At 71.6% G+C, this 115,343-nt stretch carries 106 protein-coding genes (2 of these 106 running past the window's edge); 76 read left to right on the forward strand and 30 right to left on the reverse strand.

What is annotated here, in order from left to right:
• Positions 1–446: the 5' end (the start) of a pseudouridine-5'-phosphate glycosidase gene (locus EDD93_RS21535; protein ID WP_123526703.1), read on the reverse strand. 511 nt of this gene lie to the left of the window's left edge; 446 of the gene's 957 nt are visible here — the first part of the coding sequence; the start codon lies at positions 444–446; its stop codon lies off the left edge, out of view.
• 587 nt (positions 447–1,033) lie between these two features.
• On the reverse strand, positions 1,034–2,044 hold the full coding sequence (locus EDD93_RS21540) for a hydroxyacid dehydrogenase (protein ID WP_123526704.1): 1,011 nt from the start codon (positions 2,042–2,044) through the stop codon (positions 1,034–1,036).
• A 483-nt stretch (positions 2,045–2,527) separates the two neighbouring features.
• On the opposite strand from EDD93_RS21540, the gene EDD93_RS21545 reads away from it, so the two are divergent.
• The 9 genes from EDD93_RS21545 to EDD93_RS21585 all read left to right on the forward strand — a co-directional run bounded on the left by EDD93_RS21545 (position 2,528) and on the right by EDD93_RS21585 (position 12,059).
• Entirely contained in the window at positions 2,528–3,856 is a 1,329-nt protein-coding gene (locus EDD93_RS21545; RefSeq protein WP_123526705.1) for a sugar ABC transporter substrate-binding protein, read from the forward strand.
• Positions 3,853–4,824: a carbohydrate ABC transporter permease gene (locus EDD93_RS21550; RefSeq protein WP_123526706.1), complete on the forward strand. Its 972-nt coding sequence runs from the start codon at positions 3,853–3,855 to the stop codon at positions 4,822–4,824. Before EDD93_RS21545 ends, EDD93_RS21550 begins: the two co-directional genes overlap by 4 nt.
• A complete protein-coding gene (locus EDD93_RS21555) occupies positions 4,821–5,687 on the forward strand; it encodes a carbohydrate ABC transporter permease (protein ID WP_123526707.1) in 867 nt (288 codons plus the stop codon). Before EDD93_RS21550 ends, EDD93_RS21555 begins: the two co-directional genes overlap by 4 nt.
• 49 nt (positions 5,688–5,736) lie before the next feature.
• A complete protein-coding gene (locus EDD93_RS21560; protein WP_123526708.1) occupies positions 5,737–7,047 on the forward strand; it encodes an alpha-L-fucosidase in 1,311 nt (436 codons plus the stop codon).
• Between the two features lie 50 nt (positions 7,048–7,097).
• Entirely contained in the window at positions 7,098–8,531 is a 1,434-nt protein-coding gene (locus tag EDD93_RS21565) for a polysaccharide lyase 6 family protein (protein WP_123526709.1), read from the forward strand.
• Positions 8,532–8,563: 32 nt separating this feature from the next.
• On the forward strand, positions 8,564–9,991 hold the full coding sequence (locus tag EDD93_RS21570; protein ID WP_123526710.1) for a polysaccharide lyase 6 family protein: 1,428 nt from the start codon (positions 8,564–8,566) through the stop codon (positions 9,989–9,991).
• Positions 9,992–10,095: 104 nt separating this feature from the next.
• A complete protein-coding gene (locus tag EDD93_RS21575; protein WP_123526711.1) occupies positions 10,096–10,905 on the forward strand; it encodes a sugar phosphate isomerase/epimerase in 810 nt (269 codons plus the stop codon).
• Between the two features lie 53 nt (positions 10,906–10,958).
• Positions 10,959–11,606, forward strand: coding sequence for an SGNH/GDSL hydrolase family protein (locus EDD93_RS21580; RefSeq protein ID WP_123526712.1), 648 nt, complete (start codon positions 10,959–10,961; stop codon positions 11,604–11,606).
• Positions 11,607–11,696: 90 nt separating this feature from the next.
• Positions 11,697–12,059 carry a cupin domain-containing protein gene (locus EDD93_RS21585; protein ID WP_123526713.1) on the forward strand — a complete coding sequence of 121 codons (363 nt, stop codon included), beginning with the start codon at positions 11,697–11,699 and terminating at the stop codon, positions 12,057–12,059.
• Between the two features lie 43 nt (positions 12,060–12,102).
• On the opposite strand, the gene EDD93_RS21590 is transcribed toward EDD93_RS21585, so the two are convergent.
• The 3 genes from EDD93_RS21590 to EDD93_RS21600 all read right to left on the reverse strand — a co-directional run bounded on the left by EDD93_RS21590 (position 12,103) and on the right by EDD93_RS21600 (position 15,104).
• A complete protein-coding gene (locus EDD93_RS21590; RefSeq protein ID WP_123526714.1) occupies positions 12,103–13,401 on the reverse strand; it encodes an MFS transporter in 1,299 nt (432 codons plus the stop codon).
• Positions 13,402–13,507: 106 nt separating this feature from the next.
• Positions 13,508–14,050, reverse strand: coding sequence for a methylated-DNA--[protein]-cysteine S-methyltransferase (locus tag EDD93_RS21595; RefSeq protein WP_123527908.1), 543 nt, complete (start codon positions 14,048–14,050; stop codon positions 13,508–13,510).
• A gap of 67 nt (positions 14,051–14,117) precedes the next feature.
• Positions 14,118–15,104, reverse strand: coding sequence for a glycerophosphodiester phosphodiesterase family protein (locus EDD93_RS21600; RefSeq protein ID WP_123526715.1), 987 nt, complete (start codon positions 15,102–15,104; stop codon positions 14,118–14,120).
• Positions 15,105–15,352: 248 nt separating this feature from the next.
• Between EDD93_RS21600 and EDD93_RS21605 the strand changes: the two genes are divergently transcribed.
• From EDD93_RS21605 to EDD93_RS21625, 5 genes are all read left to right on the forward strand, one after another.
• Positions 15,353–16,228 (forward strand): MHYT domain-containing protein, encoded by an 876-nt coding sequence (locus EDD93_RS21605; protein WP_123526716.1) that lies wholly within the window; start codon positions 15,353–15,355, stop codon positions 16,226–16,228.
• Between the two features lie 38 nt (positions 16,229–16,266).
• Complete coding sequence (uvrB, locus tag EDD93_RS21610) at positions 16,267–18,384, forward strand: excinuclease ABC subunit UvrB (RefSeq protein ID WP_123526717.1); 2,118 nt, start codon at positions 16,267–16,269, stop codon at positions 18,382–18,384.
• Positions 18,385–18,514: 130 nt separating this feature from the next.
• Entirely contained in the window at positions 18,515–19,093 is a 579-nt protein-coding gene (locus EDD93_RS21615; RefSeq protein WP_123526718.1) for a TerD family protein, read from the forward strand.
• 170 nt (positions 19,094–19,263) lie between these two features.
• Complete coding sequence (locus EDD93_RS21620; RefSeq protein WP_123526719.1) at positions 19,264–21,195, forward strand: TerD family protein; 1,932 nt, start codon at positions 19,264–19,266, stop codon at positions 21,193–21,195.
• A 259-nt stretch (positions 21,196–21,454) separates the two neighbouring features.
• Positions 21,455–22,465, forward strand: a complete 1,011-nt coding sequence (locus EDD93_RS21625) for a TerC family protein (protein ID WP_123526720.1) — start codon at positions 21,455–21,457, stop codon at positions 22,463–22,465.
• 114 nt (positions 22,466–22,579) lie between these two features.
• Here the strand turns inward: EDD93_RS21625 and EDD93_RS21630 are convergent, their stop codons facing one another.
• Positions 22,580–23,236, reverse strand: a complete 657-nt coding sequence (locus tag EDD93_RS21630; protein ID WP_123526721.1) for an MBL fold metallo-hydrolase — start codon at positions 23,234–23,236, stop codon at positions 22,580–22,582.
• Positions 23,237–23,246: 10 nt separating this feature from the next.
• Positions 23,247–23,939 (reverse strand): maleylpyruvate isomerase family mycothiol-dependent enzyme, encoded by a 693-nt coding sequence (locus tag EDD93_RS21635; RefSeq protein WP_123526722.1) that lies wholly within the window; start codon positions 23,937–23,939, stop codon positions 23,247–23,249.
• Positions 23,940–24,114: 175 nt separating this feature from the next.
• Between EDD93_RS21635 and uvrA the strand changes: the two genes are divergently transcribed.
• Positions 24,115–27,189, forward strand: coding sequence for an excinuclease ABC subunit UvrA (uvrA, locus tag EDD93_RS21640; protein WP_123526723.1), 3,075 nt, complete (start codon positions 24,115–24,117; stop codon positions 27,187–27,189).
• 210 nt (positions 27,190–27,399) lie between these two features.
• Positions 27,400–27,828, forward strand: a complete 429-nt coding sequence (locus tag EDD93_RS21645) for a Rieske (2Fe-2S) protein (protein WP_123526724.1) — start codon at positions 27,400–27,402, stop codon at positions 27,826–27,828.
• A gap of 109 nt (positions 27,829–27,937) precedes the next feature.
• Here EDD93_RS21645 and EDD93_RS21650 read toward each other — a convergent pair whose 3' ends face one another.
• Positions 27,938–28,864: a hypothetical protein gene (locus tag EDD93_RS21650; RefSeq protein WP_123526725.1), complete on the reverse strand. Its 927-nt coding sequence runs from the start codon at positions 28,862–28,864 to the stop codon at positions 27,938–27,940.
• A gap of 227 nt (positions 28,865–29,091) precedes the next feature.
• Here EDD93_RS21650 and EDD93_RS21655 point away from each other — a divergent pair, with 227 nt between their 5' ends.
• The 14 genes from EDD93_RS21655 (at position 29,092) to EDD93_RS21720 (ending at position 43,926) form a co-directional block, all read left to right on the forward strand.
• Entirely contained in the window at positions 29,092–29,709 is a 618-nt protein-coding gene (locus EDD93_RS21655) for a papain-like cysteine protease family protein (RefSeq protein ID WP_123526726.1), read from the forward strand.
• 91 nt (positions 29,710–29,800) lie between these two features.
• Positions 29,801–30,664: a hypothetical protein gene (locus tag EDD93_RS21660; protein ID WP_123527909.1), complete on the forward strand. Its 864-nt coding sequence runs from the start codon at positions 29,801–29,803 to the stop codon at positions 30,662–30,664.
• Positions 30,665–30,816: 152 nt separating this feature from the next.
• Complete coding sequence (gene uvrC, locus EDD93_RS21665) at positions 30,817–32,862, forward strand: excinuclease ABC subunit UvrC (RefSeq protein WP_123526727.1); 2,046 nt, start codon at positions 30,817–30,819, stop codon at positions 32,860–32,862.
• The gene (rapZ, locus tag EDD93_RS21670) at positions 32,859–33,824 is read left to right on the forward strand and encodes an RNase adapter RapZ (RefSeq protein WP_123526728.1); all 966 of its coding nucleotides are present in this window, start codon (positions 32,859–32,861) and stop codon (positions 33,822–33,824) included. Before uvrC ends, rapZ begins: the two co-directional genes overlap by 4 nt.
• Positions 33,821–34,855, forward strand: a complete 1,035-nt coding sequence (gene yvcK / locus EDD93_RS21675) for a uridine diphosphate-N-acetylglucosamine-binding protein YvcK (protein WP_123526729.1) — start codon at positions 33,821–33,823, stop codon at positions 34,853–34,855. The genes rapZ and yvcK overlap by 4 nt, the downstream gene beginning before the upstream one ends.
• Positions 34,846–35,835: a DNA-binding protein WhiA gene (whiA, locus tag EDD93_RS21680; protein ID WP_024494235.1), complete on the forward strand. Its 990-nt coding sequence runs from the start codon at positions 34,846–34,848 to the stop codon at positions 35,833–35,835. Before yvcK ends, whiA begins: the two co-directional genes overlap by 10 nt.
• 269 nt (positions 35,836–36,104) lie before the next feature.
• Positions 36,105–37,115, forward strand: coding sequence for a type I glyceraldehyde-3-phosphate dehydrogenase (gene gap, locus EDD93_RS21685; RefSeq protein WP_123526730.1), 1,011 nt, complete (start codon positions 36,105–36,107; stop codon positions 37,113–37,115).
• Between the two features lie 108 nt (positions 37,116–37,223).
• On the forward strand, positions 37,224–38,435 hold the full coding sequence (locus EDD93_RS21690; RefSeq protein ID WP_123526731.1) for a phosphoglycerate kinase: 1,212 nt from the start codon (positions 37,224–37,226) through the stop codon (positions 38,433–38,435).
• A 6-nt stretch (positions 38,436–38,441) separates the two neighbouring features.
• A complete protein-coding gene (gene tpiA / locus EDD93_RS21695; RefSeq protein WP_123526732.1) occupies positions 38,442–39,218 on the forward strand; it encodes a triose-phosphate isomerase in 777 nt (258 codons plus the stop codon).
• Between the two features lie 112 nt (positions 39,219–39,330).
• On the forward strand, positions 39,331–39,567 hold the full coding sequence (secG, locus tag EDD93_RS21700) for a preprotein translocase subunit SecG (RefSeq protein WP_123526733.1): 237 nt from the start codon (positions 39,331–39,333) through the stop codon (positions 39,565–39,567).
• A gap of 108 nt (positions 39,568–39,675) precedes the next feature.
• Positions 39,676–40,011 carry an RNA polymerase-binding protein RbpA gene (locus EDD93_RS21705; protein WP_078617917.1) on the forward strand — a complete coding sequence of 112 codons (336 nt, stop codon included), beginning with the start codon at positions 39,676–39,678 and terminating at the stop codon, positions 40,009–40,011.
• A gap of 159 nt (positions 40,012–40,170) precedes the next feature.
• Positions 40,171–41,838 (forward strand): glucose-6-phosphate isomerase, encoded by a 1,668-nt coding sequence (pgi, locus tag EDD93_RS21710; RefSeq protein WP_123527910.1) that lies wholly within the window; start codon positions 40,171–40,173, stop codon positions 41,836–41,838.
• Between the two features lie 4 nt (positions 41,839–41,842).
• Positions 41,843–42,346: a PH domain-containing protein gene (locus tag EDD93_RS21715; RefSeq protein ID WP_123526734.1), complete on the forward strand. Its 504-nt coding sequence runs from the start codon at positions 41,843–41,845 to the stop codon at positions 42,344–42,346.
• Positions 42,343–43,926: a PH domain-containing protein gene (locus tag EDD93_RS21720; RefSeq protein ID WP_123526735.1), complete on the forward strand. Its 1,584-nt coding sequence runs from the start codon at positions 42,343–42,345 to the stop codon at positions 43,924–43,926. The genes EDD93_RS21715 and EDD93_RS21720 overlap by 4 nt, the downstream gene beginning before the upstream one ends.
• Positions 43,927–44,046: 120 nt before the next feature.
• Here EDD93_RS21720 and pgl read toward each other — a convergent pair whose 3' ends face one another.
• From pgl to tkt, 5 genes are read right to left on the reverse strand one after another with little or no spacing between them, the layout of a single operon-like run.
• Entirely contained in the window at positions 44,047–44,832 is a 786-nt protein-coding gene (gene pgl, locus EDD93_RS21725; RefSeq protein ID WP_123526736.1) for a 6-phosphogluconolactonase, read from the reverse strand.
• Complete coding sequence (gene opcA, locus EDD93_RS21730) at positions 44,829–45,848, reverse strand: glucose-6-phosphate dehydrogenase assembly protein OpcA (RefSeq protein WP_123526737.1); 1,020 nt, start codon at positions 45,846–45,848, stop codon at positions 44,829–44,831. The genes pgl and opcA overlap by 4 nt, the downstream gene beginning before the upstream one ends.
• On the reverse strand, positions 45,845–47,377 hold the full coding sequence (gene zwf, locus EDD93_RS21735; RefSeq protein ID WP_123526738.1) for a glucose-6-phosphate dehydrogenase: 1,533 nt from the start codon (positions 47,375–47,377) through the stop codon (positions 45,845–45,847). Before zwf ends, opcA begins: the two co-directional genes overlap by 4 nt.
• Before the next feature lie 5 nt (positions 47,378–47,382).
• On the reverse strand, positions 47,383–48,501 hold the full coding sequence (gene tal, locus EDD93_RS21740) for a transaldolase (protein ID WP_123526739.1): 1,119 nt from the start codon (positions 48,499–48,501) through the stop codon (positions 47,383–47,385).
• A 34-nt stretch (positions 48,502–48,535) separates the two neighbouring features.
• The gene (gene tkt, locus EDD93_RS21745) at positions 48,536–50,638 is read right to left on the reverse strand and encodes a transketolase (protein WP_123526740.1); all 2,103 of its coding nucleotides are present in this window, start codon (positions 50,636–50,638) and stop codon (positions 48,536–48,538) included.
• A gap of 435 nt (positions 50,639–51,073) precedes the next feature.
• Here tkt and EDD93_RS21750 point away from each other — a divergent pair, with 435 nt between their 5' ends.
• The 15 genes from EDD93_RS21750 to EDD93_RS21820 all read left to right on the forward strand — a co-directional run bounded on the left by EDD93_RS21750 (position 51,074) and on the right by EDD93_RS21820 (position 70,281).
• Entirely contained in the window at positions 51,074–52,027 is a 954-nt protein-coding gene (locus EDD93_RS21750; RefSeq protein WP_185092401.1) for a heme o synthase, read from the forward strand.
• Between the two features lie 94 nt (positions 52,028–52,121).
• Positions 52,122–52,493, forward strand: coding sequence for a hypothetical protein (locus EDD93_RS21755; protein WP_123526741.1), 372 nt, complete (start codon positions 52,122–52,124; stop codon positions 52,491–52,493).
• Positions 52,494–52,728: 235 nt separating this feature from the next.
• Positions 52,729–54,831 (forward strand): glycoside hydrolase family 27 protein, encoded by a 2,103-nt coding sequence (locus tag EDD93_RS21760; protein ID WP_123526742.1) that lies wholly within the window; start codon positions 52,729–52,731, stop codon positions 54,829–54,831.
• 122 nt (positions 54,832–54,953) lie between these two features.
• Complete coding sequence (locus EDD93_RS21765) at positions 54,954–56,243, forward strand: ABC transporter substrate-binding protein (protein ID WP_123526743.1); 1,290 nt, start codon at positions 54,954–54,956, stop codon at positions 56,241–56,243.
• Position 56,244: 1 nt separating this feature from the next.
• Entirely contained in the window at positions 56,245–57,183 is a 939-nt protein-coding gene (locus tag EDD93_RS21770; RefSeq protein WP_123526744.1) for a carbohydrate ABC transporter permease, read from the forward strand.
• On the forward strand, positions 57,180–58,046 hold the full coding sequence (locus EDD93_RS21775) for a carbohydrate ABC transporter permease (protein WP_123526745.1): 867 nt from the start codon (positions 57,180–57,182) through the stop codon (positions 58,044–58,046). The genes EDD93_RS21770 and EDD93_RS21775 overlap by 4 nt, the downstream gene beginning before the upstream one ends.
• Positions 58,043–60,145 (forward strand): alpha-galactosidase, encoded by a 2,103-nt coding sequence (locus tag EDD93_RS21780; protein WP_123526746.1) that lies wholly within the window; start codon positions 58,043–58,045, stop codon positions 60,143–60,145. Before EDD93_RS21775 ends, EDD93_RS21780 begins: the two co-directional genes overlap by 4 nt.
• 70 nt (positions 60,146–60,215) lie before the next feature.
• The gene (locus EDD93_RS21785) at positions 60,216–60,974 is read left to right on the forward strand and encodes an SDR family NAD(P)-dependent oxidoreductase (protein WP_123526747.1); all 759 of its coding nucleotides are present in this window, start codon (positions 60,216–60,218) and stop codon (positions 60,972–60,974) included.
• Between the two features lie 50 nt (positions 60,975–61,024).
• Entirely contained in the window at positions 61,025–61,786 is a 762-nt protein-coding gene (locus EDD93_RS21790) for a FadR/GntR family transcriptional regulator (RefSeq protein WP_123526748.1), read from the forward strand.
• Entirely contained in the window at positions 61,783–62,928 is a 1,146-nt protein-coding gene (gene dgoD / locus EDD93_RS21795; protein WP_123526749.1) for a galactonate dehydratase, read from the forward strand. Before EDD93_RS21790 ends, dgoD begins: the two co-directional genes overlap by 4 nt.
• The gene (locus EDD93_RS21800; protein WP_260255806.1) at positions 62,922–63,746 is read left to right on the forward strand and encodes a hypothetical protein; all 825 of its coding nucleotides are present in this window, start codon (positions 62,922–62,924) and stop codon (positions 63,744–63,746) included. The genes dgoD and EDD93_RS21800 overlap by 7 nt, the downstream gene beginning before the upstream one ends.
• 16 nt (positions 63,747–63,762) lie before the next feature.
• Complete coding sequence (locus EDD93_RS21805) at positions 63,763–64,404, forward strand: bifunctional 4-hydroxy-2-oxoglutarate aldolase/2-dehydro-3-deoxy-phosphogluconate aldolase (protein ID WP_123526750.1); 642 nt, start codon at positions 63,763–63,765, stop codon at positions 64,402–64,404.
• Positions 64,401–65,258, forward strand: a complete 858-nt coding sequence (locus EDD93_RS21810) for an SMP-30/gluconolactonase/LRE family protein (protein ID WP_123526751.1) — start codon at positions 64,401–64,403, stop codon at positions 65,256–65,258. The genes EDD93_RS21805 and EDD93_RS21810 overlap by 4 nt, the downstream gene beginning before the upstream one ends.
• Positions 65,255–66,268 (forward strand): sugar kinase, encoded by a 1,014-nt coding sequence (locus EDD93_RS21815; RefSeq protein ID WP_123526752.1) that lies wholly within the window; start codon positions 65,255–65,257, stop codon positions 66,266–66,268. Before EDD93_RS21810 ends, EDD93_RS21815 begins: the two co-directional genes overlap by 4 nt.
• Before the next feature lie 407 nt (positions 66,269–66,675).
• Positions 66,676–70,281, forward strand: a complete 3,606-nt coding sequence (locus EDD93_RS21820; protein ID WP_398905117.1) for a discoidin domain-containing protein — start codon at positions 66,676–66,678, stop codon at positions 70,279–70,281.
• 115 nt (positions 70,282–70,396) lie between these two features.
• On the opposite strand, the gene EDD93_RS21825 is transcribed toward EDD93_RS21820, so the two are convergent.
• The 3 genes from EDD93_RS21825 to EDD93_RS21835 all read right to left on the reverse strand — a co-directional run bounded on the left by EDD93_RS21825 (position 70,397) and on the right by EDD93_RS21835 (position 73,194).
• A complete protein-coding gene (locus EDD93_RS21825; protein ID WP_123526753.1) occupies positions 70,397–71,407 on the reverse strand; it encodes a heme A synthase in 1,011 nt (336 codons plus the stop codon).
• Between the two features lie 75 nt (positions 71,408–71,482).
• Positions 71,483–72,250: an ABC transporter permease gene (locus EDD93_RS21830; protein ID WP_123526754.1), complete on the reverse strand. Its 768-nt coding sequence runs from the start codon at positions 72,248–72,250 to the stop codon at positions 71,483–71,485.
• A complete protein-coding gene (locus EDD93_RS21835) occupies positions 72,247–73,194 on the reverse strand; it encodes an ABC transporter ATP-binding protein (protein WP_123526755.1) in 948 nt (315 codons plus the stop codon). Before EDD93_RS21835 ends, EDD93_RS21830 begins: the two co-directional genes overlap by 4 nt.
• Positions 73,195–73,330: 136 nt before the next feature.
• On the opposite strand from EDD93_RS21835, the gene EDD93_RS21840 reads away from it, so the two are divergent.
• The 9 genes from EDD93_RS21840 to EDD93_RS21880 all read left to right on the forward strand — a co-directional run bounded on the left by EDD93_RS21840 (position 73,331) and on the right by EDD93_RS21880 (position 81,453).
• Entirely contained in the window at positions 73,331–74,071 is a 741-nt protein-coding gene (locus tag EDD93_RS21840; protein WP_123526756.1) for a metalloregulator ArsR/SmtB family transcription factor, read from the forward strand.
• The gene (sufB, locus tag EDD93_RS21845) at positions 74,068–75,489 is read left to right on the forward strand and encodes a Fe-S cluster assembly protein SufB (protein ID WP_073735375.1); all 1,422 of its coding nucleotides are present in this window, start codon (positions 74,068–74,070) and stop codon (positions 75,487–75,489) included. Before EDD93_RS21840 ends, sufB begins: the two co-directional genes overlap by 4 nt.
• A gap of 62 nt (positions 75,490–75,551) precedes the next feature.
• Complete coding sequence (gene sufD, locus EDD93_RS21850; RefSeq protein WP_123526757.1) at positions 75,552–76,733, forward strand: Fe-S cluster assembly protein SufD; 1,182 nt, start codon at positions 75,552–75,554, stop codon at positions 76,731–76,733.
• Positions 76,733–77,050, forward strand: coding sequence for a bifunctional 3-phenylpropionate/cinnamic acid dioxygenase ferredoxin subunit (locus tag EDD93_RS21855; protein WP_024492618.1), 318 nt, complete (start codon positions 76,733–76,735; stop codon positions 77,048–77,050). The genes sufD and EDD93_RS21855 overlap by 1 nt, the downstream gene beginning before the upstream one ends.
• A 7-nt stretch (positions 77,051–77,057) precedes the next feature.
• Complete coding sequence (gene sufC, locus EDD93_RS21860; RefSeq protein ID WP_123526758.1) at positions 77,058–77,822, forward strand: Fe-S cluster assembly ATPase SufC; 765 nt, start codon at positions 77,058–77,060, stop codon at positions 77,820–77,822.
• A complete protein-coding gene (locus EDD93_RS21865; protein ID WP_073735372.1) occupies positions 77,819–79,087 on the forward strand; it encodes a cysteine desulfurase in 1,269 nt (422 codons plus the stop codon). Before sufC ends, EDD93_RS21865 begins: the two co-directional genes overlap by 4 nt.
• 20 nt (positions 79,088–79,107) lie before the next feature.
• A complete protein-coding gene (gene sufU / locus EDD93_RS21870) occupies positions 79,108–79,563 on the forward strand; it encodes a Fe-S cluster assembly sulfur transfer protein SufU (protein ID WP_024492621.1) in 456 nt (151 codons plus the stop codon).
• Positions 79,560–79,898: a metal-sulfur cluster assembly factor gene (locus EDD93_RS21875; protein ID WP_056783575.1), complete on the forward strand. Its 339-nt coding sequence runs from the start codon at positions 79,560–79,562 to the stop codon at positions 79,896–79,898. The genes sufU and EDD93_RS21875 overlap by 4 nt, the downstream gene beginning before the upstream one ends.
• Before the next feature lie 160 nt (positions 79,899–80,058).
• Positions 80,059–81,453, forward strand: a complete 1,395-nt coding sequence (locus EDD93_RS21880; protein ID WP_123526759.1) for a DUF3616 domain-containing protein — start codon at positions 80,059–80,061, stop codon at positions 81,451–81,453.
• A 64-nt stretch (positions 81,454–81,517) separates the two neighbouring features.
• Here EDD93_RS21880 and EDD93_RS21885 read toward each other — a convergent pair whose 3' ends face one another.
• On the reverse strand, positions 81,518–82,120 hold the full coding sequence (locus EDD93_RS21885) for a TetR/AcrR family transcriptional regulator (protein WP_123526760.1): 603 nt from the start codon (positions 82,118–82,120) through the stop codon (positions 81,518–81,520).
• Between the two features lie 94 nt (positions 82,121–82,214).
• Between EDD93_RS21885 and EDD93_RS21890 the strand changes: the two genes are divergently transcribed.
• Positions 82,215–83,255: an NAD(P)-dependent alcohol dehydrogenase gene (locus EDD93_RS21890; protein WP_123526761.1), complete on the forward strand. Its 1,041-nt coding sequence runs from the start codon at positions 82,215–82,217 to the stop codon at positions 83,253–83,255.
• A gap of 228 nt (positions 83,256–83,483) precedes the next feature.
• Complete coding sequence (locus EDD93_RS21895) at positions 83,484–84,209, forward strand: hypothetical protein (protein WP_260255808.1); 726 nt, start codon at positions 83,484–83,486, stop codon at positions 84,207–84,209.
• 442 nt (positions 84,210–84,651) lie between these two features.
• Here the strand turns inward: EDD93_RS21895 and EDD93_RS21905 are convergent, their stop codons facing one another.
• Entirely contained in the window at positions 84,652–84,831 is a 180-nt protein-coding gene (locus tag EDD93_RS21905) for a hypothetical protein (RefSeq protein WP_123526762.1), read from the reverse strand.
• On the reverse strand, positions 84,828–85,067 hold the full coding sequence (locus EDD93_RS21910) for a hypothetical protein (RefSeq protein ID WP_123526763.1): 240 nt from the start codon (positions 85,065–85,067) through the stop codon (positions 84,828–84,830). The genes EDD93_RS21905 and EDD93_RS21910 overlap by 4 nt, the downstream gene beginning before the upstream one ends.
• A gap of 103 nt (positions 85,068–85,170) precedes the next feature.
• Between EDD93_RS21910 and EDD93_RS21915 the strand changes: the two genes are divergently transcribed.
• The 3 genes from EDD93_RS21915 to EDD93_RS21925 all read left to right on the forward strand — a co-directional run bounded on the left by EDD93_RS21915 (position 85,171) and on the right by EDD93_RS21925 (position 87,237).
• On the forward strand, positions 85,171–86,001 hold the full coding sequence (locus tag EDD93_RS21915; RefSeq protein ID WP_123526764.1) for a helix-turn-helix transcriptional regulator: 831 nt from the start codon (positions 85,171–85,173) through the stop codon (positions 85,999–86,001).
• Positions 85,998–86,207: a DUF397 domain-containing protein gene (locus tag EDD93_RS21920; RefSeq protein WP_123526765.1), complete on the forward strand. Its 210-nt coding sequence runs from the start codon at positions 85,998–86,000 to the stop codon at positions 86,205–86,207. Before EDD93_RS21915 ends, EDD93_RS21920 begins: the two co-directional genes overlap by 4 nt.
• A 472-nt stretch (positions 86,208–86,679) precedes the next feature.
• A complete protein-coding gene (locus tag EDD93_RS21925) occupies positions 86,680–87,237 on the forward strand; it encodes a CGNR zinc finger domain-containing protein (RefSeq protein WP_123526766.1) in 558 nt (185 codons plus the stop codon).
• Positions 87,238–87,273: 36 nt separating this feature from the next.
• Here EDD93_RS21925 and EDD93_RS40290 read toward each other — a convergent pair whose 3' ends face one another.
• Both EDD93_RS40290 and EDD93_RS21935 read right to left on the reverse strand, forming a co-directional pair.
• Entirely contained in the window at positions 87,274–87,396 is a 123-nt protein-coding gene (locus EDD93_RS40290; protein WP_260255809.1) for a hypothetical protein, read from the reverse strand.
• A 104-nt stretch (positions 87,397–87,500) separates the two neighbouring features.
• The gene (locus tag EDD93_RS21935) at positions 87,501–88,469 is read right to left on the reverse strand and encodes an SDR family NAD(P)-dependent oxidoreductase (RefSeq protein ID WP_123526767.1); all 969 of its coding nucleotides are present in this window, start codon (positions 88,467–88,469) and stop codon (positions 87,501–87,503) included.
• A gap of 151 nt (positions 88,470–88,620) precedes the next feature.
• On the opposite strand from EDD93_RS21935, the gene EDD93_RS21940 reads away from it, so the two are divergent.
• Positions 88,621–89,487 carry a helix-turn-helix transcriptional regulator gene (locus EDD93_RS21940; RefSeq protein ID WP_123526768.1) on the forward strand — a complete coding sequence of 289 codons (867 nt, stop codon included), beginning with the start codon at positions 88,621–88,623 and terminating at the stop codon, positions 89,485–89,487.
• A 100-nt stretch (positions 89,488–89,587) separates the two neighbouring features.
• Positions 89,588–90,217, forward strand: a complete 630-nt coding sequence (locus tag EDD93_RS21945) for an alpha-ketoglutarate-dependent dioxygenase AlkB (RefSeq protein WP_123526769.1) — start codon at positions 89,588–89,590, stop codon at positions 90,215–90,217.
• Between the two features lie 15 nt (positions 90,218–90,232).
• On the opposite strand, the gene EDD93_RS21950 is transcribed toward EDD93_RS21945, so the two are convergent.
• On the reverse strand, positions 90,233–90,415 hold the full coding sequence (locus tag EDD93_RS21950; RefSeq protein ID WP_123526770.1) for a hypothetical protein: 183 nt from the start codon (positions 90,413–90,415) through the stop codon (positions 90,233–90,235).
• A gap of 229 nt (positions 90,416–90,644) precedes the next feature.
• On the opposite strand from EDD93_RS21950, the gene EDD93_RS21955 reads away from it, so the two are divergent.
• From EDD93_RS21955 to EDD93_RS21975, 5 genes are all read left to right on the forward strand, one after another.
• Complete coding sequence (locus EDD93_RS21955; RefSeq protein ID WP_123526771.1) at positions 90,645–91,748, forward strand: LacI family DNA-binding transcriptional regulator; 1,104 nt, start codon at positions 90,645–90,647, stop codon at positions 91,746–91,748.
• 70 nt (positions 91,749–91,818) lie between these two features.
• Positions 91,819–93,432 carry an FAD-dependent oxidoreductase gene (locus tag EDD93_RS21960; protein ID WP_123526772.1) on the forward strand — a complete coding sequence of 538 codons (1,614 nt, stop codon included), beginning with the start codon at positions 91,819–91,821 and terminating at the stop codon, positions 93,430–93,432.
• A gap of 193 nt (positions 93,433–93,625) precedes the next feature.
• Positions 93,626–95,755 carry a hydantoinase/oxoprolinase family protein gene (locus tag EDD93_RS21965; RefSeq protein WP_123526773.1) on the forward strand — a complete coding sequence of 710 codons (2,130 nt, stop codon included), beginning with the start codon at positions 93,626–93,628 and terminating at the stop codon, positions 95,753–95,755.
• Positions 95,752–96,384: a hypothetical protein gene (locus EDD93_RS21970; RefSeq protein ID WP_123526774.1), complete on the forward strand. Its 633-nt coding sequence runs from the start codon at positions 95,752–95,754 to the stop codon at positions 96,382–96,384. Before EDD93_RS21965 ends, EDD93_RS21970 begins: the two co-directional genes overlap by 4 nt.
• Positions 96,385–96,388: 4 nt before the next feature.
• Positions 96,389–97,669 (forward strand): TRAP transporter large permease subunit, encoded by a 1,281-nt coding sequence (locus tag EDD93_RS21975; RefSeq protein WP_123526775.1) that lies wholly within the window; start codon positions 96,389–96,391, stop codon positions 97,667–97,669.
• An 82-nt stretch (positions 97,670–97,751) separates the two neighbouring features.
• Here EDD93_RS21975 and EDD93_RS21980 read toward each other — a convergent pair whose 3' ends face one another.
• The 3 genes from EDD93_RS21980 to EDD93_RS21990 form a co-directional block, all read right to left on the reverse strand.
• Positions 97,752–98,750 carry a MerR family transcriptional regulator gene (locus EDD93_RS21980; RefSeq protein ID WP_123526776.1) on the reverse strand — a complete coding sequence of 333 codons (999 nt, stop codon included), beginning with the start codon at positions 98,748–98,750 and terminating at the stop codon, positions 97,752–97,754.
• A gap of 6 nt (positions 98,751–98,756) precedes the next feature.
• Positions 98,757–99,389 (reverse strand): HEAT repeat domain-containing protein, encoded by a 633-nt coding sequence (locus EDD93_RS21985; protein WP_123526777.1) that lies wholly within the window; start codon positions 99,387–99,389, stop codon positions 98,757–98,759.
• Positions 99,390–99,621: 232 nt separating this feature from the next.
• Positions 99,622–100,746, reverse strand: coding sequence for a hypothetical protein (locus EDD93_RS21990; protein WP_260255810.1), 1,125 nt, complete (start codon positions 100,744–100,746; stop codon positions 99,622–99,624).
• A 108-nt stretch (positions 100,747–100,854) separates the two neighbouring features.
• On the opposite strand from EDD93_RS21990, the gene EDD93_RS21995 reads away from it, so the two are divergent.
• Both EDD93_RS21995 and EDD93_RS22000 read left to right on the forward strand, forming a co-directional pair.
• On the forward strand, positions 100,855–101,175 hold the full coding sequence (locus tag EDD93_RS21995) for a multidrug efflux SMR transporter (RefSeq protein ID WP_024494376.1): 321 nt from the start codon (positions 100,855–100,857) through the stop codon (positions 101,173–101,175).
• Positions 101,175–101,759: a TetR/AcrR family transcriptional regulator gene (locus EDD93_RS22000; RefSeq protein WP_123526778.1), complete on the forward strand. Its 585-nt coding sequence runs from the start codon at positions 101,175–101,177 to the stop codon at positions 101,757–101,759. Before EDD93_RS21995 ends, EDD93_RS22000 begins: the two co-directional genes overlap by 1 nt.
• A 103-nt stretch (positions 101,760–101,862) precedes the next feature.
• On the opposite strand, the gene EDD93_RS22005 is transcribed toward EDD93_RS22000, so the two are convergent.
• Entirely contained in the window at positions 101,863–103,173 is a 1,311-nt protein-coding gene (locus tag EDD93_RS22005) for a lipase (protein ID WP_221217327.1), read from the reverse strand.
• Positions 103,174–103,283: 110 nt separating this feature from the next.
• Positions 103,284–104,183 carry a winged helix-turn-helix transcriptional regulator gene (locus EDD93_RS22010; RefSeq protein WP_123526779.1) on the reverse strand — a complete coding sequence of 300 codons (900 nt, stop codon included), beginning with the start codon at positions 104,181–104,183 and terminating at the stop codon, positions 103,284–103,286.
• Between the two features lie 173 nt (positions 104,184–104,356).
• On the opposite strand from EDD93_RS22010, the gene EDD93_RS22015 reads away from it, so the two are divergent.
• The 3 genes from EDD93_RS22015 (at position 104,357) to dapD (ending at position 107,271) form a co-directional block, all read left to right on the forward strand.
• Positions 104,357–105,595, forward strand: a complete 1,239-nt coding sequence (locus tag EDD93_RS22015; RefSeq protein WP_260255940.1) for an MFS transporter — start codon at positions 104,357–104,359, stop codon at positions 105,593–105,595.
• Complete coding sequence (locus EDD93_RS40295) at positions 105,592–106,113, forward strand: RNA polymerase sigma factor (RefSeq protein ID WP_260255811.1); 522 nt, start codon at positions 105,592–105,594, stop codon at positions 106,111–106,113. Before EDD93_RS22015 ends, EDD93_RS40295 begins: the two co-directional genes overlap by 4 nt.
• 168 nt (positions 106,114–106,281) lie before the next feature.
• Positions 106,282–107,271 (forward strand): 2,3,4,5-tetrahydropyridine-2,6-dicarboxylate N-succinyltransferase, encoded by a 990-nt coding sequence (dapD, locus tag EDD93_RS22025; RefSeq protein WP_123526781.1) that lies wholly within the window; start codon positions 106,282–106,284, stop codon positions 107,269–107,271.
• A gap of 69 nt (positions 107,272–107,340) precedes the next feature.
• Here the strand turns inward: dapD and dapA are convergent, their stop codons facing one another.
• Positions 107,341–108,234, reverse strand: coding sequence for a 4-hydroxy-tetrahydrodipicolinate synthase (gene dapA / locus EDD93_RS22030; RefSeq protein ID WP_123526782.1), 894 nt, complete (start codon positions 108,232–108,234; stop codon positions 107,341–107,343).
• Between the two features lie 194 nt (positions 108,235–108,428).
• Here dapA and EDD93_RS22035 point away from each other — a divergent pair, with 194 nt between their 5' ends.
• Complete coding sequence (locus EDD93_RS22035) at positions 108,429–109,043, forward strand: DUF4232 domain-containing protein (RefSeq protein WP_260255812.1); 615 nt, start codon at positions 108,429–108,431, stop codon at positions 109,041–109,043.
• 18 nt (positions 109,044–109,061) lie between these two features.
• On the opposite strand, the gene EDD93_RS22040 is transcribed toward EDD93_RS22035, so the two are convergent.
• Entirely contained in the window at positions 109,062–109,517 is a 456-nt protein-coding gene (locus tag EDD93_RS22040; RefSeq protein WP_123526784.1) for a GNAT family N-acetyltransferase, read from the reverse strand.
• A 53-nt stretch (positions 109,518–109,570) separates the two neighbouring features.
• On the reverse strand, positions 109,571–110,689 hold the full coding sequence (locus EDD93_RS22045) for a peptidoglycan bridge formation glycyltransferase FemA/FemB family protein (RefSeq protein ID WP_123526785.1): 1,119 nt from the start codon (positions 110,687–110,689) through the stop codon (positions 109,571–109,573).
• A gap of 145 nt (positions 110,690–110,834) precedes the next feature.
• Here EDD93_RS22045 and EDD93_RS22050 point away from each other — a divergent pair, with 145 nt between their 5' ends.
• The 4 genes from EDD93_RS22050 to EDD93_RS40300 all read left to right on the forward strand — a co-directional run.
• Positions 110,835–111,548, forward strand: a complete 714-nt coding sequence (locus tag EDD93_RS22050; protein ID WP_123526786.1) for an antibiotic biosynthesis monooxygenase — start codon at positions 110,835–110,837, stop codon at positions 111,546–111,548.
• 178 nt (positions 111,549–111,726) lie between these two features.
• Positions 111,727–113,220, forward strand: coding sequence for a hypothetical protein (locus tag EDD93_RS22055; protein ID WP_123526787.1), 1,494 nt, complete (start codon positions 111,727–111,729; stop codon positions 113,218–113,220).
• 156 nt (positions 113,221–113,376) lie between these two features.
• A complete protein-coding gene (locus EDD93_RS22060) occupies positions 113,377–114,870 on the forward strand; it encodes an alkaline phosphatase PhoX (RefSeq protein WP_123526788.1) in 1,494 nt (497 codons plus the stop codon).
• Between the two features lie 318 nt (positions 114,871–115,188).
• Positions 115,189–115,343, forward strand: partial view of a hypothetical protein gene (locus tag EDD93_RS40300; protein WP_037711258.1) — the 5' portion only. 76 nt of this gene lie beyond the right edge of the window; only the first 155 of its 231 coding nucleotides appear in the window; it begins with the start codon at positions 115,189–115,191; its stop codon lies beyond the right edge, outside the window.

A 115,343-nucleotide genomic window follows, 5' to 3' on the forward strand; every position in this document is an offset into this window, starting at 1 on the left:
TCGGTCCAGCCCCGGTGCACCCCGCCGAGCCCCCCGGTCGCGAAGACGCGCAGGCCCGCGCGTGCGGCCAGGAACGCCGTCGCGGAGACCGTCGTCGCCCCGCTCGCCCCCGCCGCCAAGGCCGGGGCGAGGTCCCGGTGGCCGAACTTGCGCATCGCCGGGTCCTGGGCGACCCGCTCCAACTGGTCCTTGTCCAGGCCGATCCGGGCCCGACCGTCCAGCACGGCGATGGTGGCGGGCACGGCGCCGCCGGACCGGACGAGCCCCTCCAGTTCCTCTGCCACCCGCAGGTTGCGGGGGCGGGGCAGACCGTGGGCGATGATCGTCGACTCCAGCGCGACGACGGGCCGCTGCGCGGCGAGCGCGGCCCGCACCTCTGCGGAGAGGACGGGCGCGTGAGGCGCGAACGGGGTGGGAGCGGCGCCGAGCGGCGCAGTCTGTGACATGTCCACATCCCTGTCGCGGCGGGGGCGGGCTCAAACGTCCCCGTCGGCGGCCACCGGTGCGGGGTCGTACGCCTCCCGACGGTGACCGACGCGGCATAGGCGTACCCCGGCGGCGCATTCATTTGCCCTCGGAAGAACGGAAGAACGACGGGAGGCAGATGTGGAATTGCGGAAGGCCGGCAGGGTGGAAGTCCGCGATTCGCCGTGTCATTGCCGCCGTACGGGCATGAAGGTGCCGATACCCGTGAGGAAGGCGTTCCGAATGCGTTCCTGGTCCCGGGGCCCCTGCCCGTCCTCTTTCGGCCTTTCGGCCTTTGGCTTTCGGTCCTTCGGTCTCGCGGCGGCCGGGTCGGACGCATATGCGGAGCGGCAGTCCGGGGCCGGGACTTCTGCCTGCTCCGAACTATCGCTCCTCCCGCTTACGTCTCACTGACGTTTCACTAACGTCTCACTGACGTTTCGCTGACGTGACGTCCCTGGGCTGCGGAGTTGTGGAATCGGGTGCCTGCCGGGCTTGCCCGGTCCCGGGAATTCGGTACAGCATGGCCGCCTCGCGTCCGGCCCGCCGGTATCGGGCCGGCAGGCCGTCAGGCCAGTGATGCGGCGTGCGCGGGGTCGATGGCGTGACGGAGCGGCCGGTCCTGTGTGAACCGGTCGAGTTCGTCGAGCACGAGCTGTCCGAGGCGCCGGCGCTCGGCACCCAGGGCGCCGCCGAGGTGCGGTGTCAGGACGACGTTGGGAAGGGTGAACAGTGGCGAGTCATGAGCCGGGGGCTCGGGATGCGTTACGTCGAGCACGGCGGTGAGATCGGGCCTGGCACCCAGGACCTGAGCGGCGGCCGGCTCGTCGATCAGCGCGCCCCGCGCGGTGTTGATCAGCGTCGCGCCGGGGCGCATCGAGTCCAGCAGCCGTGCCCCGACCGTGCCGCGGGTCTCGGGCAGGAGCGGTGCGTGGAGGCTGACGACGTGGCAGGTGGCGAAGAGTTCCTCGACGGGCACCAGTCGGACGCCCGCCCGGCGGGCGGCATCCGGGGAGGCGACGGGATCGGTGGCGAGGACCTCGACGTCGAAACGGGCCAGGTGGGCGGCGACCAGCCTGCCTATGTGGCCGAGCCCCAGCAGGCCCACCCGTGACCGGTAGGCGCCCGGGACCTCGGGGTTGTGCGGGAAGCGGCGGCTGCTCGCGACCTCCCGCGCGATGCGGTGGGCCTGCTTCAGCCCGAGGAGGACGTGGGCGAGGGTGAACTCCGCGACCGGGACGGCGTTGGCCGCGGCGGCGGAGACGATCGGGATGCCGCGCTCCCAGAAGGCGGGCGTGGTCAGGTGCCGGACGGACCCCGCCGCGACCAGAACGGCCCGCAGCCGGGGGGCCCGCGACAGGAAGGCGGTGTCGAGCACGGGTGCGCCCCAGCCCGTGAGCAGGATCTCGACGTCCCTCAGCGCCTCGGGCTCCGCGTCCAGCTCCTGGCGGGTGCGGGGCGGTCCCTGCCAGCGCGCGAGCCGGCCGATCCCGGCCAGTACCTCGGGCGGGTAGACGTCCGCCCGGCGTTCTTCCTCCATGACCAGCAGGGCTGTCGGTGCGGTGGCCGGTTGGTTCATATCGGGTCTGGCTCCTCGGCCGGTCCGGTGCCGGTCCGGTGGCCGGGCGGCCGCCGGACCCTGCTCGGATCTGTGGGCGAATGTCTGACTGGATGTCGTGGATTGGGGTGGCCTGTTTGGTTCCCGGGCCGGATGGCTCGCAGGGACGATACATCGGATCACTGGAATGTCCTCGCGTTTAGGTCGGATGTCCAGCCTTCGTCGCTCAGCAGTTGTTGCCGGGGCTTGTACTCGTTCCGGATCGGGATGGCTGTTCGTACGGCTCGGTGAACTGGGCGGTTATCAGCGGATTTCAGGAGGTGATATCGCCCTCGCGCGTTCCGGACTGCCGGAGCCGTGCATGGAAGGACATGGGACGGGAGCAGGGCCGGCCCGTGGAAACTTTTTGTATTCATCGGACTATTGACCGCTGAATCCGACCCCGTTACCGTCCCAGAAAGCGCTTTCCAGGCCAACTGTGATGCGGCGAAAACAGGAGTTGTGATGCAGAGATCGCGATGGATCGGTGCGGGTGTCCTCGCCTCGACACTGGTCCTCACCAGCTGTTCGTCCGGGCCTGCGGGAGTGGATGCCAAGCAGGACTCCAAGGCGCCTCTGGAGCTCTGGACCAGGACGACACCGGGCGGGCCGGGGGAGCAGGGCGCGCTCAAGCTCGCCACCGCCTTCGAGAAGAAGACGGGTTACAAGGTCGAGGTCACGGCCATCTTCGATGACTTCGAGACCAAGCTGCAGCAGCGGGCCGCCCAGAAGAACCTCCCCGACATCGTCATGAACGACGTGACCCAGCTCGGGGCCATGCACAGCCAGGGGCTGCTCCGGGAGATCGACCTGGACAAGATCAAGGACAGCGGGCAGATCATCGGCCAGGGCCTCGACTCCGGGAAGAGCGTGGACGGCAAGCAGTACGGACTGCCGTACTCGGCACAGGCGTCCGCGCTGCTCATCCGCAAGGACTGGCGGCAGAAGCTGAAGCTCGACGTCCCGGAGAACTGGGACGACTTCGCCGCGATGGCCAAGGCCTTCACCACCCGGGACCCGGACGGCGACGGCAAGCAGAACACCGCCGGGCTCGCCGCCCCGCTGTCCACCAAGCGCGGCTACGCCTCCTGGTACTTCTCCAACTTCCTCTGGGCCGCGGGCGGCGACTTCATCACCGAGAGCGGCAAGGGCACGTACAAGCCGTCCTCGGCCACGAAGGCATCGGTCGAGGCCATGCAGTGGTTCCGCGACCTGGGCTGCAAGGCCAAGGCCATCCAGCCCGGCGCCGTGACCATGGACACCCCGCCGACGAACGAGACCTTCGAGGCGGGCCGGACCGGCATGTTCGTCGTCGGTCCGTACCTGCTGCCCCGCTTCGACGAGACCCTCGGCAAGGACAAGTACGAGGTCGTGCCGATGCCCAAGGGCCCGAAGGACGCCACCGTTCTCGCGGAGGGCGGCTCGGTCTACCTGATGGCCGGCTCCGCCAACCAGGCCGGCCAGGACGCCTTCGCCGGCTTCGCCGTCTCCGCCGAGGGCCAGAAGACGGGGATGGAGGGCGAGACCGGATACACCGTGCAGCTTCCCGTCAACAAGACGGTGGACATCTCCCAGGTGCGGCCCGACCCCCGCTGGAAGACCTACGCCCAGGCCTACCAGGACTCCGGGCGGTACGCCCCGTCCATCCCGAACTGGACCCCGGTGCGGCAGGCGACGGCGGACACCGTGAACGCGCTCATGGCGGACTGCGGTCTCGACACCGGCACCAAGCTCCGTGAGCTCGACAAGCAGCTCGCCGACATCCTCGACGAGCAGGGGATCGCCGCGTCATGAGCCTCGACCAGGCCGGACCGGCCGCCCCTGCGGCGGCCGGCCCCGCCCCGCGGAAGCCGGGGCGCCAGAGCGGCGGGGCCGCCGGCCGCCCGGGGCGCAGCCGCAGATCGGGCCGGTGGTGGACGCCCTGGCTGTTCCTCGCTCCCGCGCTGATCCTCTTCCTGTACTTCAAGTTCATCCCCATGGCCAACGCGCTGACCATGTCCTTCCAGGAAGTTCAGCCCTACCTGGGAAACAAGTGGGTCGGCACCGACAACTACGCCACGGTGCTCCAGTCCCACGGATTCCGCGAGGCCGCCTGGCACACGCTCGTACTCGCCGCCGGGCAGACCGCCGGCTCGATGGCGCTCGGCCTCGCACTCGCCCTGCTGATGGAGGGGCAGAGCCGCCGGCTGAAGTTCGTGCGCTCCGCGGCGTTCCTGCCGGTGGTGGTGCCGCTCGCGGTCGTCGCCGAACTGTGGCGGATCATGTACCACCCCACCGGCGACGGCATGCTCAACTCGCTGCTCGGGATGGTGGGGATGGGCCCGTCCGGGTTCATGAACGACCCCGACACGTCGATGGCGTCCATCATGGTCACCGGCATCTGGCGGGGCGCCCCCTACGACATGATGATCATCCTCGCCGGGCTGACGAGCGTGGACCGGGGCCTGTACGAGGCCGCGAAGGTCGACGGCGCCTCCAGGTGGCAGCGGGTGTGGCACGTGGCCGTGCCCGGACTGCGCTCGGTGTTCTCGATCCTGTTCATCCTCGCCGCGATCCGCGGACTGCGGGTGTTCACCGAGGTGTTCCTGCTCACCAACGGCGGACCCGACGGCTCCACCGAGGTCGTCATGACCCTCATCTACAAGCTCGGCCTCGAACAGAACCGGCTCGGTGTCGGAGCGGCGGGAGCGGTCCTGCTGTTCGTCGCGACGCTGATCCTGACCGTCGTCGTCCAACTGCTGCGGCGGAGGGAAAGCAAGTGAGCGAGCAGACCGAGACCGCGCTTGGCCTGACCGAGAGCCGCAGCGCCGGCGGACGGATCCTGAGGAACGTCGTCCACCTGCTGGTCCTGATCGTCTTCGCGGGACCGCTGCTCGCCCTGCTCGTCAGCGCCTTCGGACACGTCAAGGACCCCACTCAGCTGAGCGTCATCCCCTCGGGCGTCACGCTGGACAACTTCAGGGTCGCCTTCGACCAGGGGGTGCTCAGGTACCTGCTGAACTCGTTCTTCGTGGTCGGCGGCGGGCTGCTGCTGCAGGTTGCCGTCTCCGTCCTGGCCGGGTACGCGCTGGCCAGGAAGGTCTTCCCCGGGATGACGCTGGTGCTCGTCGCGGTACTGGCGACGCTGATGCTGCCCGAGGAGATCCTGGCCCTCCCGCTGTCCCTGATCCTCTCCGACCTGCCGGTCGTCCACTTCAACCTCATCGGCACCCTCGCCGGAATGATCGTCCCGCTGGGCGCCTGGGGGTTCTCGATCCTCGTCATGACCGAGTTCATGAAGGACGTGCCGCGCGAACTGGAGGAGGCCGCCCGCATCGACGGCGCCGGCGATCTGCGGATCTTCGCCCAGATCATCCTGCCGATGTGCAAGCCCGCCCTCGGCGTCATCGGGGTCTTCGGTTTCACCATGATCTGGGACCAGTACCTGCTGCCCCTCCTCGTCTCGACCGACTCCTCCTCGTACACGCTCCCGCTGGCGCTGCGCACCCTGCGGATCGACCCCGCGGTGACCCCCGGAGTGGTGATGGCCGCCTCGCTGCTGGCCCTGCTGCCCTCCGTGATCGTCTTCCTCTTCTTCCAGCGGTCCTTCGTCAGCGGCCTGTCCTCCGGTGCGCTGAAGGGCTGACCCGGCGAACCCCTCCGCCACCACTTCGTCCCCCGCAAGGAGCACTCCCATGACCCCGCCCGCGACCCCCGCTCCCGCAGGAGCCCCGGAGACGGACTGGTTCACCACAGCCCGGTTCGGCATGTTCGTCCACTGGGGCCTGTACTCCCTCGCCGCGCGGCACGAGTGGGTCAAGAACCGGGAGAAGCTGACCGACGAGCAGTACCGGGTCTACTTCGACCACTTCGACCCCGACCGCTACGACCCGGTCCAGTGGGCCAGGGCCGCCAAGGCGGCCGGTATGCGCTACGTCGTCCTGACCACCAAGCACCACGACGGCTTCTGCCTCTGGGACAGCGCCCTCACCGAGTACAAGGTCACCAACACCCCGCACGGCCGCGACCTCGTCGGCCCGTTCGTCGAGGCCTGCCGCGCCGAAGGGCTCAAGGTCGGCCTCTACTACTCGCTGATCGACTGGCACCACCCGTCCTTCCCCGTGGACGGCACCCACCCGCAGCGCGACGACGAGGAGTTCAAGGCCGCGAACACCGGCCGGGACATCCGCGACTACCGGCGCTACCTGCACGGCCAGGTCCGGGAACTGCTGACGTCCTTCGGGCGCGTCGACTACCTCTTCTTCGACTTCTCCTACGCCGGGCGCACCTGGTGGGGCGGCAAGGGACCCGACGACTGGGACTCCCCGAAGCTCCTGGAGACGATCCGGGAACTCCAGCCGCACGTCCTGGTCAACGACCGCACCGGGCTCCCGGGCGACTTCGTGACACCCGAGCAGTACCAGCCCTCGGGCCCGATGACCGAGGACGGGCGCCCCGTCCTCTGGGAGGCCTGCCAGACGCTCAACGGCAGCTGGGGATACGACCGGGACAACCTCGACCACAAGAGCGCCGACCTGCTGATCCGGATGCTCGTCGACGGGGTGTCCAAGGGCGGCAACCTGCTGCTCAACGTGGGCCCCACCGGCCGGGGCGACCTCGACCCGCGCGACTCGGCGATCCTCGGCGAGATCGGCCGGTGGACGCAGCTGCACGAGCGGTCGGTCCGCGGCTGCGGCCCGTCCCCGTACACCGCCCCCGCCGAATGCCGGTACACCCAGCGCGGCGACCGGCTCTACGTCCACCTGTTCGCCTGGCCCCCGCGCCATCTGCACCTGCCGGGCCTCGCCGGCCGGGTGCGGTACGCCCAGCTGCTGAACGACGCGTCCGAGATCATCCCGGTCCACATCGACCCGGACCGGCCCGCCGTCAACACCGAGATGGGCGGGCAGCCCGCCGGGACGCTCACGCTCCAGATCCCGGTGCGCCGCCCCGACACCCCCGTCCCCGTCATCGAACTCTTCCTGGACACACCGGCCGAAGGCTGAGACCCGGACCCCGGTCCGCAACACCTCACTTCCTCACTCACGGAGGCACCATGCAACGCCGCACGTTCCTCATGAGCACCGCTGCCGGGGTGGCACTGGCCGCCGCCCCCGTCGGCGGACCACTGACCGCGAGCGCGGCGCCCGCCCCGGCGACCGTCCGCACCCTGGACGAACTCCGAGCGGCGATCGACCGGGCACGCCCCGGAACCCGGATCGTCGTGGCCGACGGGACGTACACCGTGCCGCCGGACAGCCCCCTCGCCATCCGGAACAAGCGCGGCACCTCGCGCGCACCCGTGACCATCGCCGCGCAGACCCGCGGCGGGGTCGTCCTGGAGGGCGAGCACAGCTTCGTCCTGGAGGCGTCGCACCACATCACCCTCAGCGGCTTCTCGTTCCGCCAGAGCAGCACCCTGGACGTCCCCCCGGACTGCTCGCACATCAGGCTCACCCGCAACGACCTCCAACTGGCCGATATCGAGGGCCTGCACTGGGTGATGGTGCGCGCGGACGACAGCACGGTCGACCACAACCACTTCCACGGCAAGAGCACGCTCGGCATCTACCTCGGCATCGAGGGCGCGGGCACAGAGGAGATGGCCCAGCGCGTCCACGTGTACCGCAACTACTTCTCCGACCACACCTTCGCCGGCTCCAACGGCGGCGAGCCGATCCGGCTCGGCGTCAGCCCCCGGGCCCTGTCCGGCGCCCACGCGATCGTGGAGTACAACCTGTTCGAGCGCGCGAACGGGGACCCCGAGGCGATCTCGGTGAAGAGCTCGGACAACACCATCCGGTACAACACCATCCGCGACAGCCTGGGCGGCATCGTCCTGCGGCACGGCAACCGCAACCGGGTGGAGGCCAACCACCTCGTCGACGGCCAGGAAGGGGTACGGATCTACGGCAACGACCACGTGATCGTCAACAACTACCTCGCCGGCCTGTCGGGGCGCGCCCTCGTCATCGGCAGCGGTTCCGAGCGTGACCACCTGCCCGGCGAGTCGCCGGACACCCGCCGGGGCAACGACGCCCCGGACCGCGTCCTCATCGCGTACAACACCCTGGTCGGCAACAACGGCACGCTCTCCGGCGAGAGCCAGCGCCCGCACGAGCCGCGGGACGTCACCGTCGCGGACAACCTGCTCGTCGCGGACACCGGCCGGCTCGTCGAGATGGCGGACACCGTGCGCTTCACCTGGTCGGGCAACCTCCTGTGGGGCGCCGCCGCCGACGGCAACATCCCGGCCGGTGGCGGTACCCGCGTCGACCCCCGCCTGGTGCCGGACCCGTACGGCATCGCGCGGCCGGCCGCCGACAGCCCGGCGATCGGTGCGGGCACGCTCCGGTGGCCGCCGGTCACCCACGACATCGACGGTCAGCCGCGCGGCCGGAACCGGGACGCGGGCGCCGACCAGTACTCCCGCCGCGCCTCCGGGCGCGCCCCTCTGACCCCGGCCGACGTCGGCCCGCACGCCGGCTGAACGAATCCGTCCGTATCGACGCAGGAGGCACCATGCAACGCCGCACGTTCCTCAGAAGCACCGCCGTGGCCGCACTCGCGGCCGTACCCCTCACCACCGCGCTGTCGGGCACCGCGTCCGCAGCCGACATCCCGGTCTCCTCCCTGGCCGCACTGCAGAGCGCCATCAACGGCGCGGCGCCCGGTGACCGGATCGTCGTCGCCGACGGCACCTACACGGTCCCGTCCGGCAGCTCCATCAACATCACCGGCAAGAACGGCACCGCCGCCGCGCAGATCACCATCGTCTCCAAGACCCGCGGCGGCGCCGTGCTGCGCGGCGAACGCGGCTTCGTGCTCAGCGGTTCGAGCAACATCACCATCAGCGGCTTCTCCTTCCGGCAGAGCACCACGATGGAGATCCCGGCGGACTGCTCGTCGATCCGGCTCACCCGCAACGACTTCCAGCTCGCGGACACCGGCGACCCGTACTGGCTCGTCGTACGGGCGGACGACTCGAAGATCGACCGGAACCACTTCCACAACAAGACGACCACGGGCATCTTCATCGTCGTCGACGGCACGGGCAAGACCGCCATGGCCCAGAACCTGCACATCTTCCGCAACCACTTCTCCGACCACACCTTCACCGGCGCCAACGGAGGCGAACCCATCCGCCTCGGCGTCAGCGGCCGGGCACTGTCCGAGGCCAACGCGGTCGTGGAGTACAACCTGTTCGAGCGCTGCAACGGCGACCCCGAGGCCATCTCGGTGAAGTCCTCGAAGAACACCATCCGGTACAACACCATCCGCGACAGCCGCGGCGGCATCGTGCTGCGCCACGGCAACGGTTCCGTGGTGGAGGGCAACTACCTGATCGACGGCATCGACGGGGTACGCATCTACGGCAACGACCACAGGATCGTCAACAACTACCTGAGCGGGCTGTCCGGCCGGGCCCTGGTGGTCGGCAGCGGCACCACCCGCGACCACAACTCCGGCGAGACACCGGAGCAGCGGACGGGCAACGACGCCTGCGACCGTGCGGTGATCGTGCACAACTCGCTGATCAACAACGCCGGCTCGCTCTCCGGCGAGACCCGGGCGTTCGAGCCGACGAACGTGACCCTGGCCGACAACCTGCTCGTCGGTAACGCGGGCAGCCTCGTCGCGATGGGGGCCACCACCGGCTTCACCTGGCAGAGCAACCTGCTGTGGGGCGCGGCCGCGGACGGCAACATTCCCGCCGGGGGCTTCACCCGGGCCGACCCGCTGCTCAGCCAGGGCGCGGACGGCGTGCTGCGGCTGTCGTCGGGCAGCCCGGCGATCGGCGCGGCGACACTGAGCGGCGCGGCCGTCGCCGACGACATCGACGGCGACCAGCGCGGCAGCGTACGGGACATCGGCGCCGACGAGTACGCGACGGCGCCCGCGCTCCGGCACCCGCTCACGGCCGCCGACGTGGGCCCGAACGCCGCCTGAGCGACCGAGGTGACGGGGAACCGCACAGCAGGCCCGGTCCGCCCGCCCCGTCCGGGCGGACCCCGTGAAGAACATCCGGACGCCCGCCGCAGGAAGGCAGTGCCATGACCGACGAGAGCAGCCGGAACGCGGTGGGCGGAATCAGGCCGGGGCTCTGCTCGGTCACCTTCCGACGGCTGCCCGCCGCCGAGGTCGCCCGCCGTGCCGCCGGTGCGGGCCTGGAGGTGATCGAGTGGGGCGCCGACGTGCACGCGCCCGCAGCGGAGCCCGACACCGTCCGCGCGGTCCGCGAGGCCACCGACCGGTACGGCATGGCCTGCTGTTCGTACGGCTCGTACTTCCGCGCCACCCGGGACGAGCTGGCGGGGTTCCCCGCTGTCGCCCGCGCCGCGGTACTGCTCGGGGCACCCCGGATACGGGTGTGGGCGGGAGCGGCCGGATCGCGGTCCGCGTCACCCGGGGAGCGGCAGGAGACGGTGCGCTGTCTGCGGGAGGCGGCGCGGATCGCCGCCGGCCACGGACTGCTGCTCGCCCCCGAGTTCCACGGGGGAACGCTCACCGACACCGTCGCCTCGACCGCCCGGCTGCTGGACGAGGTGGACGCGGAGAACGTCCGCACGTACTGGCAGCCACCGCTCGACACCCCCGACGAGGAGGCGCTGGCGGGGCTCGCGGAGCTGGCCGACCGGGTCTGCGCCGTACACGCCTTCTCGTGGTGGCCCGGCAACAACCGGCTGCCGCTGGAGGCCCGTTCGCACCTGTGGACGGCCGCACTCGGCCTGCTGGCGGGCCGGGGCACCGAGGCGCTCCTGGAGTTCGTGCCCGGTGACGACCCCGAGGTGCTGGCGCGGGAGGCGGCGGCGCTGAGGGGATTCGCCTTGCCGGACGGCGCGGAGCCGAACATAGTCGACTGAACCCCGAAGATCACGAGGGGCGTTCCGGCGCCCCCGATGTCAGAACGGCAGACATGCGCATCAAGAACGACGACACGCTCCTGTTCATCGGAGACTCCATCACCGACGCGGGCCGCGACCGCGCGGACTCCGCCTCGCTCGGTGCGGGTTACGTCCACGAGATCGCGCAGACCCTGCGCGACCGGGCGGCCGAAGGACCCGGGCCCCGTGTCATCAACAGGGGGATCAGCGGCAATCGCGTCTACGACCTCGAAAGCCGCTGGACCACCGATGTCATCGACCACCGGCCCACCGTGGTCACCGTCAAGATCGGCATCAACGACACCTGGCGGCACTACGACAGCGGGCTGCGCAGCCCGGTCGACGCGTTCGCGACCTGCCTCGACGGACTGCTCGCGGACACCGCGCGCAGACTGTCCGCCCGGCTGGTCGTCATCACCCCGTTCCTCGTCCCGGTCGGGCCGGACCAGGAGAGGTGGTTCGAGGACCTGGCCCCCCGCACCGACGCCGTCCTGCGGGCGGCCGCGGACAACGGGGCCCAGGTGGTCCGCGCCGACCAGGTCATGGCCCATGCGGTACGGGACCGGCAGCCGGCGGAGCTGGCCCGGGACGGCGTCCACCCGACCCCGCTCGGGCACCGGCTGATCGCTGATGCCTGGCTCGCCGTGGCCGACCCGGCCACCGCGCAGGCGCCGGCGTAGCACCGTCTCCGCGGGGACCGGGCGGATGCTCCGCGGGCTCGGCCCGGGGCCCTGCGGGACGCGGAGGGGCGGTCGCTAGAGTGACCGCCCATGACCACAATTGATCAAGTTCCCGCCTCTTTCGTCGTGCACATCCCGGACGCCGAACTCGAACCGGAGCCGCTCGATCCGACGCAGATCGTTTCGGGCGATCCGCAGGTCACCGGCAAGGTGCTGTGGGAGTCGCCCGACGGCAGGCAGCTGCGCGGGATCTGGCAGATCACGCCCGGCGTGGTCACGGACACCGAGGCCAACGAGCTGTTCGTGGTGGTCAGCGGTCGCGCGACGATGGCGGTCGAGGACGGCGGGACGCTGGAGCTCGGACCGGGCGACGCCTGCGTGCTGCGCGAGGGCGACCGCACGACGTGGACCGTGCACGAGACGCTGCGCAAGGCCTACCACATCAGCCTCTGAAGACCCGTGGCGTCCCTGGCGCCCTGGAGACCGCGCGGGTCCCTCAGGCCGAGGCGGGGCGGGTGAGGGACCGGCGCAGGGCGAGCGCGGCCATCGGCAGCAGCAGGCAGGCGCCGGTGAGGTTCAGCCAGCCGTAGCTCGCCCGGGAGACGATCACCCCGGCGACCGCGCCGCCGATGCCCGCCGAGGCGTTCATGGTCAGGTCCGACAGGCCCTGTACGGCGGCGCGGGCGGCCTGCGGCACGGAGTCGGTGAGCAGCGCGGAACCGGCGACCAGCCCTGCGGACCAGCCGAGCCCGAGCACGAACAGGCCGGCCGCGGTCCGGCCGTGGGCGGCGCCCGCGGTGCCCGCCAGCAGTGCGGCCAGGGAGAGCAGTCCGACCGCCAGGCCGATGACAGCGATCCGCCCGAAGCGGTCCGACAGCCAGCCCATCACCGGCGAGAACGCGTACATCCCCGCGATGTGGCCGCTGATCACCAGGCCGACCAGCTGGAGGTCCGCGCCGTGGTGGCCCAGGTCGACCGGGGTCATCACCATGATCGAGACCATCGCGGTGTGCGAGACGGTCACGGTCACCAGTGCCAGCCGGGCCATCGGCGAAGCCCGCACGGCGGCGATGCCCGCACGCAGCGAACGGTTCGCGGTCGACCTGCCCTCCTGGGGGCCCAGCGCGCGTGCCGTGAGCAGTGGGTCGGGCCGCAGCAGCACCGCGATCACGAGGGCGGCGAGCAGGAAGATGCCGGCCGCCCAGACGAAGGGCCCGGCCGTCTCGGACACGGCGGTGCCTCGGAAGACCCGGCCCGCCGGGGCCGCGATGTTGGGCCCCGCGACCGACCCGATGGTGGTGGCCCAGATGACTGTCGAGATCGCCCGGCCGCGCCGCTCGGGCTCGGCCAGATCCGCCGCGGCGAACCGCGCCTGCAGATTGGCGGAGGAGCCCGCGCCGAACGCGGCCATGCCGAGGAGCAGCAGCGGGAAGTTCTCCACCAGAGTGGCCAGCACCACCAGGCCGGCTCCGAGCGCCCCGATCAGATACGCCAGCACGAGCCCCGGGCGGCGGCCGCGCGAGGTCATCAGCGCGGCCAGCGGCAGCGACAGCAGGGCCGTGCCGGTCACCGACGCGGTGGGCGCGAGGCCCGCCAGCGCCTCGGAGCCGCTGACCTGCGTCGCCAGCACCGGGGCCAGGGCGATGCCGACGGGCACGCCGAGTCCGCCGAGTATCTGACCGGCGATCAGGACAGCGGTCGTCCTGCGCCGGAGCCCAGGCAGGTCCGCGGAGGTGACCCGCCCGGTGGGAGCGGGCCCGCCGGGTGCGTCGGATGCGTCGAGGGTGTTGGTCACCGACGCAGTGTGCCAGCCCGAACGCGCGTACGAAAAGGAGATCGGGGGGCCGTCCCTCGCGGTGGCTCAGAACAGCGGCTATCGAGGGACTGTCCGTCGCGGTGGCTCAGAACAGCGGCTGCGGCAGTACGCCCTCCAGCGCGAGCAGCTGCCGCTTCGTCTCCAGCCCGCCGCCGAAGCCGCCGATCCCGCCGTCGCGCTCCACCACCCGGTGACAGGGCACCACGACCGGCAGCGGATTGGACCCCATGGCCGCCCCGACCGCCTGGGCCGCCCCGGGCTGCCCGACCCGGTCGGCGAGCTCCCCGTAACCGGCGACGGCGCCGTAGGGCACCCCCGCCGCCAGCTCGCGGAGCACCTGACGGTTGAAACCGCTGGTCAGCGACCAGTCGAGGGGGAGCGAGAAATCACGCAGGGTGCCCGCGAAGTACGCCGCGAACTGGCGTATCGGCTCGGCCAGCCGCGCGGAGTCCGGTGCTTCGGCCAGGTCCGCGCCGAGCCGGCTCCGCAACTGGTCCAGCGCCCTGTCCCGCACCGCCGGACGGGCGTGGAAGACCACGCTCACCAGCCCCGCGTCGGTCGCGGCCAGCAGCAGCGGACCGATGTCGCTCTCCACGACGGCCCACTCGACAACCCCGTTGCTGTTCATGGCACCCACGGTACGGCCGGCCACTGACAACGGTCGGTGGCCGGCCGCGGCAACGGCCCCGCGACGATCAGCCGCCGGTCGCTCGCACCCCGGCTGCCTGAGGTACCCCGGTGGCCCCGCGCGTCCCGGTGGCCGCACGGACCACGTCCGGCGCATTGGTGATGATGCCGTCCACGCCGTAGCCGGTCACCCGGAGCGCGTCCGCCGCGTCGTTGACCGTCCAGGTGTCGACCTGCAGCTTCTTGTGGTGCGGCCCCTTCAGCGCGTGCACCGCCGCGACGTACTGGGCCGAGACCGAGGCGTGGTCCGGGTTGATCCGGTCGGTGAACCGGGCGTACGAGGGCAGCTCGGCGACGGCCGGGGTGCCCAGGAGGCCGGTGATGACGTCGGGACGCTGCTCGTGCACCCTGCGCACGCTGTCCGCGCCGAAGCTCTGGATCACGAGGCGGTCGCGCACGTGGCCGCCGTCCAGCCAGCCCTCCTGGGCCAGCACCTGGAGGGTCGCCCGCTCGATCCCCGGGTAGGTCTCGGGGCTCTTGATCTCCATGAGCAGGCTCTGCTGGTTGTGCTCGATACGTTCCAGGTACTGCCGGAGCGTGGGTACCCGGGTGCCGGCGTAGCGCGCGCCGAACCAGCTCCCCGCGTCCAGCCGGGCGATCTCGGCGGCCGTGAAGTCCTTGACCGCCCACGGTGCGCGACCGGGGAAGACCGTCTCGGCGTCGGTGGTGCGCTTCAGGCTGGTGTCGTGGATGACGACGAGGACGCCGTCCTTGGTGAGCTGGACGTCGTTCTCCACCCACTCGAAGCCGAGCGCGTGGGCCTTGTCGACGGACGCGAGGGTGTTCTCGGGGGCGTAGGCGGACGCGCCCCGGTGGGCGATCACGAGCGGGGTGCGGACCGGGGCGGCGGCGCGGGTCACCGGGCCGGGGCGCGCGGCGGCAGCGGTGGTGGTGTCCGAGACGGGTGCGCCGGTGTTCGACAGCAGGTACGTGCCGGCGGCCAGCAGCGCGGCGGCGGCGACGGAGGCGGTAGCGGTAGCGGTGCCTGCGTACACGTGGACTCCTTGCGTCAGGGATGCGGAGCGTCGGAGTGTGCGGACGGCCCGAGAGTCGCAGCCGCCGCCGAACGGGGGAGAGGCGGCGGGTGGCCACCATGTGAACGGTCCCGGAGGGACTGTGAACGGACCCCGGGGACCGCGTCACGGCCCCGTGCCCCTGTCGATAAAATGCAGTTCTTCTGTTTGTTTGCCGGGCCTCGCGCCTTAGGGTCGTCCGCACCCGGGCTTCTGCGAAGGACGTGTGTATGCAGGGCACAATCGACGGCTTCAGCTATGGGGCGGTGACCCCCGTCGCCGCGTTTGTCATGGCCTGCCTCGGCGCGGCACTCGGTCTGCGCTGCACCACCCGGTCACTGCGCACGGAACGTTCCTTCAAGGCCGGCTGGCTGGCTCTCGGCGCGACTTCCATAGGCTCCGGAATCTGGACGATGCACTTCATCGCGATGATGGGCTTCTCCGTCGAGGAGGTGCCGATCGGCTACGACAAGCCGGTCACGTTCGCCAGCCTCGCCGTCGCGATCGTCGTGGTCGGTGTCGGGATCTTCCTTGTCGGGTACCGGGGCGCCACCCCGATGGCGCTGGTGACGGGCGGCACGATCACCGGGCTCGGCGTGGCCACCATGCATTACCTCGGCATGGCCGGGATGCGACTTGATGGGCAGTTCGAGTACGACACGATCACCGTGACGCTCTCCGTGGTCATCGCCGTGTCGGCCTCGACCGCCGCGCTCTGGGCCGCCGCATCGATCCACGGCTTCCTGCCCAGCCTCGGTGCCGCCGTCGTGATGGGCGTCGCGGTCAGCGGGATGCACTACACCGGTATGGCCGCGCTCCGGGTCCACCTGCACCCCGCCACCGTCACCGGCACCACCGCCGGTGACACCCCGACCGGCCTGCTCGTGCCCATGCTGATCGGTCCGGCCTGCTTCCTGCTCATCGCCGGGGTCGTCGTGATGTTCGACCCACTGGTGGTCATGGGCACCCCGGACTGGGAGGACGCCGCGGCCGGACGGGCCCTCGGCATCCCCGCCCAGCGCCAGGTACCCCGGTTCGGGACCCACGCCGACCCGGCGTCCTTCCACTCGCAGCGGCGCGACCCCGTGGAGCACCACGAGCGCTGACCCGCCCCGTTGTCAGTGGGGGGTCGTACGGTGGTTGCATGCGGCCCGTTTCGAAGATCGAACGTTCGGTGGCGCCTTTCGAGGTCGTCAGTCCCTACCAGCCCAGCGGCGACCAGCCCACGGCCATCGCCGAGCTGGAGAAGCGCGTCCGGGCAGGTGAGAAGGATGTCGTGCTGCTCGGCGCGACCGGCACCGGAAAGTCGGCGACCACCGCCTGGATGATCGAGAAGCTGCAGCGCCCCACCCTGGTGATGGCGCCGAACAAGACCCTCGCCGCCCAGCTGGCCAACGAGTTCCGCGAGCTCCTGCCCAACAACGCCGTCGAGTACTTCGTCTCGTACTACGACTACTACCAGCCCGAGGCGTACGTCCCGCAGTCGGACACCTACATCGAGAAGGACTCCTCGATCAACGAGGAGGTCGAACGGCTGCGCCACTCCGCGACGAACTCCCTGCTCACCCGGCGTGACGTCATCGTCGTCGCCTCCGTCTCCTGCATCTACGGCCTCGGCACGCCGCAGGAGTACGTGGACCGGATGGTCCAGCTCAAGGTGGGCGACGAGATCGACCGCGACCAGCTGCTGCGCCGCTTCGTCGAGATCCAGTACAGCCGCAACGACCTGGCCTTCGCCCGGGGCACCTTCCGGGTGCGGGGCGACACCATCGAGATCTTCCCGGTCTACGAGGAGCTCGCCGTCCGCATCGAGATGTTCGGTGACGAGATCGAGGCGCTCTCCACCCTCCACCCGCTCACCGGCGAGGTCATCAGCGAGGACCAGGCCCTCCACGTCTTCCCCGCCAGCCACTACGTGGCGGGCCCTGAGCGCCTGGAGAAGGCCGTCGGCGGCATCGAGAAGGAGCTGGAGGAGCGGCTGGCCGAGCTGGAGAAGCAGGGCAAGATGCTGGAGGCCCAGCGTCTGCGGATGCGCACCACGTACGACATCGAGATGCTCCGCCAGATCGGCACCTGCTCGGGCGTCGAGAACTACTCGATGCACTTCGACGACCGCACCCCCGGCACCGCGCCCAACACTCTCCTGGACTACTTCCCCGAGGACTTCCTCCTCGTGCTCGACGAGTCGCACGTCACCGTGCCGCAGATCGGCGCGATGTACGAGGGAGACGCCTCCCGCAAGCGGACCCTCGTCGACCACGGCTTCCGGCTGCCGTCCGCCCTGGACAACCGTCCGCTGAAGTGGGAGGAGTTCCTCGGACGGATCAACCAGACGGTCTACCTCTCCGCCACCCCCGGCAAGTACGAGCTCTCCCGCGGCGACGGCTTCGTCGAGCAGATCATCCGCCCCACCGGCCTCGTCGACCCGGAGATCGTCGTCAAGCCCACCGAGGGCCAGATCGACGACCTGGTGCACGAGATCCGCAAGCGCACCGAGAAGGACGAGCGGGTCCTGGTCACCACCCTCACCAAGAAGATGTCGGAGGACCTCACCGACTACTTCCTGGAGCTCGGCATCCAGGTGCGCTACCTGCACAGCGACGTCGACACCCTGCGCCGCATCGAGCTGCTGCGCGAACTGCGCTCGGGCGAGTACGACGTCCTGGTCGGCATCAACCTCCTGCGCGAGGGCCTCGACCTGCCGGAGGTGTCGCTCGTGGCGATCCTCGACGCCGACAAGCAGGGCTTCCTGCGTTCGGGCACCTCACTGATCCAGACCATCGGCCGAGCCGCCCGTAACGTGTCCGGGCAGGTCCATATGTACGCGGACAAGATCACCCCGGCGATGGCGCAGGCCATCGAGGAGACCAACCGGCGCCGTGAGAAGCAGATCGCCTACAACACCGAGCGCGGACTCGACCCGCAGCCGCTGCGCAAGAAGATCAACGACATCGTCGCGACGATCGCCCGCGAGGAGGTCGACACCGAGCAGCTGCTCGGCACCGGCTACCGCCAGGCGAAGGGCGCCAAGGCGCCCGTGCCCACGCTGGGCATCAAGGCCGGCTCCGCGAAGACCAAGGGCGAGGGGGCGGCGGTCACCGACCGGCCGGCCACCGAGCTCGCCGGGATCATCGAGGAGATGACCGACCGGATGCGCGCCGCCGCCGCGGACCTGCAGTTCGAGGTGGCCGCCCGACTGCGGGACGAGGTCGGGGAGTTGAAGAAGGAGTTGCGCCAGATGCGGGAGGCGGGCCTGGCCTGACCCCGCGGTGCGGGGTGTGTTGCAGGACCGACACAAAACGGCCCGGACCCGATGCACGGGTGGCGTGAATGCGTAGGGTGCTGGAAACCGCGCAAGGACGGTTTGCGGGGAAGCGGAGAGGGGACAGCGCGTGACGGTCAATATGACCAAGGGCCAGGCCATCAGCCTGCAGAAGAGCGACGGGGGGACCCTGACCGCGGTACGCATGGGGCTCGGCTGGCAGGCGGCGCCGCGCCGCGGTCTGTTCGGTTCGCGCACCCGCGAGATCGACCTGGACGCCTCGGCGGTCCTGTTCGCCGACAAGCAGCCGGTCGACGTCGTCTTCTTCCGGCACCTCGTCAGCGACGACGGCTCGGTCAAGCACACCGGGGACAACCTGGTCGGCGGCGCCGGCTCGGGCGGCGACGACGAGGCGATCCTGGTCGACCTCCAGCGGGTGCCGGTCCACATCGACCAGATCGTCTTCACGGTGAACTCCTTCACCGGCCAGACGTTCCAGGAAGTACAGAACGCCTTCTGCCGCATCGTCGACGAGACCAACGGCCAGGAGCTCGCCCGCTACACCCTGGACGGCGGCGGGCAGTACACCGCACAGATCATGGCGAAGGTGCACCGCTCGGGCAGCGGATGGCAGATGACCGCCATCGGCAACCCGGCCAACGGCCGCACCTTCCAGGACCTCATGCCGGCGATCCTGCCGCACCTGTAGGCGGAGCCGGACCAGCGGGTCCGTATCGGTACGCGCAGCTCCCGGAGGCATCGGCCGCCGGGAGCTGCACCGCATCACGACCACCGCATCACGACCACCGCATCACCACCACCTTCATCACCACCGCGGCACCGCGCCGCGCGGCAGCAACTCGTCGAGGGGACAGGGCAATGACGGCCGAGCTGGTCCGGGGGCAGAACCACACCTTGCCCCAGACCCGTCTGGAGATCCGGATTTCGGCAGGCGCGCCGGTCGTCGCCGGGGCCACCCTCGGGGACGAGCACGGCACCGTGCACGGCGTCGAGCGGATCGCCCACCCCGGCTCCCCGCACCTGCCGGGTCTGGAGGTCTCCAGGCAGGCCGCCGCCGAGCACCGGCTCGCCGTGGACCTCGACGCCCTGCCCGACGGGGTGCACCGGGTCACCGTGCTGCTCGCCCTGCCGCTGGAGGCGGGCGGTCCGACCCGGTTCGGAGCCGTGGCCGCGCCCTTCGTCGCCGTCACCGGGCCCGAAGGCGCCGAGATCGCCACCTTCACCCTGACCGGCCTGGACACCGAGTCGGCCGTCGCCGCCCTGGAGCTCTACCGCAGGCAGGGTGCCTGGAAGGTCCGCGCCGTCGGGCAGGGCTACGCGGGCGGTCTCGCCGCGATGCTCGCCGACCAGGGCGTGGACCGGGCGGCCGAGCTGGCCGGTTCGATCCAGCAGGCCGTCGCCCGAGGCCTGGCCCGTTCCGTGTCACCGCCCCCGCCCCGCACCCCGGAGGGCGACCGGGTCCGGCACGCGGCGGGACCCGCAGCCGTCCCGGGCGGCGGGCAGCCCCCCGCCGGGCCCCCGGCCGCCCGGCAGCCCGAGCAGCCGGCACCGGCCGCCGTGCCGTCCGGGCCCGTCGACTACGCGCACCCGCGCCGCCGGTCCTCCGCGCCCCCGCCGCCCCCTCCCGCCGCGCCGCCCGCCGGGCCCGCAGGGCAGGCAGGGCCCGTTGCCGGGGACGCGACCGGCTGGTCCATGGACGAACGCCTCTACAACCAGATCTGGGGCATGTTCGAGGACCTGGCCAGGGCCACCGCCGCCTACCGCAGCGCGGTCGACTTCGCGGAGTCACGGATGGACCAGGAGCTGGAGCGGGCCCTGTCCGACCCGCGCAGCCGGATCGGCGGTTCGGGCGACCTGGCCCGGGAACAGGCCCGCGCCAAGCGCGACGAGCTGACCGGCCGGGCCCGCGAGGCCCTGGACCGCGACCTCGCCCAGTTGGCCGCCGAGTCCGCCGTGGTGGAACCCGCGCTCCCCGCCCCGTACGCGGGCTGGGACAACCCCGTCTGGCACGCCTACCGGGTTCCGATGGAGATCCCGATGGCCCTGCGGATCGGTGACCTGCACCTGCCCGAGAGCGGCGCACTGCGCATCCCGCTGCTCGTGCGGCTGCCGCTGGAGCGCGGCATCTGGATCGACAGCGGACGCACGGCCTCCGAGGCCGGTGCCCTGACGGACGGCGGCCAGTTGCACCGGCTGGCCATGGAGAGCGCCGTACTGCACGCCGCCCGGCTGCTCGCCGTCTACCCGGCGGGCGAGTTCTCGGTCCACGTCATCGACCCGGCCGGTTCCGCCTCGGCCGCGCTGGATCCGCTGGTCCGCTCCGGGGTGCTCGCGGGCCCGCCCGCCTCCGGCGCCGGGGGAGTGTCCTCGGTGCTCGCCCAGCTGACCCGGCGGGTCGACCTGGTGCAGATGGCGGTCCGGGCCGGCGCCGCGGATTCGCTGCCGCCCGATCTGGACCCGGCCGAGCAGCTGCTGATCGTCAACGACTTCCCGCACGGCTTCGACGACCGGGCCGTCAACCAGCTGCGCTACCTCGCCGACGAGGGGCCGCCCGTCGGCGTCCATCTGCTGATGGTCGCCGACCGGGAGGAGGCCTCCGCGTTCGGTCCGGTGCTCGATCCGCTGTGGCGGTCGCTGCTCCGGATCACCCCGGTCGCCGACGACCATCTGGCCGACCCCTGGGTCGGCCACGCCTGGACGTACGAGCCGCTGACCACGCCTGCGGGCAGCCGTGTCCTGGATCTGGTGCTCGCCCAGGTGGCAGCCGCCCGTCGCGGTGGGCCCCGCTGACCCGCTCCGTCCACGATCGACCACTACCCCTCCGAGCTGGGGCTTTGGTTCTTCTTTAGCTTCCTCTTTACCTTTCCTTGGTAATTCCTGTACTGTTCTTTGGGCGGAGGGGAGTACTCCCGATCGCGGCGTTCCCGTCAGTACGGACTGTGACCGGTCCCGGGGCGCCGGCCAGGCGCGCAGCCCGTGCGCCCAGGTGGAAGAGACCTCCGGCAGCGACGACGCTGATCAGTAGCCGTAGCGAACTGCCGGAGGCGCAGTGGACGTTTCATGGACCCTCTGGGCGCTGACCATCCTTGGTCTCAGCGCCCTCATCGCCGTCGACTTCTTCATCGGGCGCAAGCCCCATGACGTGTCGACCAAGGAAGCCGGAATCTGGACGGTCGTCTGGATCGCCCTGGCCGCCCTCTTCGGGCTCGGCCTGCTCGTCTCGGGTGAGACGCAGGCCTCGGGCGAGTTCTTCGCCGGCTTCATCACCGAGAAATCGCTGAGCGTCGACAACCTCTTCGTCTTCGTGCTGATCATGGCGAAGTTCTCGGTGCCCTCACACCTCCAGCAGCGGGTGCTGCTCTTCGGTGTCCTGATAGCACTGGTGCTGCGGGCGATCTTCATCGCCGCCGGCGCCGCGGTCATCGCCAACTTCTCGTGGGTCTTCTACATCTTCGGCGCGTTCCTGATCTTCACCGCCTGGAAGCTCATCCAGGAGGCGCGGGCCGACGAGGAGGAAGAGGAGTTCGAGGAGAACCGCCTCCTGAAGACGATCGAGCGCCGCTTCGGTGTCGCCGACAGGTACCACGGCACCAAGCTGTTCATCCGCAACAACGGCAAGCGCGTCCTGACGCCCCTGATGGTCGTCATGCTCGCCATCGGAACCACCGATGTGCTGTTCGCGCTGGACTCGATCCCGGCGATCTTCGGGCTGACCCAGGACCCGTACATCGTCTTCACGGCCAACGCCTTCGCCCTGATGGGTCTGCGGCAGCTGTACTTCCTGATCGGCGGTCTGCTGAAGAAGCTGGTCCACCTCAGCTACGGGCTCTCGGTGATCCTCGGCTTCATCGGCGTCAAGCTGGTGCTGCACGCACTGCACGAGTCCGGGGTGCACGTGCCCGAGATCTCGATCCCGGTCTCGCTCGGCGTCATCTGCGGCGTGCTGGTGATCACCACGATCACCAGCCTCCTCGCCACCAGGAAGCAGGCGGCCTCGGAGACCGAGGAGGCCGCTGAGGCCGAGAACGGTGCGGACAAGGGCGCCGGAATCGACGCCTGAACCGGCCGCGTGGCCCCGCTGGAGCGGGGCCACGCACGGCGACACGCATGAAAGGGCCCCGGTGACTCCCGCTCCGTGAAGCGGATGTCACCGGGGCCTTCCCGTGTGCCGTTGTCACCAGCCGCGGGCGCGCCACTCGGGCAGCCGGGGCCGCTCGTCGCCCAGCGTGGTGTCGTTGCCGTGACCCGGGTAGACCCAGGTCTCGTCGGGCAGCGGGGCGAAGAGCTTGGTCTCCACATCGTCCAGCAGGCTCACGAACGCTCCGGCGTCCCCGAACGTGTTGCCGACCCCGCCCGGGAAGAGGCAGTCCCCGGTGAACAGGTGCGGGGCACCGTGCGGGTCGTCGTAGAGGAGGGCGATCGAGCCCGGTGTGTGTCCGGTCAGATGCCGGGCGGTCAGGGCGACCTGCCCGACCCGGATCGTGGCGTCGTCATCGACGAGCACATCGGTGGTGACCGGGATCCCCTCGGCGTCGTGGCGCCCGGCGTACGTACGCGCGCCGGTGGCCGCCACGACCTCGCCCAGCGCCTGCCAGTGGTCGCCGTGGCGGTGGGTGGTGACGACCGAGGCGATCGAGTCGTCACCGATCAGCCGGAGCAGGGTCGCGGCGTCGTTCGCCGCGTCGATCAGGAGCTGCTCGCCGGTGGCCCGGCAGCGCAGCAGGTAGGCGTTGTTGTTCATCGGGCCGACGGCGACCTTGGAGATCATCAGATCCGTCAGCTCGTGCACGTCCGCCCGCCCGCCGACCTTGACCACTCCGCTGTACGTCATGCGTCTCAGCCTATAGCGGGGGCAGTACGGGCAGGGGCCGGCCGCCCTCGACGGTCAGTGCCGACCCGTCGCGGCGCCCGCAGAGCCAGCCGAGCAGCTCGGGCGCCGTCCCGCGGACCGCGACCGGGCCGCCTTCCCTGCCGCCCCCCGTCGTCCAGATCCGGCCCGTGCCGTCGGCCACGGCCGTGGACACGATGTCCGGGTGCCCGGCGAACCGCTCGGCGAGGAAGTCGATCTCCCGGGCGGTGAAGTCGTCCGGGAGATCCTCCAGCTCGTAGCCGACGCCCAGGTCGACGTGGTGCAGCTCGACCTCGATACGGCGGCGGAAGGGGATCCGGGAGGCCGAGTCCGTCACACCGTTGCGCATCGCGACGGTGCGTGACCAGTCGGCCGGGGCGGCGGCCGCCGCCACGAAGCGGGCCGCGCTCTCCGTCAGATCGGCCAGCTGTGCTGCCTGTGTGCGGTGCGCGTCGCGCTCGATGTCGCGGTCGCGGGTTTCGCTGTCTGCGTACATCGGCCGGCCCTGGAGAACATTTACCAGCGCGTCGGCGTTACGTGAAAGGTGCGCGAGGACATGACCCCGGCTCCAGCCGGGCAGCCGCGACGGCCGGGCGAGCTCGGATTCGTCCATTTTCTCCGTGGCGCTGAGCAGCCGGGCGGTCGCTTCACGAAGTGCGTCCAGGTCGTGCGCATGATCAATCATGGGGCCGAGAGTAGCCCCGCCACTCATTCGGGTGAAGGAGTCATCAGCCGTCCGTAAATCGAATGCGCGTGCTATACGCTCGGAGTCGAAAGCTCCGTACATCGCTGTGGCACCCCCCATACCCTGGGGCAGGGGCTCAGTTCCCCCGCTTCTCTCTAGAAAGGTGCGGACCGGCGTGGCCGACCGTCTCATCGTCCGTGGCGCTCGCGAGCACAACCTCAAGAACGTCTCGCTCGACCTCCCCCGCGACTCCCTCATCGTCTTCACCGGGCTCTCCGGGTCGGGCAAGTCGTCGCTCGCGTTCGACACGATCTTCGCCGAGGGGCAGCGCCGTTACGTGGAGTCGCTCTCCTCGTACGCCCGGCAGTTCCTCGGTCAGATGGACAAGCCGGACGTCGACTTCATCGAGGGCCTGTCGCCCGCCGTCTCCATCGACCAGAAGTCGACCTCGCGCAACCCGCGCTCGACGGTCGGCACCATCACCGAGGTCTACGACTACCTCCGGCTGCTCTTCGCCAGGATCGGCAAGCCGCACTGCCCCGAGTGCGGTCGTCCGATCTCGCGCCAGTCGCCGCAGGCCATCGTGGACAAGGTGCTCGGGCTGCCCGAGGGCAGCCGCTTCCAGGTCCTCTCGCCGCTGGTGCGCGAGCGCAAGGGCGAGTTCGTCGACCTCTTCGCGGACCTGCAGACCAAGGGGTACAGCAGGGCCCGGGTCGACGGCGAGACGATCCAGCTCTCCGAGCCGCCCACGCTCAAGAAGCAGGAGAAGCACACCATCGAGGTGGTCATCGACCGCCTCACCGTCAAGGACAGCGCCAAGCGGCGGCTGACCGACTCGGTCGAGACCGCGCTGGGCCTGTCCGGAGGCATGGTCGTGCTCGACTTCGTCGACCTCCCCGAGGACGACGCCGAGCGTGAGCGGATGTACTCCGAGCACCTCTACTGCCCGTACGACGACCTCTCCTTCGAGGAGCTGGAGCCGCGCTCCTTCTCCTTCAACTCGCCCTTCGGTGCCTGCCCGGACTGCACGGGCATCGGTACGCGGATGGAGGTCGACCCGGAGCTGATCGTCCCGGACGGGGAGAAGTCCCTCGACGAGGGCGCGATCCACCCCTGGTCACACGGCCACACCAAGGAGTACTTCGGGCGCCAGATCAAGGCGCTCGCGGACGCCCTCGGCTTCCGTACGGACATCCCCTGGGACGGGCTGCCGCAGCGGGCCAAGAAGGCCCTGCTGCACGGCCACAAGATCCAGACCGAGGTCCGCTACCGCAACCGGTACGGGCGCGAGCGCGCCTACACCACCCCCTCCTTCGAGGGCGCCGTGCAGTTCGTGAAGAGGCGGCACTCCGAGGCGGAGAGCGACTCCAGCAGGGAGCGCTTCGAGGGCTACATGCGCGAGGTTCCCTGCCCGACCTGTGAGGGCACCCGCCTCAAGCCGATCGTCCTGGCGGTGACGGTGATGGAGAAGTCCATCGCCCAGATCGCCGCGATGTCGATCAGCGAGTGCGCCGAGTTCCTCGGCCGGATGAAGCTGAACGCCCGTGACAAGAAGATCGCGGAGCGGGTGCTCAAGGAGGTCAACGAGCGGCTGAAGTTCCTGGTCGACGTGGGCCTGGACTACCTCTCGCTGAACCGCGCGGCCGGCACCCTGTCCGGCGGCGAGGCCCAGCGCATCCGGCTCGCCACCCAGATCGGCTCCGGCCTGGTCGGCGTGCTCTACGTCCTGGACGAGCCGTCCATCGGCCTGCACCAGCGCGACAACCACCGCCTGATCGAGACCCTGGTCCGGCTCCGCGACATGGGCAACACCCTCATCGTCGTCGAGCACGACGAGGACACCATCAAGGTCGCGGACTGGGTCGTCGACATCGGCCCCGGCGCCGGTGAGCACGGCGGCAAGGTGGTCCACTCCGGATCGTTCAAGGAGCTGCTGGCCAACGACAAGTCGATCACCGGTCAGTACCTGACCGGCAAGAGGTCGATCGCGATGCCCGACATCCGGCGTCCCGTCGACCCCTCGCGCCTGCTCACCGTGCACGGTGCCCGGGAGAACAACCTCCAGGACATCGACGTCTCCTTCCCGCTCGGTGTGCTGACCGCCGTGACCGGTGTCTCCGGCTCCGGCAAGTCGACCCTGGTCAACGACATCCTCTACACCCACCTGGCGCGCGAGCTGAACGGCGCCAAGTCGGTCCCCGGCCGGCACACCCGGGTCGACGGGGACGACCTCGTCGACAAGGTCGTGCACGTCGACCAGTCGCCCATCGGCCGTACCCCCCGCTCCAACCCGGCCACGTACACCGGCGTCTTCGACCACGTTCGCAGGCTGTTCGCGGAGACGATGGAGGCCAAGGTCCGCGGCTACCTGCCGGGCCGGTTCTCCTTCAACGTCAAGGGCGGCCGCTGCGAGAACTGCTCCGGCGACGGCACCATCAAGATCGAGATGAACTTCCTGCCGGACGTGTACGTCCCGTGCGAGGTCTGCCACGGGGCGCGCTACAACCGGGAGACCCTGGAGGTCCACTACAAGGGCAAGTCCATCGCCGAGGTGCTGGACATGCCCATCGAGGAGGGCCTGGAGTTCTTCGAGGCCGTGCCGACCATCGCGCGCCACCTGCGCACGCTCAACGAGGTCGGCCTCGGATACGTCAGGCTCGGCCAGTCCGCGCCGACGCTCTCCGGTGGTGAGGCACAGCGCGTGAAGCTGGCCAGCGAGCTCCAGAAGCGCTCGACCGGCCGCACGGTCTACGTGCTGGACGAGCCGACCACCGGTCTGCACTTCGAGGACATCTCCAAGCTCATCAAGGTGCTCTCCGGCCTGGTCGACAAGGGCAACACGGTGATCGTCATCGAGCACAACCTCGATGTCGTCAAGACCGCCGACTGGGTCATCGACATGGGCCCCGAGGGCGGCAACGGCGGCGGTCTCGTCATCGCCGAGGGCACCCCGGAGTACGTGGCCGGTGTTCCCGCCAGCCACACCGGGAAGTTCCTCCAGGGCATCCTGGACGCGGACCGGGTCGGCGAGGCGGCGGTGCCCTCGGCCCGCAAGCCGGTCCGGGGGACGGCGGCGAAGAAGGCGGTCGCCGCGAAGTCCGCCCCCACCAGGAAGACGGCGACGGCCAAGACGAACCGGAGCACCGCGGCGAAGGCCACGGGCGCGGCCGCGCCGAAGAAGGCCGCCGCCAAGAAGGCCGAGGCGAAGAAGCCCGCAGCCAAGAAGGCGACCCGCGCGCGCAAGGCCTGACGGCCGGCGAGGCGGCGGTTCCCGGATTCCGGGAGCCGCCGCCTCGCCGTGTGTACGGCGCCCGCCCCGGCACGACCTGCCGCACCGGACCCGCGCGCCGGGGCATCCGTCTCCGCCGGTATCGTCGGTTACGTCACCGATGCCTCCGCTGCGCTGCTGTCCCAGGCACCTCTGGCACCGCACCGAATCCCTCAGACCAGTGGAGACCGCATGTCCGGCCAGCCCGCCGCCCGCCGTACCGTGCTGAAGGGTGCCGCCCTCGTGGGCGTCGCCGGACTGGGCGCGGCCGCCTGCTCGACCGACTCGAAGCTCGGGCACGCCGAGACGCCGACCCCCACCGCGCCCGTCGAGCTCGGCGCCCCGGACGAGGTCCCGGTGGGCGAGTCCAAGCTCTACCGCGAGCAGCGCGTCATCGTCACCTGCCCGGCCAAGGGCCAGTACAAGGCGTTCAGCGCCCAGTGCACCCACGCGGGCTGCCTGCTGGACAGGGTCGAGAAGAACGAGGGGCACTGCCCGTGTCACGGCAGCCGCTTCGACACCACCACCGGCAAGGCCGTGCACGGTCCGGCGACCGTGCCGCTGCCCTCCGTCCCGGTCAGGGTCGAGGGCGGCCGGCTGGTCGCGGGCCCCGACGCCTGAACCACGCCCGAGGCCCGAAACACGCCCGGCGCCCGGACCACGCCCGGCGCCCGGCAGGCCCGGCGCCGACGCAGGCCAGCGCCCCGGCGGGCTCAGGCCCCGGCCCGGCTCACTCCCAGTCCCAGTCGATGCCGACCAGGCCGGGCCGCACCCCCTGCTCCACCAGGTGGACCGTCCGGTGGCGGCCGGTGAGCGTGAGGTCCGTCCGGGCGCCGCGCGGCGCACCCGTGGACACCTGGGCGAAGCGCCGGCACCGGACCGGCAGCGCCTCCTCGTCGAAGCCGACCTGGAGCACGTACTGCCCGCCGCCGAAGCTGAAGCCGCGCACGTACTCGTCGCACGGCCCACCCGTACCGTCCTCGAAGCCGTAACCGAAGAGGTACGTCTCGCCCGCCCGCAGCCGGGTGTCGAAGAGCAGCTCCGCGACCAGCACCCCCGCCGCCGCGTCCCAGCGGACCCGCCCCGTCCGGCAGTTCTCCCGCGCGCTCACCCCGACCCGGGCCGGATCACAGCCCGGATCGCCCCGGTACACGGCGAGATAGCGGTCGGTTCCGTCGCGGTGGGCGCGCACCACGTGCTGGGAGCTGCGGCGCTGCATCCGGCGGTCCGGCCCGATCCGTACCCGCTCCTGGTGCCCCACCGTGTGCAGCCCGCCGTCCGAGGGTGACTCCATCGCGCCGAGCAGCCGCTCGACCGCACCGGACGCGTCCACCAGGGAACGGTACGAGCGGGCCGGCGGGCGGTCGGCCTCCGGGCGGGACTCCCCGGCCCCCAGCAGCGCGAGCAGCGAGTTCCCCGGCAGCTCCAGCACCTCCTCCAGCGCCTTCACGGCCCGCAGGGACTCCGGACGCTGCGGACGCCTGGCGCCCTGCTGCCAGTAACTCAGGCTGGTCACACCGACCTTCACCCCGCGGTGCGCCAGATGGTGCTGCACCCGCTGGAGCGGCAGCCCGCGCACCGAGAGCGCGGTGCGCAGCGCCAGATGGAATGGGCCGGTGTGCAGCACCTGCGCCAGTTCGGCCTCGGTGTGCTGCATGGGTCCTCCAGGTGAACGTTCACGTCGCGCGGGGGCGGGGCCGCGCCGGTGGATGCCGGTCCGCAGGTGGCCGGGGGGACGCGTTCACGCAGCCGCCCCGGGCGTTCACACCGCGATGTTCCCCCGCATTGAAGCGTGTTGACCCGTTCCCGACAACGGTTGATGCTCCACCACAGCGTCCGGACGCGCTCCTTGGAACCCCCACCCCCCGCCCCGGGAGGACCACCATGCGCAACCGAAGAGTCAGGCCCCGACGGCTGTCGGTCACAGCCCTGCTCGCCGCCCTGCTGCTCGCCGTTCCGGCGGCGACCGCCACCGCCGCGGACCTGAACCGCCCCGCGCCGGCCGCCGCCGGTACCCTCGCCGCCGCCCAGCGGCTGAACATCACCATGCAGGCCCAGCAGAAGACCAACTGGTGCTGGGCCGCCGCGGGCAACACCGTCGCCGCGTGGTTCGGCCGCGGGCACACCCAGAACGAGTTCTGCAACGCCGCCTTCGGCCGCGCCCAGGGCTACGAGTGCCCCAACTCGCAGGCCTCGCTCGGCAACGTCCAGGACGGGCTGTCCTGGGCGGGCGTCAGCCCCGGTTCGTACGTCACCGGCTGGCTGCGCTACCCGACCGTGCAGGCCGAGATCAGCGCCGGCAGGCCGGTGGAGACCCGCATCCAGTGGTCGTCGGGCGGCGGCCACATGCACGTCCTGTACGGCTACGACGACGCGAACAGCTGGGTCTACTGGGGCGATCCCTGGCCCTCCAACAACCGCTACAACTGGGCCTCGCACGCCTGGTACGTGAACAACGCCGAGTTCTCCTGGACCCATTCGCTCTACCGGATCGGGGCGTGACGGCATGACTACCGGACGACTCCCGGCCCGCCCCGCCGCACGGACCGCGGACACCACAGGCACCGCACGGACCGCAGGCACCTCACGTACCGTGCGCTCCGCCGCGGCCGCCCTCGCCTCGGCCGGGGTGCTGGCCGGGTCCGCCCTGCTCACCGTCGGAGCCCCGCAGGCGTCCGCCGCCACCGGACCCGCCGCCACCCCGGCGGCCCTGGCGGCGGCCCACGAGGCCGCCACCGACACCGCCACCCTGGACACGCTGTCCCGGTTCTTCGCCCGGGAGGGCGCGGTCACCAGGGCCGCTGCCGCTCCCCGGATCGAGGGCGCGGCCGTGCCCGTACGCACCCTGGCCGCGGGCTTCGTCGCCGGTGAACCGGGGGCCGAGGTCGCCGACCTCGACTACCTGGCCAGCACCGCCGTCTCCTCCGACGGGCAGAAGGCCTCCCTGTGGACGCTGCCCGAGCCGGGGAAGGACGGGCACTGGCAGGTGGTGAACATCGCCACCGGTGACGACGAGGCCCGCTACACCGCCGCGGGCGCGCGGAAACTGCCCGGCGGCACCGTCTTCCGGGAGCCGCAGATCGACGCCTGGTACGTCCACAAGGGCAGCCGGGTGCTCCCGCTCGACCGGGACGCCGTGAACGCGGTCGGCGCCAGCGGCACCACCCTGGCCGCCTACCGCACCCGGGTACGGGCCGCCTACGCGGACAAGCTCCCCGGCTCCGGATACGCCCGCTCCGGCCGGGCGGGCGGCTACGGCCCCGCCGGGGCGCAACCGGACACCGCGGCGGCGCGGCCCGGGTCCGCGCCGGCCCGCCCCGGGCCCGCCATCGCGGCGGACACGGGTACGGACACCGCGCTGACCGCGACGTCCGGTGCCGCCGCCGCGGGCGCCCTGATCGTGCTCGGCCTCTGCGGCGCGACGGCCCTGCGCCGCCACCGCCGCCGGACCCGCTGACCGCACCGGCGACGTACGGGCGCGGCCGGGCACGGAGCGGCCGCGCCCGATGACCCCGTGCTCCGGGACGCGTACCCCCGACGCGCGCTCCGGAGCACGGCGCCGTCCACGGGCACACCGCGCTGTCACCGCCCGCAAGTAGGGTGGGAGACATGGCAGACCCCTCCAGCTACCGCCCCAAGCCGGGACAGATCCCCGACTCCCCGGGGGTCTACAAATTCCGCGACGAACACCGCCGGGTGATCTACGTCGGGAAGGCGAAGAACCTGCGCCAGCGCCTGGCCAACTACTTCCAGGACCTGGCGGGCCTCCACCCGCGTACGCGCACGATGGTGACCACCGCCGCGTCCGTGGAGTGGACCGTCGTCTCCACGGAGGTCGAGGCGCTCCAGCTGGAGTACTCCTGGATCAAGGAGTACGACCCCAGGTTCAACGTCAAGTACCGCGACGACAAGAGCTATCCGTACCTCGCCGTCACGCTCAACGAGGAGTTCCCGCGCGTGCAGGTCATGCGCGGGGCGAAGAAGAAGGGCGTGCGCTACTTCGGTCCGTACGGCCACGCCTGGGCGATCCGCGAGACGGTCGATCTGATGCTGCGGGTCTTCCCCGTCCGCACCTGCTCCGCCGGTGTCTTCAAGAACGCCGTCAGGACCGGCCGCCCCTGCCTCCTCGGTTACATCGGCAAGTGCTCGGCCCCCTGCGTCGGCCGCGTCACCCCCGAGGAGCACCGCGAACTGGCCGACGAGTTCTGCGACTTCATGGCCGGCCGCACCGGCTCGTACATCCGCCGTCTGGAGAAGGACATGGCGGCGGCGGCCGAGGAGATGGAGTACGAGCGGGCGGCCCGGCTCCGCGACGACGCCGAGGCGCTCCGGCGCGCGATGGAGAAGAGCGCCGTCGTGCTCGCCGACGCCACCGACGCCGACCTCATCGCGGTCGCCGAGGACGAGCTGGAGGCCGCCGTCCAGATCTTCCACGTCCGGGGCGGCCGGGTGCGCGGCCAGCGCGGCTGGGTCACCGACAAGGTGGAGAACGTCGACACCTCCGGACTGGTCGAGCACGCGCTCCAGCAGTTGTACGGCGAGGAGGCCGGGGACGCCGTCCCCAAGGAGGTCCTCGTCCCGGCGCTCCCCGAGGACCCGGACGCGGTCTCCCAGTGGCTGGCCGGCCGCCGGGGCTCCCAGGTCAGCCTGCGCATCCCGCAGCGCGGCGACAAGAAGGACCTGATGGCCACGGTCCAGCGCAACGCCCAGCAGGCCCTCGGGCTGCACAAGACCAAGCGTGCCTCCGACCTGACCACCCGATCCCGCGCCCTGGAGGAGATCTCCGAGGCGCTCGGCCTGGACACGGCTCCGCTGCGCATCGAGTGCTTCGACATCTCGCACCTCCAGGGCGACGACGTGGTGGCGTCGATGGTGGTCTTCGAGGACGGGCTCGCCCGCAAGGGGGAGTACCGCCGCTTCCAGATCAAGACCTTCGAGGGACAGGACGACGTCCGCTCGATGCACGAGGTGATCGGCCGCCGCTTCCGCCGCTACCTGCACGAGAAGGAGCGCACGGGCGAGTGGGAGGAGACCCCCGCGGAGTCCGGCCCCGCCCCGGCGGCCCCCGCACCCTCCGTCCCGGCCGAGCCCGCACCGGACGGGGCCGCCGAGCCGCGGGAGGACGACGGCCGGCCCAAGCGCTTCGCCTACCCGCCCCAGCTCCTGGTGGTCGACGGCGGCCAACCCCAGGTCGCGGCGGCCAAGCGGGCACTGGACGAGCTGGGGATCGACGACATCGCCGTCTGCGGCCTCGCCAAGCGCCTCGAAGAGGTCTGGCTGCCCGATGACGACGACCCGGTGGTCCTGCCCCGCTCCAGCGAGGGCCTCTACCTCCTCCAGCGCATCCGCGACGAGGCACACCGGTTCGCGATCAACTACCAGCGCGCCAAACGGGCCAAACGCGTCCGCTCCAGCCCCCTGGACGACGTGGCCGGTCTCGGCGAGACCCGGAAGCAGGCGCTGATCAAGCATTTCGGCTCCGTGAAGAAGCTGCGACAGGCGACAATCGACGAGATCTGCGAGGTTCCGGGGATAGGCCGCAGAACGGCGGAATCAGTGGCCGTCGCGCTCGCCTCGACCACCCCGGCCGCGCCCGCCGTGAACACGGCCACAGGAGAGATCATCGAAGAGGACGACGGGGGCAGCACGACATGACTGAGCGCGAACATGAACAAGGGCATGACCGCACAGACCGAGCAGACGGAGCAGGACACGTGAGTACGGGCACCCCGGCCGAGACGGCCGACAGCACGGCCGCCATCCCCGAGCTGGTGATCATCTCCGGTATGTCGGGCGCCGGGCGCAGCACCGCCGCCAAGTGTCTGGAGGACCTCGGCTGGTTCGTCGTGGACAACCTGCCGCCCGCCCTGATCCCCACCATGGTGGAGCTCGGTGCCAGGTCCCAGGGCAACGTCGCCCGGATCGCCGTCGTCGTCGACGTGCGCGGCCGCCGCTTCTTCGACAACCTCAGGGAGTCCCTCGCGGACCTGGAGGCCAAGGGCGTCACCAGGCGGATCGTCTTCCTGGAGTCCTCCGACGACGCCCTGGTCCGCCGCTTCGAGTCGGTCCGCCGCCCGCACCCCCTGCAGGGCGACGGCCGCATCGTCGACGGCATCGCCGCCGAGCGCGACCTGCTGCGCGAGCTGCGCGGCGACGCCGACCTGGTGATCGACACCTCCAGCCTCAACGTGCACGAGCTGCGCGCCAAGATGGACGCCCAGTTCGCCGGTGAGGAGGAGCCGGAGCTCCGCGCCACGGTGATGTCCTTCGGCTACAAGTACGGGCTGCCGGTCGACGCCGACCTGGTGGTGGACTGCCGCTTCCTGCCCAACCCGCACTGGGTCCCCGAGCTGCGCCCCTTCACCGGGCTCAACGAGGAGGTCTCCGCGTACGTCTTCGACCAGCCGGGCGCCAAGGAGTTCCTCAACCAGTACACGGAGCTGCTCCAGCTCATCGCCGCCGGGTACCGCCGCGAGGGCAAGCGTTACGTGACCATCGCCGTGGGCTGCACCGGCGGCAAGCACCGCTCCGTCGCCATGTCGGAGAAGCTGGCGGCCCGGCTCGCCACGGAGGGGATCGAGACCGTGCTCGTGCACCGGGACATGGGGCGCGAGTGACCAGTCGCAACCTGCGCCTGCGCCGGCTGAGCAGGGCGACCTCCGCGCTGTCCGGCCGCAAGCGCGGCGCCCAGCCGAAGGTCGTCGCCCTCGGCGGCGGCATGGGGCTGTCCGCGTCGCTGACGTCGCTGCGGCGGATCACCGGCGATCTGACCGCCGTGGTCACCGTCGCGGACGACGGCGGCTCCAGCGGCCGGCTCCGCGAGGAGCTGGGCGTGCTGCCGCCGGGCGATCTGCGCAAGGCGCTGGCCGCCCTGTGCGGCGACGACGACTGGGGCCAGACCTGGGCCCAGGTCATCCAGCACCGCTTCCAGTCCAAGGGCGACCTGCACGAGCACGCCGTCGGCAATCTGCTGATCGTCGCCCTGTGGGAGCAGCTCGGGGACCACGTCCAGGCCCTGGACCTGGTCGGCAGGCTCCTCGGGGCGCACGGCCGGGTGCTCCCGATGTCCGCCGTGCCCCTGGAGCTCCAGGCGCTGGTACGGGGACACGACCCGGAGCGCCCGGACGAGGTGGACACCGTGCGCGGCCAGGCCACCGTGGCGCTCACCCCGGGCGAGGTCCAGTCCGTGCACGTGGTCCCGGCCGACCCGCCGGCCGTCCCGGAAGCGGTCGCGGCGGTCCTGGACGCGGACTGGGTGGTGCTCGGTCCCGGGTCCTGGTTCTCCTCGGTCATTCCGCATCTGCTCGTCCCCGATCTGCTGGACGCACTGATCGAAACGAAGGCCCGAAAGGTCCTCTCGCTGAACCTCGCGCCGCAACCCGGTGAAACAGATGGCTTCTCTCCGCAGCGTCATTTGGAGGTTTTGGGACGACACGCCCCTAAACTCGCCTTGGACGTGGTGCTGGCCGACGAGGCCGCCGTGCCCGACCGCGAGTCCCTCGCCGATGCCGCAAAACGGCTCGGTGCCGCGGTCGAGCTGGCGCCGGTGGCCTCACCCGACGGCGTTCCGATTCATGATCCGGAGCTGTTGGCCGCCGCGTACGACCGTATTTTTCGGATGCATGGAAGGATCGGCCCATGGCGATGACGCCAGCGGTGAAGGACGAAATCTCTCGGCTTCCCGTAACCCGGACCTGCTGCAGGAAGGCAGAAGTCTCGGCGATTCTTCGGTTCGCGGGTGGGCTGCACCTGGTGAGCGGCCGGATTGTGATCGAGGCGGAGCTGGACACCGCGATGGCGGCGCGCCGGCTGAAGCGGGACATCCTCGAGATCTTCGGGCACAGCTCGGAGCTGATCGTGATGGCCCCCGGCGGGCTGCGGCGCGGCTCCCGCTACGTCGTACGGGTGGTGGCGGGCGGCGACCAGCTGGCCCGCCAGACGGGTCTGGTGGACGGCCGCGGCCGTCCCATCCGCGGGCTTCCCCCGCAGGTGGTCTCGGGGGCCACCTGCGACGCCGAGGCCGCCTGGCGCGGGGCGTTCCTGGCCCACGGCTCGCTCACCGAGCCGGGGCGCTCGTCCTCGCTGGAGGTGACCTGCCCGGGGCCGGAGGCGGCCCTCGCGCTGGTCGGCGCCGCCCGCCGGCTCTCCATCGCGGCGAAGGCCCGCGAGGTGCGCGGCGTGGACCGGGTCGTCGTCCGCGACGGCGACGCGATCGGCGCCCTGCTCACCCGGCTGGGCGCCCATGAGTCGGTGCTGGCCTGGGAGGAGCGCCGGATGCGGCGCGAGGTCCGCGCCACCGCCAACCGCCTCGCCAACTTCGACGACGCGAACCTGCGCCGGTCCGCCAGGGCCGCCGTGGCCGCAGGCGCCCGGGTGGGGCGCGCGCTGGAGATCCTGGGCGAGGAGGTGCCCGAGCACCTCGCGGCGGCCGGACGGCTGCGCATGGAGCACAAGCAGGCCTCCCTGGAGGAGCTGGGCGCCCTGGCCGACCCGCCGCTGACCAAGGACGCCGTCGCGGGCCGCATCCGCCGGCTCCTCGCGATGGCCGACAAGCGGGCCCAGGACCTGGGTATCCCGAGCACGGAATCCACCCTCAGCGAAGAGCTGGCCGACGGCCTGGTCGGCTGATCCCGGCCGGGTCCTGGTCCCCGGCCGCCGGGCCGGGCAGGAACGCGCCACGTTCCCGGGGGCGTTGACACTGCGTAATCGTCGCAGCGGGCGGGGGAGGACAACCGGAGGCCCGTACTCCTACTGGGGAGTACGGACCTGCGTCGTTCCTCCCGCCCTGCTCGATGTCACTCCCGGCGCCTCGGAGGGGTAGTGTCGTAGGCGGTCGGGGACATCCCATACAACTCGCCGGCGTCGAAAACCGGCGTACCTAACGAGGAGATCGGTTCGTGACGATCCGCGTAGGCATCAACGGCTTTGGCCGCATCGGTCGTAACTACTTCCGCGCGCTGCTGGAGCAGGGTGCGGACATCGAGATCGTGGCTGTCAACGACCTGGGTGACACTGCGACCACGGCTCACCTGCTGAAGTACGACACCATTCTGGGTCGTCTCAAGGCAGAGGTCAGCCACACCGCCGACACCATCACCGTCGACGGTCACACCATCAAGGTGCTCTCGGAGCGCAACCCGGCGGACATCCCCTGGGGTGAGCTGGGCGTCGACATCGTCATCGAGTCGACCGGCATCTTCACCAAGAAGGCCGACGCCGCCAAGCACATCGCGGGCGGCGCGAAGAAGGTCCTCATCTCGGCTCCGGCCAAGGACGAGGACATCACCATCGTGATGGGCGTCAACCAGGACAAGTACGACGCGGCCAACCACCACGTCATCTCCAACGCCTCCTGTACCACCAACTGTGTGGCGCCGATGGCCAAGGTTCTCGACGAGAACTTCGGCATCGTCAAGGGCCTGATGACGACGGTCCACGCGTACACGAACGACCAGCGGATCCTGGACTTCCCGCACTCGGACCTGCGTCGCGCCCGCGCCGCCGCCGAGAACATCATCCCCACCACGACCGGCGCCGCCAAGGCGACCGCTCTGGTCCTCCCGCAGCTCAAGGGCAAGCTCGACGGCATCGCGATGCGCGTCCCGGTCCCGACCGGTTCCGCCACCGACCTCGTCGTGACCCTGGAGCGAGAGGTCACCAAGGACGAGGTCAACGCCGCGTTCAAGAAGGCGTCCGACGACGGCGACCTCAAGGGCTTCCTGACGTACACCGAGGACCCGATCGTGTCCTCGGACATCGTCGGCGACCCGTCGTCCTGCACCTTCGACTCCTCCCTGACCATGGTCCAGGAGGGCAACACGGTGAAGATCCTCGGCTGGTACGACAACGAGTGGGGCTACTCCAACCGCCTCGTCGACCTGACCGTCTTCGTCGGCAGCCAGCTCTGACCTTCGAATCGGCAGGCACCTCGATGTGAGCACGGGGCTCGAACAGCGCAACGAAGCGCCGTTCGAGCCCCGTTGCATGCTCTCTCGTCCTCCCAAGGAGTCCAGCAGATGAAGACCATCGACGAACTTCTCGCCGAAGGGGTCACCGGCAAGCGCGTATTCGTCCGCGCCGACCTCAACGTGCCCCTCAGCGGCACCACCATCACCGACGACGGACGCATCCGCGCCGTCCAGCCGACCGTGGAGAAGCTGGCCGCGGCCGGTGCCCGGGTCGTCGTCGCCTCGCACCTGGGCCGCCCCAAGGGCGCCCCGGGCCCGGCGTTCTCGCTGGCCCCCGCGGCCACCCGGCTCGGTGAGCTGCTCGGGACCGACGTGGCCTTCGCCACCGACACGGTCGGCGACTCCGCCCGTGCCACGGTCGCCGCCCTCACCGACGGCCAGGTCGCCGTCATCGAGAACCTCCGCTTCAACGCCGGCGAGACGTCGAAGGACGACGCCGAGCGCGGCGCCTTCGCCGACCAGCTGGCCGAGCTCGCCGACGTGTACGTGGGCGACGGCTTCGGCGCCGTGCACCGCAAGCACGCCTCCGTCTTCGACCTCCCGGCCCGGCTGCCGCACGCCGCGGGCGACCTGATCGCCACCGAGGTCGGCGTCCTGAAGAAGCTCACCGACGACGTGCGGCGGCCCTACGCGGTCGTCCTCGGCGGCGCCAAGGTCTCCGACAAGCTGGGCGTCATCGACCACCTCCTGGAGCGGGCCGACCGCATCCTCATCGGCGGCGGCATGGCGTACACCTTCCTCAAGGCCCAGGGACACGAGGTCGGCAGCTCGCTGCTCCAGGAGGACCAGATCCCGGTGGTGCTCGAGTACCTCAAGCGCGCCGAGGAGAAGGGCGTGGAGTTCGTGCTCCCCGTCGACGTCGTGGTCGCCCCGGCGTTCCCCGACCTCAAGACCAAGGCCCCGGCCGACCCCGCCACCGTCCCCGCCGACGCCATGCCGGCCGGCCAGATGGGTCTGGACAACGGGCCGGAGACCAACAAGCTCTACGCATCGAAGCTCGCCGACGCGGCCACCGTCTTCTGGAACGGCCCCATGGGCGTCTTCGAGCACCCCGATTTCGCCGAGGGCACCCGGGCGGTCGCCCAGGCCCTCGTCGACTCGTCCGGCTTCAGCGTGGTCGGCGGTGGCGACTCCGCCGCCGCGGTCCGCATCCTGGGCTTCGACGAGAACGCGTTCGGACACATCTCGACCGGTGGCGGCGCCAGCCTCGAATACCTCGAGGGCAAGACGCTTCCCGGCCTCGCCGCACTGGAGGACTGACCTTTCATGACCACCCGCACCCCGCTGATGGCGGGCAACTGGAAGATGAACCTCAACCATCTCGAGGCCATCGCGCACGTCCAGAAGCTCTCCTTCGCCCTGGCCGACAAGGACTACGACGCCGTAGAGGTCGCCGTCCTGCCGCCCTTCACCGACCTGCGCTCCGTGCAGACGCTGGTCGACGGAGACAAGCTGAAGATCAAGTACGGCGCCCAGGACATCTCGGCGCACGACTCCGGCGCGTACACCGGTGAGATCTCCGGCCCCATGCTCGCCAAGCTGAAGTGCACCTACGTCGCCGTCGGACACAGCGAGCGCCGGCAGTACCATGCCGAGACCGACGAGGTCTGCAACGCCAAGGTGAAGGCCGCCTACCAGCACGGCCTGACCCCGATCCTCTGTGTCGGCGAGGGCCTGGACATCCGCAAGGCCGGCGAGCAGGTCTCCTACACGCTCGCCCAGCTGGACGGCGCCCTCAAGGACGTCCCGGCCGAGCAGGCCGAGTCCATCGTGATCGCCTACGAGCCGGTCTGGGCCATCGGCACCGGCGAGGTCGCCACCCCCGAGGACGCGCAGGAGGTCTGCGGTGCGATCCGCGGCCGCCTCGCCGAGCTGTACTCGCAGGAGCTGGCCGACGCGGTCCGTATCCAGTACGGCGGCTCGGTCAAGTCCGGCAACGTCGCCGCGATCATGGCGCAGCCCGACGTGGACGGCGCGCTGATCGGCGGCGCCGCGCTGGACGCCGACGAGTTCGTCAAGATCGTCCGCTTCCGCGACCAGTGAGTATGCGGTAGCGCGGATCCGTCGTACCCTTGCGGGGGCCGAGGAGGCTGAGCCTCCCGGCCCCCGTTGTTCGCATAGCAGTCCAGGAATTTCCGGAAAGTAGGGACCAGCCGTGATTTTGGCGTTCGAGATCGCCCTGATCGTCTTCAGCCTGCTGATGATGCTGCTGGTGCTGATGCACAAGGGGAAGGGCGGCGGTCTCTCCGACATGTTCGGTGGCGGCATGCAGTCGTCCGTCGGTGGCTCCTCGGTCGCCGAGCGCAACCTCGACCGGATCACCGTCGTGGTCGGTCTCGGCTGGTTCGCATGCATCGTGGTGCTCGGTCTGCTCATCAAGCTGGACAACTGACCCGTCGTACGCGATTCCTGTGAGGGTGTAACTCCTTTCACTGGACGCGCGTTGGGCCTTACGTAGACTGGGGCATCTTCGAGCACCATCACGCAGGGAGTTACGACCGTGGCAAGTGGCAACGCGATCCGGGGAAGCCGGGTCGGAGCGGGGCCGATGGGGGAGGCCGAGCGCGGCGAGTCCGCGCCACGGGCCCGCATCTCCTTCTGGTGCTCGAACGGGCACGAGACGCAGCCGAGCTTCGCCCATGATGCGCAGGTACCGGAGACCTGGGACTGCCCGCGCTGCGGTTTCCCGGCCGGCCAGGACCGTGACAGCCCGCCGGACCCGCCCCGCACCGAGCCGTACAAGACGCACCTCGCGTACGTGCGCGAGCGGCGCAGCGACGAGGACGGCGAGGCCATCCTGGCCGAGGCCCTCGCGAAACTCCGCGGCGAGATCTAGGTCTTTCGTTCGGATCAGGCCGGGCACCCACGGGGTGCCCGGCCGAAATGCTTCCGTCGCGCCGCAGCCCCGCCGCCGTCCCGTCCTCCCCGCTGATCAATTAAGTTGGAGGGGCAGCGGGGAACTGCGGTGACAAGGAGAGATGGGCTGATGTCCGGGATGAACGCACAAAGTCGCACCAGGCTCAACCAGACGCCGGAATGGACCGCGCTGGGAAAGCACCGTGAGCAGCTCGGGACGACCCACCTGCGCGAGCTGTTCGCGGACGATCCGGAGCGCGGCACCGGATACACGCTGCGGGTCGGTGACCTGTACGTCGACTACTCGAAGCACCTGGTCACCGACGAGACGCTCCGGCTGCTCCGTGAGCTCGCCGCGGCCACCGGGGTGGCCGGCCTGCGGGACGCCATGTTCCGCGGCGACAAGATCAACACCACTGAGGACCGCGCCGTCCTGCACACCGCGCTGCGCGCCCCGCGCGATGCCGTGATCGAGGTCGACGGCGAGAACGTGGTGCCCGCCGTGCACGCGGTGCTCGACAAGATGGCCGCCTTCTCGGAGGGCGTCAGGTCCGGCCGGTGGACCGGCCACACCGGCAAGCCGATCAAGAACATCGTCAACGTCGGCATCGGCGGTTCCGACCTCGGCCCGGCAATGGCGTACGAGGCGCTGCGCTCCTTCACCGACCGGGGCCTGACCGTCCGTTTCGTGTCGAACGTCGACGGCGCCGACCTCCACGAGGCCGTACGTGACCTGGACGCCGCCGAGACGCTGTTCGTCATCGCGTCGAAGACCTTCACCACCATCGAGACGATCACCAACGCGACCTCCGCGCGGACCTGGCTCCTCAGTGAGCTGAAGTCCGGTCAGGAGGCCGTCGCCAAGCACTTCGTGGCGCTGTCGACGAACAGCGAGAAGGTCGCCGACTTCGGCATCGACACGGACAACATGTTCGGGTTCTGGGACTGGGTCGGCGGACGGTACTCCTTCGACTCCGCCATCGGCCTCTCGCTGATGATCGCCATCGGCCCGGGCCGCTTCCGCGAGATGCTCGACGGCTTCCACCTGGTCGACGAGCACTTCCGCACCGCGCCCGCCGAGGACAACGTCCCGCTCCTGATGGGCCTGTTGGGCGTCTGGTACGGCAACTTCCACGATGCCCAGTCGCACGCGGTGCTGCCCTACAGCCACTACCTGTCCAAGTTCACCGCGTACCTCCAGCAGCTCGACATGGAGTCCAACGGCAAGTCGGTCGACCGGGACGGCCGTCCGGTGGACTGGCAGACCGGACCGGTCGTCTGGGGCACCCCCGGCACCAACGGGCAGCACGCGTACTACCAGCTCATCCACCAGGGCACGAAGCTGATTCCCGCGGACTTCATCGGCTTCGCCGAACCGGTCGAGGGGCTGCTGCCCGGCCTGGTCGCCCAGCACGATCTGCTGATGGCCAACTTCTTCGCCCAGACCCAGGCGCTGGCCTTCGGCAAGACACCGGACGAGGTGCGCGCAGAGGGTGTGCCCGAGGAGCTGGTGCCGCACAAGACGTTCCTCGGCAACCACCCGACGACGACGATCCTCGCCGACCGGCTGACGCCGTCGGTGCTCGGCCAGCTGATCGCGCTGTACGAGCACAAGGTCTTCGTCCAGGGCGCCGTCTGGAACATCGACTCCTTCGACCAGTGGGGCGTCGAACTCGGCAAGGTCCTCGCCAAGAAGATCGAGCCGGTGCTGACCCGGGACGAGGCCGCCGGGGGCGAGGAGGCCGGGCAGCTGGACAGCTCGACCGCCGCGCTCGTCGCCGCGTACCGCGAGCGCAGGGGGCGCTGACCCCGTGCCCACGGGGGAGGGGACGGTACGGCTGCGGCCGCCGGCCAACACGCTGGACCCGAGGGTCGTCGGCTGGTGGCGGACCCGGTGGCTGCTGCTGACCGCCGGGCCGGTGGCCGTTCTGGCGGTGCTGGGCGCGTTCCTGGCGTCCGCCCGGTTCTGGCTGCTGGTCTGCGCCGCGGCCTTGGCGTTCCTGGGCGCCGCCTGCGCCGTCCTGCTCCCCCTCTGGTGGTTCCGCACCCACCGCTGGGAGGTCACCGACGAGGCGGTGTACGTCCGCACGGGGGCGCTGTGGCAGGAGTGGCGGATCGCGCCGATGTCCCGGATCCAGACCGTGGACACGGTGCGCGGGCCGCTCGAACAGCTCTACCGGCTCGCCACGGTCACCGTCACCACCGCCTCGGCCAAGGGCGCGGTCCGGATCGAGGGCCTCGACCACGAGCTGGCCGCCGAGCTCGCGGAGCGGCTGACCCGGATCACCCAGGACACCCCCGGGGACGCCACATGAGCACGGCGGACGCGCCGGACACGGCGGACGCGGCGGACAGCGCGGACGCGAGAGGCCCGGCGGACCCCGCCGGCCCCGCCTCCGCCGAGTGGCGGCGGCTCGACCGGCGGGCGGTCCTGCTCGCCGCCCTCGTCACGGCGGGCGTGGCCGCCGGTGCCGCCGTGCCGACCACGCTCGGGCTCTCCGGGCGCCTGGGATACGGCCCCGCCATCGCCTGGGTGCTGACGGGCGCCGCCCTCCTGATCGCCTTCGGCGCCGGCACCGACTACGTACGGTGGCGCCGCACCCGCTACCGGGTGGGCGCCGAGCGCGTCGAACTCCACACCGGACTGCTGCTCGTCAAGAAGCGCTCGCTGGCACGCGAACGCATCCGCAGCGTCGACGTCACCGCCCACCTCCTCCAGCGGGTCCTCGGGCTCGTCACGGTCCGCATCGGCACCGGCGAGCACACCGGGGCCGAGTCGGCCCTGGAGCTCGACCCGGTCCTGCGGGCCGAGGGCGAACGGCTGCGCCGCGCCCTGCTGGAGCGGGGCCTCACCGCCGCCTCGGGCAGCCACGTCGAGGGGGAGCTCGTCACCCTCGACCCGCGCTGGATCCGCTACGCACCCGTCTCCTTCGTCGCGCCCGCGCTCGGCGGGGCGGCGGCCGGGGCCGTACTGCAGGTCAGCGACTGGTTCGGCGCGCAGGGCCAGGTGATCGAGTGGGTCGGCGACCGCTACCGGGAGACCTCACTGCTCTCCCTGATCGTGCTCCTCGCCGCCGCCGGGGTCCTCGCCGGGGTCGTCGGCGCACTGGGCCTCTGGGTCGAGATGTGGTGGAACTACCGCCTCGAACGCGAGCCCGGCGGCACCCTGCGCATCCGGCGCGGACTGCTCACCTCCCGCTCCGTCTCCATCGAGGAGCGACGGCTGCGCGGTGTCGACCTCGTCGAGCCGCTCGGCGTCCGGCTGCTCGGCGCCGCCCGGGTCGACGCGATCACCACCGGGCTGGCCAAGGACGACGAGGAACAGCACGGCGACCACAACACCCTGCTGCCCGCCGCACCCCGGCCGGTCGCCGACACCGTCGCCGCCGCCGTGCTGCGCGAGACCACCTCACCGACCGGCGCCGCGCTCACCGTGCACCCCGCCGGCGCCCGGGGCCGGCGGCTGCGCCGGGCGCTGTGGACGGTCCTGGCGCCGGTCCTGGTGTGCGCGCTCCTCGGCGCCCTGCTGACACCCGTCCTGCTCTGGATCGCGCTCGGCTGCGCGGCCGTGGGGCTGCCCGCCGGGGTGGTGCTGGCCCGGGACGCCTACCGAGGACTCGGGCACGCTCTCAGCGGCGGGTACCTGGTGACCCGGTCGGGTGCGCTGCGCCGCTCCACCGCGGCGCTGGAGCGGTCCGGGGTGATCGGCTGGACGGTGCGCCAGACGTACTTCCAGCGACGGGCCGGGCTGCTGAACATCACCGCCACCACGGCCGCCGGAGCGGGCGCGTACACGGTGTACGACGCGGACGAGGCCGAGGGCCTGGAGTTCGCGTCCGAGGCCGTCCAGGGGCTGCTGGAACCCTTCCTGGAGCGGGTCCCGGCAGGGGAGTGAGCCCGGCCGAGCGACCAGGGCCCCCGAACGCCCGCAGGACGACCACCGCCCCGAACGCCCGCAGGCCCGGCCCGCTCCGAGGAGCGGGCCGGGCCTGCGGGCGTTGCCGCCGGGAGCCGGTCAGGCGGATGCCGGCGGATACAGGGCGCGCGGCAGCCGGGACGCCGCCGCCGCGTCCAGCAGCCACAGGGTGCGGCCGCGTCCGTACGCGCCCGCCGCCGGGGCCTGGATCTCCCCGGCGCCCGACAGCGCGATGGCCGCGGCCTCCGCCTTGTCCTCGCCCGCCGCGAGCAGCCACACCTCGCGGGCCGCCCGGATGGCGGGCAGCGTGAGCGTGACCCGGACGGGCGGCGGCTTGGGCGCCCCGTGCACACCGACGACGGTGCGCTCGGTCTCCCGTACCGCGGGCAGCTCGGGGAAGAGCGAGGCGACATGCGTGTCCGGGCCGACGCCCAGCATCAGCACGTCGAACACCGGCACCGGACCGTGGTCCTCCGGTCCGGCCGCCGCGGCCAGCTCGGCGGCGTACGAGGCCGCCGCGGCCTCGACGTCCCCGCCGTGCGGGCCGTCCGACGCGGGCATCGCGTGCACCCGGGACGGGTCCAGCGGCACCGAGTCGAGCAGGGCCTCGCGGGCCTGCGTGACATTGCGCTCCGGATCGCCCTCGGGCAGGAACCGCTCGTCGCCCCACCACAGGTCGAGCCGCGACCAGTCGATCGCGTCCCGGGCGGGCGCCCCGGCGAGCGCGGCCAGCAGGCCGTTGCCGTTGCGCCCGCCGGTGAGCACCACCGAGGCGTGACCGCGTGCGGCCTGGGCGTCCACGATCTTCGTGATCAGCCGGGCCGCCGCGGCCTGCGCCATCAGCTCCTTGTCGCGGTGCACGACGAGCTGGGGGACGACGGTCACTTGGCCGCCGCCTTCTTCGCCGGTGCGGCCTTCTTCGCGGCGGCGGGTGGGTCGGACGGGGCGGTCTTCTTCGCCGTGACCGGCTCCGCCACCTTTTCGAGGCGCTCCACGCCGAACTTCACCGTGGACTCGTAGATGTTGTCCGGGTCCAGACGCCGCAGCTCCTCCGCGAGGAGTTCTGCCGTCTCCCGGCGCTTCAGCGCCACCGCGCGGTCGGGCTGGCCCACCATGCAGAGCGTGGCGAGCGAGCCGTCGGCCCGGTCCAGGACGATGTCGCCGCTCTTCGTCGTCATCCGGACGGCCGTCAGACCGGGGCCGTCGGACGTGGTGCGCTGCACCGGCACCCCGAGCCGGTCCGCCAGCCACATGGCCAGCAGTTCACAGCTCGGGTTGTCGGACTCGCCCTCGACCGTGGCGGAGATGACCTCCGCCGGCTGCTGGTCGAGCGCCGCCGCCAGCATCGAGCGCCAGGGCGTGATGCGGGTCCAGGCCAGGTCCGTGTCGCCCGGCTGATACGTCGCCGCGCGCACCGCCAGCTCGTCGATCGGGTGCTCGGCCGAGTAGGTGTCGGTGATACGCCGCTGGGCGAGGGCGCCCAGGGCGTCCTTCGCCGGGTCCGCAGGGGCGTCCTGGGGCCACCACAGCACCACCGGGGCGTCCGGCAGCAGCAGCGGCAGGACGACCGATTGGGCGTGGTTGGCCAGCTCACCGTGGAGACGCAGCACGACGGTCTCGCCGGAGCCCGAGTCGGAACCGACCCGGATCTCGGCGTCGAGCCGCGCGTCACGGCGGGCGCGCGGCGAGCGGCTGACCCGCTTGATCACGGCGATGATCCGCGAGGGGTGCTCGCGTGAGGAGTCGCTCGCCGCTTTCAGCGCGTCGTAGGCGTTCTCCTCGTCGGTGACGATGACGAGGGTGAGCACCATCCCGATGGCCGGGGCGCCGACCGCGCGGCGGGCCGACACCAGGGCCTGGTTGATCTTGCTGGACGTGGTTTCCGTGAGATCGATCTTCATGGCCGCCGCCAGCTCCGTCCGTCTCGTGCGAGCATGTTGTCCGCCTCGGACGGGCCCCAGGTCCCGGCCGGGTACTGCGCCGGCTTGCCGTGCTTGTCCCAGTACTCCTCGATCGGGTCCAGGATGTTCCAGGAGAGCTCGACCTCCTGGTGGCGCGGGAAGAGGTTGGCGTCACCGAGCAGGACATCGAGGATGAGCCGCTCGTACGCCTCAGGGCTGGACTCGGTGAAGGACTCGCCGTAGGCGAAGTCCATCGTGACGTCCCGTACCTCCATCGAGGTGCCGGGCACCTTCGAGCCGAACCGCACCGTCACGCCCTCGTCCGGCTGGACCCGGATGACCAGGGCGTTGCCGCCCAGCTCCTCCGTGGCACCGGACTCGAAGGGCAGGTACGGGGCGCGCTTGAAGACGACCGCGATCTCCGTGACCCGGCGGCCGAGCCGCTTTCCGGTACGGAGGTAGAACGGCACGCCCGCCCAGCGGCGGTTGTTGATCGTCAGCTTGACCGCGGCGAAGGTGTCGGTCTTCGACTTGGGGTCGATGCCCTCTTCCTCCAGGTAGCCGGGCACCTCCTGGCCGCCCTGCCACGCGTGCGTGTACTGGCCGCGCACCGTGTGCTTGCCGAGGTCCTCCGGCAGCTCCACCGCTGTGAGCACCTTGAGCTTCTCGGCGACCAGGGCCTTGGGGTGGAAGGAGCCGGGCTCCTCCATCGCCGTCAGCGCCAGCAGCTGGAGCAGGTGGTTCTGGATGACGTCACGGGCGGCGCCGATGCCGTCGTAGTAGCCGGCCCGGCCGCCGATGCCGATGTCCTCGGCCATCGTGATCTGGACGTGGTCGACGTACGACCTGTTCCAGATCGGCTCCCACATCGTGTTGGCGAAGCGCAGCGCCAGGATGTTCTGGACCGTCTCCTTGCCGAGGTAGTGGTCGATCCGGAAGACCTCGTTCGGCGGGAAGACGTCGTGCACGAGCTGGTTGAGCTCCTGCGCGCTCTTCAGGTCGTGGCCGAAGGGCTTCTCGATGACGGCGCGGCGCCAGGAACCCTCGCTCTGGTCGGCGAGTCCGTGCTTCTTGAGCTGCTGGACGACCTTGGGGAAGAACTTCGGCGGCACGGACAGGTAGAAGGCGAAGTTGCCGCCCGTTCCCTGTGCCTTGTCGAGCTCCTCGATCGTGGCCCTGAGGGTCTCGAAGGCGACGTCGTCGTCGAAGTTGCCCTGCACGAAGCGCATGCCCTGGCTGAGCTGCTGCCAGACCTCTTCGCGGAAGGGCGTGCGGGAATGCTCCTTGACTGCGTCGTGGACGACCTGGGCGAAGTCCTCGTCCTCCCAGTCGCGGCGCGCGAAACCGATGAGCGAGAAGCCCGGCGGCAGCAGGCCGCGGTTGGCCAGGTCGTAGATGGCGGGCATCAGCTTTTTACGGGACAAATCGCCCGTGACGCCAAAGATGACCAGGCCCGACGGCCCCGCGATGCGCGGGAGCCGTCGGTCCTGGGCGTCACGGAGCGGGTTGGCTCCGGGAACACCAGACAAGGTGGTCAGCCCTCCGAAGGGGCGAGGCGCTTGAGTTCCGCCTCTGTCGAGTTGAGCAGGTCGGTCCAGGCCGTCTCGAACTTCTCGACGCCCTCGTCCTCGAGGAGCTGGACGACGTCGTCGTAGCTGACCCCGAGCTTCTTGATCGCTTCGAGGTCGGCACGGCCCTGGTCGTAGCCACCGGTGACGGTGTCGCCGGTGATGTCGCCGTGGTCGGCCACCGCGTCCAGAGTCGCCTCCGGCATGGTGTTGACCGTGTTCGGTGCGACGAGGTCGTCGACGTACAGGGTGTCCTTGAGGGACGGGTCCTTGACGCCGGTGGAGGCCCACAGCGGGCGCTGCTTGTTGGCGTGCGCCTTGTCCAGGGCGGCCCAGCGCTCACCGGCGAAGACCGCCTGGTACGCCTCGTAGGCCAGGCGCGCGTTGGCCAGGGCGGACTTGCCCTTGGCGGCCTTGGCCGCGTCGCTGCCGATCGCGTCGAGCCGCTTGTCGATCTCGGTGTCCACGCGGGACACGAAGAAGGAGGCCACCGAGTGGATCTTGGAGAGGTCCAGGCCCGCGGCCTTCGCCTTCTCCAGGCCCGCCAGGTAGGCGTCCATGACCTCGCGGTAGCGCTCCAGCGAGAAGATCAGCGTGACGTTGACGCTGATGCCCCGGCCGATCGTCTCGGTGATCGCCGGCAGGCCGGCCTTGGTCGCCGGGATCTTGATGAGCGTGTTGGGCCGGTCCACCAGCCACGCGAGCTGCTTGGCCTCGGCGACCGTGGCCAGGGTGTTGTGCGCCAGGCGCGGGTCGACCTCGATGGAGACCCGGCCGTCCTGGCCGTCCGTCGCGTCGAAGACCGGGCGCAGGATGTCGGCGGCGTCGCGGACGTCGGCCGTCGTGATCATGCGGATGGCTTCCTCGACGGTCACCTTGCGGGCCGCGAGGTCGGTGAGCTGCTGCTCGTAACCGTCGCCCGAGGAGATCGCCTTCTGGAAGATCGACGGGTTGGTCGTGACACCCACGACGTGGCTCTGGTCGATCAGCTCGGCCAGGTTGCCGGAGGTGATCCGCTTGCGGGACAGGTCGTCGAGCCAGATCGCCACGCCCTCGTCGGAGAGGCGCTTGAGTGCGTCTGTCATGAGAATTGCATCTCCTACTAGTCGTATAACGGCGTCAGCGCGCAGCGGCCGCGAGAGATTCCCGGGCGGCGGCGGCGACGTGCTCGGCGGTGAAGCCGAACTCGCGGAACAGGACCTTCGCGTCGGCCGAGGCACCGAAGTGCTCCAGGGAGACGATCCGGCCCGCGTCCCCGACGTACCGGTACCAGGTCAGCGCGATGCCCGCCTCGACGGCCACGCGTGCCTTCACCGACGGCGTCAGCACGCTGTCCTTGTACGCCTGGTCCTGCTCCTCGAACCACTCGACACACGGCATCGAGACCACCCGGGTCGGCACGCCGGCCGCCTGCAGCTCCTCGCGTGCGCCGACGGCGAGCTGGACCTCGGAACCGGTGCCGATGAGGATGACCTCGGGCGCCGCGCTGTGCCCGTCGGGCGTCTCGGCCTCGAACAGGACGTAGCCGCCCTTGGCCGCGTTCTCGTTCGCCTCGTACGTCGGCACGCCCTGGCGGGTCAGCGCCAGGCCGTGCGGGGCGCCCTTGCCGAACACCTTGGTGTAGCGGCGCAGGACCTCGCGCCAGGCGATGGAGGTCTCGTTGGCGTCCGCCGGGCGGACGACGTTCAGACCCGGGATCGCGCGCAGGGAGGCCAGGTGCTCCACCGGCTGGTGGGTCGGGCCGTCCTCGCCGAGGCCGATCGAGTCGTGCGTCCACACGTAGGTCACCGGCGCGTGCATCAGCGCGGACAGCCGTACGGCGTTGCGCATGTAGTCGGAGAACACCAGGAAGGTGCCGCCGTAGATGCGGGTGTTGCCGTGCAGCGCGATGCCGTTCATGGCCGCGGCCATGGCGTGCTCGCGGATGCCGAAGTGGACCGTGCGGCCGTACGGGTCGGCGCCCGGCAGCGGGTTGCCCGCCGGGAGGAACGACGACGTCTTGTCGATCGTGGTGTTGTTCGAGCCCGCGAGGTCGGCGGAGCCGCCCCACAGCTCGGGCACGATCTCACCGAGGGCCTGGAGCACCTTGCCGGAGGCCGCGCGGGTGGCGACGCCCTTGCCGGTCTCGAAGACGGGGAGCTTGTCCTCCCAGCCCTTGGGCAGCTCGCCCGCACGGATGCGGTCGAACTCGGCGGCGCGCTCCGGGCTGGCGGTGCGCCACGCGGCGTAGGTCTTCTCCCACTCGGCCCTGGTCTCGCGGCCGCGGTCCAGCGCCTCACGCGTGTGCGCGATGACCTCGTCGGCGACCTGGAAGGACTTCTCCGGGTCGAAGCCGAGGACCCGCTTGGTCGCGGCGACCTCGTCGGCGCCGAGCGCCGAGCCGTGCGCGGCCTCGGTGTTCTGGGCGTTCGGGGCGGGCCAGGCGATGATCGAGCGGGCCGCGATGAACGACGGGCGCGTGGTCTCGGCCTTGGCGGCCAGGAGCGCCTTGTACAGACCCGCCGGGTCCAGGTCGCCGCTGGGCAGCTGCGCGACACGCTGGACGTGCCAGCCGTATGCCTCGTAGCGCTTGAGGGTGTCCTCGGAGACCGCGGTCTCCGTGTCGCCCTCGATGGAGATGTGGTTGTCGTCCCACAGGAGGACCAGGTTGCCCAGCTTCTGGTGCCCGGCCAGCGAGGACGCCTCCGCGGAGATGCCCTCCTGGAGGCAGCCGTCACCGGCGACGGCCCAGATCATGTGGTCGAACGGCGAGGTGCCGGGGGCCGCGTCCGGGTCGAACAGGCCGCGCTCGTAGCGGGAGGCCATGGCCATGCCCACCGCGTTGGCGACACCCTGGCCCAGCGGGCCGGTGGTCGTCTCCACGCCGGTGGTGTGGCCGTACTCCGGGTGGCCCGGGGTCTTCGAGCCCCAGGTCCGGAACGCTTCGAGGTCCGCCAGCTCCAGGCCGTACCCGGCCAGGTAGAGCTGGATGTAGAGGGTCAGGCTGCTGTGGCCCACCGAGAGGACGAACCGGTCGCGGCCGGTCCACTCCGCGTCGGCGGGGTCGTGCCGCATCACCTTCTGGAAGAGGGTGTACGCGGCGGGAGCCAGGCTCATGGCCGTACCCGGGTGGCCGTTTCCGACCTTCTGTACGGCGTCCGCGGCGAGTACGCGGACGGTGTCCACGGCCCGCTGGTCCAATTCGGTCCACTGGAGGTCTGTGGTGGTCGGCTTGGTGCTCACCCTGAGTCAGGGCTCCTCTCCACTGTTGTAAACCGGTGGCTGTGACCGCACCGGGCGTTGTCGAGCCTACCCCCGTCGCCACCCGCTATTTCCGGCTCATCCCAGGGTGCGGGCGGCCCGTCGGATTCGCCTCCCGTATGAGCGCGCGGGCTCACCGATGCGCCACTCCGATGAGCGCGCGGACCCACTCCTGAGGCACTCCGAAGAGCGCGCCGGGACCCTCCTGAGCGCCTCCCGGAAGACCCCGGGAGACCCGGCGTGTCACCCGGATGAGCGGGCCCCCGCGCGCAGCTGCCGCAACGGCGCCGCGCGCCACATCAACACGACCCCACCCCCGCGAAGGACGGCATGTCCCCAACGTCTACAGTGGTCTGGTTCGCGCAAGTCTCTACCGGGCCCTCACACCCGGAGCTTGCTGGGATTTCTCTGTCAGGGGTGTGCGTGACGGCCGTCGAGTCCCGACCCGCAGGGGTCGCCTTGACTCCGAGCCCAGGGGGCCATCGCCCATTCGGGGCCCGTGTCAAGGCATTCGTGGCACTGACCAAGCCTCGGATCATCGAGCTGTTGCTGATCACCACTGTTCCGGTGATGTTCCTGGCCGCTCAGGGTGTACCCGACCTGTGGCTCGTGCTCACTACCACCATCGGCGGTTATCTTTCCGCCGGCGGTGCCAATGCACTGAACATGTACATCGACCGCGATATCGACGCGTTGATGGACCGTACGTCGCAGCGACCGCTGGTCACCGGCATGGTGAGCCCGCGCGAGTGCCTGGCCTTCGGTATCGCCCTCGCGGTGATCTCGACGGTCTGGTTCGGGCTGCTGGTGAACTGGCTGTCGGCGGCGCTGTCGCTGGGCGCCCTGCTCTTCTACGTCGTCGTCTACACGATGCTGCTGAAGCGCCGGACCTCGCAGAACATCGTCTGGGGCGGCATCGCGGGCTGCATGCCGGTCCTCATCGGCTGGTCGGCCGTGACGAACTCGATGTCCTGGGCCGCGGTGATCCTGTTCGCCGTCATCTTCTTCTGGACGCCACCGCACTACTGGCCGCTGTCCATGAAGGTGAAGGACGACTACGCGCGGGTCGGTGTCCCGATGCTCCCGGTCGTCGCCACCAACCGGGTGGTCGCCCGCCAGATCGTGCTCTACAGCTGGGTCATGGTCATCGTCTCGCTGCTGCTGACCCCGCTGGGCTACACCGGCTGGTTCTACACCGTTGTGGCCGTGCTCACCGGCGGCTTCTGGCTCTGGGAGGCGCACGGACTGCAGAGCCGCGCCAAGGCCGGGATGGCCGGGGCGAAGCTCAAGGAGATGCGGCTGTTCCACTGGTCGATCACCTATGTGTCGCTGCTGTTCGTCGCCGTGGCGGTGGACCCCTTCCTGAGGTAGTCCCCTTCGACTTCCGCCGACGGGCGGGGTACGTGGCCCACGCCACGCGCCCCGCCCGTCGCCGTTTGATCTACCCGTCGGTAGCATCCTGTTCATGGCAGAGACGGCGCAGACCCAGCAGGTGGACGGCAAGCAGGCGGACGGCAGGCAGGCGGCGCGCGCCGAGCGCAGGGCCGCGCGGCTGGCCAAGCAGATCGGCGCGTTCGCGAAGGCCCACGGCGGCGCCGAGGGGCAGCTCGCCTACATCGGGCAGATGGGCACCCGCATCGTCCTGGTCGGCGAGGACGGCGGCTGGGGCGATCTGGTCGCCCCGTCGTACGCGGTCGCGGAGAGCGCCGCGCAGAAGTCCGGGATCACCATGCACGAGTCCTTCGACGGCGAGTTCGCCGCCAAGGTGCGCACCGGCCCGTACGAGTGGACGCGGATGGCCGGCATGCAGATCGGCGGCCCGGCCAACAAGTCCTGAGGTCTGCGGAACGACAGAACGGCGGAGGCCGGTCGGACAGCTGTCCGACCGGCCTCCGCCGTTTCCGTGTCCGCCCACCGGTGAAGCGAGTTTCACTTAATTAGTAATTAATCTTGACGGGGGGTCGGGTGAGCCGTCACAGTCCTGTGCGTGGCGCCGCCCCGTGATCTCCGGAGGAAGGGCGCCTGACATCCCCAACTCCTGGGAGAATCAGTTGATTTCGCAAGGTGCAAGGATGACGCCTGCCCGGCGTGGAGCAGCCGTGCTGGGCGCCGCCGTCCTGGTGGCCGTGTCGGCCCCGGTGGCGGACGCCGGACAGCGGCCCGCCGAGGCGGCTCCGCCGTACTACGACAGCGGCCTCGCGCCGACCCCGTACATGGGCTGGAACACCTACTACGGTCTCGGCGCCCCGACGGAGGGCCAGGTCAGGGACGTCGCCGACCATCTGGTCAGCAGCGGCCTCAAGGGCAGCGGTTACGACATCGTCTGGCTGGACGGCGGCTGGCAGGCCGACACGCCGAGGGACGCCCAGGGACGGCTGGTCGCGCACCCGGACCGGTTCCCCTCCGGCATCCCCGCCCTGGTGGACTACCTCCACAAGCGCGGCCTGCGCGCCGGTATCTACACCGACGCGGGGACCTATGACGGAGGCAGGACCTGCGGCCTCGGCAGCCGGGGCCACTACCAGGAGGACGCCGACCGGTTCGCCGGCTGGAAGGTCGACGCGATCAAGGTCGACTTCCTCTGCGGGATCACCGAGAAGACCGACCCGGGCCCCGCGTTCAAGGAGTTCAGCGACGCCGTCGCCAAGTCCGGCCGGCCGATGCTGCTCAACCTCTGCAACCCGCTGACCGACGACTGGGGGCTGCCGCACACCCCGGCCCAGGACGCCCACAACGCCTACGTCTACGGCCCCACCACCGGGGACTCCTGGCGCACCGGCACCGACATCGCCTGGGGCACCCCCACCGCAGGCCAGTGGCCCAACATCCTGCGCAGCGCGGACGCCAACGCCGGGCACCCGGAGGCGCAGGCGCCGGGGCGCTACAACGACCCCGACTACCTCATCCCGATGCGCAAGCTCGATGACGGCTCGCTGGAGCTGACCGAGGAGGAGTCCACCAGCCAGCTGGTGCTGTGGGCCGAGATGGGCTCACCGCTGGTCATCGGCTCGGACCCGCGCACCCTGCCGAAGCGGATGCTCGACACCCTGCGCAACCCGGAGATCCTCGCGGTCGACCAGGACCCCCTGGCGATCCAGGGCGTGCGCGTCGCCTCCGACGCCACCGGGGACGTCTACAGCAAGGTCCTCAAGGGCTCCGGGAAGCGGGCCGTGGTGCTCCTCAACCGCTCCGGGCAGGCCGCCGAGCGCACGGTGGACTTCGCCGACGCCGGGCTGTCGGGCCCGGTCGGCGTACGGGACCTGCGGGCCAGGAAGGGCGCTGGCACGCACTCCGGTTCGTACACCGTGAAGGTGCCGGCGCACGGCACCGCCTTCCTCGGTCTCAGCGGCCGGGACGAGGCGCCGGGCACCGCGCTGCCCACCCGCTCCGACGCGAGCCCCGCGCTGGTGCGCGACGGGGACCGGCTGAGCGTCTTCAGCCGGGGCGCCGACGGCTCGCTCCAGCTGCACGAGGGGCGCGACGGCCACTGGAACGGGCGGGCCACCGGCCTCGGCGGTCCGACGCACGGCCGGATCGTGGGGGAGCCCGCCGCCTACGCGGCCGGCCCCGGGCGGATCGACGTGTTCGCCCGGGGCACGGACAACGCCGCCTACAGGCTCGCGTACACCGGCGGCCGCTGGGGCCACTGGCAGAAGCTCGGCGGGGATCTCGCCGCCACTCCGGCCGCCGCGTACGACCGGTCGGGTCGCTGGACGCTCTACGCCCGGGGCACGGACGGCCACCTCCGTACGCGCGGCGCGACGACCGGCTGGAGCACGCTCCAGGGGCCGGACGGCATCGGGCTGTACGGACGGCCCTCGGCGGTCACCGACGCGGCAGGGCGCACCCAGCTGGTGGTGCGTGCGGCCGACGACTCGCTGCGGCTGCGGGTCCGTGAGGCCTCCGGCAGCTGGTCGGACTGGTCCTCGCTGGGCGGCACCGTGAGCGGCAGTCCCACGCTCGTCACCACCGGGGGACAGGTGCGGCTCTATGTCCGCGCCGGTGACTACACCCTGTGGCAGCGCACCCTCGCGGCCGGGACCTGGAGCGACTGGGCCCAGGAGAAGAGCTTCCCCAGCGGCTCCTTCGACGGCGAACTCGCCGCCGTGGCAGGGCCCGGCGGCGGAGTCCTGACGGCCTTCCGAGGGGTGGCCGGGGTCATCCGCCAGGCCTAACAAAAAATAAATTAGTAATTAATCTTGACGGTGGATCACTCGCACCGTCACTCTGTATCAGCCGAACGAGGGCCCGGCCGTCAGAGGGCCGGGCCCCGTTCCGTGGGCGCATAGGGAGTCCCATGAACACCTCAGCACAGAGCCGCCGTACCTTCCTCGCCGGTGCCGCGGCCGTCGGCGCCACCGCGTTGACGAGCGGCTGCGTCGCCTCGTCCTCCAGCGGCGGGAAGGGGAGCTCCGGTGGTGCGGTCACCCTCCAGTCCAACCTCTCCGCACCGCAGGCCAAGTCCGCGATGCAGGAGGTCGTCGACGCCTTCAACAAGCGCGGCGGCGCGAAGGGTTCGCTGAACACCGTCGCCTCGGAGACCTTCCGCACCCAGCTGCCGACCTACCTCACCTCGGCCACCCCGCCGGACCTCTACACCTGGTACCCCGGATCCGTGGCGGAGTCGTACGCCAGGAAGAACCTGCTGCTCGATGTCAGCGACATCTGGGCCGAGCCCGAACTCGCCGGCTACTCCGACGCGCTGAAGAAGCTCTGCACCGACTCGGCCGGCAAGAAGGTCTTCGTACCCACCACCTACTACTGGTGGGGCGTCTTCTACCGGAAGTCCAACTTCGCCAAGTGGGGCGTCAAGGAGCCCAAGACCTGGGACGAGTTCCTCGACCTGTGCGACAAGCTCAAGAGCAAGGGCGTCGCCCCCATCGGCCTCGGCGCCGGCGGCGGCACCCCCTGGGTCGCCTCCTCCTGGTTCGACTACCTCAACATCCGGATCAACGGCGCGAAGTACCACCGCGACCTGCTCGCCGGAAAGCACCGCTTCGACGACCCCGAGGTCCGCAAGGTCTTCGACCGGTGGAGCGAGGCGCTGCCCTTCTTCGACCCCAACTCGACCGCGCTGCCCTTCCAGGACGCCACCACCGGGCTGCTCCAGGGCCGCACCGGAATGATGCTCATCGGCACCTTCTTCGCGGACGCCGCGCCCAAGGACCAGCTCGACGACATCGACTTCTTCCGGTTCCCCGTCATCGACCCGAAGGTCCCGCTCGCCGAAGAGGCCCCGACCGACGGCTACTTCGCCAGCGCCCGGACCGGCCGCAAGGACGAGACCAAGGAGATGCTCCGCTACCTCGCCACCGCCGAGGCCCAGGAGATCTACCTCAAGGGCTCCTCCGGCACCTCGCTGCCCGCCCACCCCGACGCCAAGGACAGCGGGACCCCGCTGGTCGTCAAGGGCCGCAAACTCATCGAGAACGCCGCGGACATCACGCAGTTCTTCAACCGCGACTCCAGCGACGCCCTCGCCCCCACCGCCGACACCGCCCTCACCCACTTCCTGTCCAAGCCCAAGGAGATCGGCTCGATCCTCACCACGTGGCAGCGGGACGCACAGAAGATCTGGAGCCAGTGACATGGCGGTACTGACCGCGCCCCGGAAGGAGACCCGCAGGCGCACCGAGGGCAGGCCCCCGGCCCGCAAGCGGGCGACCCGGGTCCCGCCCGTCGTCCTGGCCTTCGTGCTGGTGCCGCTGCTCGCCGAGGCCTTCTGGGTGTTCTGGCCGGCCCTCCAGGGCTTCTACCTCGCCTTCACCCAATGGGACGGGGTCTCCGCCCCGCAGTTCATCGGACTGGGCAACTTCCGCGAGATGTTCGGCGACGCCGTCTTCAGGACCGCCGCCCTGGACACCGTCATCTGGCTGCTGCTCTTCGGCGGCCTGTCCGCCGCACTCGGCCTCGGCGCGGCGCTGCTGCTCCAGCAGGAACGCCGGGGCGTCGGCTTCTACCGCGCCGCGCTCTTCCTGCCCGTGGTCTTCTCGCTCGTCGCCACCGCACTGGTCTGGCAGGCGATGTACCAGCCCGACGGGCTGATCAACAAGACGCTCGAAGCGGTCGGCCTCTCCGGCCTCACCCACGCCTGGCTCGCCGACCAGGACACCGCCCTGTACGCCGTGATCGTGCCCGCCCTGTGGCGCCAGATCGGCTACGTGATGGTGCTGTACCTGGCCGGGCTCAAGGGCATCGACCCGGTGCTCTACGAGGCCGCCAAGGTCGACGGCGCCACCCGCTGGCAGCAGTTCCGCCACATCACCCTGCCGCAGCTCAGCAGCGTCAACGCCGTCGTCATCTCGGTCATCGTCATCGACTCGCTGCGCTCCTTCGACGTCGTGTGGGCGCTCACCCGCGGTGGCCCGTACCACTCGTCCGAACTCCTCAGCACCTACATGTACTCCACCGCCTTCCAGTCCCTGCGGCTGGGCTACGGCTCCGCCCTCGCGGTCGTGATCTTCGTACTCGCCTTCGGCGTGATCGCGTCCTACCTCGTCCGCGCCTTCCGGGAGGCCGACGCATGACCGCCACCCACACCCCCGCCCCGCGCCCCCGCACCGGACGGCGCCGGATGCTGGGCACCGCAGGCTTCCACGCCAGTGCCGGACTGCTCTCCGTGCTCTGGCTGCTGCCCATCGCCCTGGTCCTGGTCACCAGCGTCCGGTCCTTCGACGACGTCGCCGCCCACGGGGTCGGCAGCCTGCCGCACTCCTTCACCCTCGACGGATTCCGCCAGGCCTGGGTCGACGGCGGCCAGCAGCGCGCACTGATCAACAGCCTCCTGGTCACCATCCCGACCGTCCTGCTCTCGCTGCTCCTCGCCTCGACGGCCGCGTTCGCGCTCAGCCGCTACGACGTACCGCTGCGCCGCACCCTCCTGCTGCTGATGCTCGGCGGCAACCTGCTGCCCCCGCAGATCCTGCTGGTCCCGGTCTCCAAACTCAGCGAGATGCTGGGCCTGTACGACTCGCTCTACGCGCTGATCGGCGTCCAGGTCGGCTTCGGCATCGGCTTCTACGTCTTCGTCCTGCACGGCTTCATGCGGTCCATCCCGCCGGAGATCCAGCAGGCCGCGGTCATCGACGGCGCCGGACCCTGGCAGATCTACACCCGGATCATCCTGCCGCTCGCCAAGCCCGCCATGGCCGCGCTCAGCGCCCTGTCCTTCACCTGGATCTTCAACGATCTGCTGTGGGCCATCACCGTGCTGCGCACCGACACCCAGATGCCCATCACCGCGTCCCTCATCGGGCTCCAGGGCCAGTACGTCTCCATGTGGAACGTCATCGCGGCCGGCTCCGTCATCGCGGCGGCCCCGACCGTCATCGTCTTCCTCAAGTTCCAGCGCCACTTCGTGGCCGGCCTCAACCTGGGAGCAGTGAAGTGACCCCGCACGACCGGTGGGTGCTGCGCACCGAGAACACCACCTACGCGGTACGGATCGCCGGCGAGGGCCGCTGGGCCGAACTCACCGCCTGGGGCCCGCACGGCGTCGAGACGGGCGAATCGCCCTTCGAACGCCCGCAGCGCACCCACTTCCTCACCCCCGCCGACGCCGCTCCCGCCGAGTACCTCCCGTACGGGATGCGCCCCTTCACCGGGGCGGAACTCGTCGTCCGGCGCGCCGGACAGGACCGGGGCACCTGGTGGACCTTCGACTCCGCCACCGCCGACGGCGACCAAACCCTGCGCCTCTCTTTCACCGACGAGCTCCAGGGGCTGCGCGCGGTCCTGTGCTACGAGACCGTGCCCGGCACCGACGTGATCCTGCGCTGGACCGAGCTGAGCTGCACCGGCCAGGACGAACTACGCCTGGAACGCCTGGACTCGGCGGCCGTCAGCATCCCCGTCACCGGCGGCGCCCGGCTCACCACCCTCACCGGCCAGTGGTGCCAGGAGTTCACCCGAACCCAGCACGAACTGACCCGGGGCCGCTACGAGATGGCCTCCACACAGGGCGTCGCCGGCCACGCCTACGCCCCCTGGCTCGCCGTCCAGGACGCCGCCGAACCGGACGGGCACGACACCCCGACGTACGGCGTCGCCCTGGAGTGGTCCGGCAACTGGCACCTGAGCGCCGACGCCGAACCCGGGGGCGCGGTACGTGTCGCGGCCGGCCGGGTGCCCCACGAGGGCGCCGTCCGGCTCGCCCCCGGCGCCACCCTCACCACGCCCCGGCTGGCCTGCGCCTTCAGCCCCGAGGGCCTGGAGGGCCTGGCCCGGGTCTGGCACCGCTACGAGCGCCGGCTCAGCGGTGAGCGGATGAACCGCACCCGCAAGGTCCTCTACAACTCCTGGGAGGCGACCGGCTTCGACGTCGAGGCGTCCGCCCAGCTCGAACTGGCCCGGATCGCCGCGGACATGGGCGCCGAACTCTTCGTCGTGGACGACGGCTGGTTCACCGGACGGGACGGCGAAACGGGCGGCCTCGGCGACTGGTACCCCGACCCGGCGAATTTCCCGGACGGCTTCGACGCCTTCATCGGCGAGGTCCGTTCCACCGGCATGGACTTCGGCCTCTGGGTCGAACCCGAGGCGATCAGCCCGGCGTCCCGGCTCTACGCCGAACACCCCGAATGGGTCTACCGGATCGACGGCCGCCCCGCCACGCTGGTGCGCGAACAGCTGCTCCTGGACCTCGGCCGCGAGGACGTCCAGGACTTCGTCATCGCCACCCTCGACCGGCTGCTCGGCGACCATGCCATCGGCTACCTCAAGTGGGACATGAACCGCCCGCCCACCGAACGCGGCCGGCCCGGCGGCGGACCGCTCGACGAGCAGGACCTGGACGCCGACCACGTCGCCGGGTACCTGCGGGTTCTGGACCACCTGCGCGCGCACCACCCGCACGTCACCGTGGAGGGCTGCGCCGGGGGCGGCGGCCGCGTCGAGCACGCCACCCTCGCCCGCACCGACGTGATGTGGCCCAGCGACAACACCGCCCCGCTGGACCGCCTCGCCACCCAGTACGGCTACCTGCACGCCCACGCCCCGCACACCATGAGCTCCTGGGTCACCGACGCGCCCGGCGTCTTCGACCCGCGCCCCCGCTCACTCGGCTTCCGCTTCGTCCTCGCGATGTCCGGGGTCCTGGGCATCGGCGCCGACATCCGCACCTGGTCCGCCGCCCGGCGCGCCGAGGCCGCCGACTGGGTGAACCGGTACAAGGAGATCCGCGACCTCCTGCACCACGGCGAGATCCGGCTCCTGGGCTCCCCGGCCGACGCCACCTGCGGCGTCCAGTACGAGGAGGAGGGCGGCGCCCGCATCGCCGTCACCGCCTGGAACACCGGCCGCCTCGACGGGGCGCCGCTCGTCCCGGGCCGCCCCGCCCGGCTCCGGCTGCGCGGTACGGACCCGGCCGCCCGCTACACGGACCGGCGCACCGGAGCCGTGTACAGCGGCGCCCATCTGCGGCACTACGGACTGCCGTTCGCCTGGACCGCGCAGTACGACGCGGAACTCGTCGTACTCGTGCGGCAGTAGTCCGGCCGGCCCGACGCACCGTCACTAGAGTCACGACAGCACCGCTGAACCCGAGGAGTCGACCCGCAGCATGAACGCAATCCCCCGCTTCGCAGACAAGGTGGCCGTGGTCACCGGAGCCGCCTCGGGCATCGGCGCGGCCACCGCTGAACGGCTCGCCGCGGAGGGCGCCGCGGTGATCCTCGCGGACATCGCGCAGGGCCCCGGCGAGAGCGTCGCCGAAGGCATCCGCGCCGACGGCGGCCGGGCCCGCTTCGTACGCACGGACGTCTCCCGGGAGGACGACTGGCAGCGGGCCGTGGACGCCGCGCACACCTTCGGACCCGTCGGAGTCCTGGTGAGCAACGCCTACACGGTCGACGTCACCCCCGCCCACGAGATGACCGTCGCCTCCTGGGAGCGCCAGCTCGCGGTCAACCTCACCGGCACCTTCCTCGGCTTCCGCGCCGTCCTGCCCGACCTGCGCGCACAGCGCGGCGCCGCCGTGCTGACCTCCTCGGTCCACGCCCACAAGGGCATCCCCGGGCACCCCGCCTACGCCGCTTCCAAGGGCGCGCTGCTGTCGCTGTGCGGACAGCTCGCGGTGGAGTACGGGCCCGAGGTGCGGGTCAACGCCGTACTGCCCGGCCCCATCCTCACCGGGGCCTGGGACCGGGTGGGCGAGGAGGACCGCCGCAAAAGCGTCGCCGAGACCGCCGCCGGCCGGTTCGGCACCCCCGCGGAGGCGGCCGCGGCCATCGCGTTCCTCGCCGCCGACGAAGCGTCCTACATCACCGGATCGAGCCTGCTCGTGGACGGCGGCTGGTCCGTCGTCAAGGCCTCGGCCTGACCGCCACCCGGCTCCACCCGTTGCACAGCACAGCAGAAAGGCACACAGACATGACGCCATACGCGCGCCGCGGAGTGCACGGCCAGACCGTGGAGACTCTCGCGCGCCGGGTCCTGAGCGGCGAGATCCCCGAAGGGGCGACACTCGACCTCGTGGCGCTCCAGGGCGAGCTTGACGTCAGCCTGACCGCCTTGCGCGAGTCCCTGAAGGTCCTCGCGGCCAAGGGGATCGTCGACGCCCGCCAGAAGCGCGGCACCTTCGTCAGAGCCCGCGCGGACTGGAACCTGCTCGACGCCGACGTCCTGCGCTGGCAGTTCGCCGGCGGCACCGAGTCGGGCACCGACCTGGCGCTCCTGCGCAACCTCGGAGAGGTCCGCGGCATCATCGAACCGGCCGCCGTCCGGCTGGCCGCCGAGCGCCGCACCGAGGAGGACCTGGTCACCCTCGAAGCGGCGATCACCGCCATGGGCGAGCAGGAGGGCGGCGCCGCCCACGCGGTCGAGGCCGACCTCGCCTTCCACCGCGCCCTCCTCGCGGCCACCCACAACGAGCTGCTGGAACGCATGGAGATGGTCATCGAGTCCGGCCTCGCCCACCGGGACGAGATCGTGCACAGCTCGCAGGCCGGCGAGGACCCGGTCCCCAGTCACCGCGCCGTCCTGGACGCCGTCCGCGACCGGGACCCGGCCGCCGCCGAACACGCCATGCGCGCCCTGCTCGACCAGGCAGTCCGCGACCTCGACCGGGTGCACGGCACCGCCCCGGGGACCGCACCGGCGCCCGGCACCGACGAGGGGACCGTGAACCGGTGAAGATCACCCGTATCGAGACCTTCCTCGTCCCCCCGCGCTGGCTGTTCTGCCGGATCGAGACCGACGAGGGCGTCGTCGGCTGGGGCGAACCCGTCGTCGAGGGCCGCGCCGAGGTCGTCCGGGCCGCCGTGGACGTCCTGGCCGAATACCTGATCGGCCAGGACCCGCTGCGCGTCCAGGACCACTGGCAGGTGCTCAGCAAGGGCGGCTTCTACCGGGGCGGCCCGGTGCTCTCCAGCGCCGTCGCCGGAATCGACCAGGCCCTGTGGGACATCGCCGGCAAGGCGTACGGCGCCCCCGTCCACGCCCTCCTCGGCGGCCCCGTGCGCGACCGCGTCCGGGTCTACGCCTGGGTCGGCGGCGACGAGCCCGCCCGCCTCGCCGAGGAGGTCACCGCCCAGGTCGAGGCAGGCTTCACCGCCGTCAAGATGAACGCGGCCGGGCGCACCTCACCGCTGGCCAGCCCCGCCGAGACCGCCGCCGTGGTGGAACGGGTCGCCGCCGTCCGCGACGTGCTCGGCCCCGGACGCGACGTCGCCATCGACATGCACGGCCGGTTCGGACCGGCCGGCGCCCGCCGGGTGCTGCACGCCATCGAACCGCTGCACCCGCTGTTCGTGGAGGAACCCCTCCTGCCCGAGCAGGGGCACCTGCTGCCCGCCCTCACCGCCGCCACCTGCGTCCCCATCGCCACCGGCGAACGTCTCTACGGGCGGGCCGAGTTCCTGCCCGCCCTGACGGCCGGGATCGCGGTCGCCCAGCCGGACCTCTCGCACGCCGGGGGCATCTCCGAGGTCCACCGCATCGGCTCGCTGGCCGAGACCTTCGGGGTGCAGCTCGCCCCGCACTGCCCGCTCGGCCCCATCGCGCTGGCGGCCAGCCTCCAGATCGCCTTCGCCACCCCCAACTTCCTCATCCAGGAACAGAGCCGGGGCATCCACTACAACAAGGACGCCGACCTGCTCAGCTACGTCGTGGACACCGAGCCCTTCCGCTTCGAGGCGGGCCACGCCCGGCGCACCGCGCTCCCCGGGCTCGGCATCACCGTCGACGAGAGCGCCGTCCGCGCGGCCGACCGCTCCGGCCACACCTGGCGCAACCCGGTGTGGCGGCACGACGACGGATCGTTCGCGGAGTGGTGAGCGACCCGGCCCCGGCCGCGCCCCCGGCCACGTCCCCCGTACGGATCGAGACCGACCCGGAGCACGGCGGCCGCTGGACGTCCCTGTGGGCGGCCGGCCGCGAATGGCTCTGGCACCGGCCCGAGCCGCGCCGCCCAGGGGTCCGGCCCGGCGACGCGTTCGCCGACGCCGGCGGCCTGGAGGAGTGCGTGCCGACGGTACGCGGCGCCCCCGACCACGGCGACGCCTGGTCCCGGCCCTGGCGTCGCGCGGCCGACGGCACCGAGTCCGTCGACTGCCCCGATTTCCGCCTCGCCCGCTGGATCAGCGCCGAGGGGGACCGGGCGGTGGCCGAGTACCGGCTCACCGCAGAGCCCGGTTACCGTTTCCTGTGGGCCGCCCATGCCCTGCTCGACCTGGCGCCGGGCGCCCGTGTCAGGATCGCGGAGGGCGCCCCGGTCCGCCGTTACCCGGACGGCGGCGACCGGTACACCACCTGCGCCTGGCCCTCGGGCCTGGACCGGATCGGCCCGGACGACGGGACGGCCACCGGCGCCGTCGTCGGCGCCGGGCAGGTGTCCGTCCACGACGGGACGGCCGTGCTGCGGCTGGCCGTCGAGGCCGGGGACCAGCCGGTGTCCGTGGCGCTGTGGCGCAACCTCGGCGGGTTCCCCGACCGGGACCCGTACCGCTCCGTCGGCGTCGAACCGATGCTCGGCCGGGTCTTCGGCCTGGCCGCCGCCGGGGAGGGCGACGCCGCCGTCGTCCCGGCCGGCGGCGAGGTGCGCTGGCGCCTCACCGTGACGGCGCACACCACCCCACCAGTACAGAACCGATAGGAAGGGGAACCCGCACGTGGAGCTGCTGACCGCGCTGCGCACCCACCGGATCGTCGCCATCGTGCGCGGCGCCGACGCGGACGCCGCACTCAGGACCGTCATCGCCATGGCCGAGGAGGGACTCCCGCTCATCGAGGTCTCCCTCAGCGGACAGGACGCGCTCGGCGTCATCCGCCGGGCCCGCGCCGCCCTCGGCCCCGCCGCCCCGCTCGGCGCCGGCACCGTCCTGACCGCCCAGGACGCACAGGCGGTACGCGAAGCGGGAGCCGACTTCGTCGTCACCCCGGCCGTCTGCGAGGGCGTCAGCGAGGCCAAGCGCCTCGGACTGCCGGTGCTGGCCGGCGTCATGACGCCGAGCGACATCGTCGCCGCCCAGCGGCTCGGCGCCGACGCCTACAAGCTCTTCCCCGCCGCACAGGCAGGCGGCCCCGGCTATCTGAAGGCGCTGCGCGGACCGTTCCCGGACCTGCCGTTCGTCCCGGTCGGCGGGGTGGACGCCGAAGCGGCCCGCGACTACCTCGCCCGGGGCGCCACCGCCGTGGGCGTCGGCTCCCCGCTGATCGGCGACGCGGCCGACGGCGGCAGCACCGACGCGCTGCGCGCGCGCACCCGCGCCTTCCTCGACGCGGTCCGCCTCGCGCCGGACGCCGGACGGTGAGCGCCGCCGAACCGGCCGCCCTCTGGCCCGACCGGCTCGGGCTCGGTGAGGGCATCCGGGCGGTCGAAGGCCGCATCGTCCTCGTCGACATCCTGGCCGGCCGGCTGCTGACCGGCCCCGCCGACCGCACCGCACCGCTCACCCAGCTGGCCCGGCTCGCTGAACCGCTCGGCGCGGTCGCCCCCGTGCACGCCCGCCCCGGCCACTGGATCGCCGCCGCCGGCACGGGCATCTGCCTGATCGCCCCGGACGGCTCCGCCGAGTGGACGGCCCGCCCCGAGGAGGGGGCGGCGCACGCGATGCGGATGAACGACGCCACCGCCGATCCGCACGGCCGGTTCTGGGCCTACGACGCGGTGGAGGGCGCCGGCTCCCTCTACCGCGTCGGCCACGACGGCACGGTCGACCGGGTGCTGGACGGGCTCACCGTGCCCAACGGCCCGGCGTTCACCGCGGACGGCTGCGCGATGTACCTCGCGGACAGCGCGAAGGGCGTCATCCGCCGCTACCCCGTCGACCCGGACAGCGGGCTGCCGGGCGCGCCGGAGACCTTCGCCAGGTTCGACGGGGGCAGCCCGGACGGGATGGCGGTCGACGCCGAGGGAGGCCTGTGGACCGCGGTCTGGGGCACCGGAACCGTCCACCGGCTGCGCCCCGACGGCGCCCCCGACCGGCAGATCCGGCTCCCCGCCACACAGCCCGCCGGAGTCTGCCTCGACGGAGACACCCTGTACGTCACCAGCGCCCGGCACGGTCTCGCCGAGCCCGGCCCGCTGGACGGCGCGGTGTTCTCCGTACGGGTCGACGTCCCGGGCCTGCCCACCGCCGCCTACCGGCAGGAGAGCCCCGCATGAGCGCCGTGTCCCGTACCTGGGCCGGACAGCCCGCCCGCTCCCCGGTGGCCTGCGTCGGGGAGACGATGGCCGCGCTGGTCCCGGACCCCGTCACCCCGCTGGAGGGCGCCGAGCGGCTGGGCGTGCGCATCGCGGGCGCCGAGTCCAACGTGGCCGTCTACCTCGCCGACCACGCGGTGCCCGCCCGCTGGGTCTCCGCGCTGGGCGACGACCCCTTCGGCCGCCGGATCCGCGCCGAGGTGGCCTCGGCCGGGGTGGACGTCAGCGGGGTGCGCACCGACCCGCACCGCCCGACCGGACTCCTGGTCAAGGACCCGGGCACCGAGGCGACCCGGGTCCACTACTACCGCGGCGGCTCGGCGGCCGCCGCCCTGACCGAGGACGTGCTGGACGACGACGCGGTGCGCACCGCCGGGCTCGTCCACCTCAGCGGCATCACCCCGGCGCTCTCCCCGGGCTGCCGGCAGCTGGTCGCCGCGCTGCTGGAGGTCCCCGCCGCGCAGCGGCCCCGCCCGGTCAGCTTCGACGTCAACCACAGGCCCGCCCTGTGGCCGGACGGCACGGCGCCCGGGGTGCTGCTCGGCTTCGCCCGGCAGGCGGACATCACCTTCGTCGGCCTCGACGAGGCGCAGGCCCTGTGGGGTGCCGGGCTGACCGACGCGGCGGCCGTACGCGAACTGCTGCCCCAGCCGCGCGTCCTGGTGGTCAAGGACGGCGGGCGGGCCGCCACCGCCTTCGAGGGCGACCGCGCGCACACCGTGCCCGCGCCCAGGGTCGCGGTGGTCGAACCGGTGGGCGCGGGTGACGCGTTCGCCGCCGGGTTCCTCGCCGGGCTGCTGCGCGGCGAGGACACCGTGCGGGCGCTGCGCCTCGGCCACCTCACCGCCGGCGCCGCGCTGCGGGTCACCGGCGACCACGGTCCGCTGCCGGACCGGGCCCGGCTTGCCGCGCTGCTGGACGCGGGGGAGGAGGAATGGGCGGCGGGCCGGCTCCCGTACACGACGCCGTAATCCGCACGTTGCCATCTCTTTACAAGCGCCCGGCAATCGATCTTTAATGAGGCACACGGCGCAGCCGGTACCGGACGGTCCCTCAAAACCCCGGTCCCCACCTGCGGATCGCCGTGCCACAGCTTCATCGTCCGGCAGCCGTCGGCCCCCCACCGGGCCGGCCGGCGCCGGCGGGCCGACGGGCCACCCCCCTTCCCTCTTGACCTCAGGGCCTGCCCCTGAAGTCTGACAACGTTGTCATCCTCGTGCTTTTCTCCTTTTCCCTCAGCCAGGAGGCCGGAGTGCCGGAACAACCCGCTGACACACCGCTGGACAGTGACCTCAGGTCGGCAGCGGACAACGACGGACCGGGCGGGAGCGGTCCCGCCGGGCCGGGAGGCAGCTCCCAGGTCTCCCGGCGCCGCTTCCTGGCCACCAACACCACGCTGCTGGCCGCCTTCGGCATCAGCGCCGCGCTGCCCGCCGGCCTCGCCGCCGCCGACGGCAAGGGCAGGCCCGGTGCGGCGGCGGCCGAACTCGCCGCCGCCCGCCCGGTCAAGGTCTCCTCCACCGCGTACGCGGCCACCCCGGCGGAGTTCGCCGTGGACGGGCTCGCCGTGCCCGGGGTCCGGGGGACCGGCTGGCGGGCCGGGCCGGGCGACCCGCAGTGGATCGCCGTGGACCTCCAGGGCCGGTGCACCGTGGAGTCGGTGGAGCTGGTCTTCGAGGCCGCCGTCTCCGACCCGCCCTTCGTCCCCGGCACGGGCGGCAACCCCCGTGACGGCACGGACGGGAGCGAGATCCTGTCCAGCTGCGCGGTCGCGTTCACCCTTGAGGTGTCCGAGGACGAGCGGAAGTGGACCACCGTGCACCGGGCCGCCGACGGCCGGGGCGGCGCCATGACCGTCACGCTGGACAAGCCCGCCACCGCCCGCTGGGTCCGGCTGACCGTCACCAGGCGCTCCAACGACAACCCCGTCGGCCTCAACGGCTTCCGCGTCCACGGCCGCGCCTCGGCCGGGCGGCCCGCCGCCGAGAGCTGGACCGACTGGTCGATGCCCCGCACCCCCGCGCCCGCCCTGGCTGTCGCGGCCGACGGCACCGTGCCGCTCGAATCGGGCTGGGCGCTGACCATGGACGACTTCGCGCCCGCCGACGACGGCAAGGTGGTCTCCGGCTCCGGTGTGGACACCGCCCGCTGGCTCCCGGCCACCGTCCCCGGCACCGTCCTGGCCTCCCTCGTCGAGCAGGGCCACCTGCCCGACCCGGTGACCGGCCTCAACAACCTCAAGGTCCCCGAGGCGCTGTCCCGGCACTCCTGGTGGTACCGCAGGGCGTTCCGGCTGCCGCGCGGCCTGGACACCGGACGCGGCCGCCGCGTCCGGCTGGAGTTCGACGGCATCAACCACGCCGCGCAGATCTGGCTGAACGGCACCCGGATCGGCACGATGAGCCGCCCCTTCGCCCGCGACTCCTTCGACGTCACCGACGCGCTCCACAAGGACGGCCGCCAGGACAACGTCCTGGCCGTGCGGATCAGCCCGATGCCGCTGCCGGGCAGCCCTGCGGACAAGGGCCCCGGCGGTGAGTCCTGGCTCGACGCCGGCGCCACCATGATGATGCGCAACGGGCCGACCTACCTCTCCGTCTCCGGCTGGGACTGGATGCCGCCGGTCCGCGACCGGGCTGCCGGCATCTGGAACCACGTGCGGCTGCGCTCCACCGGCACCGCGCTGCTGGGCGACCCGCAGATCACCACCACGCTGCCCGGCCTGCCCGCGCTCGACGTCGCCGAGGTCACCCTCACCGTCCCGGTCAGCAATACCGGCTCCGACACGAAGCGGGTCACCGTGCGCGCCGCGTTCGGGGACGTCCGGGTCGCGAAGACCGTGACCGTGCCCGCCGGGAAGAGCGTCGACGCGGTGCTCGCCCCGAAGGAGTTCCCGGCCCTGCGGGTGCGCCGGCCGAAGCTCTGGTGGCCCAACGGCTACGGCAGGCCCGACCTGTACGACCTCGCGCTGAAGGCCGAGACCGGCGGCACGGTGACCGACCGGCGCGGGCTGCGCTTCGGCATCAGGGAGTTCGGCTACAGCTACGGCATGCCGGTCGACTTCGCGGGCGGCCACGGCAGCCAGAGTGTCGAGTTCGAGGCGCGCCGGGCCCGTTACGTACGGCTGGTCGGCACCGAGCGCGCGACCGACTGGGGCATGTCCCTGTGGTCCATGTCGGTGTACGGCGACGCCGACCCGGACAAGGACCTGGCCAGGGGAGCGAAGGCCGAGGCCTCCACGTCCGACGGCACCGGCCCCGCCTCCGCGGTTTTCGACGGCGACCGCACGACCCGCTGGTCCTCCGAGTTCGCCGACGGCGAGTGGATCCAGGCCGACCTCGGCTCGGACCTCTCGGTGAACAAGGTGGTGCTCGACTGGGAGAGCGCGTACGCCAGGAAGTTCGTCATCCAGGTCTCGGCGGACGGCAAGGAGTGGACCGACGCCAAGAGCGTCGAGCAGCCGCCGGTGCGCCAGCTCCAGATCACCGTCAACGGCACCCGGGTGTTCTGCCGGGGCGGGAACTGGGGCTACGACGAACTGCTGCGCCGCGCCCTGGACGGCCGCACCGAGGACACCGTCCGGATGCACCGTGACATGAACTTCACGATGATCCGCAACTGGGTGGGCAGCAGCAACCGCGAGGAGTTCTTCGCAGCCTGCGACGAGAACGGCCTGCTGGTCTGGAACGACTTCTGGAACGGCTGGTCGATGGACCCGCCGGACCACGCCGAGTACCTGCGCAACGCGCTGGACACCGTCCGCGCCTACCGTCACCACGCGTCCATCGTCGTGTGGTGCGGCTCCAACGAGGGCACCCCGCCCGCCGACATCGACACCGGCGTACGGGAACTGGTGGCCGCCGAGGCACCCGGCATCCTCTACATGGGCAGCTCGGCGGACGGCGTGGTCAAGGGCCGTGGCCCGTACAACTGGGTGGACCCCGCCTCGTACTTCCGTACCGGTGACTTCGGGTTCCACACCGAGATCGGCATGCCCGTCCTGCCCGTCGAGGAGTCGATGAAGAACCTCGTCGGCGACGAGCCGGCGTGGCCCGTCGGAGATGTGTGGGGCGCCCACGACTGGGCCCGCAAGGGCAACCAGCAGCCGCAGGGCTACCAGGCGGCGATCGAGGAGCGGCTCGGGACGGCGACGGGTCTGGCCGACTTCACCCGCAAGGCGCAGCTGATCAACTACGAGAACGGCCGGGCGATGTTCGAGGCGTGGAACACGCGCCTGTGGGACAACGCCTCCGGGCTGCTGCTGTGGATGTCGCACCCCGCGTGGCACAGCACCGTCTGGCAGACGTACGACTACGACCTGGACGTCAACGGCTTCTACCACGGCGTCCGCAAGGGCACCGAGCCCGTGCACGTCCAGGTCAACCCCGTCGACTGGCGCACCGGCGCGGTCAACCACACCACCCGCGCCATCGAGCGGGCGACCGTCACCGCGACCCTGTACGACCTGCGGGGACAGCGCCTCGGCAAGCCGGCGCACAGCACTGTCGACCTCGCCCCGTCGGCCGCCGCGACCGGGGACACGGTGCCCTTCGGCGACTCGCTGCCCGCACTCCACCTGCTGCGGCTCGAACTCCGGGACGCGCACGGCGCCCTGCGCTCGCGCAACACCTACTGGCGCTACCGCGCCACCACCGACCTGTCCGCACTCAACAAACTGGCCCGTACCCGGGTCACGGTGCGCTCGGTGTCGGACGTCTCCGGGAACGGCCGGGGTCCCGGCGGAAAGCTGAAGGCGGCCCTGCGCAACGACGGCGCCACCGTCGCCGCCATGGTGCGCCTCTCGCTGCGCGACCGGCGCACCGACGAGCGGGTGCTGCCGGCCTACTTCGACGACAACTACCTCTGGCTGCTGCCCGGCGAGCAGCGCGAGGTCGAGGTGGAGTGGAGCCACGACACCAAGGGCCGGGCCAGGCCCCGGCTCGTGGTGGAGGGATACAACGTGTCGCGCTCGGTCAACGGGTAGCGACCGCCCGCCGGTCCCGTGCGGGTCAGGCCGCACGGGACCGGAGAACGGCCCGGTCCGCACCTCCGAGCTGGGGGTGCGGACCGGGCCGTTCGCGTTGTTGCGTCGGTGTGGCTCAGGCCGTCGCGGGCTCCGGCCGTTCGGCGGCCGGGCCGGGCACCTGTGCGACGTCCACCGGCCGCTCGCGCTGCGACAGCAGGACGCGCACCACGCCGATCCACACCAGGCACGAGCCGAACATGTGCAGCCCGACCAGGATCTCCGGCGTGTCCGTGAAGTACTGGACGTACCCGATCACACCCTGCGCCATCAGGATCAGGAAGAGGTCGCGGGCGCGGTGCAGCGGTCCGACGGGCGCGTCGACGGCCTTCAGGACGAACCAGAGCGCGACGGTCAGCGCCACCACGACCCAGGCGAGATCGGCGTGCAGCTGCGCGATCGTCTTCCAGTCGATCGGGATGCGGTGGACGTCGCTGGAGTCCCCGGCGTGCCGGCCGGCCCCGGTGACCACCGTGCCGACGGCGATCAGTAGCCCGGCCGCGACGACCAGCAGCCAGGTCAGCTGCGAGACGGCCTTGCCGACCAGCGGACGGGGCGCCGAGTCGCCCTCCCGGGTCCGCTGCCAGGTCAGCAGGGCGATCGTGAGGAGCGCGGTGGAGAGCAGGAAGTGCGCCGCGACGGTGTACGGGTTGAGGCCCACCAGCACGACGACGCCGCCCAGGACGGCGTTGCCCATGACCACCCAGAACTGCGCCCAGCCCAGCCGCGTGACGCTGCGGCGCCAGGGCTTCGCGGAGCGGGCGGCGATGATCGCCCACCCGACCGCCGCGCACAGGACGTACGTCAGCATCCGGTTGCCGAACTCGATGGCGCCGTGGAAGCCCATCGCGCTCGTCGCCGTGAGGCTCTCGTCGGTGCACTTGGGCCAGGTGGGGCAGCCGAGACCGGAACCGGTCAGCCGCACCGCACCGCCGGTGACGACGATGGCGACGGCCATCACGACGGCCGACATCGTGGCACGGCGCACCGTCCGGGGGGACGGCGTCCAGCGCTCGGCGATGTACTGAAGCGGGTTCCGCACGGCTTGAGCGACTTCGGCTCGGTTCAGCTTGGGCACGCGCACCATCGTAGGGGGCCGCTTGTGCAAGCTTTCACGAGGGGGACGAGTTGTCTCATACGCCTACGGAGCGCGCCCGCCGGCTCACTCCCAGCGGAAGAACCGCGCCGCCGCGCCGAGGCCCAGCACCGCCCAGACGGCCAGGATGCCGAGGTCGCCCCACGGCATCGCCGCGCCGTGCTGCAGGACGTCGCGCAGGCCGTCGGAGAGGGCCGCGATCGGCAGCAGCCCCAGCACCGACTGGACCGCGTCCGGGAACTTGTCGAGCGGCACGATGACCCCGCCGCCGACCAGCAGCAGCAGGAAGACCAGGTTGGCCGCCGCGAGGGTCGCCTCCGCCTTCAGCGTCCCGGCCATCAGCAGCCCGAGACCGGAGAACGCGGCGGTGCCGAGCACGAGCAGCAGCAGGACGGCGAACGGGTTGCCGTGCGGCGACCAGCCCAGCGCGAAGGCGATCACCGTCAGCAGCACCACCTGGAGCACCTCGGTGACCAGCACGGCCAGCGTCTTGGCGGTCATCAGCCCCCAGCGCGGGAGCGGGGAGGCGCCGAGCCGCTTGAGCACCCCGTAGCGCCGCTCGAAGCCGGTGGCGATGGCCTGGCCGGTGAAGGCGGTGGACATCACGGCGAGCGCGAGGATGCCGGGCGTGAGGAAGTCGACCGGCTCGCCCGAGCCGGTGTCCACGATGTCGACCGCGCTGAACAGCACGAGCAGCAGGGTCGGGATGACCACCGTCAGCAGCAGCTGCTCGCCGTTGCGCAGCAGCATCCGGGTCTCCAGCGCGGTCTGCGCGGCGATCATCCGGGGCAGCGGGGCGGCGCCCGGCCGGGGGGTGTACGTACCGGCGCTCATGCGCGCAGCTCCTTGCCGGTCAGTTCCAGGAAGACGTCCTCCAGGGTGTGGCGCTCGACGGAGATGCCGGAGGGCATCACGCCGTTCTGCGCGCACCAGGAGGTGACGGTGGCCAGCAGCTGCGGGTCGACGTCGCCGGTGATGCGGTACGTGCCCGTGCTGAGCTCGGCCGCCTCGCTGCCGTCGGGCAGCGCCTTGAGCAGGGAGCCGAGGTCGAGGCCGGGGCGGCCGGTGAAGCGCAGGGTGTTCTCGGCGCCGCCCCGGCAGAGCATCTCCGGGCTGCCCTGGGCGACGATCCGGCCCGCGTCGATGATCGCGACGTCGTCGGCGAGCTCCTCGGCCTCGTCCATGAAGTGGGTGGTGAGCACGACCGACACGCCGTCGCCGCGCAGCTCCCGGACGAGTTCCCAGGTGGAGCGGCGGGCCTGCGGGTCGAGGCCTGCGGTCGGCTCGTCCAGGAAGACCAGCTCGGGGCGGCCGACGACGGCCATCGCCAGGGCGAGCCGCTGCTGCTGGCCGCCGGAGAGCCGGCGGTAGGTGGTGCGGCCGCAGCCGCCGAGGCCCAGCCGCTCGATCAGGGCGTCCACGTCGAGCGGGTGGGCGTGCAGTTTCGCCATGTGCCGGAGCATCTCGTCGGCGCGGGCGCCGGAGTAGACGCCGCCGGACTGGAGCATCACGCCGATGCGGGGGCGCAGCCGCGCCGCGTCGGTGACGGGATCCAGACCGAGGACCCGGACCGTGCCTTCGTCCGGACGGCGGTATCCCTCGCATGTCTCGATCGTGGTGGTCTTGCCGGCGCCGTTGGGGCCGAGGACCGCGGTCACCGCACCGGCCGCCATGCACAGGTCGAGGCCGTCCACCGCGGTCTTCGCGCCGTACCGCTTCACCAGGCCGCGGACCTGGACAGCGGGGCCGGAGGGGGGTGGGGCGGGCTCGCTCTTCATGAGCGGTAAGTCTAGGCAGCCGCCCGCCGGGACCCCGTCGCGGGGCTTGATTAGGTAACCCTAAGTGATCGATTACACCCTTGATCGTTTCTGACCGTGGTTGTCAGGGCCGAGGGAATTACGCAACAATGGCGTTGTGAAATACGTTGGCGAGGCTCCGCAGGAGGAACTCGCGACCGGTGAGCGTTCGACGCGCAACCGGATCGCGCGCTCCGTCCTGGACCACGGCCCGTCCACCGCCGCCGATCTCGCGAAGCGCCTGGGGCTCACCCAGGCCGCCGTCCGCCGCCAGCTCGACGCCCTCGTCTCCGACGATGTCGTCGAGGCCCGCGAGCAGCGGGTGTACGGGACGCGGACCCGTGGCCGCCCGGCCAAGGTGTTCGCCCTGACCGCCTGCGGCCGGGACGCCTTCGACCAGTCCTACGACCAGCTCGCGGCGGACGCCCTGCGCTGGATCGCCGAGAGCGCGGGCGAGGAGGCGGTCATGGCGTTCGCCCGTGCCAGGGTGGCCGGCCAGTCCGCCGCCTACCGCGCGGCGATCGAGGCCGCCGACCCCGAAACCCGTACGGACGCGCTGGCCAAGGCCTTGTCCGCCGACGGGTACGCTGCTACGGCGCGCAGCGCGCCGGACCCGCAGCAGGGTGAGCAGTTGTGCCAGCACCACTGCCCGGTCGCACACGTCGCCGAGCAGTACCCGCAGCTGTGCGAGGCGGAGACGGAGATCTTCTCCAGCCTCCTGGGGACCCATGTGCAGCGTCTCGCCACGATCGCCCACGGCGACGGGGTGTGTACGACCTACATCCCGCGCAGCGCTCACACCACCCCGCAATCCACTGATTCAGCATCCACCAGCAAGTCCGGGAGGAACCCCGCATGACGCTCCCTACGGAGACTGCCCACCCTGAGCTCGATGGCCTGGGCACGTACGAATTCGGCTGGGCCGACTCCGACGCGGCAGGCGCGGCGGCCAAGCGCGGCCTCTCCGAGGCTGTCGTCCGCGACATCTCGGACAAGAAGAACGAGCCGGAGTGGATGCTGAAGCTGCGGCTCAAGGGCCTCAAGCTCTTCGGCAAGAAGCCCATGCCGAACTGGGGCTCGGACCTCTCGGGCATCGACTTCGACAACATCAAGTACTTCGTGCGTTCCACGGAGAAGCAGGCGGAGTCCTGGGAGGACCTGCCCGAGGACATCAAGAACACCTACGACAAGCTCGGCATCCCGGAGGCGGAGAAGCAGCGCCTGGTCGCCGGTGTCGCCGCGCAGTACGAGTCCGAGGTCGTCTACCACCAGATCAACGAGGAGCTGGAGGCGCAGGGTGTCATCTTCATGGACACCGACACCGCGCTGAAGGAGCACCCGGAGCTCTTCAAGGAGTACTTCGGCACCGTCATCCCCGTCGGTGACAACAAGTTCGCCTCGCTGAACTCGGCCGTGTGGTCCGGCGGCTCGTTCATCTACGTGCCGAAGGGCGTGCACGTCGAGATCCCGCTCCAGGCCTACTTCCGTATCAACACCGAGAACATGGGCCAGTTCGAGCGGACGCTGATCATCGTCGACGAGGACGCCTACGTCCACTACGTCGAGGGCTGCACCGCGCCGATCTACTCCTCGGACTCGCTGCACTCCGCGGTCGTCGAGATCATCGTGAAGAAGGGCGGCCGCTGCCGCTACACGACGATCCAGAACTGGTCGAACAACGTCTACAACCTGGTGACCAAGCGCGCCGTCGCCTACGAGGGCGCGACCATGGAGTGGGTCGACGGCAACATCGGCTCCAAGGTCACCATGAAGTACCCGGCCATCTACCTGATGGGCGAGCACGCCAAGGGCGAGACCCTGTCCATCGCCTTCGCGGGCGAGGGCCAGCACCAGGACGCCGGCGCCAAGATGGTCCACATGGCCCCGAACACCTCGTCCAACATCGTCTCCAAGTCGGTGGCACGAGGCGGCGGCCGCACCTCCTACCGAGGTCTCATCGAGATCGGCGAGGGCGCGCCGGGCGCGAAGTCCAACGTGCTCTGTGACGCGCTGCTGGTCGACACGATCTCGCGTTCCGACACCTACCCCTACGTCGACGTCCGCGAGGACGACGTGTCGATGGGGCACGAGGCGACCGTCTCCAAGGTCTCCGAGGACCAGCTCTTCTACCTGATGAGCCGGGGCATGACCGAGTTCGAGGCGATGGCGATGATCGTGCGCGGCTTCGTGGAGCCGATCGCGAAGGAGCTCCCCATGGAGTACGCCCTTGAGCTCAACCGGCTGATCGAGCTGCAGATGGAGGGTTCGGTCGGCTAGTACGCCGACGACCGAATCCCCCTGACATCTGTCTGACTGAGAAAGCGAGCACTACGACAGCCATGGCTGAGGCTCAGAACATCCCGGCGGGTTCCAGCACCGCCGGCTCCATCGCGGTGGCCGCCGAGTCGACCGTCGCCACGCGCATGAGCGCGCCCCCGTCCTTCGACGTCGCGGACTTCCCGGTCCCGCACGGCCGCGAGGAGGAGTGGCGGTTCACGCCGCTGGAGCGGCTGCGCGGACTGCACGACGGCACGGCCGTCGCCACCGGCGACGGCGTGAAGGTCGCGATCGAGGCCCCCTCGGGCGTCACGGTCGAGACCGTCGGCCGCGACGACGCCCGCCTGGGCAAGGCCGGTACGCCGGTGGACCGGGTGGCCGCGCAGGCCTACTCGTCCTTCGAGCAGGCCTCCGTCGTCTCCGTCGACAAGGAAGCCGTGCTCACCGAGCCGATCCGGATCACGGTGCACGGCGAGGGCGGGGTGGCCTACGGCCACCAGGTCATCGAGCTGGGCGCCTTCGCCGAGGCCGTCGTCGTCATCGACCACACCGGTGACGCGGTGCTCGCCGCCAACGTCGACTACGTCCTGGGCGACGGTGCGAAGCTGACCGTCGTCTCGGTCCAGGACTGGGACGAGAGCGCCGTCCACGTCGGCCAGCACAACGCGCTGGTCGGCCGGGACGCCTCGTTCAAGTCCATCGTCGTCACCTTCGGCGGCGACGTCGTCCGCATCCACCCGCGGATCGCGTACGCGGGCCCCGGCGGCGAGGCCGAGCTGTTCGGCCTGTACTTCACCGACAAGGGCCAGCACCAGGAGCACCGCCTCCTGGTCGACCACAACACCCCGCACTGCAAGTCCAACGTGGCCTACAAGGGCGCGCTGCAGGGCGACGGCGCGCACGCCGTGTGGATCGGTGACGTCCTGATCCAGGCCGCCGCCGAGGGCACCGACACCTACGAGATGAACCGCAACCTGGTTCTCACCGACGGTGCCCGGGTCGACTCGGTGCCGAACCTGGAGATCGAGACCGGCGAGATCGTCGGCGCCGGCCACGCCTCCGCGACCGGCCGCTTCGACGACGAGCAGCTGTTCTACCTCCAGTCCCGAGGCATCCCCGCCGAGGAGGCCCGCCGCCTCGTCGTGCGCGGCTTCTTCGCCGAGCTGGTGCAGCAGATCGGCCTGCCGGACGTCGAGGCCCGTCTCCTCGACAAGATCGAGGCCGAGCTGAAGGCGTCGGTCTGATGGCCTTCGTCAAAGCCTGTGCGCTGAGCGAGCTGGAGGACGACACCCCCAAGCGGGTGGAGCTCGACGGCACGCCGGTGTCCGTCGTCCGCACCGAGGGCGAGGTGTTCGCGATCAACGACATCTGCTCGCACGCGAACGTCTCGTTGTCCGAGGGCGAGGTCGAGGACTGCATGATCGAGTGCTGGCTGCACGGATCGAGCTTCGACCTGCGCACCGGCAAGCCGTCCGGCCTTCCCGCGACGCGCCCCGTCCCCGTATACCCCGTCAAGATCCAAGGGGACGATGTGCTCGTCTCCGTCACACAGGAGACCTGAGTCACCCATGGCAACGCTTGAAATCCGCGACCTGCACGTCACCGTCGAGGCCGACAACGCCACGAAGGAGATCCTCAAGGGCGTCGACCTGACCGTGAAGCAGGGCGAGACCCACGCCATCATGGGCCCCAACGGGTCCGGCAAGTCCACCCTCGCCTACTCCCTCGCAGGCCACCCCAAGTACACGGTCACGAGCGGCACGGTGACCCTGGACGGCGAGGACGTCCTGGAGATGACCGTCGACGAGCGCGCCCGCGCCGGTCTGTTCCTCGCCATGCAGTACCCGGTCGAGATCCCCGGTGTCTCGGTCTCCAACTTCCTGCGCACCTCCGCCACCGCCGTCCGCGGCGAGGCGCCCAAGCTGCGTACCTGGGTGAAGGAGGTCAAGGAGGCGATGTCCGAGCTCCAGATGGACCCCGCCTTCGCCGAGCGCAACGTCAACGAGGGCTTCTCCGGCGGCGAGAAGAAGCGCCACGAGATCCTTCAGCTGGAGCTCCTCAAGCCGAAGGTCGCGATCCTCGACGAGACCGACTCCGGTCTGGACGTCGACGCGCTGAAGACCGTCTCCGAGGGCGTCAACCGGGTCCGTGAGTCCGGCGAGGTCGGCACGCTGCTGATCACGCACTACACGCGCATCCTCAAGTACATCAAGCCCGACTTCGTGCACGTCTTCGCCAACGGCCGCATCGCCGCGTCCGGTGGCGCCGAACTGGCCGACAAGCTGGAGAACGAGGGCTACGAGGCCTACACGAAGGGTGGCGCTTCCGCGTGACTGACGCCCGACAGGGGCTCTCCGGCCTCCTCGACACCGAGGCGATCCGCAAGGACTTCCCGATCCTGGACCGCACGGTCCACGACGGCAAGAAGATCGTGTACCTGGACAGCGCTGCGACCTCGCAGAAGCCGCGCCAGGTGCTCGATGCCCTCAACGAGTACTACGAGCGGCACAACGCCAATGTGCACCGCGGCGTGTACACGATCGCGGAAGAGGCCACGGCGCTGTACGAAGGCGCCCGTGACAAGGTCGCCGCGTTCATCAACGCGCCCAGCCGCAACGAGGTGATCTTCACCAAGAACGCCTCGGAGTCGCTCAACCTCGTGGCGAACATGCTCGGCTGGGCCGACGAGCCCTACCGGGTCGACCACGAGACCGAGATCGTCACCACGGAGATGGAGCACCACTCCAACATCGTGCCGTGGCAGCTGCTCTCGCAGCGCACCGGCGCGAAGCTGAAGTGGTTCGGCATCACCGACGACGGCCGGCTCGACCTGTCCAACATCAACGAGATCATCACCGAGAAGACGAAGATCGTCTCCTTCACGCTGGTCTCGAACATCATGGGCACGATCAACCCGGTCGAGCAGATCGTCCGGCGCGCCCAGGAAGTCGGCGCGCTGGTCTGCATCGACGCCTCGCAGGCCGCCCCGCACATGGTGCTCGACGTGCAGGCGCTGCAGGCCGACTTCGTGGCCTTCACCGGCCACAAGATGGTCGGCCCGACCGGCATCGGCGTGCTCTGGGGACGGCAGGAGCTCCTGGAGGACCTGCCGCCGTTCCTCGGCGGCGGCGAGATGATCGAGACCGTGTCGATGCACTCCTCGACCTACGCCCCGGCGCCGCACAAGTTCGAGGCCGGTACGCCCCCGATCGCCCAGGCCGTCGGCCTCGGCGCGGCCGTGGACTACCTCTCGGCGATCGGCATGGAGAACATCCACCGCCACGAGCAGGCGATCACCGAGTACGCGGTGAAGCGGCTCCTGGAGGTCCCGGACCTCAGGATCATCGGTCCGGCCACCGCCGAGGACCGGGGGGCCACGATCTCCTTCACGCTCGGCGACATCCACCCGCACGACGTGGGCCAGGTGCTCGACGAGCAGGGCATCGCGGTCCGGGTCGGACACCACTGCGCACGGCCGGTCTGCCTGCGGTACGGAATTCCTGCGACGACGCGAGCGTCGTTCTATCTGTACTCCACGCCCGCCGAGGTCGACGCCCTGGTGGACGGCCTGGAACACGTCCGGAACTTTTTCGGTTAGACAGCGGCGAGGGTTGACTGGTGAAGCTTGATTCCATGTACCAGGAAGTGATCCTGGACCACTACAAGCACCCCCACGGGCGCGGCCTGCGGGACGGCGACGCCGAGGTGCATCACGTCAATCCGACGTGCGGTGACGAGATCACGCTGCGCGTACGGTACGACGGCGAGACCATCGCCGATGTGAGTTACGAGGGCCAGGGCTGCTCCATCAGCCAGGCCAGCGCCTCCGTGCTGAACGAGCTGCTGGTAGGCAAGGAACTGGGCGAGGCGCAGAAGATCCAGGCCGCGTTCCTGGAGCTGATGCAGTCCAAGGGACAGCTGGAGCCGGACGACGCGATGGAGGAGGTACTGGAGGACGCGGTCGCGTTCGCCGGTGTCTCCAAGTACCCGGCCCGGGTCAAATGCGCGCTGCTGAGCTGGATGGCGTGGAAGGACGCGACGGCGAAGGCGCTGTCCGAAGGGAAGACGGCATGAGCGACAACGAGACTCTCACCACCAAGCCTGCCTCCGAGGAGGAGGTCCGCGAGGCCCTGTACGACGTCGTCGACCCCGAGCTGGGCATCGATGTCGTCAACCTGGGCCTGATCTACGGCATCCACGTGGACGACGCCAACATCGCCACCCTCGACATGACCCTGACGTCGGCGGCCTGCCCGCTGACCGATGTCATCGAGGACCAGGCGAAGTCGGCCACCGACGGCATCGTCAACGAGCTCCGGATCAACTGGGTCTGGATGCCGCCGTGGGGCCCGGACAAGATCACGGACGACGGCCGCGAGCAGCTGCGCGCGCTGGGCTTCAACGTCTGAGTCCCACCCGTACGACCTGAACGGCCCCCGGTACCGCTGGAATCCCAGTGGCGCCGGGGGTCGTTCGTCGTTGTTCGCCCGCCGTATCCCCGGTGTGCGCCGCGCGTTGGTGCAGGATGCGGAACCTGATCCCCGACACCACGCCGACGAGAGGCACACCGTGCTGCATCAGCTTGTCCTCCCTCACCGCCGGACCGTCGCCGCCGCGGGAGGGGCGCTGGCGCTGGCCGCCCTCGGTCTCGCCGCGCCCGCGCACGCCGCGAGCTACGGGACACCGACGATCACGCTGTCGGCCGGCTACCTCTCCGGCGCCGTCGGCGCGAGCGCCGACCCGGTGGTCACGGTCACCGTCGGGCAGAGCGGCGCGGATGTGTCCGCCCTCGGCGTGGCGGCGTCGGCCAGCTCCAAGTCCTCCGTCGCCGCGACCGGCGATGTGACGGTGAGCGGTACGGGCGCCACCCGCCAGCTCCGGGTCGCCGCCCACGCCCGCGGCTACACCGACCTCACGATCAAGGTCACCGGCCTCGGCGGGAAGACCGCCACCAAGTCCCTGCACTACGCCGCGTCCGCCGCCGTGCAGAACGCCGCCGACACCCGCTACCTCACCGGCTCCTCGGACGCCTCGGCGGCGGTCGACGTCGGCGGCGGGTACCTGGTGGTGGCCGACGACGAGACCAACACGCTCCGCCTCTACGACGGTTCGGCCTCCGGCGCCCCCGTCCGCAGCTGGGACGTCGCCTCGAAGCTGGGCGTCTCCAAGGAGGTCGACATCGAGGGCGCGGCCCGGGTCGGGAACACCATCTACTGGACCGGTTCGCTGGGCAACAACAAGGACGGCGAGTACAAGTCCGACCGCAACACCGTCTTCACGACCACGGTGAGCGGCTCCGGCGCGTCCACCCAGCTGACGGTGGGCGGCAAGTACAAGAAGCTCCGCGACGACCTGGTCGCCTGGGACAAGGCGAACGGCAACCGCTACGGCTTCGCGGCGGGCACCGAGGACGGCGAGGTCCCCAAGCAGATCGACGGCTTCAACGTCGAGGGCCTGGAGTTCGCCCCCGGCTCCACGACCACCGCCTACATCGGCTTCCGCGCCCCGCTCGTCCCGCCGAAGGGCGGCGGCAAGGCGCTGATCGTGCCCGTCACCAACTTCGACAAGGTGGCCGGCTCCGGCGCGAAGGCGACGATCGGTACCCCGATCGAACTGGACCTCGGCGGGCTCAGCATCCGCGACATCCGCAAGAACTCCGCCGACCAGTACCTGATCGTGGCCGGTTCCTGGGCGGCGGACGACAACTCCGACCCGTACGCCCTCTACTCCTGGGACGGCATCGCCGGACACGCCCCCCAGAAGCGGCTCGACCTGCCGACCGCCGACCCGGGCGGCTGGGAGGCCGTGGTCACCGTCCCCGACCTGAACACGCCCGGCGCCCGCGCCCAGCTGCTCACGGACGCGGGCTCGGCCGACCTGTACGGCGACGGTACGGAGGCCAAGGACCTCGACCACGACGAGTGGAAGAAGTCCCGCGCCACCTGGTTCACCGTCAACGGCTGACCGGGTCCGCGAAGCCCCCGTCGTACGGCCGTGCCCGCCGGTTCACCCGGCGGGCACGGCCGTTTCACTGTCCGTCGTCCTGCCCGGCCGCAGTGACCGTCCGCACGCAGTCGCGCAGGAGAGCGCGGCGGCGGTCGTGCACGTCGTCGGGTTCCTGGCTGCTCGCCGCGTAGACGTTGCTGACCGGGGACCAGGCCATGGACATGGAGATGACCATGGCCATGATGTCGAACGGATCGCCGGCGCGGACCCGCCCGGCGGCCTGGGCCTCGGCGATGGCCGAGAGCTTGCGATCATCGTAGTGCTCGTGCGTCTCGACCAGGTGCCCGGCGGGGCGGCGCTCCAGCCGGGTCCAGGTCGCCAGCCGGATCAGGTCGGGGCGGCGCAGGTACTCGTCGTAGAGGCGTACGGCCCAGTCCGCCAGGTCGTCGGCGTCGATGGGAACGACGTTGGTGATGCGCTCCAGCGAGCCGAGGAAGATGGCGTCGAAGAGCCGCTCCTTGTCCCCGAAGTAGGCATAGAGCTGAGCCTTGTTGGTCCGGGCCGAGGCCACGATGCGGTCGATGCGCGCCCCGGCGATGCCGTGCTGGGCGAACTCCTCGGTGGCGGCGTCCAGGATGCGCTGGTAGGTCGCGGCGCCTCGCGCGGTCTGTGGCTGTTCCGGCATGCCGCGATGCTAGCAAACAGAACAGTCTGTTTGCTTCGTTGTGCGACCGCGCCTACTGTCGAATAGACCAAACAGTCTATTTAAGGATTCAACTATGCGTACGACCACCGGCTGGCAGGCGGCGGGCCCGGCAACGCTGCGGCGCACCTCGCTGGAGCGCCGCGACCTGCGCCCGGACGACCTCGCGGTGCGGGTGGACTACTGCGGCGTCTGCCACACGGACCTGCACGCGCTGGGCGCCCACGACCAGGACGCGAAGTCCCCCCTGGTCCCCGGCCACGAGTTCACCGGCACGGTGACGGCGACCGGCCCCGAGGTGACCGCCTTCTCGGTCGGTGACGGCGTCGCGGTGGGCAACATCATCGACTCCTGCGGCGCGTGCGCCATGTGCGAAGCCGGGCAGGAGAACTTCTGCCACTCGTTCCCGACCCTGACGTACGGCGGCACCGACCGGCACGACGGGACGACCACCCTGGGCGGCTACTCCCGCGAGTACGTCGTACGCGAGGCCTTCGCGTACGCACTTCCCGCCGGGCTCGACCCGGCGGCGGCCGCGCCGCTGATGTGCGCCGGAGTCACCGTCTGGGAGCCCCTGCACGCCCTGGGCGTGGGTCCGGGCAGTCGGGTCGCGGTGGCCGGACTCGGCGGCCTCGGCCACCTCGCCGTCAAGATGGCCGTGGCACTCGGCGCCACCACGACGGTCATCAGCCGTACCGGGGACAAGCGCGACGACGCCCGCCGGCTCGGCGCCCACGCACTTGTCGAGTCCACGGACAGCCGGCAGATGGACGCGGCGCGCGACACCTTCGACGTCATCATCGACACCGTCTCCGCGCCGCACGACCTCGCCCCGTACCTCAAGCTGGTGGCGATGGACGGCACGCTCAGCATCGTCGGACACCTGGGCCCGGTCGGCATCGAGGCCATGGACCTGCTCGTCGGCCGCAAGAAGCTCAGCTCCGCAGGCAGCGGAGGGCGGCCCGCGACAGCCGAGATGCTCCGGTTCTGCGCGGCCCACGGCATCGTCGCCGATGTCGAGGTGCTCCCGTCGGCACAGGTGGAAACGGCACTCGACCGCCTCGGCCGCAACGACGTCCGGTACCGCTTCGTGCTCGACATGTCCGATCTGGACTGACGAGGATGCCGGTGCGGCGTGCCGCACCGGCTGAGGGCTGCTGGTGAACGTGCGAAACGGCGCCCGTGAGACCTTTGACCGAGCGCGACATCGACGGACGATGGCGCAAGGGAGCGGGTCCGCGCGGCGAGGCGGGCCGCTGATGCGTACCGACAACAGGGAGCGTTCTTTCCGATGCCCGCACACTCCACAGGTACCGAGCGCACTGCTTCCGCGTCCGCCGCGGGCATGGACGTTCCCTTGCTCAACTCTCCTCTCGTCAAGGCGGTGTTCAGGGACGTCACCCCGCTGCACGTCTCGCGGTCGGCCGCTCGGGCTGCCGAGTCGGTGACGCGGACAGTGCTGACGGGCATCATTGACGGCGCGCTGCGAGCGGCGGAGGAGGAGGCCCGGAAGAAGCTGCTTCCCAAGGACCTCGTGACAGCCATCGACCGGGACGTCGAGCTTGAGGTGGGAGGCGGCTGGTACCGCCACAGTCCTACGTTCAGGGGGCTGACCGGCGTCGTGCGTGACGCGGAGGGCAGCGTCGTACACGCTCCCAAGCGCAGCAGGTCACGCAAGTCGAGTGCGGTGCTGGGCGCCCACAGGTTCGAGGGCGGTATCAAGAAGCTCCTGCGCAACCGGGGTACGGCAGCTGTCCCGGCGATGGTGCGCGATTTGGACGGGCTCGCGAGCGTCTTCCTGACGGACCTGGCCCGGGACGCGGCCATGGTCGCCCGGGAGGGCGGGATCAAACGATTCGGCACGGTCGCCTTGACGACGCCGGGCGAACCGGCTGACACGGGGTCGTCCGCGCCGCAATCCCTTCTGGCCCTGTCCACCCGCACGGGAGACGGGCGAACCATCGGCACGGACGACGTCCTGGCCGCCACCATGATTCAGTTGTTCGGCGAAGTCAGGCAGCGAGCCCTCGCCGCAGCACGCGAAGCGACAGGGACCGGTTCGGACGGCTGAGCAGGGCTGCGGAGTTCGCCGCACACGGACGCGGGCAGGGCCGACCTGCGGTTCACCGTCAACGGATGACCGGGGCAGCCGCTCGTCCGGCTGCCCCGGACCCGCCGCCCGGCCAGCGTCACCAGCAGCCCGGCCGCGGGGTCGACCACCGCGAAGACCTCGGGCCCTCCGGCCTCCAGCCGCGCCATCGCCTGGTCCTGCTGCCCGGGATCATCACCCCAGCACCGGAGCGCGTTCAGTACGGCAGAGCTCCGCAGGACGGCGGAGCGCATGTCCCTCCCACCGGAACACGCCGCCCCGCCTCCGAGCCCCTCCGTCAGCCGGAGCGCCTGCCGCCGCAGCCACCGAAGCGCGAGCCGGCGGTTGCGCGCCACGCCCCCGCCCAGTGAAACGGCACGCTGCCCGGTGGTCGCGGTGATCTCCACGAAGTAACCCGGACCGCTCACGCGACCCCGACCCCGTTCCCGTTCTCGATCCCGTCGGGATGGTCGGCGGCGCTATGCCGCCGCCGTAGCACCCGGCAGTCGGTCGCCCTGCTCTCGTCCTTCTCCCGCCGGGCCTCGGCCTCGGCCAGGTCGAAGTCGTGGCAGACCCCGCACTCGGTCTTACTGCTGGAGTTCATGCCACGTCCCCCCGGCTCCGGGCGTTCTCGTACGCGGTACGGGCACGGAGCCGCTCATCGCGCGTGGCCAGCCGTACGTTCTCGGGGTCGGCTTCCCACTCGGGACCCCCGCCGACCGGCCGCAGCGACCAGTACGGACCGGAGACCCCGCGGAACTCCCCGACGCGGTCGTCATGGCCGCTGTCCGCCAAGAGCGTTCCGGCGGGCGGTACATGGGCGAACCTCTGCTCGGGCATGGCCGCACCTCTCTGTAGTCGTTCCACTACCAAGTGCGTTCAGCGTGGCTTAGGATCAGGGTGTCTTCAACTTGCAGTAACTGAACGAGGAGTTGGATGCCGGATGGTCAACCGCAAGGACCTGGAACCGGAAAGGTCGCCCGCAGCGCGCTTCGGCCAGCTTCTTCGTACGTTGCGGGATGAGCGGGGCTGGACGCAGGATGAGCTGGGGGAGCGTATGGGTTGCTCCGGCACGCACATTTCTGCCGTCGAAACTGGTCGCCGCCCTCCAACTCAGCGTTTCGCGAGGAGTGCCGACAAGGCCCTGGGCACGGGAGACCGGCTCGAACGGCAGAGTCGAGCGGTGCGGCACACGGCGCTGCTGGAAGGGTTCCCGGAGTACGTCACGCACGAGGCGCGGGCGGCGGAGATCCGGTTGTACGAAGTCGGTGTCGTTCCCGGGGTACTCCAGACATCGCAGTACGCATCAGCGCTCACTGCGCGTGCCGTTGAGCGAGGCGCGATCACCCCCGAGCAGGGGGAGGAGCGGCTCTCGCTCGTATTGGAGCGGCAGGCAGCGATCATTCGGACTCCACCACCTCTGGTCTTCGTGGTGTTGGACGAAAGCTGCCTGCGGCGGCCTGTCGGCAGCGCCGACATCATGGACGATCAGCTGTCGGCGCTGGCCGAGTTTGCAGCGTTACCGAACAGTGTGCTCCAGGTTGCCCCGTTCGACATGGGAGATCGTCGCCCCCTGAGCTTGCCGCTGTACATCTTGACTATGCAGAACCGATCTCTCGTCTCGTACGCTGAGTCGGCTCTGCGCGGGCAGCTTGAACGGGATAGTAATTCCGTAGTACCTGTGCTGACGGCCTACCATCAACTGCAGGCCGAGGCGCTCTCCCAGGCGGCATCTGTGGCCATGATCGAGCAGTTACGAAAGGGTTCCCCGTGACGATCGAGTCTCCCCGCTGGTTCAAGTCCTCGTACAGCGAGAACGGTGGCGCCTGCGTGGAGGTCGCCATCAATCTCACGGCCTCGCGCGGCGTCGTTCCGGTCCGGGACTCCAAGGACGCGGCGGGTCCGGTCCTGAGCGTCCCGGCCGGTTCGTTCACGTCCTTCATGGCGGGCATCAAGTCTGGCGAGTTCGGCACCGTCTGACCGCTCGGCATCCGCATCGTCCGAGTGCGCCCCGTCCTGCGTCGGCTCAGCAGGGCGGGGCCTCGCGCTTGTTCAGATCGGCTGGTTGCAGCCCGGATCATCCTCCGTGCCGACCGAACGCGTTAACGCGCTGGCGCTACTTCAACGTCACCGCCGGCAGCCTAATGATCGTTTCGTGGTCCGGTGCGTCCACGGAGCGGCCGCCGGTCGGCGGACAGGCTCTTGACTATCTCGCCGTTGACCAGGACGACGAGACAGCCGCAGCCGCCGGTGCAGTACTCGACCTCGCCTTCGGATGTGTGGTGGCGGGATCTGAGCGTCCACCACCGTGTTTCCGCCGGAGTCGGCTCATGGCAGACGGGGCACCGGTCGTCCGGTGCCCTGACCGGGGATGGGGGAGTCATGCCCAATAACATGATGTAAGTGTCTAGAGCAGTTCAACCATTACGACTCTTGATGCTGTAATGCTCCTATGCACTTCGACCATTACGGTGGGGAGGCTGCCCGGCTGGCCGCTGACCTGGTCAACCTGACCGCGCCGCCGCGACCCGAGCACCTCGAACCGCTGCTGGTCGAGCACGGCATTGCGCACCCCGCGCTCACCGCCGCGCAGGCCGAGACGGTCTGGACGTGGAGCAGGCGCCTGGCCACGTGCTTCGGGCGTCAGGATCTTGAGGGGCGGTGCCAGGCCGTCAACACACTGCTCGCAGACGCCTCCAGCAGTCCCCGTATCTCCCTGCATGACGGCCGACCACACCTGCACTACAGCTCGATCGGCGCCGACCCCGCCGCGCACATCCGATCCGTCACCGCGGCCGGACTCGCCTACGTTGTGTGCTCCGCCGACCCCGAACGGCTGGGGCGCTGCGCGCGCCACGACTGCGGTCTGGCGTTCGTCGATACCTCCCGCAACGGCCGACGCGCCTACTGTTCGGTGCGCTGCGCCAACAATGACGCCGTGGCTCGTCACCGCGAACGCCGCGCCGGTGACGCCCAGACGTCAACTGCACGGACGTCGCGCAGGACGTGACTGCTGCCGACGCCGCCGAGTGAGGATCACGAGACGTCACGAGGTCTGCGGGAAAGGCTCGTTGCCGGTCAGGATTGCCAACAGGCGCTCCGGCGCCTCGTCGTACACGGCGTGACCGACCGGCAGTTCGTGCGGCTGGTCCAGCCCCAGCGGCTTCATAGCCGCCTTCACCGGCCTCGTCGGCACCACGCCCGGCCGCTACCGGAACCAGTGACTTCTCTGCGAATACAGCCAGGCAGAAATCGGGCACCGGGCCGCTCGGCCTATCGCGGTGAACCGTTCGTCATGTCTCCCGAGGACGGGTTCGCCCTGGCTGCGTACGCTGCCGTGAACCGCTCGGCGGCCTCCCAGAGCTCGCCTTCGCGCTGCGGGTCGTAGGACTCCTGCGACGAGCGGTCCGCACGGCTGCGGTCCACGTAGGAGCCGGTCGGCGCCCGGGTCGCGCCGAGGACGACGTCGGCAAGGTAGCGGCCCGCAGCGCTGCGGCCGGTGGCGAACGGGGTGAGGGCCATCACCGGCATGATGCGGCGCATCGCGAACCGGGAGAGGGGCCCCGCGTTGCGGGCGAGGCCGGTACCGGGGACGAACCCCGGGTTGTAGGCGACGGCGTCCACCCCGGCCGGCAGCCGGCGTGCGTACTCGTGGACCAGGTAGATCGCGGCCAGCTTGCTCGTCGAGTACGCGGTGCGCCCGCCGGCCGCGGTGTCCGGCTCGGGGAAGGCGCCCGTGCGGGCGAGGATGTCCGGGGCCTTCCAGGCCGGCCCGGGGACCATGCCCATGTTGTGCCTGAAGTCGCCGAAGTGGGTGTCGCTGGCGGTGATCACGATCCGGGCGGGTGCGGTGAAGCGGTCCTGGAGCAGCCGGACGAACAGGTGGTTGGCGAGTACGTTGACGGCGAAGGTGGCCTCGAATCCGTCGGGCCCTTCGGTCAGCGCGTTCGTGCACTGCATGCCCGCGTTGCCCACGAACCCGCGCAGCGGCGGCAGGTCACCGCGGTCGAGCCGGTCGCGGATCTCGTCGGCTGCCGAGCGGACGTCGGCCAGCGAGCCGAGGTCGGCCGGGACGTGCGAGATCGTGTGCCCGGCCGCGCCGATCTCCTCGGTGAGCCGGGCGCCGGCGGAGCCACGGGTCACGGCCAGGAGGTGGGTGTCCGGCGACCGGCGCAGGATGTGCTGCGCGGCGATGCGGCCGATCCCGCGGCTCGCGCCCGTCATCACGATGGTGTGCTTCATGGAAGGCTCCTCAACCGGTGAACCGATGGCGCCCGGCTTTCCGGGCGCATCTCCACGTTGGCCGCCTGCGCCACCGGCAACCAGTGCCGTCCCGGTCACCAGGACTGGCAGTACCCAGGCTGATGCGGCGCCTGGCCGCGAGAATGGACCCATGGTTTCCAACCGCTCCGGCTTCGCCGTACTCCTGCGCGCCTGGCGCGACCGGCTGTCCCCGGCCGACGCGGGCTTCACGATGACGGACGGCCGTCGTGCCCCCGGACTGCGCCGTGAGGAGCTCGCACAGCTGGCCGGGCTCTCCGTCGACTACGTCCTGCGCCTGGAACAGGGCCGCGCGAAGAACCCCTCGGCCCAGGTCGTCGGCGCGCTCTCCCGGGCCCTTCAGCTCTCCCGCGCCGAGCGCGACCAGCTGTACCGGGGCGCCGGGCTCCTGCCGCCCCAGGACGGGACGGTCGGCGTCCATGTGCCCCCGGGCATCCAGCGGCTCGCCGCGCGCTTGGGCGATGTACCGATCGGGGTGTTCACCGCCGACTGGTCCCTGGTGTGGTGGAACACCACGTGGAGCGCCCTGCACGGCGACCCCGCCGTCCTCCCGGCCGTCGAACGCAACCTCGCCCGTGCACTCTTCGGCAACGGCGCCGCGCACGCCTCGATGCGTCCTGTCCGGTCCGAGCGCGGGGAGGACGCCTTCGCGGAGTCGATCGTCGCCGACCTCAAGGACGCCGTGTCCCGCTACCCCGGGGACGCCCAGCTCGACCGTCTCGTTCAGGAAATGCGCGAAGCTTCGGCTGTCTTCGCCCGCCTCTGGTCCACACGGACTGCCGCCGCCCAGCACGCGACGGAGCGCAAGACGATCCGGCATCCGGAGGTCGGCGACATCCTGCTCGACTGCGATGTCCTGATCGTCCCCGGCGCAGACCTCCGCATGGTCACCTACACGGCAGCGACCGGCAGCAGCGACGCGGGGAAGCTGGACCTTCTCCGCGTCACAGGTGGCCGTACCGCCGCCGCGGGCCTCTGACCGGCGGCCGCTGAGCGGGTGCGCCGCACCGCGCGAGCGTTCCGACGGGCGGTCGGGCGTCCAGGTGGGCACATGTGTTCGATTCACGTACGCTGGAGACATGGCCACGCACCAGCTCCAGGGATCGCTCTTCGACCAGGGCGACGACGTGCGCCTGGGCCCGCTGGCCGGGGTGCGCAGGACGGTCCTCGGGGACGGGGCCTGGATCGACCTGCTGCCGGGGTGGCTCAGTGGTGCCGGGGTCCTGTTCGAACGGCTGGCCGCAGACGTTCCGTGGAAGGCGGAGCGGCGGGAAATGTACGAGAGGGTCGTGGACGTGCCCCGGCTGCTCGCCTTCTACGGGGCCGGTGAACCGCTGCCGCACCCCGTTCTCGACGAGGCGCGACGGGCGCTGAACGCGCACTACGCCGCCGAACTCGGTGAGGAGTTCGCCACGGCCGGCCTGTGCCACTACCGCGACGGGCGCGACAGTGTGGCCTGGCACGGCGACCGCATCGGGCGGGGAGCCCGCGAGGACACGATGGTCGCCATCCTCTCCGTCGGTACCCCGCGTGACCTGCTGCTGCGCCCGGTGGGCGGTGGCGGGACCGTGCGCCGCCCGCTGGGGCACGGCGACCTGATCGTGATGGGCGGCTCGTGCCAGCGGACCTGGGAGCACGCCATCCCCAAGTCGGCCCGGACCGCCGGAGGGCGTATCAGCGTCCAGTTCCGGCCGCACGGGGTGCGGTAACCGGCCCCGAAGGGCTCAGAAGGGCCCCATGTTCTGCCGCTGGGCGTTCCCCGTGCCCAGCCCCTGCGCCAGGCCCTGGTCCGCCGCGCCGCGCTCCAGCGCGCCGCGTTCCCCCGAGCCGCCTCGGCGCCGAAGCGCGATCAGGCAGCCGCCGATGGCTGCCACGAGTACGACCACTGTGGCTACGACAAAGATCATGTGTCCCCCGTATGTCCGACGGAACCCTGGTGCCGGTTCAGCACTGACACGCATTGTCCTGCGCCGCCCGTCGCCAGGGAACCCCGATTCGGGCCAGGCGTCCCGGCCCGGACACCGGCCGCCGAGGGCCGAAGAAGTCCTGCGCGAACCCTTGACCGCTGCGATGCCGAGGTTCACAGTACTCGTTAATGCGCATTAGTAATACGCATTAACGATCCGGAGGCACACCGTGGAAGAACCCAAGCAGCGGGCCCGGCCGGGCCGGGCCCCCTCGCCCGGGGGCCGTACGTCCCGACCTCGGCAGGCCGAGGTCGCGCGCCTCGCCGGGGTCTCGCAGGCCACGGTCTCGCTGGTCCTCGGGGCGCGGAAACAGGGCGCGACGATCTCCGAGGAGACACGGCGCAAGGTGCTCGACGCGGTGCGCACGCTCGGGTACGTGCCCGATCCGGCGGCCAGCCGGCTGGCCGCCGCGCGCAACAACCTGCTCGGGGTCTTCAGCTTCACCTCCACGTTCCCGACCGACGTGCAGCACTCGTACTACCCGTTCCTCGTCGGCGTCGAGCAGGAGGCCGCCGCCCGGGGCTACGACCTGGTGCTCTTCACCGGCTCCAGCACGGGCGGCGCCGGGGCCGCCGGGCCCCACGCGCTCAACCGGGTACGGCTCGCCGACGGCTGCCTGTTCCTCGGGCGCCACGCACCGGCGGACGAGCTGCTGCGCCTGGTGGCCGACGGGTTCCCGGTCGTCCACCTGGGCCGCAGGGACGAGCTGGAGGGACTCGCCTGGGTCGGCGCCGACTACATCAGCGCCAGCCGGGAGGTCGTGGCGCACCTCGCCTCCCTCGGGCACCGCCGCATCGTGCTCGTACGCGAGAACGACGACGCCCCCGCGTCCACCGACCGCGAGCACGGCTTCCTCAAGGGCCTGGAGGAGGCGGGGCTGCCCGGCGGCCCCGGGGCCGTCTTCCGTTCCGCCGACCCGGAGCGCGAGCTCACCGCGGAACGGCTGCGCGGCTGGCTCGACGACGGGGTGACGGCCTTCGTCGCGGAGGAGACCGACACCGGCGACGCCTGGCGCGCCCTGCACGGCGCCGCGCACTTCGTCGGCATCGACTGCCCGCGTGACGCCTCGCTCGCCGTGCTCGGCAGCCCACCACCGGATCTGGCGGACGGTGCGCCCATCACCGGATTCGACATCCCCCGGCCGCAGCTGGGCGCGGCCGCCGTGCGCATGCTCGCCGCGCTGGTGGCCGGCGACGAGGCGACGGAACCCCTCGTGGCCTGCACCTTCCGCGCCGGCTCGACGGCGGGACCGCCGCCCGCCGGCCACCCATGATCCCCTCCCGCCCGCAGCAACGCCTCAACGCCTCAACGCACTGAGCACACACAGCACTTCAAGGAGAACCGTGATACCCGAACCCGACATCCTCGTCGTGGGCGCCGGTCTCGGCGGCATCGCCGCCGCACTCGCCGCCTGCCGGGCGGGGCGCACCGTCGTCCTCACCGAGGAGACGGACTGGATCGGCGGCCAGCTCACCTCGCAGGCGGTCCCGCCGGACGAGCACCCATGGGTCGAGGAGTTCGGGACCACCGCCTCGTACCGCGCCCTGCGCGAGTCCATCAGGGACCACTACCGCCGCTGGTACCCGCTGCGCTCCGAGGCCCTCGCGCTCACCAGCCTCAACCCCGGGGCCGGCCGCGTCAGCAAGCTCTGCCACGAGCCGCGCGTCGCCCTCGCCGTCCTGGACGCGATGCTCGCACCGCACCGCTCCGCCGGCCGGCTGACCCTGCTGACCGAGCACCGGCCGGTCGCCGCCGACGCGGGCGACGACGACACCGTGCGGTCCGTCACGCTGGAGGACATCCGCACCGGCAACCGCCGTACGGTCGGGGCGCGTTACGTCATCGACGCCACCGAGACCGGCGAACTGCTCGAACTCGCCGGGGTGGAGCACGCGATCGGCGCCGAGGCGCGCGCCGAGTTCGGCGAACCGCACGCCCCCGAGCAGGCCCAGCCCCTCAACCAGCAGGGCATCACCGTGTGCTTCGCGCTCTCCCACCACGAGGGCGAGGACCACACCATCGAGCGGCCGGCCGACTACGACTTCTGGCGCGGCTACCGGCCCGACTTCTGGCCGGGCCCGCTGCTCGGCTTCCTCGCCCCCGACCCCCGCAGCCTGGAAGCCGTACCGCGCACCTTCGTGCCCAACCCGGACCTCGACCCGCTCGACGTCAACGCGGACCAGTCCGCCGACGCGGGCGACAAGGAACTCTTCGGCTTCCGCCGCATCCTGGCCCGCAAGCTGCACCGGCCCGGCGCCTTCGACTCCGACATCACCCTGGTCAACTGGCCGCTCAACGACTACTGGCTCAAGCCCCTGATCGGCGCGGGCGAGGAGACCTCGGCCGCCGCCCTGGCCGAGGCCCGCCAGCTCTCCCTGTCGGTGCTGTACTGGCTCCAGACCGAGGCGCCGCGCGCCGACGGCGGCCGGGGATTCCCCGGGCTGCGGCTGCGGCCCGACATCACCGGGACGTCCGACGGGCTCGCCAAGGCCCCGTACGTCCGCGAGTCGCGCCGCATCAAGGCCGTCACCACCGTCACCGAACACGACGTGTCCATCGACATCGTCGGCCCGTACGGCGGCACCCGGTACCGGGACTCCGTCGGCGTCGGCAACTACCGCATCGACCTGCACCCCTCCACCGGGGGCGACAACTACATCGACATCGGGTCGGTGCCGTTCGAGATCCCGCTCGGCGCGCTGATCCCGCGCCGGGTCCGCAACCTGCTGCCCGCCGGAAAGAACATCGGCACCACCCACATCACCAACGGCTGCTACCGGCTCCACCCGGTGGAATGGAACATCGGCGAGGTCGCCGGCTCCCTCGCGGCGCACTGCGTCGCCGAGAGCGTCGAGCCGCACCGGGTCCAGGCCGAGGACAAGCGGTTCGACGCGTTCGCCCGGCTGCTGGAGCGCGAGGGCGTCCAGCGCCACTGGCCCGACGTACGCGGCTACTGACCCCCCGTCACCACCTGACGGACCGACACACCCCGCTCCACCGCACGGCCCCGCTCCACCGCACGGCCCCCGGGCGACCGCGGAGCGCCGGGCGGGCGCAGCTCCACCTGTACCCGCCCGGCCCAGGGCTCCCGTAACGCCGACCGGCCCTGCCGCCCTCGCCCTGCCCACCCGCACAAGGAGGTGCCCAGCCATGAACACCCACCGCATCCGCGTCGGCATCGACGTGGGCGGAACCTTCACCGATGCCGTGGCCGTCGACGCCACGACCCTGCTTCTGCTGGGGCAGGTGAAGGTTCCCACCAGCCACCACCACGAGGACGGTGTCGCCCACGGCATCGTCGAGGCTCTCGACCGCCTGCTGGAACAGACCGGCCACACCCCGCAGGACGTGACCTTCCTCGCCCACGGCACCACACAGGCTACCAACGCGCTGCTGGAGGGCGACGTCGCCACCGTCGGCCTGATCGGCATCGGCGCAGGTCCGAGCGCATCGCTCACCCGCCGGCTCGCCGCCTTCCGCAAGCTGGAACTCACCCCGGGCAAGCGGCTCCCGCTCGTCTACGCCCATGTGGCCGACCCGGACGACGCCCCCGCCGTGCGCGCCGCCCTGGACGCGGTCGTGCGGGAGGGCGCCGAAGTGGTCGTCGCCAGCCAGCCGTTCAGCGTCGACCGGCCCGAGGGCGAGGAGGCCGTCGTCGCCGCCGCCGGGGAACTGGGGCTGCCGACGACCGCCGCGCACGACATCACCTCGCTGTACGGGCTCCACAAGCGGACCCGGACCGCCGTGGTGAACGCCGCGATCCTGCCGCGCATGCTCGCCACCGCCGACCTCGTCGACGCCTCCATCACCAAGGCGGGCGTGAGCGCGCCGCTGATGGTGATGCGCTGCGACGGCGGGGTGATGTCGCTCGACGAGATGCGGCGCAGACCGCTGCTGACGGTGCTGTCGGGACCCGCGGCGGGCGTCGCCGGGGCGCTCATGCAGGAACGCATCAGCGAGGGCCTGTTCCTGGAGACGGGCGGAACGTCCACGGACATCAGCGTCGTGCGGCGCGGCAAGGTCGCCGTCCGGCACGCCACGATCCTCGGCCGCAGCTCGTACCTGTCGGCGCTCGACGTGCGGACCGTCGGAGTCGGCGGCGGGTCGATGGTCCGGGTCTCCGGCGGCACGGTCACCGGCGCCGGACCGCGCAGCGCGCACATCGCGGGGCTCGCGTACGCCTGCTTCGCGAGCGCGCAGGACCTGCGGGGCGCCGAGGTCGCCCTGATCCGGCCGATGGCGGACGACCCGGCCGACTACGTGGTGCTCGACGCCGCGGGCGGCCGCTTCGCGATCACCATGACCTGCGCCGCGAACGCCCTGGGCCGGGTGCCCGAGGGGGACTTCGCGCAGTGCGACCGGGCCGTCGCCGAGGCCGCGATCGCCCCGCTGGCCGCCCTGCTCGGCACGGACGTCGCCACGGCGGCGACGAAGATCCTGGACGCGGGCACCGGCCAGGTCAGGGCGGTGGTCGACACGATGATGCGCGACTACCGCCTGGACAAGGACACCGCGGTGCTCGTCGGCGGGGGCGGTGGCGCCGCCGCCGTCACACCGCACCTCGCGGCCGTCACCGGACAGGAGGGCCGCATCGCCCGGCACAACGAGGTCATCAGCCCCATCGGCGTGGCCCTCGCCCTCATCCGGGAGCAGGTCGAGCGCATCATCCCGGGGGCCGGCCAGGAGCAGATCCTCGCCGTGCGCGCCGAGGCCGAGGCCGCCGTCGTCGCCCAGGGCGCCGCGGCGGACGGGGTGGAGGTGGAGGTCACCGTCGATCCGCAGACCAGCACCGTGCGGGCCGTCGCGACCGGCGCCACCGAACTGCGTACGCAGGACCGGGCCCACCGCGCCGGTGAGACGGACCGGCTGCGCGCCGCCGCCGACAGCCTCAGGACCGATCCGGCGTCCGTGACCGTGCTCGCGGGCACCCCCGCCCACACCGTGTACGGCACCGAGGTGCACCGCAGGTTCCGCCCGGACCTGCACCCGGTGCGGGTCGTCGACGCGGACGGCGTCGTACGGCTCCACGCGCCGGACGCCCGGGTCGAGACCACCACGGTGGGCCGGGCGCCCGAGGTCCTCGCGGGGCTGGTGAAGGAGGCGACGTCGTACGGCGACGGCGGCGTCCGCGCCCCGGCGCTGCGGCTGCTGCTCGGCTCCCGGATAGCGGACCTGTCCGGGGTGCTCGACCCGCAGCCGCTGCTCGCGCTCGCCCGCAGCGAACTGAGCTCGCGCGCTGCCGACGAACCGGTCGTCGCCGTCGTGGAGGTCCGGTCATGACGGCCGTCCTGCCCGGCCGGGCCGTGCTCACGGAGATCGAGGCGCTCGCGGAGTGCGACGACGTCGAGTTCGGCGTACGGCTGCTGGCGAACACCCCCACGCACGAGGGCCGCGACCCGGAGCTGCTGCGCCGATGGGCGCGCAGGGCCGAGGAGTTCGGCGCGGCGCTGGCGCCCACCGCGTCCACGGCCCGGATCGTGGAGAGCGACGGCGGCCTGGCGAAGGGCCTGCTCGCCCGCTACACCTCCCGGCCGACCCCGGCCGTCGAGCTCTTCACCGACACCCTGGCGCTCGCCGAGGAGCTGACCGACCGGCTCGGCTGGCGCCACTGGTTCCCGGCCGGTTCGCTACGGGCGGCGGCGATCGCGCACGAGGCCGTGCACGAGCAACTGCACCACGGGCCCGCGAAGAAGGCCCTGAAGCGCGAACTGAACCACGTCGTGCTGCGCGCGGGGCGCCACACCCTGTACGGCCATGTCGCCGGGGCCGACGAGATCGCCGCCCACGCCCACGCCCGCGCCGCCTGCGGCCTGGGACGCAGCCCGCTCCTGCTCACGGCCGCCCTGGCCACCGCGGCCGAGCCGCAGCACGGATCCCCGCACGGATCCCCGCACGGAAGAGAGAAGTAACGCCATGGGCGTCGTCATCCTTCTTGTCATGGCGGCCGGTGTCGCCGCGATGCTCACCCGCAGGCTGCCCACCGCCTTCGCGCTCGTCATCCTCGGCGTCGTCATCGCCCTCGTCGCGGGAGCCCCGGCGACAGGCGAGAACAGCGTCCTGGACACGGTCGTGCAGAACGGCGCGCCGATGCTCGCCGCCACGATGATCGCGATCCTGCTCGGCTCCTGGCTGGGCAGGCTGCTCGACGAGACCGGCATCGCCGGCACCCTCGTCCGCAAGATCGTCGAGTTCGGCGGGGACCGGCCGGTCGTGGTCGCCCTCGGCGTCCTCGCCGTCTCCACCCTCGTCGGCACGGTCACCGGCTCGGCCCCCGCGGCGATGCTGGCCGGCATCATCGGCATCCCCGCGATGATCGCCGTCGGCATTCCCAAGGTCACTGCGGCCGGGACGATCCTGATGGGCATCGCCGCCGGAATGCCCTTCGAACTGCCCATCTGGCAGTTCTTCTCCACCGCGCTCGAACTGCCCGTCGACACGGTCCGGGGCTTCATGATGAAGCTGTTCCCGTTCGCGCTGGCCGCCGCCGTCCTCTTCGTCCTCATCGAGACCCGGCGACGGGGGGTCGAGCACGCGTGGTCCCTCAAGTCGGCCTCCGCGAAGCCCGACTCCCGGCGCAAGCAGCTCGGTGACGCGCCCTGGTACGCGCTGCTCACCCCGCTCGTCCCGCTCGTCCTCGCGCTCGGCTTCGACGTCGCGATCCTGCCGTCGATGCTGGCCGGTGTCCTGTACGCGCTGGTCACCACCACCCGGCCGCGTGACATGAACAAGCGGCTGCTGCGCACGCTGTACGGCGCGTTCGAGGTCGCGGCGGCACCGATCGTGCTGTTCGTCGCCATCGGCATCCTCCTCGCCGCGGTGAAGCTGCCCGGCGCGGTGGAGTCCCTGGAACCGCTGGTGAAGGCCGTCAGCCCGCAGAACCCGGTGCTGTTCGTCGTGGTGTTCACCGTGCTGGTGCCGCTCTGCCTGTACCGGGGGCCGCTGAACGTCTACGGGCTCGGCGCGGGTATCGCCGGTGTCCTCATCGCGGCAGGCATCTACCCGGCCGTCGCGGTCCTCGGCCTCGCCACCTCGTACAACCAGGTCTTCGGGGTGTCGGACCCCACCAGTACGCAGACCGTCTGGAGCGCGCAGTACGCCGGGGTGACACCCCAGCAGGTGATGCTGCGGACCCTGCCGTACGTCTGGGCCGTGGCGCTGGGCGGATTCTGTGTGACCGCCGCCAGTTACCTGTGACCGTGCGCCGGGGGCGTGGTTGCGGCCGCGCCCCCGGCACCGGCCGGCCATCCTTCCGGTACCGGTCCGGGCCGCGCACCGGTCAGTGTTCGTCGCGCAGTCGGAGCAGGTACGCCGCGGTCAGGGCGACGGCACGGTCCTCGTCCCGCGCCAGCTCCACCAGGGCGCGGGAAGCCCTCGCCCCGGGAACGCTTCCCAGCGCCTGGGTCAGGCGTCCGCGTGCGGGGGCCCTCGTGGTGTCCTCGGCGAGGCGGTCGGCGATCCCGGCGGCGATCCGGTCCGCCGCCGGGGCGTCGCGCGCCAGCACGCCGAGCGCGTCGGCGGCGCCGGTGTCGTTCCTTCCCGCCACGACCATGTCGATGAGCGTCGGGATCGCGTCACTCGCGCCCCGGGCGCCGAGCGCCGGCGCCGCATGTCCCCGGACCACCGCGTCGGGGCTGTCGAGGGCGTCGCGCAGCCGAGCGGCGGCCTCCTCGCCGGGCATCTCGGCGAGGGACTGAACGGCGCGCTCCCGCACGGCGGCCACGGGTGAGCCGAGGCCCTGCGCCAGCAGTGCCGCGCCCCGGTCGCCGGACCGTGCCAGCGCCCAGCGAATGGCTCCGGCGACGTTCGGTTCCGTCTCGCTCAGTGCCGCCTCCACCAGGGCCTCCACCGGGACCTCGTCGCCCGAGGAGAGGGCGGCGCGCTGGCGGGCGTCGGCGCTCTTCGACCCCAGCGCCCGCAGGAGGGCCACGACCTGGAGGACGTCGTCCCAGCCGGCGGGGTCCGAGGCGTCGACCCGGCTCAGCAGCGTGAGCAGTTCGGTCTCCGCCGCGATGCGTTCGCGCGTCTGGCGGACGAGGTCGTCGACGAGCAGCGAGGGCGTGAAGCCCGGGTCGTCGAGTGCCCGCCCGATCTCGCGCAGCGACAGCCCCAGCGACCGCAGGCTCTCGATGTGGAAGACCCGGCGGATGTCCTGCCCGGAGTACTCCCGGTAGCCGGAGCCGGTGCGGCCCGAAGGACTCACCAGACCGAGGGACTCGTAGTGCCGGAGCATCCGGGCACTGACCCCGGACCGCCGGGCCACCTCACCGATCAGCACGCCCCATCATCCCTCCTGGCCGTACCCGCCGAGGGCCACGACGCGTTTCGCCTCCTCGATCGCGAACTCGAACCCGGCGTCCGGGTCGCCCAGTAGCCGCCGGGTGGCGATCGCGTGCGCCCGCACACCCGGTTCCGCGACGCCGGCCGCGGTGTCCAGGGCCGGCGCGGCCGCTTCCCCCAGTCCGGCCAGCGCCCGGCTGAGGCTCAGCTGCGTCTCCCGCCCACCGCGCCCGAGCTGCGTCGCCAGCACCTGGGCCAGCGCGGACTTCCCGCCCTCCGGCACGAGCACGACCGCGGCCCGCCAAGCGGTCCGCGCCACCTCGTCGTCGGCGTCGCACAGGAGCGTCGGGGTGATGGCCGGCCACGCCTGCGGGTCCCCGATCTTGGACAGGGTGTGCAGCGCCTGACTCCGCGCCCGCGCCCGCTCCGAGTGGAGTTCGCGCAGCACCCGGGGAAGCGTCAGGGCTGCCGGGTGGCGGGTGAGTGCCCAGGTCAGCATGTCGCGCACGAGGAACTCGGGCTCGACCGCGCACCGTTCGACGAGCTTGTCGACGAAGACCGGATCGGGCGTCGTACCGACCGCGAGGGCCGCCCGCAGCCGGACGGACGAACGGTCGTCCTCCAGAGCGCGAAGCATCCGTGCCGAATCTGAACCCGTAGCCGTAGTCGTATCCGAATCCGCGCTCGTACCCGTACCCGTACTCGTACTCGTACCCGTACCCGTACCCGTACCCGTACTCGTGCCCGGGTCCGTGCCCTGCCTTGTGATCGCCATGGGGGACCACCTCCTTGGCGAGCACTCAAGACCTTGTCACCGTGTCAAGGTCAAACAGGGCCCCGCCGGCTCTCACCCGCCGTCCCGGTCCGCCTCAGTGCGCGTACTGCGGGGGCACCGCGACGGCCTCGGCGAGGACCGGGCCCAGGTTCTCGGTGCGGATGCGGCGGTCCACGTAGAGCAGGCCCGCCACCAGCGGTGGGAAGGTGGCCACGATGAGCTGGCTGACCAGCTGGCCGACCAGGAGGGCCAGCAGGTAGCCGCTCATGGCGACGACGATCGACGTCGGGTTCGGGTCGTCGCTCAGGTTGGCCGAGCCGAGCATGCCCGAGAACATGCCGATCAGCGTGAACGGCAGCTGGATCACATAGCTCGCGACCGCCGCCATGACGCCCGTCAGCAGGGTGATGCCGAAGATCCGCCACCAGTCGCCGCGCACCAGCACGGACGAGCGGCGCATCGCGGCGATGGGGCCCTGGTTCTCGAAGACCGCGGCCGTGGGGGCCAGGCTGAACTTCACCCAGAGCCAGAGCGCCAGCGGTCCCGTAGCCAGTGCGCCGAGGACGCCGATGACGATCAGCGCGACCGGTCCACCGCCGCCGCCCGAGTCGGCCAGGCCGACGATGAGGGTGGTGACGGCCGCCCAGACGAGCACGATGGGGACCATCGCGATCAGCCCGGTCAGGAACACCGTTCCGATCACGGCGGGAACCCGTGCCCAGGCCCGGCGCCAGACGCCGGAGAAGGTGGTCGCCCGGCCCAGCACCGCTTCCTGGAGGACCGTGGGCACGGCCGCGTACATCAGTGCCGTGGACAGGATGCCCACGATCAGGCACACCAGGGCGACCGAGCAGAAGGCGATCAGTAGCGGTACCCAGTCCTCGGTCCTCGGGTCCTCGTCGGAGCTGAGCGAGACCAGCCGGTCCAGGTGGTCCGACGTCGCGGAGTAGGCGATCGCGATCGCCACCACGACCACGGCCAGCGCCCCGCCGTACGCGGCCGCGCCCACGCCGAACAACTGCTTGCCGTGCCGGCCGATGGTGGAGAACGCACCGCTGAATATGTCCCCGAGCCTCAGCGGCCCCAGGGGTATCACCCCGGGTTTGGGCGGCAGCCAGCCGCCGCCCCAGCCGCCCCAGCCGGGCGGTTGCCCCCCGTACGGTGCGCCCCCGTTCGGCACGCCCTGCGGCCCGCCGCCCCACCCTGCGTCCTGCGCCACTTCCGCCCCGCCCGTCCTTCGGTCATGTACATGGACGGCCCACGGTAGCGCCCCGTCCGTCCGGCTCACCCCGGGCCTTCGCGCCGGGCGATGCGTACACTCGTACACATGGGATATGGACTGCTGGCCGCGGCCATCGCGGCCGAGGTGGCCGGGACGACCGCCATGAAGTACAGCGAGGGATTCACCCGGCTCTGGCCCTCGCTGATCACCGTCGTCGGCTATCTGCTCGCCTTCTCGCTGCTCGCCCAGACCCTGAAGACGCTGTCCATGGGCACGGCCTACGCGATCTGGGCCGGCATCGGCACCGCCGCCGTCGCCGTCATCGGGATCCTGTTCATGGGGGAGTCCGGCAACCTCGTCAAGGTGGCGGGCATCGCGCTGGTCATCGCCGGTGTGGTCGTGCTCAACCTGGGCGGTGCGCACTGATGGTGCGGCGGTACGACCCCGAGCGGCGCGCCCGCATCATCGACGCGGCGATCCGGGTCGTCGGCGCCAGGGGCATCGCCGGACTCAGCCACCGCTCCGTCGCGGCCGAGGCCGATGTGCCGCTCGGCTCGACGACGTATCACTTCGCCTCGCTGGACGAGCTGCTGATCGCCGCGCTCCGCCGGTCGAACGAGAACTTCGCCGCGCTCATGCGGGACAGCCCCGCCCTCACCGACCGGTCCGCCGACCTCGCGGCCGAACTCGCCCGGCTGCTCGGGGAGTTCTTCGGCGGCGGGCGAGGCAGGGCGGAGCTGGAGTACGAGCTCTACCTCGCCGCCCTGCGCAGGCCCGCGCTGCGGCCGGTCGCCGCCGAGTGGACCGACGACACGGCCGGACTCCTCGCGGCACGCACCGATCCGGCCACCGCGCGGGCGCTGGTCGCCCTGATGGACGGGATCTGTCTCCAGGTCCTGCTCACCGGCGGGGTCTACGACGAGGCGTACGCACGGGAGATGCTGAGTCGGGTCGCGGGGCCGGGCCCCCGGCCGGCCGAGGATCAGCCTCCTGCGATCATCGCCCGATGATCGATGACCGGCGAATACACGATGGAGAGGCCGGCGAGTAGACCGCAGGGGGAACCGGCCCGCTCCGCCGGCACGCGGTGTCCGCCCGCTCCGGCCGCGTCCGTCAGGGCCGGGACAGCTCACCGAACCAGCGCACGACGGCCGCCGTGGCCGCGACGTTGGACCCCAGGTGGCGCGATCCGTTGTAGTCGGCCTCGCCGAGGTCGATGACCGGCGCGGAGACGCCCCCGGCGCGCAGCGCCGCCCGGCAGTGCGCGGTGTTCTCGGTGGCGGCCTGCTCGTCCCCGGCCGCCATGTAGAGGCGGACCGGGGCGCGGGGCGTCCAGTCGGTGCAGACGGCGTCGGTGGTGCGCAGGGCCGCCGCGAGCCCTCCCGTCGGGTGCGCCAGGAGGTCGCGGCCGTGGTCCGTCAGCAGGTCGCCCAGGGCGCCCGGGGTGCCGCGCATCAGCTGCTCCCCGGTGTGGGCGCCGTCGAACAGCGCCTCGACCGTGCTGTCGTACGGGGCCCGGAAGACCTCGCCGGGGGCGTCGTAGATGTGGTGGAGCCGGTTGAAGGCGACCAGGGTGTACGCCGCGTACACCACGCTCGACTTGGGTTCCAGCCTGCCCGCGAGCAGCGCCGGCAGCTCCGCGCCGCCGAAGTCGTACGCGCCGCTGACCGGCGCCAGCGCGCCGAGCCGGAACCAGCGGTCCCGCCCCGACTCCAGAGCCCGGCCGAGGCCCAGGGCCGCCGAGGCGCCCTGCGAGAAGCCGGTGACCATGACCTCGCGCTCCAGCGAGTGCCCGGCGCGGGGGGCGAAGGCGCGGGCGGCCCGGAGCATGTCGAGGGAAGCCGTGGTCTCCGAGTTGATGTCCATCCAGGGGTGGAGGCCGGGGCCCTTGCCGAGCCCCAGGTAGTCGGGTGCGACCGAGGCCGCGCCGGAGGCCGCGTGCGCGATCACGGGTGCGGACACGAACGCGCCGCGCTGCATGGACGGTGCGTCGTCCTTGTGGCTGCCGGTGCCGTGCGCGAAGGAGACCGTGCGCAGCCGGTGCGCGCTGCTGAGCGGCAGGGCGAACAGTCCGCTCGCCGTGGTCGGCCGGCCGTACGCGTCGACGGTCCGGTAGACCAGCCGGTAGGCGACGACGCCGTGCCGCGCGGTGCCGCCCGCGAACCCGGCGGCGGCCAGCTCGGCGGCCGCCGCCTGCGGGGTCGCGAGCGTGTACAGCTTCTCGGCGGAGACCAGGGTGCCCCGGCCCGACTCCTCGGCCGGGCCGGGCGCGTGCGCCCGGCCGACGGGCGCGGTGGCGGTGGCGGTGGCGACAGCGGCCGGCCCGCTCAGCAGCAGGCCGCAGCAGACGGCCGCCGCACAGGCCCGCAGGGCGCCGCGGGAGCGGGCCGGGCCGGGCGTGGACGGCGAGGTGGAGACGGTCACGGATTCCCCCAAGTGAGGCTCGGATACGGTCCGTCGAGCCTTTCGCGGCGCGCCCCCCGGCACACTGGTGCGGCCCCCCGGCCTCTCCTGGAGCCTGCCCCCGCAGGGACCTACGCCTCTTGCGTACGACCCGCTCCCGCGCCCCGGACCGCCGTCAGTGCGGCCCGCACGCTCTGTTCGATGTCGGTGATCGGGTACAGCGCCTCGCGGACCGTGCGGTCCCGGTCCACCACCAGCGTCAGCCGCTTCAGCCGGCTGATCCCCGCAGCCCGGAAGGTCGGCAGCCGCAGCGCCGCCGTCAGGGTCAGGTCCGCGTCCGACAGGAGCGGGAAGCGCAGCCGCTCCGCCTCCGCGAACGCCGCCTGCTCGTCGGGGCGCTGGGTGGAGACGCCGTGCACCGTCGCGCCCGCCGCCGTGAACTCGGCCAGCTGGTCGCGGTACGTGCACGATTCGAGGGTGCAGCCCCGCGCACCCGGGATGCCCGCCCAGCCCGGGGGATAGGACTCCGGGCGGGCGTAGGCGCCGGGGAAGAAGTACAGGACGGTGTACGGGGTCGCCGAGGCTACCGGGTCGTGCTCCCCGCCGGTGTGGAACGGCAGGCTCAGCTCCGGTACCCGGGTGCCCACCAGCGCGTGCACCCGTGCGGCCTCGTGCGAGGACTCCTGTGTGGTGGCCATGGTCGCTCCGTCTCCCGTCACCCACGCGTCGCCCCAGTCCTGGAGCGCGATCAGTACGGGCAGCAGGGCGCGGCCGCGCGGGGTCAGCCGGTACTCGTACCGGGCGGGCCGCTCCTGGTAGGGCTCCCGGGACAGCACGTCCGCGTCGACCAGCAGCCGCAGCCGCTCCGTCAGGACCTTGCGGGACACCCCCAGCTCGTGCTGGAGCGCGTCGAAACGGTGCACCCCGCGCGCCGTGTCCCGCACGATCAGCAGGGTCCACCAGTCGCCGACCACGTCGAGCGCCTGGGCGATCGCGCAGTCGGCGTCGGCCAGGCTGGTGCGCTGGGGCATGGGGTTCCTCCGTCACGTCGGACGGCCATTCAACTGGATTGACCTGCGTAAAGCATGCTGTCATAGTCCGTTCCCAAAGGGAACTCACTTGTGGGTGTCCTCGGAGCGGGGCGAGGCAGGGCGGGGGCAGGGACCGGATGGGGGACGGCGTGCGGACAGGCACCGGGACGGGGATGCTGCGGGGTGTGCCGCGCACGGTGCGGCTGCTGGCACTCGGCGCGTTCTTCAACGGCGTGGTGAGCTTCACCTTCGTCTACCTCTTCGTCTACCTGACCGGGCCGCGCGGACTCTCCGTCGCCCAGGCCGGGGTGCTCAGCGGCTTCGGCGGGGCCGGAATCGTCGCGGGCAACTTCACCGGCGGCTGGTTCGGCGACCGGTACGGACACCGCCGGATGCTGCTGACCGGCGCCTGTGTGAGCGGGGCCGTGCTCGTCAGCCTCCCGCTCCTGCCGCTCACCGCCCTGTACTGCGTGCTCCCGCTCGCCGAGTACGCGAGCGGGGTGGTGCGCGCCGCGAACTCCGCGCTCGTCGCGGTCTCCGTCCCCGAGGGCCGCCGGCGCCAGAGCTTCGCCCTCACCCGGTTCGCGGGCAACGGGGGCTTCGCCGTCGGACCGCCGCTCGGCGCGCTGATCGCCGCCCGCTTCTCCTACGACTGGCTCTTCGTCATCGACGGCGTCGGGACCCTGCTGTACGCCGCCTACGCGGCACGGATCCTTCCGGCCCCGGGCACCGCGCACCCCCGCCCCGTGCGCCGCCCGGACGCCCCCGGGCTCTGGAGCGAACTGCGGGCCAGGCCCGCCGTACCGGTGCTCCTCGCCGCGATCGTCTGCGTCGACCTGGTCTACCGCCAGCAGTACTCCACCCTGCCCGTCTTCCTCGCCGACCACGGCCACGGCACCCAGTTCTACGGCTGGCTCATCGCCGTCAACGGGGGCGTCATCCTCTGCCTCGAACTCCCCGCCGCCCACGCGCTGCGCGACCGGGCGCCGCTCGGCATCGTGGGCACCGGACTGCTGCTGGTCGGGACCGGCTACGCGGTGCTGATCCCCGGCGCCGGGGCGCTGTTCGCCGTCCTGATGATGCTTTCGCTGACTGTGGGCGAGATCCTCTACAAGACCCCGGCCACGGCCTATGTCGCGGACCGGGCGCCCGCCCACGCCCAGGGCCGGTTCCAGAGCCTGTACGCGGGCGCCTCCATCAGCGGACAGGTGCTGGCACCCCCGCTGGGCGGCGCGCTGTACGCCACCGCGCCCGCGCTCCTGTGGCCCGCCTGCGCGGTGCTGGCCGGCGTCGCCGGAGCGGCCGTGCTCGCGGCCCGGCGGCTTCGTGAACCCGCCAGGCCCCTTCGGGCAACAGGAGGTGACACGCCACATACGGAGCCGGAGACGTCGGAGAAGACGGAGACACTGTGACCGGACCACCGAGAGACGACGACGCGGCCGTCGTCAGCCAGTCGCTGGAACAGCCCGAGACGTTCGCGCTGCTCTACGACCGGTACGCCGCCGACATCCACCGCTATGCCGCCCGCCGGCTCGGCGAGGGCGCCGCCGACGACATCACCGCCGACACCTTCCTCATCGCCTTCCGGGCCCGCGCCCGCTTCGACACCGGCCGGGAGAGCGCCCGGCCCTGGCTGTACGGGATCGCGGCCAACCTCATCAACGGGAAGCCGGGCGACGACCACTCGGCCCGCGAACGGTTCCGGTTCCTGGCGGACCTGCCCTCGGACCCGGTCGAGGTGCGGAAACCGGCCCGCACACCGTCCCGGGGGTCCGGGCGGTGCGGACCCAGGACGCGCTGGGCCGCCCGGTCATCGGCATCCGCTTCCCGGGCAGGCCCGGACTGCTGCTCCTGGACGCGAAGACGTTCCGGTACGCGGGCAGCGGCGGAATGTACTCGCCGGTCGGTGACGGCGCCGACGCCGTCATGAAGGCCGCACTGGTCGGCCGGGAGGGGGAGCGCCCCTGACCCCTCCCGGTCCGGATGTCCGCAGGCCGCCGTACGGGGGCTACAGGGGTGCTCCCGTACGGCGGCCTGCGGACGCCCGGACGCTGAGACCGGTTGGCCGGGGCGGGCCCCGGCCGGTTAGGTTCTGGTCATGACCGACACGACTTCCACCAGCACCACCGGCGCCGTCGCCGCCGGCCTCGCCACCATCGCCGGCGACGGTTCCGTTCTCGACACCTGGTTCCCCGCGCCCGAGCTCACTGCCGAGCCCGGCCCGGCCGGAACCGAGCGGCTCACCCCCGACCGGGCCGTCAACCTGCTCGGCGAGGGCGCCGCCAAGGCCATCGGCGTGGACGCCCGCCGGGGCGTCGAGGTCGTCGCCGTGCGTACGGTCATCGGCTCGCTCGACGACAAGCCGCTCGACGCGCACGACGCGTACCTGCGGCTGCACCTGCTCTCGCACCGCCTCGTCCAGCCGCACGGCCAGAACCTGGACGGCCTCTTCGGCCTCCTCACCAACGTGGCCTGGACCTCGCTCGGCCCGGTCGCCGTCGACGACCTGGAGAAGGTGCGGCTCAACGCCCGCGCCGAGGGCCTGCACCTCCAGGTCACCTCGGTCGACAAGTTCCCGCGCATGACGGACTACGTCGCGCCCAAGGGCGTGCGGATCGCCGACGCCGACCGGGTGCGGCTCGGCGCACACCTCGCCTCCGGCACCACCGTCATGCACGAGGGCTTCGTCAACTTCAACGCCGGCACCCTCGGCACCTCCATGGTCGAGGGCCGGATCTCCGCAGGTGTCGTGGTCGGCAACGGCTCCGACATCGGCGGCGGCGCGTCCACGATGGGCACGCTCTCCGGCGGTGGCAAGGAGCGCATCGTGATCGGTGAGCGCTGCCTGGTCGGCGCCGAGGCCGGGGTCGGAATCGCGCTGGGCGACGAGTGCGTCGTCGAGGCCGGCCTGTACGTCACCGCCGGCACCCGGGTCACGCTGCCGGACGGCCAGGTCGTCAAGGCACGCGAGCTCTCCGGCGCCTCGAACATCCTCTTCCGCCGCAACTCGGTGAGCGGAACGGTCGAGGCCCGCCCGAACAACGCGGTCTGGGACGGCCTCAACGACGTCCTGCACAGCAACGACTGAGACGTCCTGCACAGCAACGGCTGAGATGTTCTGTACCGCAACGGCTGAGCGGTCAACAGGCGTGAGCGGTCAACAGGCGCTGAGCAGTTCCTCGTACGCCCTCCGCAGCCCGTCGGCCGCCTCGCGCCCGGCGGGCTGCAGCGGTTCCCGGACCGGGCCCGCGTCCAGCAGCGCCTTCGCGGTCACCGTGCCGGGCAGCCCGGACGCCATCATCAGCCCGACGAGCGGGGCCGCCAGCCCGTTCAGCCGCGCCGCCTCCGCCGTGTCCCCGGCGTCGAACGCGTCCAGGACGGCGCGCAGCGGGCGCGGCGCCACATTGGCGACCGTGCTGACGTAGCCCGCGCCGCCCACCGCGTACAGCGGCAGATTCAGCTCCTCGCAGCCCGAGTAGTACGCGAGCGAGGTGGCCGCGATCACCTTCGTCGCGCCCAGCAGGTCCTGGGAGCAGTCCTTCACGGCCACGACGCGCGGGTGCTCCGCGAGCCGGAGCACCGTCTCAGGTTCGATCCGGGTGCCGGTGCGGCCGGGGATGTCGTACAGCATCAGCGGGAGGCCCGTCGCGTCGGCGACCCGCCTGAAGTGCGCCTCGACGGCGGCCTGCGGAGGCCGGCTGTAGTACGGGGTGACGACGAGCAGGCCGTCGGCGCCCGCCCGTTCCGCCTGCCCGGCCAGCTCCACGGTGTGCCGGGTGTCGCTGGTCCCGACCCCCGCGACCAGTGGCACGTCCGGGCCGACCGCCTCCCGCACCGCGCGTACCAGGGCCGCCTTCTCGGCGTCCGAGGTGGTCGGGGACTCGCCGGTGGTGCCGCTGAGCACCAGGCCGTCGCAGCCGTCCGCGACCAGGGCCGAGGCGTGCCCGGCGGCCGCGTCCGGATCGAGGGCCCCGTCGGCGGTGAACGGCGTGATCATGGCGCAGAGGGCGCTGCCGAAGGGGCGCGGCCGGGGTGCTCCGGGAGACGTCATGTCCGGAGTGTCCGCCCACCGGACCGTGAAGGTCTACTTAGTTCTTCTCCGGGCGAAGCTGAAGCAGCGCTCAACAATCTTCGGCTCTGGCATGATCGGCCGCACATGGGCGGGGCCGACCTGGGGGCGGAAGCATGGGCGTGCGGGTACTGACGGGGACGCGGATACGCGGGGCCGCATCGGCGGCTCTGATCATGGCCGGAACATTCGCCCTGTCCGGGTGCGCGGGCTTCCTCGTACCGGCGGGGGAGGGGGAGGCGGGCCCGAGCCCGTCGCGCACGGCGTCCGCCGGGGTGCGCGCGGACCGGCCGTCCCCGCTGGACATCGCGTCCGAACCCGCCGCGCGTCCGGGGCAGCCGGTCCGCCCGGCCCCCACACCCTCCGCCACCGGCTGCCCGGACTCGGGTCTCGTCGTGGACATGGGCCCCGTGGAGGCCGCCCTCGGCCACCGCGCCGTGGGGCTCACCCTGACCAACTGCGGCGGCAAGCCCGTCCGGGTCGACGGCTACCCCTCGGTCCAGGCCCTCGACGAGAAGGGTGACGCGCTGCCGGTGAAGGTGAATCCGGGCTCGTCCTACATGGGCCAGGACAAGGGCCCCGAAGAGGTCATGCTGTCCCCCGGGAAGACCATGCACTCGCTCCTGGCCTGGGTCTCCACCCCGACCGGCGGCGACATGATCGAGGGTGACGCGCTGGAGATCGCCCCGGCGCCCGGCCTGGAGGCGCGCACCTTCCCGCTGGAGGGCAGCGACGTACGGCTGCTCGACGAGTTCAACATGACGGGCTGGCGGACCTCGACGACCGGGTGACCCGCGCGGCCGCCCCGTTCACCGGCCCGCTCGGAGGGCGAGCTTGAAGCCCTCGTGGCTCGCGGTGAACCCCAGCGACGCGTAGAAGCGGTGCGCGTCCGTCCGCTGCCTGGTGCTGGTCAGCTGCACGAGCGCGCACCCCCGCTGCCGCGCCCGCTCGACGGCCCGCTCCATCAGCTGCCGCCCGAGCCCGCCGCCGCGCAGGCCGGGTCTGATCCGGACGGCCTCGATGAGGGCCCGCTCGGCGCCGTGCCGGCCGAGCCCGGGGATGTACGTGGCCTGCGGGCAGCCCACCACCGTCCTGCCGTCCACCAGGACCAGGACCTCGTTGCGCGCGTCGCCCGTGATGTCGGCGAAGGCCTTCTCGTGGGCCGCGTCGACGACGACCGAGGCGGGGTCGACGACCTCGTCCTCGTCGGCGAGCAGCGCGAGAACGGCGGGCAGGTCCTGGCGGGTGGCGGGGCGCAGAACCATGGTCCCGATCCTCGCGCGGGGCCCCGGGGCCGCCGACCGGCCCGCCCCGGACGTCAGCGGCGCGACATGTACAGGCCGAACGCCTTGTGCAGCAGCCTGTTGACCGGGTAGTCCCACTCCCCGACGTACTCCGCCGCCCGGCCGCCGGTGCCCGCCTTGAAGCGCAGCAGGCCCATCAGGTGGTCGCTCTCGTCGAGGGTGTCGGTGATGCCGCGCAGGTCGTAGACGCTCGCGCCGCGCTCGTGCGCGTCGCTCATCATCCGCCACTGGATCGCGTTGTTGGGCTGCACCTCGCGCCGGCGGCTGGTGGAGGCGCCGTAGGAGTACCAGACGTGCGTACCGACCGTCAGCATCGTCGCCGCGGAGAGGACCTCCCCGTCGTGGTGCGCCAGGTACAGCCGCATCCGCCCGGGGTCCTCGGCGCGCAGGGCGGTCCACATGCGCTGGAAGTATTCCAGCGGGCGGGGGATGAAGCGGTCGCGCTCGGCCGTCTCGCGGTACAGCTCGTAGAAGGCCGGAAGGTCGTCGTGGTCGCCCTCGACCACCTTGACGCCCGCCTTCTCCGCCTTCTTGATGTTGCGCCGCCACTGCTGGTTCAGCCCGTCGCGGATCTCCTCCAGCGACCGCCCGGCGAACTGGACCTGGAACACGTACCGGGGCTGTCCGGCGCTGAAGCCGTCCGTGCCCCCGTCCGCACCCTGCCGCCAGCCCATTCCGCGCAGCCGGTCCATCAGCTCGGCGGCCCCCGGCTCGCACACGTCCGGCTCGACGTCGCGCAGTCTGCGCGCGGCCGGATCGGGGATGGCGTCCTTGACGGTCCGCGCCTCCCAGCGGCGGGCGATCACCGGCGGTCCCATCCGTACCGTGAACGCGCCCTGCGCCTTGACGTGCGCCACCAGCGGATCCAGCCAGCGGGGCAGGTCGCCCTCGTGCCACGGGATGACCGGCCCCTCCGGCAGATAGGCCAGATACCGCTTGATGCGGGGGATCGGCCGGTACAGGACCAGCGCGGCCCCGACCAGCTCCCCGGCATCGAGCCAGCCGATGCTCTCCGCGCGCCAGTCGGGCTTCACCTCGCCCCACGAGGGGACCTGCATATGGCTCGCGGAACCCCGGCCCGCGACGAACGCCAGGTGCTGTTCACGCGTGATGCGCTCGACCCGCAGCGACATGCGGTACTCCGTTCGTTGTCCGGTTCTGTACGATTCGCCAGCCTAATGACGAAAGTGCGGGCCGTAGTTGACCTCAAGCGCACTTGACGTAACAGGGTTGCCGTCACGGGCGCGCCGCAGGGGAGCGCCCGTGAGGGGAGCAGCCATGAGCGTGGAAGTCGTGACCCGGCCCGATTTCACCCGAGCGGACGCGGGGATCGTCAAGGCGAGCACCTGGGACGCCGGCAGCCCCGAGCGGCAGCGCCGAGCCGTCGAGGCCATCCGGGAGGCCTGGGGCAGCCGGGAGTGGCCGAGGCCCGGCCCGCTCTCGTACACCGTCCACGCGGGGGAGGACGGCAGGACGCTGCTGCACTACTCGCAGTGGGCGGACGAGGAGAGCCACCGGGCCTTCGTCCGGGCCGGGCGCGACGGGCGCGACGCCGACATCGACGCGGCCGTGCCGGGGATCGAGCGGCTCGCGCCCCGCACCTACGAGCTCTACCGCTCCACGGCGGGCGGCCCGGACGCACGGGAGCCGGGATGCGTCGTGATCGTCGACGTCGAGTTCGACGGAGCGGACAAGGCCCGCCAACGCGACTGGGTGGACGGCGTGTTCGAGGCGCTCGGGACCGACCCCGCGCCCGCGCCCGGCGGCATCAGCGCTCACTTCCACGTCAGCACCGACGGAACCCGGGTGCTCAACTACGCGGAATGGGTGAGCGCGCAGGCCCACATCGACGCGCTGGCCGCCGCCGGGGACGGGATCGGGTCACGGACACCGCAGTGGGAGGGGGTGCAGGCCTACCCCGGCGTGACCGGCGGCGGCGTGCACCGCTACACCCCCGCGCTCAGCCTGCGGCCGGCCGTCGGGGCGCGGTGACCGCGCGGGCGCGCACGCCGGTCGCACGGGGCTCCGCGGGCGGGCTGCGGGGGACCTTCCCGGGTACCGGGCGGCGGGGCACGAAATACGTCTACGCTTGGGCCGCCTGTCCCCGTACGTGCCCGGAGCCATCGCCCGGCGACGCGTACGACCCGTACGTTCCTAGGAGACCCCCCTGATGTCCGCAGAGCGCCCCACCCTGCCGCCGGTACGGCTGCACACCGAGGCCGAGCTGGCACGGGACGCGCTTGCCGCGCCGCTGCTCGCCCGTGCCGTCCGGCTCGCCCGCTGGGCCGGACCCGGCACCAGGGTGGGCGCCGGCGGCGAGCTCGTCGACGCGCAGCTGCCCGAGGCGGCCGAGCACCTCGGCCTCACCGCGGACGAGGACGGGGCGGCGGAGGCCAGCGAGGCCTGGCGGCTCGCGGTCGATACCGGGCTCGTCGAGGTCGAGGACCCGGAGGCGGACGAGAAGGAGCCCGGCGCTGAAGCGGAGGACGGCTCCGGCGAGGAGGCCGAGGGCACCGTCACCGCAGGCGAGAACCTGGCGCTGCTGACCGGCGGATCGCCGCAGGACGTCCTGGCGATCTGGCTCGACGGCCTGGAGGCCGCGCACGCCGATGCCACCGCCCCCTTCTTCGACGACTTCGCCGACCTCGTCGGCGAGGACGGGTCGATCGACTTCGACGCCCTGGACTGGGACCCGGAGACCGAGGCCGAGTTCCTCGACGGAGTGCTGGGCAACCTCTACCTGCTCACCGTCTCCGACAGCGCCGCGGGCGACGCACCGGTACCGCTGCCCGCGCTCGCCGCCTCGATGATCGTGCCCGACGACATGGGCGAGCCCACCGACGACATCCTGGAGCAGGTGTCGGACGCGATGATGCGCCTCGACGACCAGTTCCGGGTCCTGGAGCCCATCGGCATCGTCGAGTACCAGCCGGTGGACGAGGCGCTGCTGGCCGAGGAGGGCGAGAACGCCACCCCGCCCGCCGACGACGACGACGTCACCCGGTACGGAATGGTGAAGCTGACCCCGCTCGGCCTCTACGGCATCCGGGCCAGGATGCTGGACGCGGGCGTGGAGGCCCCGGCCATCGGCGACCTCGTCGACAAGAAGGCCGACGAGCTCCTCGGCGGCATCGCGTACTACCCCGAGGACGCGGCCCGCGGCGAGGTCCAGCTCTGGCTCGCCCGGCGCGGCGCGGGCGGGGCCGCCGCCGAGCTCCTGGACGCCGCACGCGGTCAGGACCCGCAGGCACCGCTGCGCCGGCTGCACTGCCAGCAGGCGCTCGCCCTGGTCGGCGCCGAGGCGGAGCCCGCCGTGCGCGCCGTGCTCGACGACGCCGAGCTGGGCGGCCTCGCCCGGGTCTGGCTCGCGGAGCTGGGCGCGGCCGACGTGCCCGCGCCGCCGGAGTCGATGATCTTCTGGCTCGCCGTCGACACGATCGCCGCGCAGCTGGAGGCGGACGGCGACCTGGACGAGCTCCAGGGGCTGGTCGAGGGACTCTCCGGCCAGCACAGCGGCTTCTTCGACGAGGTGTGGCGGGTGGACCACCCGGCCACGGCGGACGTCCTCGAGGCGATGGGCCGGCTGCACAGCGACAAGAAGCTGGCGAAGGACGCCCGCAAGGCCGCCTTCAAGGCCCGGTCGCGGGGCGGCTCCGGCAACTGAGGCGGACGGCGGCGGGGCGGCGGGACGGACCGCCCCGCCGCCGGGGAAGTTCACGGAACGCAGTCCCTGGAAGTCGTCCTCAGTTCAACTGGTGTTGGCGGCGGCGCGGGACGGTGATCCCGCCAACTACCGCCCCAGCTGCACCAGGAGTACGTGATGGCCTTCACGCGCAGGGAATTCACCAGACAGTCCGCCCTCACCGGTGCCGGCATCGCCCTCACCGGAACCGTCGCCGCGCTGGCCACCGCGCCCGGCGCCCTCGCCGCCGGGGACTCGAAGCACGGCCACGACGACCACGGCCACGGTCACGACCACGACGGGCACGACGGACACGGGCACGGCCACGGCCACGAGCCCGGCTACGGGGCGCTGGTCCCCGACCCGAAGGGCATACTCGCGCTGCCCGCCGGATTCTCGTACAAGGTCATCACCCACAGTGGTGTCACCAAGCTGGAGACCGGTGAGTACACCCCCTCCAACCACGACGGCACGGCCGCCTTCGAGGGCGCGCGCGGCGTCACCCTGCTGGTGAACAACCACGAGCTGGCCGGCGTCCGCGCGGACTGGGAGCACCCGGTCCCGCTCACAGACGGTCTCGTCTACGACGCGGTCGCGGGCGGCGGCTGCACCGTGGTGGAGACCCGCCGCGACGGCCGCACCGCCGAGTGGGTCGGCATCGCCGGCACCTCCACCAACTGCGCCGGCGGCGCCACCCCGTGGGGCACCTGGCTCACCTGCGAGGAGACCGAGGACAAGGCCGGGAAGAACGGCCTGCTCAAGGACCACGGCTACGTCTTCGAGGTCGACCCGTACGACAAGCGCGCCAACCGCGACCCCCGCCCCATCAAGGCCTTCGGCCGGTACGCCCACGAGGCGGTCGTCATCGACCCCAAGCAGGGCCACGCCTACCTGACCGAGGACGCCTCCGGTCCCAACGGACTGCTCTACCGCTGGGTCCCGCCGCACGGCTTCAGGCACGGCCGCGGCAAGCTGCGCACGCTCGCCGCCGACGCCGGTGTGCTGCAGGCCACCAAGTGCTTCGACCGCAGCGGCAGGTTCGTCGACGACCTCTCGCGCGCCACGAAGATCGGCACGGTGTACGGCGTGGACTGGGTCGACGTACCCGACCGCGACGCGAAGACCGTCTCGGTGCGCAAGCAGTTCGGTGACAAGGCCGTCACCCGGGCCCGCAAGCTCGAAGGCATGTGGTGGGGGGACGGCGGCGCCTACATCGTCTCCTCCTTCGCCCGCAGCGAGAGCCCGGTCCAGCACGACGGCCAGGTCTGGTTCTACGACCCGAAGCGCCGCACCCTGACGCTGAAGGTGCTGCTCGGCGTCAACGCCGACCCCTCGAAGGACGGTGCCTTCGACGGCCCGGACAACATCACCGTCTCGCCGTACGGCGGCCTCGTGATCGCCGAGGACGGCGAGGGCGTCCAGCACCTGTTCGGGGCCACCGAGAGCGGCCGCACCTACCCCATCGCGCGCAACGAGCTGAACGCCGGGACCGAGGAGGACCCGGAGTACAGCGAGTTCACCGGGGTCACCTTCTCGCCCGACGGGAAGACGCTGTTCGCCAACATCCAGACGCCCGGGATCATGGTGGCCATCACCGGCCCGTGGAAGCGTCAGCCGCGAGAGCAGCGGTAATCCGTACGAGCGGTCCTGGCCGGCCGGTCCGGTGTCCCCCGGGGGAGGGACATCGCGGCGTGGCGCCGGCCCGGCCGGGCCGCCGGCTGCGTATGCCCGTAGTGGCGGGCGGAGCGGCTGCGGCGCACCATGTCGGAAAGGGATAAGCGCCACATCGCGGGGGGCCCGCGGGCGTCGCGCTGTGGCCCGGTGCCCTTGCCGGGAGCGGGCCAGGAGGCCGGGCGGACGCGGAATCGCTGATTACGAATCCGGCATCAGTGGGGCCCCAGGAGCGGTCGGGCATGGCGTCCGGCGTTTCCAGGGCGCATACTCAAGGTAATGAAACAGTCAGCCGGATCCCGGCGTCACCTGCCTTCCAGTCCCTTCAACCGCCCGGCCCAGGCGGCCCCACCGGTCGAATTGTTCGATGTGGGCGACAGGGTGTCGCACGACCAGTTCGGACTCGGCCGAGTCCTTGCTGTCGAGGGCGACAA

Origin of the sequence: Streptomyces sp. 840.1, assembly GCF_003751445.1 — a bacterium.
Lineage (GTDB): Bacteria > Actinomycetota > Actinomycetes > Streptomycetales > Streptomycetaceae > Streptomyces.

Bases quoted from the DNA above. Each gene is read 5' to 3' on its own strand.
- EDD93_RS21540 (WP_123526704.1), bottom strand. From the start codon at position 2,044: ATGAACCAACCGGCCACCGCACCGACAGCCCTGCTGGTCATGGAGGAA.
- EDD93_RS21545 (WP_123526705.1), top strand. From the start codon at position 2,528: ATGCAGAGATCGCGATGGATCGGTGCGGGTGTCCTCGCCTCGACACTG.
- EDD93_RS21550 (WP_123526706.1), top strand. From the start codon at position 3,853: ATGAGCCTCGACCAGGCCGGACCGGCCGCCCCTGCGGCGGCCGGCCCC.
- EDD93_RS21560 (WP_123526708.1), top strand. From the start codon at position 5,737: ATGACCCCGCCCGCGACCCCCGCTCCCGCAGGAGCCCCGGAGACGGAC.
- EDD93_RS21565 (WP_123526709.1), top strand. From the start codon at position 7,098: ATGCAACGCCGCACGTTCCTCATGAGCACCGCTGCCGGGGTGGCACTG.
- EDD93_RS21570 (WP_123526710.1), top strand. From the start codon at position 8,564: ATGCAACGCCGCACGTTCCTCAGAAGCACCGCCGTGGCCGCACTCGCG.
- EDD93_RS21575 (WP_123526711.1), top strand. From the start codon at position 10,096: ATGACCGACGAGAGCAGCCGGAACGCGGTGGGCGGAATCAGGCCGGGG.
- EDD93_RS21580 (WP_123526712.1), top strand. From the start codon at position 10,959: ATGCGCATCAAGAACGACGACACGCTCCTGTTCATCGGAGACTCCATC.
- EDD93_RS21585 (WP_123526713.1), top strand. From the start codon at position 11,697: ATGACCACAATTGATCAAGTTCCCGCCTCTTTCGTCGTGCACATCCCG.
- EDD93_RS21595 (WP_123527908.1), bottom strand. From the start codon at position 14,050: ATGAACAGCAACGGGGTTGTCGAGTGGGCCGTCGTGGAGAGCGACATC.
- EDD93_RS21605 (WP_123526716.1), top strand. From the start codon at position 15,353: ATGCAGGGCACAATCGACGGCTTCAGCTATGGGGCGGTGACCCCCGTC.
- uvrB (WP_123526717.1), top strand. From the start codon at position 16,267: ATGCGGCCCGTTTCGAAGATCGAACGTTCGGTGGCGCCTTTCGAGGTC.
- EDD93_RS21620 (WP_123526719.1), top strand. From the start codon at position 19,264: ATGACGGCCGAGCTGGTCCGGGGGCAGAACCACACCTTGCCCCAGACC.
- EDD93_RS21630 (WP_123526721.1), bottom strand. From the start codon at position 23,236: ATGACGTACAGCGGAGTGGTCAAGGTCGGCGGGCGGGCGGACGTGCAC.
- EDD93_RS21635 (WP_123526722.1), bottom strand. From the start codon at position 23,939: ATGATTGATCATGCGCACGACCTGGACGCACTTCGTGAAGCGACCGCC.
- EDD93_RS21645 (WP_123526724.1), top strand. From the start codon at position 27,400: ATGTCCGGCCAGCCCGCCGCCCGCCGTACCGTGCTGAAGGGTGCCGCC.
- EDD93_RS21650 (WP_123526725.1), bottom strand. From the start codon at position 28,864: ATGCAGCACACCGAGGCCGAACTGGCGCAGGTGCTGCACACCGGCCCA.
- EDD93_RS21655 (WP_123526726.1), top strand. From the start codon at position 29,092: ATGCGCAACCGAAGAGTCAGGCCCCGACGGCTGTCGGTCACAGCCCTG.
- uvrC (WP_123526727.1), top strand. From the start codon at position 30,817: ATGGCAGACCCCTCCAGCTACCGCCCCAAGCCGGGACAGATCCCCGAC.
- rapZ (WP_123526728.1), top strand. From the start codon at position 32,859: ATGACTGAGCGCGAACATGAACAAGGGCATGACCGCACAGACCGAGCA.
- whiA (WP_024494235.1), top strand. From the start codon at position 34,846: ATGGCGATGACGCCAGCGGTGAAGGACGAAATCTCTCGGCTTCCCGTA.
- EDD93_RS21690 (WP_123526731.1), top strand. From the start codon at position 37,224: ATGAAGACCATCGACGAACTTCTCGCCGAAGGGGTCACCGGCAAGCGC.
- tpiA (WP_123526732.1), top strand. From the start codon at position 38,442: ATGACCACCCGCACCCCGCTGATGGCGGGCAACTGGAAGATGAACCTC.
- pgi (WP_123527910.1), top strand. From the start codon at position 40,171: ATGAACGCACAAAGTCGCACCAGGCTCAACCAGACGCCGGAATGGACC.
- EDD93_RS21720 (WP_123526735.1), top strand. From the start codon at position 42,343: ATGAGCACGGCGGACGCGCCGGACACGGCGGACGCGGCGGACAGCGCG.
- opcA (WP_123526737.1), bottom strand. From the start codon at position 45,848: ATGAAGATCGATCTCACGGAAACCACGTCCAGCAAGATCAACCAGGCC.
- tal (WP_123526739.1), bottom strand. From the start codon at position 48,501: ATGACAGACGCACTCAAGCGCCTCTCCGACGAGGGCGTGGCGATCTGG.
- EDD93_RS21755 (WP_123526741.1), top strand. From the start codon at position 52,122: ATGGCAGAGACGGCGCAGACCCAGCAGGTGGACGGCAAGCAGGCGGAC.
- EDD93_RS21760 (WP_123526742.1), top strand. From the start codon at position 52,729: ATGACGCCTGCCCGGCGTGGAGCAGCCGTGCTGGGCGCCGCCGTCCTG.
- EDD93_RS21765 (WP_123526743.1), top strand. From the start codon at position 54,954: ATGAACACCTCAGCACAGAGCCGCCGTACCTTCCTCGCCGGTGCCGCG.
- EDD93_RS21770 (WP_123526744.1), top strand. From the start codon at position 56,245: ATGGCGGTACTGACCGCGCCCCGGAAGGAGACCCGCAGGCGCACCGAG.
- EDD93_RS21775 (WP_123526745.1), top strand. From the start codon at position 57,180: ATGACCGCCACCCACACCCCCGCCCCGCGCCCCCGCACCGGACGGCGC.
- EDD93_RS21785 (WP_123526747.1), top strand. From the start codon at position 60,216: ATGAACGCAATCCCCCGCTTCGCAGACAAGGTGGCCGTGGTCACCGGA.
- EDD93_RS21790 (WP_123526748.1), top strand. From the start codon at position 61,025: ATGACGCCATACGCGCGCCGCGGAGTGCACGGCCAGACCGTGGAGACT.
- EDD93_RS21815 (WP_123526752.1), top strand. From the start codon at position 65,255: ATGAGCGCCGTGTCCCGTACCTGGGCCGGACAGCCCGCCCGCTCCCCG.
- EDD93_RS21825 (WP_123526753.1), bottom strand. From the start codon at position 71,407: ATGGTGCGCGTGCCCAAGCTGAACCGAGCCGAAGTCGCTCAAGCCGTG.
- EDD93_RS21830 (WP_123526754.1), bottom strand. From the start codon at position 72,250: ATGAGCGCCGGTACGTACACCCCCCGGCCGGGCGCCGCCCCGCTGCCC.
- EDD93_RS21835 (WP_123526755.1), bottom strand. From the start codon at position 73,194: ATGAAGAGCGAGCCCGCCCCACCCCCCTCCGGCCCCGCTGTCCAGGTC.
- sufB (WP_073735375.1), top strand. From the start codon at position 74,068: ATGACGCTCCCTACGGAGACTGCCCACCCTGAGCTCGATGGCCTGGGC.
- sufD (WP_123526757.1), top strand. From the start codon at position 75,552: ATGGCTGAGGCTCAGAACATCCCGGCGGGTTCCAGCACCGCCGGCTCC.
- EDD93_RS21855 (WP_024492618.1), top strand. From the start codon at position 76,733: ATGGCCTTCGTCAAAGCCTGTGCGCTGAGCGAGCTGGAGGACGACACC.
- sufC (WP_123526758.1), top strand. From the start codon at position 77,058: ATGGCAACGCTTGAAATCCGCGACCTGCACGTCACCGTCGAGGCCGAC.
- EDD93_RS21875 (WP_056783575.1), top strand. From the start codon at position 79,560: ATGAGCGACAACGAGACTCTCACCACCAAGCCTGCCTCCGAGGAGGAG.
- EDD93_RS21885 (WP_123526760.1), bottom strand. From the start codon at position 82,120: ATGCCGGAACAGCCACAGACCGCGCGAGGCGCCGCGACCTACCAGCGC.
- EDD93_RS21890 (WP_123526761.1), top strand. From the start codon at position 82,215: ATGCGTACGACCACCGGCTGGCAGGCGGCGGGCCCGGCAACGCTGCGG.
- EDD93_RS21895 (WP_260255808.1), top strand. From the start codon at position 83,484: ATGGACGTTCCCTTGCTCAACTCTCCTCTCGTCAAGGCGGTGTTCAGG.
- EDD93_RS21905 (WP_123526762.1), bottom strand. From the start codon at position 84,831: ATGAACTCCAGCAGTAAGACCGAGTGCGGGGTCTGCCACGACTTCGAC.
- EDD93_RS21910 (WP_123526763.1), bottom strand. From the start codon at position 85,067: ATGCCCGAGCAGAGGTTCGCCCATGTACCGCCCGCCGGAACGCTCTTG.
- EDD93_RS21915 (WP_123526764.1), top strand. From the start codon at position 85,171: ATGGTCAACCGCAAGGACCTGGAACCGGAAAGGTCGCCCGCAGCGCGC.
- EDD93_RS21925 (WP_123526766.1), top strand. From the start codon at position 86,680: ATGCACTTCGACCATTACGGTGGGGAGGCTGCCCGGCTGGCCGCTGAC.
- EDD93_RS40290 (WP_260255809.1), bottom strand. From the start codon at position 87,396: ATGAAGCCGCTGGGGCTGGACCAGCCGCACGAACTGCCGGTCGGTCAC.
- EDD93_RS21935 (WP_123526767.1), bottom strand. From the start codon at position 88,469: ATGAAGCACACCATCGTGATGACGGGCGCGAGCCGCGGGATCGGCCGC.
- EDD93_RS21940 (WP_123526768.1), top strand. From the start codon at position 88,621: ATGGTTTCCAACCGCTCCGGCTTCGCCGTACTCCTGCGCGCCTGGCGC.
- EDD93_RS21945 (WP_123526769.1), top strand. From the start codon at position 89,588: ATGGCCACGCACCAGCTCCAGGGATCGCTCTTCGACCAGGGCGACGAC.
- EDD93_RS21950 (WP_123526770.1), bottom strand. From the start codon at position 90,415: ATGATCTTTGTCGTAGCCACAGTGGTCGTACTCGTGGCAGCCATCGGC.
- EDD93_RS21965 (WP_123526773.1), top strand. From the start codon at position 93,626: ATGAACACCCACCGCATCCGCGTCGGCATCGACGTGGGCGGAACCTTC.
- EDD93_RS21970 (WP_123526774.1), top strand. From the start codon at position 95,752: ATGACGGCCGTCCTGCCCGGCCGGGCCGTGCTCACGGAGATCGAGGCG.
- EDD93_RS21975 (WP_123526775.1), top strand. From the start codon at position 96,389: ATGGGCGTCGTCATCCTTCTTGTCATGGCGGCCGGTGTCGCCGCGATG.
- EDD93_RS21985 (WP_123526777.1), bottom strand. From the start codon at position 99,389: ATGCTTCGCGCTCTGGAGGACGACCGTTCGTCCGTCCGGCTGCGGGCG.
- EDD93_RS21995 (WP_024494376.1), top strand. From the start codon at position 100,855: ATGGGATATGGACTGCTGGCCGCGGCCATCGCGGCCGAGGTGGCCGGG.
- EDD93_RS22000 (WP_123526778.1), top strand. From the start codon at position 101,175: ATGGTGCGGCGGTACGACCCCGAGCGGCGCGCCCGCATCATCGACGCG.
- EDD93_RS22010 (WP_123526779.1), bottom strand. From the start codon at position 104,183: ATGCCCCAGCGCACCAGCCTGGCCGACGCCGACTGCGCGATCGCCCAG.
- EDD93_RS22015 (WP_260255940.1), top strand. From the start codon at position 104,357: ATGCTGCGGGGTGTGCCGCGCACGGTGCGGCTGCTGGCACTCGGCGCG.
- dapD (WP_123526781.1), top strand. From the start codon at position 106,282: ATGACCGACACGACTTCCACCAGCACCACCGGCGCCGTCGCCGCCGGC.
- dapA (WP_123526782.1), bottom strand. From the start codon at position 108,234: ATGACGTCTCCCGGAGCACCCCGGCCGCGCCCCTTCGGCAGCGCCCTC.
- EDD93_RS22035 (WP_260255812.1), top strand. From the start codon at position 108,429: ATGGCCGGAACATTCGCCCTGTCCGGGTGCGCGGGCTTCCTCGTACCG.
- EDD93_RS22040 (WP_123526784.1), bottom strand. From the start codon at position 109,517: ATGGTTCTGCGCCCCGCCACCCGCCAGGACCTGCCCGCCGTTCTCGCG.
- EDD93_RS22045 (WP_123526785.1), bottom strand. From the start codon at position 110,689: ATGTCGCTGCGGGTCGAGCGCATCACGCGTGAACAGCACCTGGCGTTC.
- EDD93_RS22050 (WP_123526786.1), top strand. From the start codon at position 110,835: ATGAGCGTGGAAGTCGTGACCCGGCCCGATTTCACCCGAGCGGACGCG.
- EDD93_RS22055 (WP_123526787.1), top strand. From the start codon at position 111,727: ATGTCCGCAGAGCGCCCCACCCTGCCGCCGGTACGGCTGCACACCGAG.
- EDD93_RS22060 (WP_123526788.1), top strand. From the start codon at position 113,377: ATGGCCTTCACGCGCAGGGAATTCACCAGACAGTCCGCCCTCACCGGT.